At 49.6% G+C, this 98,100-nt stretch carries 81 protein-coding genes, 3 tRNA genes and 2 pseudogenes (1 of these 86 cut by a window edge); 24 read left to right on the top strand and 62 right to left on the bottom strand.

Going from position 1 to position 98,100, the window contains the following annotated elements:
- Positions 1–738 precede the first annotated feature (738 nt).
- The 5 genes from R3187_RS15405 (at position 739) to R3187_RS15385 (ending at position 3,434) form a co-directional block, all read left to right on the top strand.
- On the top strand, positions 739–1,365 hold the full coding sequence (locus tag R3187_RS15405) for a hypothetical protein (RefSeq protein WP_318967945.1): 627 nt from the start codon (positions 739–741) through the stop codon (positions 1,363–1,365).
- 82 nt (positions 1,366–1,447) lie between these two features.
- The gene (locus tag R3187_RS15400; RefSeq protein ID WP_318967944.1) at positions 1,448–1,804 is read left to right on the top strand and encodes a hypothetical protein; all 357 of its coding nucleotides are present in this window, start codon (positions 1,448–1,450) and stop codon (positions 1,802–1,804) included.
- Positions 1,805–1,884: 80 nt separating this feature from the next.
- Complete coding sequence (locus R3187_RS15395; protein ID WP_318967943.1) at positions 1,885–2,433, top strand: hypothetical protein; 549 nt, start codon at positions 1,885–1,887, stop codon at positions 2,431–2,433.
- A gap of 99 nt (positions 2,434–2,532) precedes the next feature.
- Positions 2,533–3,066, top strand: coding sequence for a hypothetical protein (locus tag R3187_RS15390; protein ID WP_318967942.1), 534 nt, complete (start codon positions 2,533–2,535; stop codon positions 3,064–3,066).
- Between the two features lie 167 nt (positions 3,067–3,233).
- Positions 3,234–3,434, top strand: coding sequence for a type II toxin-antitoxin system RelE/ParE family toxin (locus R3187_RS15385; protein ID WP_318967941.1), 201 nt, complete (start codon positions 3,234–3,236; stop codon positions 3,432–3,434).
- Here the strand turns inward: R3187_RS15385 and pnuC are convergent.
- The 6 genes from pnuC to R3187_RS15355 form a co-directional block, all read right to left on the bottom strand.
- Positions 3,384–4,001, bottom strand: coding sequence for a nicotinamide riboside transporter PnuC (gene pnuC, locus R3187_RS15380; protein ID WP_318967940.1), 618 nt, complete (start codon positions 3,999–4,001; stop codon positions 3,384–3,386). The genes R3187_RS15385 and pnuC overlap by 51 nt on opposite strands.
- Positions 4,002–4,025: 24 nt before the next feature.
- Positions 4,026–5,483 carry an NAD-dependent succinate-semialdehyde dehydrogenase gene (locus R3187_RS15375; protein ID WP_318967939.1) on the bottom strand — a complete coding sequence of 486 codons (1,458 nt, stop codon included), beginning with the start codon at positions 5,481–5,483 and terminating at the stop codon, positions 4,026–4,028.
- A 134-nt stretch (positions 5,484–5,617) separates the two neighbouring features.
- Positions 5,618–7,069 carry a sodium:proton antiporter NhaD gene (nhaD, locus tag R3187_RS15370; RefSeq protein WP_318967938.1) on the bottom strand — a complete coding sequence of 484 codons (1,452 nt, stop codon included), beginning with the start codon at positions 7,067–7,069 and terminating at the stop codon, positions 5,618–5,620.
- Positions 7,070–7,149: 80 nt separating this feature from the next.
- On the bottom strand, positions 7,150–8,004 hold the full coding sequence (locus R3187_RS15365; protein ID WP_318967937.1) for a universal stress protein: 855 nt from the start codon (positions 8,002–8,004) through the stop codon (positions 7,150–7,152).
- 111 nt (positions 8,005–8,115) lie between these two features.
- Positions 8,116–9,600 carry a SulP family inorganic anion transporter gene (locus R3187_RS15360; RefSeq protein ID WP_318967936.1) on the bottom strand — a complete coding sequence of 495 codons (1,485 nt, stop codon included), beginning with the start codon at positions 9,598–9,600 and terminating at the stop codon, positions 8,116–8,118.
- A 308-nt stretch (positions 9,601–9,908) separates the two neighbouring features.
- Complete coding sequence (locus tag R3187_RS15355) at positions 9,909–10,394, bottom strand: zinc ribbon-containing protein (protein ID WP_318967935.1); 486 nt, start codon at positions 10,392–10,394, stop codon at positions 9,909–9,911.
- 132 nt (positions 10,395–10,526) lie between these two features.
- On the opposite strand from R3187_RS15355, the gene leuS reads away from it, so the two are divergent.
- The 14 genes from leuS to R3187_RS15285 all read left to right on the top strand — a co-directional run bounded on the left by leuS (position 10,527) and on the right by R3187_RS15285 (position 23,771).
- Positions 10,527–13,112, top strand: a complete 2,586-nt coding sequence (leuS, locus tag R3187_RS15350; protein WP_318967934.1) for a leucine--tRNA ligase — start codon at positions 10,527–10,529, stop codon at positions 13,110–13,112.
- A 1-nt stretch (position 13,113) separates the two neighbouring features.
- Positions 13,114–13,587 carry an LPS assembly lipoprotein LptE gene (lptE, locus tag R3187_RS15345; protein WP_318967933.1) on the top strand — a complete coding sequence of 158 codons (474 nt, stop codon included), beginning with the start codon at positions 13,114–13,116 and terminating at the stop codon, positions 13,585–13,587.
- Entirely contained in the window at positions 13,587–14,630 is a 1,044-nt protein-coding gene (gene holA / locus R3187_RS15340) for a DNA polymerase III subunit delta (RefSeq protein WP_318967932.1), read from the top strand. The genes lptE and holA overlap by 1 nt, the downstream gene beginning before the upstream one ends.
- Positions 14,623–15,273 carry a nicotinate-nucleotide adenylyltransferase gene (nadD, locus tag R3187_RS15335; protein ID WP_318967931.1) on the top strand — a complete coding sequence of 217 codons (651 nt, stop codon included), beginning with the start codon at positions 14,623–14,625 and terminating at the stop codon, positions 15,271–15,273. Before holA ends, nadD begins: the two co-directional genes overlap by 8 nt.
- Before the next feature lie 63 nt (positions 15,274–15,336).
- Positions 15,337–15,657, top strand: coding sequence for a ribosome silencing factor (gene rsfS, locus R3187_RS15330; RefSeq protein ID WP_318967930.1), 321 nt, complete (start codon positions 15,337–15,339; stop codon positions 15,655–15,657).
- Positions 15,658–15,663: 6 nt separating this feature from the next.
- Positions 15,664–16,134: a 23S rRNA (pseudouridine(1915)-N(3))-methyltransferase RlmH gene (gene rlmH / locus R3187_RS15325; protein WP_318967929.1), complete on the top strand. Its 471-nt coding sequence runs from the start codon at positions 15,664–15,666 to the stop codon at positions 16,132–16,134.
- A 2-nt stretch (positions 16,135–16,136) separates the two neighbouring features.
- Positions 16,137–18,005: a penicillin-binding protein 2 gene (mrdA, locus tag R3187_RS15320; protein WP_318967928.1), complete on the top strand. Its 1,869-nt coding sequence runs from the start codon at positions 16,137–16,139 to the stop codon at positions 18,003–18,005.
- On the top strand, positions 17,998–19,119 hold the full coding sequence (gene rodA, locus R3187_RS15315) for a rod shape-determining protein RodA (protein ID WP_318967927.1): 1,122 nt from the start codon (positions 17,998–18,000) through the stop codon (positions 19,117–19,119). The genes mrdA and rodA overlap by 8 nt, the downstream gene beginning before the upstream one ends.
- Positions 19,112–19,924 (top strand): septal ring lytic transglycosylase RlpA family protein, encoded by an 813-nt coding sequence (locus R3187_RS15310; protein ID WP_318967926.1) that lies wholly within the window; start codon positions 19,112–19,114, stop codon positions 19,922–19,924. Before rodA ends, R3187_RS15310 begins: the two co-directional genes overlap by 8 nt.
- Positions 19,925–20,017: 93 nt before the next feature.
- A complete protein-coding gene (locus tag R3187_RS15305; protein WP_318967925.1) occupies positions 20,018–21,181 on the top strand; it encodes a serine hydrolase in 1,164 nt (387 codons plus the stop codon).
- Between the two features lie 129 nt (positions 21,182–21,310).
- Positions 21,311–21,592, top strand: coding sequence for a DUF493 family protein YbeD (gene ybeD, locus R3187_RS15300; protein ID WP_318967924.1), 282 nt, complete (start codon positions 21,311–21,313; stop codon positions 21,590–21,592).
- 134 nt (positions 21,593–21,726) lie between these two features.
- Positions 21,727–22,311: a lipoyl(octanoyl) transferase LipB gene (lipB, locus tag R3187_RS15295; RefSeq protein ID WP_413229034.1), complete on the top strand. Its 585-nt coding sequence runs from the start codon at positions 21,727–21,729 to the stop codon at positions 22,309–22,311.
- A gap of 1 nt (position 22,312) precedes the next feature.
- Positions 22,313–23,278, top strand: coding sequence for a lipoyl synthase (gene lipA / locus R3187_RS15290; RefSeq protein ID WP_318967922.1), 966 nt, complete (start codon positions 22,313–22,315; stop codon positions 23,276–23,278).
- A gap of 127 nt (positions 23,279–23,405) precedes the next feature.
- Positions 23,406–23,771 carry a PilZ domain-containing protein gene (locus R3187_RS15285; RefSeq protein ID WP_318967921.1) on the top strand — a complete coding sequence of 122 codons (366 nt, stop codon included), beginning with the start codon at positions 23,406–23,408 and terminating at the stop codon, positions 23,769–23,771.
- A 34-nt stretch (positions 23,772–23,805) separates the two neighbouring features.
- Here R3187_RS15285 and R3187_RS15280 read toward each other — a convergent pair whose 3' ends face one another.
- The 18 genes from R3187_RS15280 to rlmE form a co-directional block, all read right to left on the bottom strand.
- Positions 23,806–25,008: a hypothetical protein gene (locus tag R3187_RS15280; protein WP_318967920.1), complete on the bottom strand. Its 1,203-nt coding sequence runs from the start codon at positions 25,006–25,008 to the stop codon at positions 23,806–23,808.
- Positions 24,995–25,891: a lipoprotein NlpI gene (gene nlpI, locus R3187_RS15275; RefSeq protein ID WP_318967919.1), complete on the bottom strand. Its 897-nt coding sequence runs from the start codon at positions 25,889–25,891 to the stop codon at positions 24,995–24,997. Before nlpI ends, R3187_RS15280 begins: the two co-directional genes overlap by 14 nt.
- Before the next feature lies 1 nt (position 25,892).
- A complete protein-coding gene (gene pnp / locus R3187_RS15270) occupies positions 25,893–28,022 on the bottom strand; it encodes a polyribonucleotide nucleotidyltransferase (RefSeq protein WP_318967918.1) in 2,130 nt (709 codons plus the stop codon).
- Positions 28,023–28,148: 126 nt separating this feature from the next.
- The gene (locus R3187_RS15265) at positions 28,149–29,279 is read right to left on the bottom strand and encodes a hypothetical protein (RefSeq protein WP_318967917.1); all 1,131 of its coding nucleotides are present in this window, start codon (positions 29,277–29,279) and stop codon (positions 28,149–28,151) included.
- Between the two features lie 211 nt (positions 29,280–29,490).
- Positions 29,491–29,760: a 30S ribosomal protein S15 gene (rpsO, locus tag R3187_RS15260; protein WP_097111796.1), complete on the bottom strand. Its 270-nt coding sequence runs from the start codon at positions 29,758–29,760 to the stop codon at positions 29,491–29,493.
- A 99-nt stretch (positions 29,761–29,859) separates the two neighbouring features.
- Positions 29,860–30,813, bottom strand: a complete 954-nt coding sequence (gene truB, locus R3187_RS15255; RefSeq protein WP_318967916.1) for a tRNA pseudouridine(55) synthase TruB — start codon at positions 30,811–30,813, stop codon at positions 29,860–29,862.
- Positions 30,813–31,253, bottom strand: a complete 441-nt coding sequence (gene rbfA / locus R3187_RS15250) for a 30S ribosome-binding factor RbfA (protein WP_318967915.1) — start codon at positions 31,251–31,253, stop codon at positions 30,813–30,815. Before rbfA ends, truB begins: the two co-directional genes overlap by 1 nt.
- 154 nt (positions 31,254–31,407) lie before the next feature.
- A complete protein-coding gene (gene infB, locus R3187_RS15245) occupies positions 31,408–34,092 on the bottom strand; it encodes a translation initiation factor IF-2 (RefSeq protein WP_318967914.1) in 2,685 nt (894 codons plus the stop codon).
- A gap of 25 nt (positions 34,093–34,117) precedes the next feature.
- On the bottom strand, positions 34,118–35,614 hold the full coding sequence (nusA, locus tag R3187_RS15240) for a transcription termination factor NusA (protein WP_318967913.1): 1,497 nt from the start codon (positions 35,612–35,614) through the stop codon (positions 34,118–34,120).
- 34 nt (positions 35,615–35,648) lie between these two features.
- Complete coding sequence (rimP, locus tag R3187_RS15235; RefSeq protein WP_318967912.1) at positions 35,649–36,104, bottom strand: ribosome maturation factor RimP; 456 nt, start codon at positions 36,102–36,104, stop codon at positions 35,649–35,651.
- Between the two features lie 286 nt (positions 36,105–36,390).
- Positions 36,391–36,467: transfer RNA gene (locus R3187_RS15230), tRNA-Met, on the bottom strand.
- Positions 36,468–36,542: 75 nt separating this feature from the next.
- Positions 36,543–36,627 (bottom strand) — tRNA-Leu (locus R3187_RS15225).
- A 12-nt stretch (positions 36,628–36,639) separates the two neighbouring features.
- Positions 36,640–36,963: a preprotein translocase subunit SecG gene (gene secG, locus R3187_RS15220; RefSeq protein WP_318967911.1), complete on the bottom strand. Its 324-nt coding sequence runs from the start codon at positions 36,961–36,963 to the stop codon at positions 36,640–36,642.
- 2 nt (positions 36,964–36,965) lie between these two features.
- Positions 36,966–37,703, bottom strand: coding sequence for a triose-phosphate isomerase (tpiA, locus tag R3187_RS15215; RefSeq protein WP_318967910.1), 738 nt, complete (start codon positions 37,701–37,703; stop codon positions 36,966–36,968).
- 119 nt (positions 37,704–37,822) lie between these two features.
- Positions 37,823–39,157: a phosphoglucosamine mutase gene (gene glmM, locus R3187_RS15210; protein ID WP_318967909.1), complete on the bottom strand. Its 1,335-nt coding sequence runs from the start codon at positions 39,155–39,157 to the stop codon at positions 37,823–37,825.
- Positions 39,154–39,993: a dihydropteroate synthase gene (gene folP / locus R3187_RS15205; RefSeq protein ID WP_318967908.1), complete on the bottom strand. Its 840-nt coding sequence runs from the start codon at positions 39,991–39,993 to the stop codon at positions 39,154–39,156. The genes glmM and folP overlap by 4 nt, the downstream gene beginning before the upstream one ends.
- 105 nt (positions 39,994–40,098) lie before the next feature.
- The gene (gene ftsH, locus R3187_RS15200; protein WP_318967907.1) at positions 40,099–42,021 is read right to left on the bottom strand and encodes an ATP-dependent zinc metalloprotease FtsH; all 1,923 of its coding nucleotides are present in this window, start codon (positions 42,019–42,021) and stop codon (positions 40,099–40,101) included.
- Between the two features lie 56 nt (positions 42,022–42,077).
- Positions 42,078–42,707 (bottom strand): 23S rRNA (uridine(2552)-2'-O)-methyltransferase RlmE, encoded by a 630-nt coding sequence (gene rlmE, locus R3187_RS15195; protein ID WP_318967906.1) that lies wholly within the window; start codon positions 42,705–42,707, stop codon positions 42,078–42,080.
- Between the two features lie 82 nt (positions 42,708–42,789).
- Between rlmE and yhbY the strand changes: the two genes are divergently transcribed.
- Positions 42,790–43,086, top strand: a complete 297-nt coding sequence (gene yhbY, locus R3187_RS15190; protein WP_318967905.1) for a ribosome assembly RNA-binding protein YhbY — start codon at positions 42,790–42,792, stop codon at positions 43,084–43,086.
- On the opposite strand, the gene R3187_RS15185 is transcribed toward yhbY, so the two are convergent.
- Complete coding sequence (locus R3187_RS15185) at positions 43,087–43,485, bottom strand: hypothetical protein (RefSeq protein ID WP_318967904.1); 399 nt, start codon at positions 43,483–43,485, stop codon at positions 43,087–43,089. It lies immediately after the preceding gene.
- A 158-nt stretch (positions 43,486–43,643) separates the two neighbouring features.
- Between R3187_RS15185 and R3187_RS15180 the strand changes: the two genes are divergently transcribed.
- A complete protein-coding gene (locus tag R3187_RS15180; RefSeq protein ID WP_318967903.1) occupies positions 43,644–45,407 on the top strand; it encodes a DEAD/DEAH box helicase in 1,764 nt (587 codons plus the stop codon).
- On the opposite strand, the gene R3187_RS15175 is transcribed toward R3187_RS15180, so the two are convergent.
- The 3 genes from R3187_RS15175 to R3187_RS15165 form a co-directional block, all read right to left on the bottom strand.
- Entirely contained in the window at positions 45,404–47,113 is a 1,710-nt protein-coding gene (locus tag R3187_RS15175) for a putative bifunctional diguanylate cyclase/phosphodiesterase (protein WP_318967902.1), read from the bottom strand. The two genes, R3187_RS15180 and R3187_RS15175, sit on opposite strands and share 4 nt — an antisense overlap.
- Positions 47,103–48,692 (bottom strand): methyl-accepting chemotaxis protein, encoded by a 1,590-nt coding sequence (locus R3187_RS15170; RefSeq protein WP_318967901.1) that lies wholly within the window; start codon positions 48,690–48,692, stop codon positions 47,103–47,105. The genes R3187_RS15175 and R3187_RS15170 overlap by 11 nt, the downstream gene beginning before the upstream one ends.
- 173 nt (positions 48,693–48,865) lie before the next feature.
- Entirely contained in the window at positions 48,866–49,132 is a 267-nt protein-coding gene (locus R3187_RS15165) for a DksA/TraR family C4-type zinc finger protein (protein ID WP_318967900.1), read from the bottom strand.
- 279 nt (positions 49,133–49,411) lie between these two features.
- Between R3187_RS15165 and R3187_RS15160 the strand changes: the two genes are divergently transcribed.
- A tRNA-Gly gene (locus R3187_RS15160) sits at positions 49,412–49,485 on the top strand.
- Between the two features lie 62 nt (positions 49,486–49,547).
- Here R3187_RS15160 and greA read toward each other — a convergent pair.
- From greA to R3187_RS15135, 5 genes are all read right to left on the bottom strand, one after another.
- Positions 49,548–50,024, bottom strand: coding sequence for a transcription elongation factor GreA (greA, locus tag R3187_RS15155; protein WP_318967899.1), 477 nt, complete (start codon positions 50,022–50,024; stop codon positions 49,548–49,550).
- A complete protein-coding gene (carB, locus tag R3187_RS15150; protein WP_318967898.1) occupies positions 50,021–53,242 on the bottom strand; it encodes a carbamoyl-phosphate synthase large subunit in 3,222 nt (1,073 codons plus the stop codon). Before carB ends, greA begins: the two co-directional genes overlap by 4 nt.
- A 30-nt stretch (positions 53,243–53,272) precedes the next feature.
- Complete coding sequence (carA, locus tag R3187_RS15145; protein ID WP_318967897.1) at positions 53,273–54,403, bottom strand: glutamine-hydrolyzing carbamoyl-phosphate synthase small subunit; 1,131 nt, start codon at positions 54,401–54,403, stop codon at positions 53,273–53,275.
- A 233-nt stretch (positions 54,404–54,636) separates the two neighbouring features.
- Positions 54,637–55,446, bottom strand: coding sequence for a 4-hydroxy-tetrahydrodipicolinate reductase (dapB, locus tag R3187_RS15140; RefSeq protein ID WP_318967896.1), 810 nt, complete (start codon positions 55,444–55,446; stop codon positions 54,637–54,639).
- 254 nt (positions 55,447–55,700) lie between these two features.
- On the bottom strand, positions 55,701–56,855 hold the full coding sequence (locus R3187_RS15135) for an iron-containing alcohol dehydrogenase (protein ID WP_318967895.1): 1,155 nt from the start codon (positions 56,853–56,855) through the stop codon (positions 55,701–55,703).
- A 162-nt stretch (positions 56,856–57,017) separates the two neighbouring features.
- Here R3187_RS15135 and R3187_RS15130 point away from each other — a divergent pair, with 162 nt between their 5' ends.
- On the top strand, positions 57,018–57,662 hold the full coding sequence (locus R3187_RS15130) for an SCO family protein (RefSeq protein ID WP_318967894.1): 645 nt from the start codon (positions 57,018–57,020) through the stop codon (positions 57,660–57,662).
- 4 nt (positions 57,663–57,666) lie between these two features.
- Here R3187_RS15130 and R3187_RS15125 read toward each other — a convergent pair whose 3' ends face one another.
- Together R3187_RS15125 and R3187_RS15120 are read right to left on the bottom strand one after the other, a co-directional pair.
- Complete coding sequence (locus tag R3187_RS15125; protein WP_318967893.1) at positions 57,667–59,412, bottom strand: hypothetical protein; 1,746 nt, start codon at positions 59,410–59,412, stop codon at positions 57,667–57,669.
- Between the two features lie 80 nt (positions 59,413–59,492).
- Complete coding sequence (locus R3187_RS15120) at positions 59,493–61,364, bottom strand: MFS transporter (protein WP_318967892.1); 1,872 nt, start codon at positions 61,362–61,364, stop codon at positions 59,493–59,495.
- A 168-nt stretch (positions 61,365–61,532) separates the two neighbouring features.
- On the opposite strand from R3187_RS15120, the gene R3187_RS15115 reads away from it, so the two are divergent.
- The gene (locus tag R3187_RS15115; RefSeq protein WP_318967891.1) at positions 61,533–62,870 is read left to right on the top strand and encodes a Na+/H+ antiporter NhaC family protein; all 1,338 of its coding nucleotides are present in this window, start codon (positions 61,533–61,535) and stop codon (positions 62,868–62,870) included.
- A 17-nt stretch (positions 62,871–62,887) separates the two neighbouring features.
- Here the strand turns inward: R3187_RS15115 and R3187_RS15110 are convergent, their stop codons facing one another.
- The 27 genes and pseudogenes from R3187_RS15110 to kduI all read right to left on the bottom strand — a co-directional run.
- On the bottom strand, positions 62,888–63,946 hold the full coding sequence (locus tag R3187_RS15110; RefSeq protein WP_318967890.1) for a nucleotidyltransferase family protein: 1,059 nt from the start codon (positions 63,944–63,946) through the stop codon (positions 62,888–62,890).
- Positions 63,940–64,803: an HprK-related kinase A gene (locus R3187_RS15105; RefSeq protein ID WP_318967889.1), complete on the bottom strand. Its 864-nt coding sequence runs from the start codon at positions 64,801–64,803 to the stop codon at positions 63,940–63,942. The genes R3187_RS15110 and R3187_RS15105 overlap by 7 nt, the downstream gene beginning before the upstream one ends.
- A gap of 183 nt (positions 64,804–64,986) precedes the next feature.
- Positions 64,987–65,586: a hypothetical protein gene (locus tag R3187_RS15100; RefSeq protein ID WP_318967888.1), complete on the bottom strand. Its 600-nt coding sequence runs from the start codon at positions 65,584–65,586 to the stop codon at positions 64,987–64,989.
- Between the two features lie 173 nt (positions 65,587–65,759).
- Positions 65,760–66,560, bottom strand: coding sequence for a M48 family metallopeptidase (locus R3187_RS15095; protein ID WP_318967887.1), 801 nt, complete (start codon positions 66,558–66,560; stop codon positions 65,760–65,762).
- 99 nt (positions 66,561–66,659) lie between these two features.
- Positions 66,660–67,808, bottom strand: coding sequence for a molecular chaperone DnaJ (gene dnaJ, locus R3187_RS15090; protein WP_318967886.1), 1,149 nt, complete (start codon positions 67,806–67,808; stop codon positions 66,660–66,662).
- 58 nt (positions 67,809–67,866) lie between these two features.
- On the bottom strand, positions 67,867–69,780 hold the full coding sequence (gene dnaK / locus R3187_RS15085; RefSeq protein WP_318967885.1) for a molecular chaperone DnaK: 1,914 nt from the start codon (positions 69,778–69,780) through the stop codon (positions 67,867–67,869).
- Positions 69,781–69,915: 135 nt separating this feature from the next.
- Positions 69,916–71,541, bottom strand: a complete 1,626-nt coding sequence (locus R3187_RS15080) for a diguanylate cyclase (protein ID WP_318967884.1) — start codon at positions 71,539–71,541, stop codon at positions 69,916–69,918.
- A gap of 18 nt (positions 71,542–71,559) precedes the next feature.
- The gene (locus R3187_RS18820; RefSeq protein WP_413229033.1) at positions 71,560–72,723 is read right to left on the bottom strand and encodes a sensor histidine kinase; all 1,164 of its coding nucleotides are present in this window, start codon (positions 72,721–72,723) and stop codon (positions 71,560–71,562) included.
- Positions 72,709–73,419 (bottom strand): annotated as a pseudogene (locus R3187_RS18815) (PAS domain-containing protein); the annotation flags it as partial. The pseudogene R3187_RS18815 and the gene R3187_RS18820, both read right to left, overlap by 15 nt.
- A gap of 27 nt (positions 73,420–73,446) precedes the next feature.
- Positions 73,447–73,875: pseudogene (locus tag R3187_RS18810) on the bottom strand (GAF domain-containing protein); the annotation flags it as partial.
- 106 nt (positions 73,876–73,981) lie between these two features.
- Entirely contained in the window at positions 73,982–76,414 is a 2,433-nt protein-coding gene (locus R3187_RS15070; RefSeq protein ID WP_318967882.1) for an ATP-binding protein, read from the bottom strand.
- A gap of 32 nt (positions 76,415–76,446) precedes the next feature.
- Positions 76,447–76,824: a response regulator gene (locus tag R3187_RS15065; protein ID WP_318967881.1), complete on the bottom strand. Its 378-nt coding sequence runs from the start codon at positions 76,822–76,824 to the stop codon at positions 76,447–76,449.
- Positions 76,821–79,757: a response regulator gene (locus tag R3187_RS15060; protein WP_318967880.1), complete on the bottom strand. Its 2,937-nt coding sequence runs from the start codon at positions 79,755–79,757 to the stop codon at positions 76,821–76,823. Before R3187_RS15060 ends, R3187_RS15065 begins: the two co-directional genes overlap by 4 nt.
- A gap of 162 nt (positions 79,758–79,919) precedes the next feature.
- The gene (locus tag R3187_RS15055) at positions 79,920–82,712 is read right to left on the bottom strand and encodes an FAD-binding and (Fe-S)-binding domain-containing protein (protein ID WP_318967879.1); all 2,793 of its coding nucleotides are present in this window, start codon (positions 82,710–82,712) and stop codon (positions 79,920–79,922) included.
- An 85-nt stretch (positions 82,713–82,797) separates the two neighbouring features.
- On the bottom strand, positions 82,798–84,411 hold the full coding sequence (locus R3187_RS15050) for an NADP-dependent glyceraldehyde-3-phosphate dehydrogenase (RefSeq protein WP_318967878.1): 1,614 nt from the start codon (positions 84,409–84,411) through the stop codon (positions 82,798–82,800).
- A 263-nt stretch (positions 84,412–84,674) separates the two neighbouring features.
- The gene (locus tag R3187_RS15045; RefSeq protein WP_318967877.1) at positions 84,675–85,631 is read right to left on the bottom strand and encodes a sugar kinase; all 957 of its coding nucleotides are present in this window, start codon (positions 85,629–85,631) and stop codon (positions 84,675–84,677) included.
- Positions 85,632–85,641: 10 nt separating this feature from the next.
- Positions 85,642–86,298, bottom strand: coding sequence for a bifunctional 4-hydroxy-2-oxoglutarate aldolase/2-dehydro-3-deoxy-phosphogluconate aldolase (gene eda / locus R3187_RS15040; RefSeq protein WP_318967876.1), 657 nt, complete (start codon positions 86,296–86,298; stop codon positions 85,642–85,644).
- On the bottom strand, positions 86,298–87,764 hold the full coding sequence (locus R3187_RS15035) for a mannitol dehydrogenase family protein (protein ID WP_318967875.1): 1,467 nt from the start codon (positions 87,762–87,764) through the stop codon (positions 86,298–86,300). Before R3187_RS15035 ends, eda begins: the two co-directional genes overlap by 1 nt.
- Positions 87,765–87,924: 160 nt before the next feature.
- On the bottom strand, positions 87,925–89,358 hold the full coding sequence (gene uxaC / locus R3187_RS15030) for a glucuronate isomerase (protein ID WP_318967874.1): 1,434 nt from the start codon (positions 89,356–89,358) through the stop codon (positions 87,925–87,927).
- A 96-nt stretch (positions 89,359–89,454) separates the two neighbouring features.
- A complete protein-coding gene (locus R3187_RS15025) occupies positions 89,455–91,011 on the bottom strand; it encodes an altronate dehydratase family protein (RefSeq protein ID WP_318967873.1) in 1,557 nt (518 codons plus the stop codon).
- 186 nt (positions 91,012–91,197) lie between these two features.
- The gene (locus tag R3187_RS15020; protein ID WP_318967872.1) at positions 91,198–92,667 is read right to left on the bottom strand and encodes a glycoside hydrolase family 28 protein; all 1,470 of its coding nucleotides are present in this window, start codon (positions 92,665–92,667) and stop codon (positions 91,198–91,200) included.
- A gap of 169 nt (positions 92,668–92,836) precedes the next feature.
- Positions 92,837–93,889, bottom strand: a complete 1,053-nt coding sequence (locus R3187_RS15015) for a LacI family DNA-binding transcriptional regulator (protein WP_318967871.1) — start codon at positions 93,887–93,889, stop codon at positions 92,837–92,839.
- Between the two features lie 10 nt (positions 93,890–93,899).
- Positions 93,900–94,685 (bottom strand): IclR family transcriptional regulator, encoded by a 786-nt coding sequence (locus tag R3187_RS15010; RefSeq protein WP_318967870.1) that lies wholly within the window; start codon positions 94,683–94,685, stop codon positions 93,900–93,902.
- A gap of 26 nt (positions 94,686–94,711) precedes the next feature.
- A complete protein-coding gene (locus R3187_RS15005) occupies positions 94,712–96,007 on the bottom strand; it encodes a TRAP transporter large permease (RefSeq protein WP_318967869.1) in 1,296 nt (431 codons plus the stop codon).
- Positions 96,007–96,507 carry a TRAP transporter small permease gene (locus R3187_RS15000; RefSeq protein WP_318967868.1) on the bottom strand — a complete coding sequence of 167 codons (501 nt, stop codon included), beginning with the start codon at positions 96,505–96,507 and terminating at the stop codon, positions 96,007–96,009. Before R3187_RS15000 ends, R3187_RS15005 begins: the two co-directional genes overlap by 1 nt.
- On the bottom strand, positions 96,500–97,510 hold the full coding sequence (locus tag R3187_RS14995) for a TRAP transporter substrate-binding protein (RefSeq protein ID WP_318967867.1): 1,011 nt from the start codon (positions 97,508–97,510) through the stop codon (positions 96,500–96,502). The genes R3187_RS15000 and R3187_RS14995 overlap by 8 nt, the downstream gene beginning before the upstream one ends.
- A 91-nt stretch (positions 97,511–97,601) precedes the next feature.
- Positions 97,602–98,100, bottom strand: partial view of a 5-dehydro-4-deoxy-D-glucuronate isomerase gene (kduI, locus tag R3187_RS14990; RefSeq protein WP_318967866.1) — the 3' portion only. Its footprint extends 344 nt past the window's final position; 499 of the gene's 843 nt are visible here — the last part of the coding sequence; its start codon lies beyond the right edge, outside the window; it ends in the stop codon at positions 97,602–97,604.

Below are 98,100 nucleotides of genomic sequence, written 5' to 3'. Positions count from 1 at the left end.
TTGTTTCTGAAGGTATGGAGGGTAAGGTAACAAAGGCATTAACCAGAGAAAATATGCTAAGCCACCCAACTTTTAAATCTTGGGTCTCAAGACAATTTCACAAAAGCGAGTACGTGCGCAATCTCGTAAATGAAAACAGTCGTGACTCAAAGTAGGTGCCAAGTTACAGCTAACAAGACCAGCCAGCAACGCCCACTGCGTGTGCTGGACCTTCGTTCCGGCGCTTCGCGCCTCCACTACTGCCGCTGCTGGCAGCGTTCTATACACACGGAGATAGCGGATTGGTAGGCTACAACTGGACGTGTTTAGTCTGTGATTCTGGCGTAGATAAAAAACTCGAGTATTGCCCTAAATGTGGTTATTTGGCTGGAGCAAATGGTTATGAAATAGATGCTCGCAAGATGCTGTTGAAGCATGCTCAATGTGAACATTCTCTGGATTGCCCTAAATGCTCTAAACGAAAAATCGACATCAAATTTAGTAAGCCTCCGCAGGAATATTATTATGTTGGGTTTAAGGGGCGTCTGGTCCTTTTTGAGATTTTGTATCTCTATATTTTCTGTAATAATTGCCAGTATCAACATGAGATAGAGTTTGACGTGCCCATCCCCCGAAAGATCTTTAGGTGGGCTATGAAACGAGATATAAAAAACGAGTATTTAAAACGTATATAACAAAGGCAGCCGACGCATGCCGCACAGCTGCTTTGAACGTTATGTTTACTAGGAAATCGTCTTAATGTTTAGATATTTAATGTTGTCGCTAATTGTCGTGTTGCATGGCTGTGCGACAACTAAAACTATAAAAAATGACTACATCTTGAATGCTGATACCGGCAATGGTGTTTTGGCTACATCAATCAGCTATCGAGGTAGTTACTCAGGGTACTCTATTTTTTATCAAAATATAGAGAGCGGGATTCGTGGTGAGGCTCAATTCGGAGAAGGTGTTGCTTTGATTCCAATACCACCGAAAGGAGATTTCTCACATTTAAACCGTAAGGGCGAAGTCTTTGCGATTGAGCTTGCTGCAGGTACTTATCGAGTGTGGGATTGGGGAGTACATAGTGGATATGCAAATGTTAGCCCTATGAGTCCAATATCCATCGAGTTCAAAGTAATTCCAGGCAAGGTTACTTATCTTGGTAATTTTGATTTTGTTCAAACTGATAGGATGGGCTTAACTGTCACCGGCGTTGAAGTGAGATATTCAGATCAGTCGAAAATTGATTTGGATATCCTTTTACGTAAACAGCCTCGAATAAAAGTAGAAGATATTACTTTTGGCATAGAGAGAAATGCTGATTACAAAGACCTGGGCGGTGGCGGGCGTACTAACTGGGACATACCATTAGTGGTAATGTAAACAAAACAATCCGTGTCATTCGGGGCCTGCGACCCCTGCAATGCTCACAAGTTCGCGCGCATGCGCGGGGTGTTAAATTAATATGGAAATTGTCGTCGTTCTCGCCATTTTGGGACTTTTTTACCTCTGGCCAGCGCTGTTGTCAGAGCTGCATCTATACCGATTAGGCCAATCGAGGGCAATAAAGCCGCGCATCAAAGTCTATATCCTGAGCTACGGTGTCTGGTTGATTTTCGGAATCTTATACTCCTTGGTATTAACTCAGCTAAATTTTGACGCAACGCAGCATGCAGCGACCTGTGAAATAGACGAAAGCGGCTGCAACCAAGACTATCTTGTGACCGTTGAACGAATTGATGAGTGGGGTATCTTTTTCTTGCATCCCGTTACAGCACTTTTCGCATGGTTCGTGCTGCAATGGCGTGCCAAGCAAATTTAACAAGTTGTTGTAGTTCGTTCCGGCCTGTGGTCTCCATCGGACGCCTAAACAAAAGCGTTAGAAAACAAGGATAGTTATTGATGAATACTGAGCGTGTGCGAGAAGAATTAATTCAGCACATTGGTAAACAAAATGGAATTGCGGCAGCTCTTGCAGTAAGTGTTTGGGCAGGGATAGTTCTAATTGCATGGTTCTTCTTGTATCAAACTTTTCCTAAAATGGCATGGATAATGATTCCGGGTTCAGCCACTTTGCTCGCTTTAGTCGTTCGCTTTGTAGGCCGAGGATATTCAGGGGTTTTTAAGGCACTTACGTATATTAGTTTTGTTCTAGTAACTCTAATGGCTTGGGATATGGGGGTGATGATCAAGGGACCAGTACATGGCTCTGTTATCCTTGCCTTAATCTTTGGTGGCATCTCGTGCATTTCATTTTTAAGTACTATCTCAGTATCGCGAGAGCATCATTTAATTTTCTTTCGCATTACAAAAATGGATAAGGATGTGCCTAAACCGTCTCTGAAAAATAAAGCATTTGTAGTTCTGCCGCTGGGGCTGTTCGGAGTATCTTGTTCATTAATTGTTGCACTTGTCGCTTTGATTTTGAGTGGATTTCTGCATGTTGAGTAAGTTTTCTAACAAGGCCAGTCAGCAACGCTCCTACAGTGCTGGACGCGCTAACACGTGCCGCTGCTTGCGGCGTTAGCCTTTAAAATAAGGATGGCCTCTATGACAAGATTTGCTGTTATTTTAATTGCTCTTTTACTATCTAGTTGCGCTAATGTTCCGCTAGGAACGATGCTCGAATTTCGTTCATTTGGTAAAGAAGACTTTGTTACCATTCAGCCTCAAGATTTGAGAGCAAAAATACAGGTTGATGAGCCTGTTCTAGCAGACATAGAGAGTGCGGAATTGGCTCTTGAACTAACCACTGATAAGGGCTTAAGAGAGTTTAAGTTTCCGTTGCTTTTGCTTCGCGAAGAAAAGATTGCACCGGAGGCCGGTTTTTTCTCAAAGTCGGCAGGAAAGACTGAATACACTCTAAAACTCTCAGATGAAGCGGTAAAAAACTTTATTGTAACCCAACAGATTATTCAGGATGAACAATCCGGAAGTTTGAGTTTTTCAGTTACAACCGGTTTTGAAAAGTTTCCAAGTGAGATTACTGAAATAGTTTTGTCGGTTTTCTTAAAGCTATCCGAAGAAAAAGGCTTTGTTACTTTATTTGACAATGCAAAGTTGGAGATAAAACATGAAGGCTAACAACCGCAGTACCAATCGGCCAGTGCTGCGGGGTTAGCTTTGATTGCTTCACCTGCATAGTGATACTTTAGTGCCACTTTGCAGGTGGAACATGGTAAACCTAAGAAAGTTGAGCTAGTTACAAACCTCAAACGCCAGGCGACAAAAATTTTGGCACCCTGCAAGAATTGGAAGCCATAGCTGAATATATTGCTTTGGATTACCCTGCTGCCGCAAGCGTTTTGGTCAGGGAAGTTCTCGAAAAGACCGGGCGTTTGGAAAACTTCCCTGAATCTGGGCGAATACCTCCGGAGTTACCTGATTCGATATACCGGGAGCTAGTGGTTCAACTGCGACTTATGCTCCAACCGGCTACTTGCCCGGCTTAACCGGCGCCACAGATATAAACCATACCAGGCATTAAACCAGAAGCCACAATAGACAATAGCGGTGACATATAACTCGCGGGAAATATACAGCGGGATGGCGATGGTATTGACCAGCAACCAGAACCACCAGGTTTCCAGTTTACGGTTCATCAGCAAAAACTGGGCAATCAGGCTGAACATTAATATTGAAGAGTCGACATATGGCGCATAAGCGTCTGTCAGGCTGTGCAATAAAAAACCATGGGCCACCGTTACCAGTAATGCAATGGCAGTATACCGTACTAAGCGACTCAGGCGGCTGCGGGTGACCTGCTTAATACCGAGTTGCCGCCCCCACTGATACCAGCCAATAAAATTGGTGGCAATAAAAAACAGCATTAACATACTCTCCGCGTACAACTGCACCTGGAAAAACAGCGCGGCAAATAAACTGCAGCCGATAATACCCAGCCACCAGGTGTGAATGCTGTTACGCGCAGCCAGAAACACCGCCAGTAAATAAAAGGCATTGGCGGCATATTCAAGTGCCGCCAGTGTATCGATATATTGCAGCAGTTCTGCCATCATTGCCGCTGTAGCCGGGTCGTCAGATTATTTATCCAGGCCTCCCAGACACAGGTATTTGACGTCGAGATAATCATCCAGGCCATATTTTGAGCCTTCGCGGCCATAACCGGATTGCTTAACCCCGCCAAATGGCGCTGTCGGGTTAGACACCATGCCTTCGTTTACACCAACCATGCCATACTGCAGCGCCTCGGCAACCCGCCAGCAACGGCCGATATCCCGGCTGTAAAAATAGGCGGCCAGACCAGAATCTGTCGCATTCGCCAACGCAATAGCTTCAGCCTCATCATCGAAACTTTGCACCGCAGCTACCGGGCCAAATATTTCATCCTGTGCTACTGCCATATCGTTGTTAACGCCGGTAACGAGCGTTGGAAAGTAAAACAGGCTGTCAGTCGCCTGACGTTTACCGCCACAATGTAGTTTAGCGCCCATGGCCAGTGCCTGATGCAGCAGCTTATCAACTTTGTCGCAGGCATCATTATTTATCAGCGGACCAATATCAACATTATCATCGGTACCTTTGCCTAGTTTCAGCTTACCGATAGCCTGCTGCAATTTTTCGGTAAAAGGCTCAACGATACTTTGCTGCACCAAAATCCGGTTAGTGCAAACGCAGGTTTGGCCGGCATTTCTGAACTTAGACGCCATCAGGCCGTCAATGGCAGCGTCCAAATCGGCGTCGGCAAACACAATAAAAGGCGCATTGCCGCCAAGCTCCAGTGACACCCGCTTAACCGTACCAGCGCACTGTTTCGCCAGTTGCTTACCAATTTTGGTGGAACCGGTAAAACTGAACTTGGCCACCCGCTTATCCTGAGTTAACACATCGCCAATCGCTTTGGCGTCGGTACTGGTGATCACATTAAATACACCGGCCGGAATACCGGCGCGGTCGGCAAGTTCAGCCATCGCCAGTGCTGATAGTGGGGTCAGCTGGGCTGGCTTAACCACAAAGGTACAGCCGGCCGCCAGTGCTGCTGCCGCTTTGCGGGCGATCATTGCATTAGGGAAATTCCACGGGGTAATAGCGGCGACTACGCCAACAGGCTGTTTAATAACCACAATCCGCTGATCACCAGACTTAGCAGGAATAGTATCGCCATAAACCCGCTTCGCTTCCTCAGCAAACCATTGCATATATGAAGCACCATAGGCTATCTCGCCTTTGGCTTCAGCCAGCGGTTTGCCTTGCTCTAACGTCAATAGCAAACCTAAATCGTCCTGATGCTCCAGCAGCAGTTGCTGCCAGCGTAGCAGTAGCTCAGAGCGCTCTGAAGCAGGCCGGGCGGCCCAGCCAGCGAAAGCTTTATCAGCAGCGGCTACCGCCTTTTCAGCGGCAGTGGCAGTGCTGTCAGCAACTTTGGCTATAACATCGCCATTTGCCGGATTAATAACTTCAAAGTTACTGTCGGCGTCATGCCATTCGCCTTGCCAGTACGACGCTGTTTTTAACAAACTCTGATCTGTTAATTTAGTCATAGCATCTCCTTATCTAATTGCCGGCCCGAGCCCGTCAAACACAGGCACGGCCAGCTAATTTTCAGGTTATGCGACTAAGCTTAGCAGTTATAACAAGGTTCGCCGCTAACAGATTTTGGGTTAGCTATGCCGCTTCAACTCACCAGGCCATATTCGCTAAAGCTGGCGGCATTCAGCCACATATGCACGGCAATACTGGCTATGTAACCCAGTAAAATGACCGGCGCCCACTTCAGGTGGCCGGCAAAGGTGTAGTAGCCGCGCGCCTGGCCCATTAGTGCCACACCGGCGGCTGATCCTATTGATAACAAGCTGCCGCCCACTCCGGCGGTTAACGTGATCAGTAACCAGTGGCCATGCGACATCTCAGGCATCATGGTAAGCACCGCAAACATTACCGGGATATTATCGATTACCGCTGAAATCAAGCCCAACGCAATATTGGCGTAAGTCGCATTCCATTCGGTATACAGCACGGTCGACATCAGTTCCAGATAGCCAATAAAGCCCAGACCACCAACACACATTACCACGCCGTAGAAGAACAGCAGCGTATCCCACTCGGCGCGCGATACCCGGCTGAATACGTCAAAGGGAACGATCTGACCCAGTGCCTTAATCCGCTCCTGATCCCCTTCCCGCTCGGCCATTGCTCTTTTACGGGCCAGTGAACCCGGCAGAGTAACCCGCAGGAAAAACCCGAAGAACTGTAAATAACCCAGGCCGGTCATCATGCCCAGTACCGGCGGTAAATGCAGCACCGAGTGAAAGGCCACTGCGCTGGCAATAGTTAATAAGAACAGGCATAAAATCCGGATAGCACCGCGTTTCAGCTCAACCTCTTCATATACTGCCGACGGTTTACGCTTTTCAACGAAGAAGCTCATGATAATGGCCGGGATCAGATAGTTGGCCACCGACGGTAAAAACAGTGCCAGAAACTCCATAAACCGCAACACGCCAGCCTGCCATACCATCAGCGTGGTGATATCACCAAAGGGGCTGAAAGCACCACCAGCATTAGCCGCTACGACAATGTTTATACAGCACAGATTGATAAACTTTTTATCACCTTCAGCCACCTTCATTACTACCGCACACATCAGCAACGCGGTAGTCAGGTTGTCAGCAATTGGCGAGATAAAGAACGACAGAATACCGGTTATCCAGAATAAAGACTGATAACTAAAGCCCTTGCGTATCATCCAGCTGCGCAGCGCATCAAATACCCGCCGCTCTTCCAATGCGTTAATGTAAGTCATCGCTACCAGCAAAAACAGCATCAGCTCGGCAAATTCCAGCAAGGTATGCCGAAACGCTTCCTCTGTCACAGTCGGCATGTCAGCCTGAATATAGCGCCAGCCAATCAGCGCCCAGATAATACCCGCCGCGACCAGCACCGGCTTGGATTTACGCAGGTGAATTTTTTCTTCCAGCATCACCAGAATATAAGCAATGATAAAAATAGCTAACGCTAGATAACCAGTGGTTGAGGCCGTTAAGGCCAGCGGACCACTGGCAGCAAAGACAACAGGTGAACACAATAACGCAAATACACTAAACAAAATGATGCTGAACTTAAACATGATTGGCTACTTCAGATTTAAACAACAATAGTAATACAATAAAACAGACAACCCGGCGGGGAGCCGGGTTGTCTGTTTTATCAGCGAAGGATTAACAACGAGCATTTCGCCTTGCTAATCATAGCAGTAGTAGTACTGCCAACAATAAACTGCCGGATCCGGGAATGGCCATAAGCCCCCATCACCATCAGGTCAATATGATGTTCCTGCTGATACTGGTTTAACACCTCATCCGGCTCACCACCGACAATGGCGACCCTCGTATCAAACCCAGCATTTTTCAAAATGAGGGCCGCAGTTTCCATTTGCTGCTGAGCCGCCTCAATATTAGCGCCGGCCATCACCAGATGCACCGGTAAACCTTTGCCTAAGGGGCTGGCTGCCAGCATCTCCAGCCCTTTTAATGCGGTAGCACTGCCATCATAAGCCAGCATTATCCGCTGCGGCTCTTTATAGTGTTGCTGGGTTAGTAAAATAGGTTTATGTAAGCTTCGGATCACCCGCTCAACATGCAGGCCCATATGGCCATGTGCATCAGCACTGCTAAAACCGCGCTTGCCCAGCACCAGCAAGCGGGTTTCTTCTTCCAGTTCAACCAGGGTTTCAACCAGGGTGCCATGGCGCAACCGCTCGTCCACGCCAGCAACACCGGCTTGTTCAGCCCGGCTTTTTGCCGCATCCAGCATCAGCCTGCCACGCTCCATCGCCAGCTTACCGTGTTTTTCGTCCAGCTCGGCTAACTGCTGTAACAATACTTCCTGCGAACCCAGGCCTATACTGCCACTTAAATCAGGCGTATGAGTATGCTGGGCTTTGTCCAGCACATGAATAACCGCCATCGGTACAGTTAAACGTTTTGCTGCCCATACCGCGTAATCACAAACCGCTTCGGCATAAGGTGAGGCATCGATACATGCCATTACTTTTTTTGTCATTGTTATCTCTCCTGTCGCCAGATTTAATTTACCCCGGACTGGCTTAGCAAAACTTATTCAGGATCACGTTATCTGCTAAAGCCGGTTAGTCCGGTACTAAATAATCGGCAATTAATGCCCCATCAGCTTTTCTACGGCATCAGGTTGATTATGTACAGCAAACTTATCGACCAGGGTTGCGCTGGCCTCATTTAAGCCAATCAGCTCTACTTCAGTCCCCTCGCGGCGGAATTTCAGTACCACTTTATCCAGCGAGCTGACCGCAGTTATATCCCAGAAATGGGCCCGGCTTAAATCAATGCTGACGTTCTCTACCGCTTCTTTAAAATCAAAGGCATCGATAAACTGCTCGGCAGAAGTAAAGAATACCTGGCCCACGACCTGATAATCACGCTGATGGCCATCGGCGGCCAGCTTAGAGCCGATATACAGGATTTGCCCCACTTTATTGGCAAAGAACAGCGCGCTTAGCAGCACCCCAACCAATACACCGTAAGCCAGGTTGTGAGTAGCGACCACGACAATCACAGTCATGATCATGACTACAGAGGAGCTTTTCGGGTTTTTGCGTAAGTCTTTTACCGACGACCAGCTAAAGGTACCGATAGACACCATAATCATAATCGCCACCAGCGCTGCCATTGGGATCAGCCCGACCCATTTATCTAAAAACACCACCATAATCAGCAACAAAATACCGGCTAACAGGGTTGATAAACGGGTACGACCGCCGGATTTTACATTGATAATAGACTGGCCAATCATCGCGCAGCCTGCCATGCCACCAATTAAGCCAGAGCCTAAATTAGCCACGCCCTGACCAATACATTCGCGGTTTTTATTGCTGCTGGTATCGGTTAAGTCATCAACAATCGTTGCCGTCATCAGTGACTCGAGAATACCCACTACCGCCAGCGCCAGTGAATACGGGAAAATAATTTGCAGCGTTGCAAAATTCAGCGGTACATCCGGCCACAGGAAAATCGGCAGACTGTCCGGCAGCTCGCCCATATCCGCCACGGTGCGGATATCCAGGCCGAAATACAGCGACAGCGCAGTAAGCACGATGATGCAGACTAACGGCGATGGTACTGCTTTGGTAACATAGGGAAACAGGTAAATAATGGCTAGACCCAGCGCCGTCATGCCATATACTGTGGTGGTGCCGTAAGTACCACTAAGCTCGGGTAACTGCGCCATAAAAATCAGAATGGCCAGGGCGTTAACAAAGCCGGTAACCACCGAGCGCGAAACAAAGCGCATTAAGTCACCCAGCTTAAAAATGCCGAATACAATCTGAATAAGGCCGCATAATAAGGTCGCCGCCAGCAAATATTCCAGACCATGGTTTTTCACCAGGGTTATCATCAGCAGCGCCATAGCGCCGGTGGCAGCAGAAATCATCGCCGGCCGGGCACCGACGAAGGCAATAATTAAACAAATTGCGAAAGAGGCATACAGACCAACTTTAGGGTCAACTCCGGCAATAATAGAGAAAGCAATGGCTTCAGGGATCAGGGCAAGCGCTACCACGATAGCGGACAAAACATCCCCTCTGATATTAGAGAACCAGTTCTGTTTGAGAGTATTAATCATTTAAATGTCCAACAGGTTATTTTCCGACGTTCAGCACAGGCGCCTGGGATAAATTGCGTGTAAAGTCACTTATCCGGGCTGCATTTATTGCGTTAAGCCTTGAACTTTATTTGCAATTTATTGATGGTTCTGGGAGTTACACCGGCCTTTCCTCATTGGTCAACAATTGTACACTGCCAAAAAATAAGCGCGCATTATAGTGCTATCAACGCGGCAAAACCAGTAAAAACAGCGATAAACTGGCTTGCGGCGTGATAAGACATCAAAATTAACACTCGCTTATTTCCATCCGGCTGATATCGGGGCAATCAGACCGGTAATCCTTCGCGGTAAAACTGCACGCCGCCACAGTTACTGCAGGGCAGCAGTTCACCCGGATGGGTGTAATCAATATGCTGATAACAGTTGCTGCAGCGGTAGCGGCCCATCCCTACCCGCTCTCCCTGAAAATACACGCCCTGATGTTTAAAATCCTGGGTCAGCTCCTGCCATTCAATCTGGGTTTTATCGGTAATACCGCTAAGCTCCTGCCACAACGCTTCCGGCCACAGTGATGGTGGCTGTTGCTCAGTGTCGTCATCGCCCGGCTGCTGTTGCTGCTCGTGCCACTGGCGTTTCAGTGTTTCAACAAATAACCGGGTTTCATCTGCACTGAGCTCTTTACCTGCCCTGATATACTGCTTAAAAGTATCAATAAACTTTACTAACTGATTGTCATAATTATCGGGGTTTTGCTGCATATTGCGGTTAAATTCCGCTAACCAGCGCTGGTACTTTTTCTGAAAATCACTCATAGCGTCTCCTTGTTGGTTTTTCCAGTATAGACAACGCGCTTGCTTATTGTTGTCAAAACCGTGCTGCGGTATGCTATAGCTACTTTTTCCGGCTATGCCGGCCCTGCCTGAACTTTATCGTGGATGATGTAAATGCAACAACAATATGACCCGCAGCAAATTGAAACCGCTTTGCAACAGCAATGGGAAGCAACAGATGCCTTTAAGGTGACGGAAGATCCCAGCAAAGAAAAGTTTTATTGCCTGTCGATGTTCCCCTACCCGAGCGGACGCTTGCATATGGGTCATGTTCGTAACTATACCATTGGCGATGTAGTCAGCCGTTTTCAACGGATGCAGGGCAAAAACGTTATGCAGCCTATGGGCTGGGATGCCTTTGGTTTACCGGCAGAAAATGCGGCAATCAACCATAAAACGGCGCCGGCGAAATGGACCTACGAAAATATTGATTACATGAAAAACCAGCTGAAACGGCTGGGTTTTGGCTATGACTGGAGCCGCGAAGTTGCCACCTGCAAACCAGACTATTATCGCTGGGAGCAATGGTTCTTTACCAAGCTGTACGAGAAAGGCCTGGTTTACAAGAAAATGGCTACCGTCAACTGGGATCCGGTTGACCAGTGCGTGCTGGCCAACGAACAGGTTATTGATGGCCGTGGCTGGCGCTCGGGTGCCGTAGTCGAGCAGCGCGAGCTGGCACAATGGTTTATTAAAATTACCGCCTATGCGGAAGAATTGCTGGCTGATTTAGAGCAGTTAACCGAATGGCCTGAACAAGTGCGCACCATGCAGAAAAACTGGATTGGTCGCTCTGAAGGCGTCAATATCCGGTTTGATATTGCAGGTAAAGACACTGAAGTTGAAGTGTATACCACCCGGCCGGACACCCTGTACGGCGTGACTTATCTGGCCGTTGCGGCCCAGCATCCGCTGGCACGCGAAGCGGCGGCAACCAATCCGCAACTGGCTGCTTTTATTGAAGATTGCAAAGGCGGCAAGCTGGCTGAAGCAGAGCTGGCGACGATGGAGAAAAAAGGCTGTGCCACCGGCATTTTTGCCGTACATCCACTAACCGGTGAGCAACTGCCGGTATGGGTCGCCAATTTTGTATTAATGGACTACGGCTCTGGCGCAGTGATGGCCGTACCCGGCCACGATCAGCGCGACTATGAATTTGCCAGCAAATACGGTTTAACGATTAAACAGGTTGTTGCCGCCAGTAGCGGTGACGCCGCCGATCTAAGCCAGGCTGCCTACACCGAAAAAGGTACCTTAATTAACTCGGCCGAATTTGATGGTCTGGTATTTAGCGAAGCCTTTAGCGCCATTGCAGCCAAACTGGCCAGTCTGGGTAAAGGCGAAGTAAAGGTAAATTACCGCTTACGTGACTGGGGCGTATCGCGCCAGCGTTACTGGGGTACCCCTATTCCAATGCTGAACCTGGCCGATGGCTCAGTGGTGCCGGTGCCGGAAGACCAGCTGCCGGTGCGTTTACCGGAAGATGTGGTAATGGACGGTGTCACCTCGCCCATTAAAGCGGATCCGGACTGGGCGAAAACCGAATACAACGGCGCACCGGCTTTTCATGAAACCGATACCTTCGATACCTTTATGGAATCGAGCTGGTACTATGCCCGCTATTGCAGCCCGGATCATGATAAAGCGATGCTGGACCCGGCAAAAGCCAATTACTGGTTGCCGGTCGATCAATATATTGGCGGTATTGAACATGCCATTTTGCATTTACTGTATGCCCGCTTCTTCCATAAATTGCTGCGTGACGTTGGTCTGGTGCAATGTGATGAGCCGTTTAAACGCTTGTTGTGTCAGGGCATGGTGCTGGCTGAAACCTTCTACCGCGAAACCGATAATGGCGGTAAACAATGGTTATCGCCGCAGGATGTTACGGTAGAGCGCGACGATAAAGGCCGGATCACCCAGGCTGTATTGCAATCTGATGGCCTGCCGGTGCAATCTGCCGGTATGAGCAAAATGTCCAAGTCAAAGAATAACGGTATCGACCCGCAACAGGTTATCAACCAGTACGGTGCCGATACGGTACGGTTATTTATGATGTTTACTGCACCACCGGAGCAAACTCTGGAATGGTCAGACTCTGCCGTAGAAGGCGCACACCGGTTTATTAAGCGGGTTTATACCCTGGTGCAGGACGTGAAAGCCGCTGGTGCGCCAGAACCTTTGCAGTTAAATGCCTTAACTAACGAGCAGAAAACACTGCGGCGCGAGCTGCATAAAACCATCTTTAAGGTCAGCGATGATATTGGCCGGCGTTATACCTTTAACACCGCCATTGCCGCCGTTATGGAGCTGAGTAATAAACTGCAAAAGGCCAGCCTGGCAACTGCCCAGGATAAAGCCGTGATGCATGAAGCCGTGCTGGCATTATTGCAGCTGCTAAATCCGATTACCCCGCATGTGGCACAGTATTTATGGGGCGAAATGGGCCAGAGCCAGGGTATTGAGCAAACTCCCTGGCCGGCAGTCGATGAACAAGCAATGGTTGAAGACGAAAAGCTGGTAGTGGTGCAGATAAATGGCAAAGTCCGGGCCAAAGTCACCGTCAGCGCCGATGCCACTGAGCAACAGGTGCTAGAAATAGCTAAGCAGGATGATAACGTTCAGCGTTATCTAGATGGCGTTAGCTTACGTAAAGTGATTTACGTGCCCGGCAAACTGCTGAACCTGGTGGTTGGCTGATATGCTGAAAATGGCGATAGCAGCGGTGTTAACGCTGGCGTTAAGCAGCTGCGGTTTTCACCTGCGTGGTAATTTGCCGCTTAGCCAGTTCCCGGCAGTGTACGTACAAAGTGAAGCGCATTCTGAACTGGCTGAGCTATTAAATGAACGACTTGAACAGAATAACGTTCGGTTATTAAGTAGCATGCAGGCTGACGCCCCGACCATTCAGCTGCTGAGTGACACGCTGGAGCGCCGCACCTTATCGTTATTCCCAAGTGGCCAGGTTGCCGAATACGAGCTGATTTATAAAGTCAGTTATTATCTGATTATGCCAGGTGCTGAACCTGCTTTTAATCAGTTTGAGCTGTACCGTGATTATCAGGACGATCCGAACCAGGCGCTGGCAAAAGCCCGCGAACTGGACTTATTGCTCAGTGAGTTACGTCAACAAGCTGCCAACCGGATTATCCGCCAACTGGCCCGGTTAGACTGATGCAAAAACTGTATGCTAACCAGCTGGCTGCCCAGCTTCAGCAAGGGTTAGCTGCGTGTTATCTGGTTTTTGGCGAAGAGCCGTTACAAAAGCTTGAGGCCATTGATGCCATTCGTCACGCTGCTAAAGCACAGGGTTTTGACGAACGGCTCAGCTTTACCGTCGATAACCAGTTCGACTGGAGCCAGCTGCATAACGAGCTCGGTGCCATGTCACTGTTTGCTGACAAGCGGCTGATAGAGCTGGAATTAAGTCAGAAGTTACCGCCAACTGCCAGCGATCAGCTAAAACAGTTAGCCGGCGCGCTGTCACCAGACATTGTCTTGGTGTTGCACGGCCAGCGCAGTTTTGCCGAAGTCAGTAAGCTGGCCTGGTTTAAACAACTGCAACAACAGGCCATTCAGGTAGCCATTTATCCGCTGGATGACCGCCAGGCTCGCCAATGGCTGCAACAGCGCGCCCGTCAGCTTAACTTACAGCTGACCGCTGATGCTTTTAACCTGCTGCAACACCACAGTGCCGGTAACTTGCTGGCAGCCCGCCAGGAACTGGAAAAGCTGGCATTAACCCACCCGGAACAACTGATAGATGCTAATGTGCTGGCAGATTTTTTAGCTGATCATTCCAGCTTTACCGTGTTTCAGCTCGGTGATGCCATTCTGGCCGGCGAGGGCCAGCAAGCCCTGCACCGGCTGCACCGGCTGCTGCAGCAGGATTTAGAACCGGCGATTATTATCTGGCAATTACAAAGAGATTTGCAGCAACTGCAGCAGCTACAACACAATCAGCAACAGGGCATTGCCCTTAGCCAGACATACAAACAGCTGGCGATCTGGCCCAAACGCCAGCCGTTATATCAGCAGGCACTGCAACGTTTATCACTAAGCTATCTGAATTATTTATTGCAGGAGCTGGCAGCATTTGACCGGCTTTACAAAGCAGGCAAATTAGTCGACATTACAACCGCGCTTGGCCACCTGGTCTGTTTATTTATCCGGCCGGTGCCCCGCACTTACAGCTTACAGCAACACGGCGATGAGTAACCAGCTAAAGTCCAGTCCGCTGATTGGCATTTTAGGTGGTACCTTTGACCCGGTACATCAGGGGCATCTGGCCTGTGGCCGTTATGTGCTGGAACATTGTCAGCTGGATCAGCTGCAATTTATGCCCTGTCATCTGCCGCCGCACCGGGCAAGCCCTGGCGTCAGTGCTAAGCAGCGTGCAGCAATGGTTGAGCTGGCCATTGCAAATGAACCTAAGATGCAATTACAGCCGCTGGAACTTAACCGCGACAGCCCGTCTTACACGGCTGACAGCCTGGCCCTGCTAAAACAACGCATGCCGGCCAGCACGCTGGCCTTTGTCATTGGTATGGATTCACTCTGTTATTTTAAGCAATGGCATAACTGGCAGCAGATCCTGATGCTGAGCCATCTGATTGTCTGCCAGCGCCCCGGTTACAGTGGCCAGCAAGGCGATGCACCCGCGCTGCTGGCAGAGTTTGGTGCCGCTGTTGAGACATTACATCAGGCTGAGCATGGCAGCATTATTGAGCTGAATAATCCTGACTTTGCCGCCAGCGCAACCGCTATCCGGGCAGCCCTTGCCAAAAACCAGCAAAATATCACTGCAGTTGCCCCGCCGGTACTGAACTATATTAAGCAACATCGACTCTACCAGAGCTAAGCGCTATAACAGGGGCGAAACTGTGGTAAAATAGCCGCTTTTAGTCAGTATTGAGGAAAATAGGTGCAAACGAACGAACTGGTTGCCTTTGTCACAGACAAAATTGATGATATGAAAGGCCGGGATATTGTGACGTTAGATGTCCGGGGCAAGTCAAGCGTAACAGAATATATGGTGGTCTGCTCGGGTACCTCTACCCGCCATGCCAAATCAGTTGCCAACTATCTGGCTGCCGAGTGCAAAAAGGCCGGCGTACAGCCGCTGGGTATTGAGGGTGAAAGCAGCGGTGAATGGGTACTGCTCGATTTAGATTCGGTAGTCGTGCACGTGATGCTGGATGAAACCCGCAACTTTTATCAGCTGGAAAAACTCTGGAGTGCCTGATCGGGTATGAAGCTTAGTCTGATTGCTGTTGGCACCAGAATGCCTGACTGGGTGCAAACCGGCTTTAATGAGTATGCCAGACGCTTTGGCCGCGATATGTCGCTGGAACTGATAGAAATACCGGCAGGAAAACGTGGCAAAAACGCTGATATTAAGCGGATCCTTGAACTTGAAGGCGAAAAAATGCTGGCCGCCGTCAGCAAAGGTAGCCGGATTGTCACGCTGGAAGTCACCGGCGACAACTGGAGCAGCCCGCAACTGGCCCAGCGGCTGGAACAATGGCAACTGGACGGCCGTGATGTTGCCTTGCTGGTTGGCGGACCGGAAGGACTGGCGCCGGCATGCATTGCTGCCAGCGAAGCCAAGTGGTCCCTGTCCGCACTGACGCTGCCCCACCCCATGGTGCGCGTGGTGCTGGCAGAAGCCCTGTACCGGGCCTGGAGTATCAGTACTAACCATCCTTATCATCGCGAGTAGTTATGCTGAAGAAACGCGTTGCAATGCAGGACATCGCCGCCGAAACCCGTCTGTTTAACAGCAGAGCGGTAGTTGCCATGCTGATCGTCTGTTTCGCGTTTAGCGTTATTTTACTCAATATGTATAACCTGCAGGTCCGCTCCTATCAGGATTATCAAATCCGCTCGGAAGGCAACCGGATCAAGGTATTACCGCTGGCCCCGAACCGCGGTTTGATCAGTGATCGCAACGGTATTTTACTGGCAGAGAACCGGCCGGTATTTTCACTGGAGCTGGTGCCAGAGCAAATTGATGATATCGACGTAACGCTGAGCAGCCTGGCAGAATTAATTGAGATATCATCGGAGCAGCAGCAGGATTTTCTGCAACAGGTCAGACAGCAGCGGCGTTTTAATTCTATTGCGTTAAAAGAACGGTTAAACGAGCAGGAAGTAGCGATTATCTCGGTAAACCTGCACCGTTTTCCCGGCGTGACAGTAGAAGCAAGACTTAGCCGGCACTACCCTTTCGGCGATTTATTTACCCATGCCCTGGGCTATATCGGTAAAATTAATACCAATGATTTGCAACGGCTGGAAGAGCAGGGTGTGCTGGCAAACTATGCGGCCAGCCGCGAAATTGGCAAGCTGGGGCTTGAACGCTATTATGAAGAACAGCTGCACGGCACCATGGGTTTTCAGGAAGTAGAAGTGAATAACCGCGGCAGGGTTATCCGGGTATTACGTTCGGTCCCTGCCCGCTCTGGCAAGAATATCCGGTTAAGCCTCGATGTTGGCCTGCAACTGACGGCCCAGCAAACACTTAATCAGAGCCGGGGTGCCATCGTCGCTATGGACCCTCGTGATGGCGCCGTGCTGGCATTTTACTCTAACCCCAGTTATGACCCGAATTTGTTTGTGCATGGTATCAGCAGCAGTGCTTACAATGCGCTATTGCACTCACCGGACCGGCCGCTGATTAACCGCGCTACGCAAGGGATTTACCCCCCTGCATCAACCATTAAACCCCACCTGGCGCTGTTAGGACTGGAAACCAATACGGTACAACCGGGCACGAAAGTCTGGGATCCGGGCTACTTTACCCTGCCTAACAGTGACCATCGTTTTCGTGACTGGAAACGGGGCGGCCATGGCTGGGTAGATGTTTACAGTGCCGTAGTACAAAGCTGCGATATTTATTTCTATGATCTTGGGATCAAGCTGGGTATCGACCGGATTTCCGATTATATGCGCCAGTTTGGCTTTGGCGAGCGCACCGGTATCGATATTCATGAAGAAGCCAGCGCCAATATGCCATCGCGTGGCTGGAAACGGGCGCGTTTTAATCAACCCTGGTATCCCGGAGATACTGTGCCACTGAGTATTGGTCAGAGTTTCTGGACCGCAACTCCGTTGCAGCTGGCTGTATCTACCGCCGTCATCATTAATAAAGGCATGATGCCTACCCCCCATATGGCCGCAGAACTCAGTTCAGCTGATAGCATTGAGCCGGTCGAGCCGGGGCTTCGGCCGGTGGTGACGGTTAGCGACGAGCGAAACTGGGATATTGTTGCCGAGGCCATGGTGCAAACCGTTGCTACGTTAAAGGGCACAGCTCACACTGCATTTAAAAATACTGAATACAGTTCCGGCGGTAAAACCGGTACAGCTCAGGTTGTCGCTATCGCGCAGGATGCAAAATATGATGCCGACGCCTTGGATGAGCGGCAACGGGATAATGCGATGTATATCGGTTTTGCCCCTGCCGAAAACCCGACCGTGGTATTTGCGGTGGTTGTTGAAAATACCGGTGGCGGTGGCAGTATCGGCGCACCTGCAGGTCGGCAGTTACTGGATTATTATTTTTCTGCAGGGGTAAATACCAATGAATAGCAGCGTGGTTGACCCGGCACAGCGCAGCGGCAGGTTTGCCGCCTTTCATATCGATCTGCCATTACTGCTCGGCCTGCTGGCATTGCTGGGCTTTGGACTGGTGATTTTATACAGTGCCACCGGCCAGAGTGAAGCCATGATGAAAGCTCAGGTCATTCGTCTTGGCGTCGCGTTAGCGGTTATGGCTGGCGTTGCCCAACTTAGTCCGCAAACCATCCGCCGTTGGGCCGTTGCTCTGTTCAGTATTGGTTTGTTAATGCTGATCGCGGTATTGCTGTTCGGCTATGTTGGCAAAGGTGCCCAGCGCTGGCTTGATTTAGGCTTTATGAAATTTCAGCCATCAGAAATCATGAAATTAGCGGTACCCATGGCGGTTGCGTGGTTTATAGCATCCCATAATCTGCCGCCCCGTCTGGGGCACTTATTTGTTGGCTTTATGATGTGTGCTGTTCCAACCCTGCTGATTGCCAAACAACCCGATTTGGGCACCTCGCTGCTCATCGCCATGTCAGGTGTATTTGTGTTGTTTATGGCTGGCATGAGTTGGCGGCTGATAAGCTTTATAGCCGTACTGGTATCGGCATTTGCCCCGGTAATGTGGTATTTTTTGATGCATGATTATCAGCGGCAACGGGTACTGACCTTTTTAAATCCGGAAACCGACCCACTGGGTTCAGGTTATCATATTATTCAGTCTAAAATTGCCATAGGCTCCGGTGGCGTTGATGGCAAAGGCTGGTTACAGGGTACCCAATCACAACTTGAGTTTCTGCCAGAACGACATACTGACTTTATTTTCTCTGTGTTAAGTGAGGAGTTTGGTTTAATCGGCGTGATTTTGCTATTGGCCATTTACCTGTTTATTATTGGCCGGGGGTTAGTCATTGCCAGCAAGGCGCAGGATAACTTCAGCAAACTGGTTGCGGCCAGTTTCACCCTGACCTTTTTTGTGTATGTTTTTGTCAATATTGGTATGGTTTCGGGTTTGCTGCCGGTGGTTGGCGTGCCCCTGCCGCTAGTCAGTTATGGCGGAACCTCTATGGTTACCCTGATGGCTGCATTTGGCGTGTTAATGTCGGTAAGTACTCATAAGCGGATGTTAGCAAATGTTTAGACATTACTCTTTTAGTATAGTGGCAAGCTTATTACTGCTGCTTGCCGGCTGCAGTTCGCCACCACAACCGGTATCACCTAATGAAGGTCGTTATCAGCAACAAAAGGACAGCACGCCGACACGATTACCTACCCTGCTGGAGATGACAGATCCCGCCCCCAAAGCTGAACCCCTTAGTCGGGGCGGTAACCGGCCTTATCAGGTGTTTGGTCAGCACTATGCCCCGATAGCCGATGCCACGATATTTAATGAAAGGGGTATTGCATCCTGGTATGGCAGTAAGTTTCATGGCCACCTGACATCCAATGGCGAAACTTACAATATGTTTGCGATGACTGCAGCCCACAAAACCCTGCCACTGCCGTCTTATGTTAAAGTAACCAATCTGGACAATGGCCAGAGTGCCATTGTCCGGGTCAACGATCGCGGTCCTTTTCACCGCGACCGGATAATTGATTTATCGTACTCTGCAGCAAGCAAAATAGGGATGTTGCAACAAGGTACAGCCAGAGTTCAGTTGGAGCTTATAAAATCTCCGGCCATGCTGGCACAGGATTTAGTTAATACCAGACAACAATGTTATATTCAGATTTTTGCCAGTACGGATAATGATAAACTGAATCAGTTAAGTGCCGAAGTTGCACGAAAACTGGCCATGCCAACTCAGATCCAGGCTACAGATGGAATTTTCCGGCTATTGGTGGGTCCGAGTAAAGATACGCGCCAGGCAAGGAGCTGGCTGGCTAAGTTAAAAGCAGACAAGTATCCCGGCGCCTATTTTTTTGACAGTAGCCAATGCACCTAAAATAAAGGTTGCGGTTGAATTAAAGGGTGCAGCTAAAAACGTACGCAATGACATTTTACTTTCGCAATTTTCAATACAAGAAGAACGGGTCTCATGAATAGTTACAGACGCATCGTCACCTCCGGCATTATTGCCATCAGCAGTTTTTGTTTCGCCAATGTCGCTCAGGCACAGGTTGTGGTGCCTCAGCCACCCAGTGTAGCCGCAAAAGGCCATATTTTAATCGATTTTGATACCGGCAAGGTATTGTCTGAAGAAAACGCAGATATGTCACTGTCTCCAGCCAGCCTGACGAAGATGATGACCAGCTACGTTATCGGCACCGAACTGAAGAACGGTAATATCAGTCTGGATGATCAAGTGACTATCAGCGAAAAGGCCTGGGCAAAAAACTTCCCGGGCTCGTCACTGATGTTTATCGAAGTGGGTACCCAGGTATCGGTAGCGGATTTGAACAAGGGTATTATCATTCAGTCCGGGAATGATGCTTGTGTGGCAATGGCAGAGCATATTGCCGGCAGCGAAAGCGCCTTTGTCGATTTGATGAACGCTCATGCCCAGCGCCTGGGTATGACCAATACCCGCTTTGGCAACAGCCATGGCTTACCGGTAGACGAGCATTACACTACCCCCAGAGATATGGCTAAGTTATCAGTAGCGTTAATCAGGGACGTACCGGAAGAATATGCCATTTATGCTGAAAAAGAATTTACCTACAATAATATCCGCCAGTACAACCGCAATTCGTTGTTGTGGGATCGCAGTCTGGAGGTTGATGGCATTAAAACCGGTCATACCGAGGAAGCAGGCTATAGCCTGATTACCTCTGCCACCCGCGATGGTATGCGCCTGGTATCCGTAGTGATGGGTACCGACAGCGAGCGCGCCCGCGCCAATGAAAACAAAAAATTACTGAGTTATGGCTTCAGGTTCTTTGAAACGTTTTCACCCTATCAGAGCGGAGAGCAATTTGCCGAGCAGCGGGTTTGGCAGGGTGATAAAGAGCAAATTAAATTGGGCCTGCTGCAAAGCACACCTATTACCATTGCCCGCGGTCAGCGCCGTAATCTGCAAGCCGACGTCAGCTTGAATCAGGAGCTTATTGCCCCCATCAACAAAGGCCAGGTGGTCGGTACCATCTACTTAAAGCTGGAAGGCGAAGATATAGCGGAGTATCCGTTAGTCGCACTGGAAGATGTTGACCGTGGCGGCTTTTTCAGCCGGATGATTGACTATGTAAAAATGCAATTTAACTAAACAGCTTGCTGCCAGCATCACAAGTCCCGGCAACTGCCGGGATTTTTTGTTATAATGCTGACCTTTTAAGCAGGCGCTGGCTGCTAGCGGGCCAGACAACAAGGCAATAGCGTTAATGAGAGTAAGCGTATGGCTAACGAAGTAAAAGACACCAAATTTGATCAGTACCTGGATTTTCCCTGCCAGTTCAACTTTAAAGTGCTGGGCCTGGCTGAGCCAGAACTGGTCGACGAAGTAATGAGCGTAATTTGCCGCCATACCGATGCCACAGACTACAGCCCTAACGTAAAACCCAGTGCCAAGGGTAATTATCATTCCGTATCAGTAAAAGTAACCGTTACCAGTAAAGATCATATTGAATTACTGTATACAGAGCTTGGCAAAATTGAACGGGTTCGCTACGTACTTTAACAGGCTGAACTCGCATTAGCGGCACAAATCGCTATAATGCAGCCAGTTTTTCAGCGGAGTAAGCCGTGACTCTCAGCCAGCAACTTGTTATCCGTGATTTAGGCAGCCAGGATTATACTCAGGTATGGCACGCTATGCAGCGGTTTACCGATCAGCGTGACGAAAATACACCTGACGAACTATGGATGCTGGAGCATCCGGCGGTGTTCACTCAGGGCCAGGCAGGCAAAGCTGAACACCTGTTACTGCCTGGGGATATCCCGGTAGTCAAGGTAGACCGTGGCGGTCAGGTTACCTACCATGGCCCTGGCCAGCTGGTGGTATACGTGTTGCTGGATATTAAGCGGCGCAAGCTGGGTGTGCGGGAACTGGTCAGCATGTTAGAGCAGGCGTTAGTTGAACTGCTTGCGCAGTTTGGTGCGACTGCCAATGCCCGGCCAGATGCGCCGGGTGTGTATATCGACGGTAAGAAAATCGCCTCGCTGGGGTTAAGGGTACGTAAAGGCTGTACCTTTCATGGTCTGGCACTTAATGTCGATATGGATCTGAGCCCTTTTCACCGGATTAACCCCTGCGGTTATGCCGGCATGCAAATGATCCAGAGTAAAGATTACGGCGGCCCGCTGACTGTCAGCCAGGCAAAAACCGGGATCAGCAACATCTTTCAGCGGCTTCTGGCCGTATCAGAACTGAGTTTTAAAACAGGGTTAGAGTGGTAAAATGACTAAAACAGCGCGTATGGAACCAGGTGTTAAACTACGTGACGCTGATAAAATGGCGTTGATTCCGGTGAAGGTATTGCCAACCGAACCTGATGAAATGCTGCGAAAGCCGTCCTGGTTAAAAATAAAACTACCAAAAACCACTGAGCGGATTGACCAGATTAAAGGCGCCATGCGCAAACATGGCCTGCACTCAGTGTGTGAAGAAGCCGCCTGCCCTAACCTGCCGGAATGTTTTAACCACGGCACCGCAACCTTTATGATCCTTGGTGCTATTTGTACCCGGCGCTGTCCGTTTTGTGACGTCGCCCATGGCCGGCCATTGCCACCGAGCGCTGAAGAGCCGGAAAAACTGGCATTAACTATCCGGGACATGAAGTTAAAATACGTGGTGATCACCTCGGTTGACCGCGACGACTTACGTGACGGTGGTGCCCAGCACTTTGCCGATTGTATTGCCGCCATTCGCAAATACAGCCCTGACATTAAGATTGAAGTGCTGGTACCGGATTTCCGTGGCCGGATGGATGTCGCACTGGAAATTTTAAGTAAAAGCCCGCCAGATGTGTTTAACCATAACCTGGAAACCGCGCCGCGGCTTTATAAACTGGCCCGGCCGGGTGCCGACTACAAGTGGTCACTGACCTTGCTAAAACGCTTTAAACAGGCCCATCCAGAGGTTTCTACTAAATCCGGCCTGATGGTGGGTCTCGGAGAAACAACTGAAGAGCTGCTGCAGGTATTGCAGGATTTACGTGAGCACGATGTGGATATGCTGACCGTAGGTCAGTATCTGCAACCGAGTAAACATCACCTGCCGGTAAAACGCTATATGCCACCGGCTGAGTTTGATGAAATTAAACACTTTGCCAACAGCATCGGTTTTAAACACGCCGCCTGCGGCCCCTTCGTCCGCTCCAGCTACCATGCCGATCGCCAGGCCGCTGGTGAAGAAGTCAGCTGATACTCTACTGGCATATATAAAAAAGGCTGCATTAATGCAGCTTTTTTATTAAACACAGTGAACAACCTTACTGTGCTATTTATCAGCAAAACAGCTACACTTGCAGCAGTAAAGACTGGAGGGGTTTATGGAGCAACGACGTTTTAGCCGGGTAAATTTTCAGGGTAAAGCTCATTTAGAAACCACCGATTACAGCTACCCTACTGATGTGCTCGATTTATCCTTAAAAGGTGCCCTTGTCAGCATACCTGCGAGCTGGAGCCCCGCCGGGCAAGGCCCCCTGACATTGCGGGTGCATTTAAGTGACTACCCGCTGGATTTCAGCATGCAGGTCAGTATTGCCCATCAGCATGATGATATGCTTGGGCTGCACTGCGTTAAAATTGATCTGGAAAGTGCTGGTCATCTAAAACGACTGATTGAACTTAACTTAGGCGATAGCCAGTTATTAAGCCGCGAGCTATCTGAATTGTCAGCCGACGAAAATGCCTGAGCTTGCCGAACCGCTAATAAAGATACTGCGGTTATTAAAGATGCTGCAGTGCGTTGACGGCATCATGATAGCCATGATCTGCCGCTAGCTGCATCAGGCTGTGCCATTGCTGCCAGGCTTGTTGCTGCCGAGCCAGATAGGCAAAATAGTACTGCACCGGCATTATAGCTTCAGGGCTGGCCAACGCCCGTAGCATTAGCTGCTGATATAACTCTGGCATTGCACTCTGATAAAGCTCCATCGGATTTACTGTCCCCACCACCCGGTAAGCCGGCTGTCCTAATTGCTGACAGGTCGCGACAGCGTCAAGTTTCACTGCGCTGTCTGTTGCCGCAGGTAACCATTGCCGGCGCCAGGCAGCAATAGTGGCTGCACTTTTATCAAATAATATATTGGTGGCGTAACTTCCGGCATGGCAAACTGTTGCAGCCGCCTGTTTGCTTAAAGGGTATTCGTCAATAAATCCCAGCACGTGCATAAACTCGTGCTGCAACAATTCCAGACTGGCGGTATCGGGTAGCTGAATAATACCGTTGTTATAGCTGGCGAGGCCCTGACCAGCGATAATTAACAACTGGCTGAACTGCCCGGCCAGCACCTGGCTGGTCAGCGAGCCATAATTGCAGCTTATCCGCTGCGCTGCCTGCTCCGAACAGTTAAGTTCAGTAGCAGTTACCTTAATTAAATCATTAAAACAGACCGGCAGCTGACTTAGCATGGCATTATCGGCCCAGGCTGATTTTAAATACTGCCATCGATCAATACCCGCTTGCTGGCTTGCCACAGGTTGAATGGTCAGCTTGCAGCCTGTCGCTGCCTGGTAGCTACTATTGGCAACTGCTGCAGCAGCTGACTGCCACAGGCCCAGGATTGCCCGTTGCCGGTTGCTGATAAGTGCTGTATTGACTTGTCCGTTATCTGTTATTTGCTGCAGCCATCTGGCGGTGGCTAACCGCCCTTCCAGGCGCTGCTGCAGCTGCAGAGCATGGTTTAAACCGTCGCTATCACCAAGCTTTGCAGCCTGGCGAAACCAGCGTAAAGCTGCGGGCAGCTCATTGCTGGCCAGGCGCTGGCGGGCCAGTTGCAAGGCAGCGCCTGATTCCGTAGCTGCCCGCTGCATTAACTGCTGCTGGCTGTCAGGTTGTGTTTGTGGGGTACAGCCGAGCAGCAATAATGCAAAAAAGCCAGCAAGCTGGCTTTTGATTGGCAAATTGCAGCGAAACTTAATGAAAACCATCAGTTTCACCTGAAAGTGCTTCCCCTCTGAGCCTGGCCATTTCCAGCCTGGCGTAGCGGTGCTCAACAAACTCATAGACATTTGTTGCCAGCACTTTCTTATAGTACTCAATAGCCTGCGCTGGCTGCTGTTTTGCTTCGTGCCATTTTGCCAGATAAAAATACACTTCACATAACCGCTCAGCTAGTGAGCGCGGGCCAGTTAAATCGTCGAGCACTGAAGTCAGCAATTGTTGCTCGGTAATATCACCATGATAGAACCGCGGGATATTGGTCGCCCAGTCATCAGCAGCTAAAACGGTAAGATTAGCGGCTAAACGCTGATTGGCAGCAGCTTCAGATAAATCGGACTCGGCCAGATATAACCAGACAACCCGGTACGGATCGGCCGGGCGCAAGTCAAGAAAACGAACAAAATCAGGCACTGCTAAGTCAGCCCGGCCGGCATAATACAAAGCAATGCCGCGGTTTAGATAGGCATACTCGTAGTCTGGCGCAAGCTCCAGCGCTGAATCGAAAGCTTCATAGGCCTGGTCAAAATTGCCGCTCAGGGTGTAATGAATACCAACAAAATTATACGCATCGGCCATATCGGGCTTTAAGCGAAGCGCCCGCATAAAATCTAGCCTGGCCAACGAACGCAGCCCTGCGCTGTCGTACATAACACCACGATCATAATATAAACGTGCCGATTGCTCTTCTGTCAGCTCAGCACGTTGCAGAATTTCTGTTAAGCGGGCAATGGCCAGCTCAGTACGATAAGGTACCGCCAGCGGCTCTGGCGTTAGCCAGGCCGCAGACGATGACGGTTGGCTGGAAGCACAACCGTTTAAGGTCAGCAGCGCCAGTAACAGCGCCGCTACACCTGCTTTAATGCCAACCATATTACGCGTCTTGCTCTGCGTTAGCAGTGGTTTCAGCTGGTTTAGTATTGGCTTCTTTAATACTTAACCGAACCCGGCCCTGCTTATCCACTTCCAGTACTTTAACAGCCACTTTCTGACCTAACTGTAAGTGTTCAGAAACATTGCTAACCCGCTCATCAGAGATTTGCGAAATATGAACTAAACCGTCTTTACCTGGCAGGACATTAACGAAAGCACCAAAGTCTACAATCCGTACCACTTCGCCCTGATAGATAGCACCCACTTCAATGTCAGCGGTAATGGCATTGATTTTATCAATGGCAATTTGTGCTGCTTTGGCAGTGGTCGCAGCAATTTTGATGCTGCCGTCATCTTCCAGCTCGATTGTCGTACCAGACTCTTCAGTGATCTGACGGATAACTGCACCACCTTTACCGATAACTTCACGGATTTTCTCCGGGTTTATCTTCATGGTGTAGATACGCGGGGCGTATTCAGACATTTCTTCACGGTGACCGCTAATGGCCTGGTCCATTACGTTCAGAATATGCAAACGGGCAGCTTTCGCCTGCTTTAACGCTGTTTGCATAATTTCCTGGGTAATGCCGTCAATTTTAATGTCCATTTGCAGCGCAGTAATACCTTCGGTAGTACCGGCTACTTTAAAGTCCATATCACCTAAGTGATCTTCGTCACCCAAAATATCTGACAATACAACAAAATCATCGCCTTCTTTGACCAGACCCATGGCGATACCAGCAACTGACGCCTTAATAGGCACGCCAGCATCCATCAGTGCTAATGACGAACCACAAACAGACGCCATTGAGCTTGAACCGTTAGATTCGGTAATTTCAGAGACGATCCGCACGGTGTACGGGAAGTCTTCGAAATCCGGCATAACCGCTAACACACCACGCTTTGCTAAACGGCCATGACCGATTTCGCGACGTTTTGGCGAGCCTACCATACCGGTTTCACCCACACAGTACGGAGGGAAGTTATAGTGCAGCATAAAGGTATCAGTTTTCTGACTTAATAAATCGTCGATATTCTGGGCGTCACGGGCGGTACCTAAAGTACAGGTTACCAGTGCCTGGGTTTCACCGCGGGTAAACAGTGATGAACCATGAGTACGTGGTAATACACCAGTCATTACGCTTAAACCACGGATCATTTCCGGGTCACGGCCATCGATGCGCGGCTCACCTTTGGTAATCCGGCTTCGCACCACTTTACTTTCCAGATCGTGGAAAATATCGCCAAATTCGTTTTTATCCAGCTCTTCACCGTCAGCCAGCTCTTCGGTCAGCTTCGCATGCAATGCTGATTTAATTTCAGCGATACGCTCATAGCGTTTGGCTTTTTCAGTGATCTGATAAGCTGCGCCGATATCAGCAGTAGCCAGCTCTGCTACTTTAGCAATCAGTGGCAGGTTTTTCGCAGGGGCCTGCCAGTTCCACGCTGGTTTAGCGCCTTCTGCAGCCAGTTCATTGATAGCGTTAATGGCAACTTGCATCTGCTCGTGGCCATACATTACTGCACCAAGCATCACGTCTTCAGACAGAATATTGGCTTCAGATTCCACCATCAGTACTGCGTTATGGGTACCGGCAACCACTAAATCCAGTTTAGAGCTTTTCAGCTCTTCTTCTGACGGGTTCAGCACATACTGGTTATTGATGTAGCCAACCCGTGCCGCACCGATAGGACCGGCAAAAGGGATACCTGATAATGCTAAAGCCGCTGAAGTACCGATTAAGGCAACGATATCCGGCTGAATTTCCGGTTGTACTGAAACAACAGTAGCAATAACCTGAACTTCGTTGTTAAACCCTTCCGGGAATAATGGCCGGATAGGACGGTCAATCAGACGGCTGGTCAGGGTTTCACCTTCACTTGGCCGGCCTTCACGTTTAAAGAAGCCACCCGGGATCCGGCCAGCTGCATACATTTTTTCCTGGTAATTTACGGTTAACGGAAAGAAATCCTGACCAGGTTTAGGTTCTTTTTTACCAACTACAGTTACTAAAACAGAAGTATCTCCCAGGCTGGCCAGCACTGCGGCATCTGCCTGACGGGCTATGACGCCGGTTTCTAAAGTTAAGGTATGTTGGCCAAACTGAAATGATTTTACGATGGGAGTCACGTGTGTATTTCCTTTATCTTAATCGCCGAATTGCGATGTTTTTCTCTGTGTTTTCTACCTGCACAGTATACTCTGTAACCTGTTGCAAAAGATAGGTTACAGAGTTATCCATGTGGTAAAAAGCTATTAGATGTCTTCATGAACCCAGCTTGTAAGATTGCTAAGTACCGCTCTCTGCTGGTGTAGTGTCAAACTGATAATCGGGCAATACTCTTTCCACTGTTCACTTGCATCCAGGTTATCTACGTTCTCAAGGAAATTCTTACTGAGCTGCGCGTAGACAGAAACAAGTCTGTTATGAAACATATCAAACTCTTGTGGTTTGTCAGATAAATACCAACGATAACAATAGTACTCTAGGTATTCATACATAAAGTCATGTTCTTCACGATGGCTTTTGTAATATTGACCTTTGTCAGCAAAAGGTAACTGTTGCAAAAAATGCTTTCGACGGGTAATTCTTAAAACTTGTAGTTCCCGTTTTGCATAAATATACGGCAGCAGATAGGTTACAATTGCATAGAGGCTACTCCCCATATAACTTCTTACTAATTGTTCATCGTAAATTTTACTTTCAATCCCCTGACACAATTTTTCCGCATCATTTAACAACATCACTATCGATTCGCGATCGATAACGACTCTTTTAAAAAATGACTGCCAGGCGCTATCGTCTTCGGTTGATAAGATGACTTCAGTTTGCGCTATAATAGCTAATGCAGCGCCATATACAGTGTGATATAACGGAAGCTGCGATTGCCCTAATTTATTACTATAAATAAGTTGAAACCGGCGAAATCGATTTATTGCTGTGCGAGGCGCTTGCGCATCATTTATCTGAAATTGACGCAATGCTTTTTTAGTTATCGTTTTATTGCCAGAGCCGGCCCACATCTTATCTATCCATTGCAAAGCATTATTTTCTTTCGCTAGTTTTTTATGATGCTCCAAACTAACTAACAAACTTAATAAGGCTATGGTTGCACTGGCTGAAACTGCCAATGCCGCACTGGGAGCATTGGAGAGCTTGAAATAGATAGTCAAACCGATTGGCAACAATAATAAGCTATACTGCCACAACCTCTCTTTTAGGCTTCGACTAAAAGGGACTCCACGCCACTGAAATTCCGACGTTAATCCACTGGCAGCATTGATGCTGGGTGCATAATTCACATTGAAACTGTGAAAGCTATATGCTTTTGATAGCTGGTTAGCTAAAGGATCCGTTCTCGTTAAATGAGCGTTCTTCTCCCCCACTCATTAACTCCAAAGTATTTCTAAGCGGCGACTTCATCTCCGCCCTGTAAAATTCTGAAGCACATCATAAAAGCCCCACCTGTATGTAAAACCAACATAAACTATAGCCAACTGCAAAAAATACTGCAACCCGATACTCAAATGAATCTGCGCTCATTTAAATTAAAAAAGAGGCCCGAAAGCCTCTTTTTTCTGCGTTATCGCTTAACGATTAACGACGTAAACCTAAACGACCGATCAAAGTAGTGTAACGGCTCTGATCTTTGCCTTTTAAGTAATCTAACAGCTTACGACGCTGGCTAACCATCCGTAACAAACCACGACGTGAGTGGAAGTCGTGTTTGTGCTCGGCAAAGTGGCCTTGCAGGTGAGTGATTGACGCGGTTAACAGGGCAACCTGTACTTCTGGTGAACCGGTATCGCCTTCTTTAACAGCATAGTCAGCAACAATTTTTGCTTTATCAGCAGCGCTTAATGACATATTTAACTCCAGTGTGAGTGAACTAAAATAAGGGAATCGCCGATCACTCATCCAGCAGACCCCAGAAAATCCGGCGTATAATAGCACTTTGCCGGCTTATTACAAGGCGTTTATCTCAGACGCAGGCTGTTGCAGTGCACTGGTATTCAGCAAACGGCGGGAACTTAACACTCCCTGCTGGATCTGGCCAATGCCGATAAAAACATCAGCGGGACCAAGCAGTCTGATTGCGGCAATATCATCTGCCTGCACATCGCAGTGCTGGCCATGTTGTAACTGATGCTGCTGCTCAGCGCTGAGCGCTATTGCCGGCATGCTCACGATACCGGCGTCCAGCGGCAGCAACAAGGCATCCAGCGCACTGAAATCAGCCGATGAATGACATTGCTCAGCCAGCTCATCTAACCGGCCGGGTTTAACCATTTGTTCAGCCTTAAAGGGCCCGACCTGGGTGCGATGTAATTTGCTGACATGAGCACCGCTACCGAGCAGCTCGCCTAAGTCATCAATTAAGGTACGGATATAAGTGCCTTTGGAGCAATGGACAATAAAATCAGCAAAATTGCCGTCCCGCGCCAGCAGGTCAAACCTGAAAATACTGATTGGCCGGGCTTCGCGCTCAATGGTGATGCCCTGCCGGGCATATTTGTACAAGGGTTGGCCCTGATACTTTAACGCCGAGAACATCGTCGGCACTTGCATAATATCACCGCGAAACGCCTGCAGTGCTTGCTCCAGCTCAGCGTCAGTAAAACTGACTGGTCGCTGACTGATCACTTCGCCTTCGGCGTCACTGGTACTGGTGCGAACACCAAAGCAGGCGGTTACCAGATAGGTTTTATCGGTATCAAGTAAAAACTGACTGAATTTGGTGGCCTCACCAAAGCAAATTGGTAATAAACCTGAGGCCATTGGATCCAGCGCGCCGGTATGGCCGGCTTTTTGCGCCTGATACAACCAACGCACCCGCTGCAAAATACCATTACTACTGACTTCCAGCGGCTTGTCCAGTAACAGAATGCCATTAACTGCTCTGGCATTTTTACGTGCCATTATTTATCGGTCCCGTCACTTTCGTCAGGTGCTAAGCCAGCATCATCGTCCGGGGCTAAACCAGCATCTTTGCGCTTGCGCTGATCTTCCTGACGGACCGAGGCCACTAAGCTGGCCATTCTTATCCCTTCATTTAGCGACTGATCAAACGCAAAACGAATATGTGGCACTATCCGGGTCTGAATCCGTTTACCAATTAAGCTGCGGACATAACCGGCGGCGTCATTGAGGATTTTCAGGTTATCTTCGACCTTACTGTCATCCATACCTAAAAAGGTTACAAATACCTTGGCATGCGATAAGTCGCGCGATACTTCGACATCAGAGACGGTGATCATTGAATGCAGCCGCGGATCTTTAATTTCACGCTGCAGGATAACTGCCATTTCTTTTTTAATGTGTTGAGACAACCGGTCAACGCGGGAGAATTCTTTTGCCATTATTGTGTCATCCAATTTTCTGGGGCAGGCAGAGCACAACAGGGGCACTAAAGGCCCCTGTACTCTTTACTACAAGCAATATGCTACAAGCAATCTGCTACAGGCAATATGCTAAAAGCATTTGTATTGCCTGCATGTGCTGGCCGGCGGTACTTTATAAGGTACGTTCAACCTGAATGGTTTCAAACACTTCGATCTGATCGCCTTCACGAACGTCGTTGTAGTTCTTCACACCAATACCACATTCAAAGCCATTTCTGACTTCGTTTACATCGTCTTTAAAGCGACGCAGTGATTCCAGTTCACCTTCAAAGATAACCACATTGTCACGCAGAACACGGATTGGCGCGTTGCGCTTAATCACACCTTCGGTCACCATACAGCCGGCAATTGCACCAAACTTCGGTGAACGGAAGACGTCACGGACCTGCGCCAGACCAATGATCTGCTGTTTAAACTCAGGCGCCAGCATACCGGTCATCGCGGCTCTGACTTCATCTAACAGCTCATAAATGATGCTGTAGTAACGTAAGTCCAGACCTTCATCTTCAATCATCTTACGGGCTGAGGCATCAGCACGGACGTTAAAGCCAATAATGATGGCTTGTGAAGCAGCAGCCAGCGTAACGTCAGTTTCAGTAATACCACCGACACCGCTACCGATGATTTTAATTTTCACTTCATCAGTAGACAGTTTAGCCAGTGATTCAGAAATTGCCTGTACCGAACCCTGAACGTCGCCTTTTAATACCAGGTTAAGTTCAGATACATCACCTTCTTCCATGTTGGCAAACATGTTTTCCAGCTTGGCTTTTTGCTGACGCGCCAGTTTAACATCACGGAATTTACCCTGACGATATAACGCAACTTCACGTGCTTTACGCTCATCTTTGACCACGGTAACTTCGTCACCAGCTTGTGGTACACCCGATAAACCCAGGATCTCTACCGGAATAGACGGCCCGGCAACTTTTATTTCACGACCATTTTCGTCGCGCATTGCCCGGACCCTGCCATACTCAAAGCCACACAGTACAATATCGCCCTGATTCAGCGTACCTTCCTGTACCAGGATAGACGCGACCGGACCGCGGCCTTTATCAAGCCGTGATTCGATAACGGCACCGCGGGCCAGGCCATTCTTAACGGCTTTTAATTCCAGCAGTTCAGCCTGGTTCAGGATAGCTTCCAGCAGGTCGTCAATACCCTGACCAGATTTAGCCGATACCTGAACGAACTGGGTATCGCCACCCCAATCTTCAGAAATAACGTCAAACTGCGACAGCTCGTTACGCACCCGATCAGGATCCGCTTCCGGCTTATCAATTTTGTTTACTGCCACCACCAGCGGCACGCCAGCTGCTTTCGCATGTTGGATTGCTTCTTTGGTTTGCGGCATAACGCCATCATCCGCAGCTACAACCAGAATAACGATGTCAGTTGCTTTAGCACCACGCGCCCGCATTGAGGTGAAAGCAGCATGACCAGGAGTATCCAGGAACGTCACCATACCGCGGTCAGTTTCTACATGATAAGCACCAATATGCTGGGTAATACCACCGGCTTCGCCAGCCGCAACCTTGGCTTTACGGATATAATCCAGTAATGAGGTTTTACCATGGTCAACGTGGCCCATCACAGTTACTACCGGCGCCCGCGGCTCAAGCTCACCTTCACCGGCACGATCAGACATTACCGCTTCTTCTAATTCGTTCTCTTTGGTCAGGGTAAATTTATGACCCATTTCCTCACAGACTATGGCTGCCGTTTCCTGATCAATCACCTGATTAATCGTCGCCATCGCGCCCATTTTCATCATGGTCTTGATAACTTCAGAGGCTTTAACCGCCATTTTAGACGCCAGCTCGGCGACAGTAATGGTTTCGCCGATTTTAACTTCCCGCTCTACCGGTTGGGCTGGTTTATTAAAACCATGCTGCATACTGGTTGGGGTTTTCTTTTTCTTGGTATGACGATTGGCACGATTAAAGGCTTCTTTATCGTTGCCGTCATCTTTCTTTTTACCTTTGGCTGGCGGGGCTTTTTTACCCACACCACGACGACCGGCGCGCTCTTCTTTGGCGTCCACTTCATCTTCAGCCTGTTTGGCAAATTCATTGCTGGTCAGGTGATAGTCATCTTTTTCAGTCGACTTGGCTTTTTCTTCCTGAGCCCAACGCTCACTGTTTTCTTCAGCCAGTTTACGGGCTGCTTCAGCCTGTTTTTTAGCTTCTTCTTCCAGCTTGCGCAACGCTTCGGCTTCCTGCTGCTGACGAATATGGTCAGCTTCACGCTTAGCTTCTTCTTTGGCAGCGCGACGGGCAGCTTCTTCAGGATCATCTTTTAACAACTGAGCCTGTTTAGCTTCCTCACGCTTTTTCGCTTCAGCAGCTTTGCGCTCAGCTTCTTCTTTGGCTTTGGCAGCTGCAATTTCACGTGCTTTTTGTTCTGCTTCCTGCTTAGCGCGGTTGGCTTCAGCGTTGGCTTTTTCTTCCGCTATACGAGCCTCTTCCTGCGCTTTTAATGTTGCTTCGTCTACAACCGGTTTCTTGATATAGGTTTTTTGCTTGCGCACTTCTACCTGAATTTCACGGTTGCGACCGGCACCGCCAGCTACGCTTAAGGTGGTTTTTTCTTTGCGCTTCAGGGTCAGCTTTGAAGGCTCTGACGATTTACCACCGTGCTGCTTACTTAAATGCAGCAGCAGGGTTTTTTTCTCATCTTCAGATACTTGCTGCCCTGCAGCTTTGGTAATACCTGCATCAGCAAATTGTTGTACTAACCGATCAACAGTTGTACCGACATCACTGGCCAGCTTCTCTATGGTGACTTCTGCCATTTGTGTTGTTACCTCCGTTGACTACTCAGTTACTTTCACTAAACCAAACAATATTACGCGCTGCCATAATCAGCTCAGCCGCTTTTTGTTCAGTTACATCTGCTATATCTAATAAATCGTCGACACCTAACTCAGCTAAATCATCCAGGGTAGTAACACCTTTGCTGGCAATAACATATGCAGTGTGGGTATCTAAACCATCCAGCGCCAACAGCGCTTCAGTTGGTTTGGCGTCTTCCAGCGATTCTTCACTGGCCAGCGCCCGGGTAGTCAGTACGGCTTTCGCCCGACCACGCAACTCTTCAACTATTTCTTCATCAAAACCGTCGATAGACAGCAATTCACTGATTGGCACATAGGCCACTTCTTCCAGGGTTGAGAAACCTTCCTCAACCAGTACGTCAGCGAAGTCTTCGTCAATTTCCAGCGCATCCATAAAGGCCTGACGGACTTTTTCTGTTTCTTCCTGATGCTTTTTCTTCATATCGGATACTGACATCACGTTCAGTTCCCAACCGGTTAACTGACTGGCTAACCGAACATTCTGACCATTGCGGCCTATCGCCATCGCCAGGTTGGAATCTTCTACCGCGATATCCATCGAATGAGCATCTTCATCAACAATAATGGAGGCAACTTCAGCAGGTGCCATAGCATTTATCACAAACTGGGCATCGTTATCATCGTACAACACGATATCAACCCGCTCACCAGCCAACTCGTTTGACACTCCTTGTACCCGCGAGCCGCGCATACCAACACAGGCGCCAACCGGGTCAATCCGGCGGTCATTACTTTTCACAGCAATTTTGGCCCGCGAACCCGGGTCACGCGCAGCACCGCGCAGCTCAATCATCTCTTCGCCAATTTCCGGCACTTCAATCCGGAACAATTCCAACAGCATTTCCGGCCGGGCACGGCTTAAAAACAGCTGAGCACCGCGCGCTTCTGGCTTTACATCAAATAACAAGGTACGAATCCGGTCGCCTGGGCGATAGGTTTCGCGCGGTAACATTTCTTCCCGCGGTAACATAGCTTCGGCATTGTTGCCCAAGTCAACGATGATACTGTCGCGGTTCACTTTTTTAACGATACCGGTTACCAGCTCACCAACCTGGTCAATATAGGCTTCAACAACCTGAGAGCGTTCAGCTTCACGTACTTTCTGAACGATAACCTGTTTGGCCATCTGAGTGGTGATCCGGTCAAACTCAATAGAGTCGATCTGCTCTTCGTAAAAATCACCTATCTGCACTTCTGGCGCGTCATATTGCGCTGCCGACAAGGTAATTTCACGGGTTGGATGTTCTTGCACCGCATCATCAGCCACAACTTCCCAACGCCGGAAAGTCTCATACGAACCGGTTTTACGGTCAATATTAACCCGTACTTCAATGTCGCCTTCATTTTTCTTTTTAGTGGCTGCAGCTAATGCAAATTCCAGTGCCTGGAAAATTTTCTCCCGCGGTACGGATTTCTCATTCGATACTGCATCGACAACCAATAATATTTCTTTTGCCATTGTATCTGCCTCGTTCTGACGCGACCCGAATACCTTAAAAAACCGGTACTACGTTTGCTTTGTCTATATTATCCATCAGCAAACGATAGGGTTTGCCATCGACTTCCATAACTAACATGTCAGCGTCAATCGCCTGCAACATGCCTTTGAATTTTCTTCTGTTATCTTGTGCTATTGTCAGCTTAACTTCAATTTGCTGGCCGACAGCACTTGTAAAATGTGCTTCGGTAAACAGCGGCCGGGCTAAACCAGGTGATGAAACCTCAAGGGTATATTCGGTAGGAATTGGATCTTCGACATCCAGCACGGCACTGACTTCACGGCTTACCAAAGCACAATTTTCAACGGTAATGCCATCGCTATGATCAATATACAGTCGCAACGTCGTATGCCTGCCAGCACGCAGCAGCTCAATGCCCCATAAATCAAAGCCGGCAGCGGTTACTGTCGGGCTCAACAACTCTGTCAGTTGTTGTTCTTGTTTAGTCAAAAAGACCTCCGAATACACCAATAAAAAATGGGCATAGCGCCCATTACTGCTTAAAACTGACACGCCAGATACGAAAACGCCCCGAACAAGCGGGGCGAAGTAACATCCAAACAACACCCATATCGCCAATGAAATGTTGTTTTAATTTGGTTGCGGGAGCTCTGAATATTTAAGAGCGAACCGACGACCTAAAATTTGGTTGCGGGAGCCGGATTTGCGACCTTCGCCCTGCGGTTATAAAGAGGAGCCCAAGGGCACTTTCTCAATATAACTGTTAACCTAAAGTTGGTTGCGGGAGCCGGATTTGAACCGACGACCTTCGGGTTATGAGCCCGACGAGCTACCAGACTGCTCCATCCCGCGTCCGTCTAATGGCGCATATTATATAGCGCCTTGCCTGTTACCGCAAGCCTTGCAACACAAAGCTGCGAATATAGTTGGTGCCGAGAGCGGGACTTGAACCCGCACGTCCGAAGACACTACCCCCTCAAGATAGCGTGTCTACCAATTTCACCACCTCGGCAGAAAAGAGAAGTTAGCCTACCGGAATGTCACTATTATCGTCTTTCTTAACCGGTGCTTCTTCCACAGCCGGTGCTGTTAAATCCCATTCATCAACGGGTGCGCTTTGTTTTGCTGTATAGTTACCTAAAACAATACTCAGCACAAAAAACAGGGTTGCCAGGATAGTGGTAGTTTTGGTTAAAAAGTTACCGGTACCCGATGAGCCAAACACCGTAGATGAAGCGCCTGCACCAAAAGCAGCACCCATATCGGCGCCTTTACCATGCTGAATCAATACCAGACCAATCAAGGCCATAGCCACCAATAAATAAACTACAATAATAATCTCGTACATGCTTAGTCCTTTGCACTCTGGCAAATTTGCATAAATTCTGAAGGTTTTAAGCTGGCACCGCCAACTAATGCACCATCAATATCAGCTTGAGCAAATAACGCGTTACAATTTGCCGCGTTAACGCTGCCACCATATAAAATTCTTACCTTCGCCGCGGCTTCAGCATCATACTGTGCCAACTGCTTGCGGATAAACGCATGCGTTGCCTGCGCTTGCTCCGGTGTCGCTGATTCACCCGTGCCTATGGCCCATACTGGCTCATAAGCGATCACTGAGTTTGCCAGTAATTCGGGGTGCGAAGCATACACCGCCGCCAATTGTTTCGCAATAACCTGCTCGGTATTTTCTTGCTGTCGCTCAGCTAAAGTTTCGCCAATACAAAGCACTGGGGTTAAAGCTGAGCTAACAGCCTGCTGCATTTTCAGACAAACCAGCTGATCTGTTTCGCCATAATACTGCCGACGCTCTGAGTGGCCGACCAGGACATAGCTCGCGCCGGTTTCGCTAATCAGCGAAGCACTGAGTTCCCCGGTATAAGCACCCTGCTCATGTTCACTTAAATTCTGGGCACCAAGCGCATAATGCCGACTGGCCGGAAAAAGGGGCAACAGGGTAGCCGGCGGACAAAGCAACACATCGACGTCCGGACTCAAGTATGTTAACTGCTGGACAACAGCCTCTACCAGTGCCCTGGAGCCGTTCATTTTCCAGTTGGCAGCGATCAGTTTTTTTGCAGACATAACATTTTTTTCCTGATTAAAACGTCGGAATACTAACCAAGCCAGCCACGAAGAACAAGCTCAAACAGGTTAGCAAGCGGCTGACTGCGGTTATTATGTGCAACCGCAGTCGCTTCAGCTTAACTTGCCAGCTTTACTGCCGCTGCAATTTGCTCGGCATACTCCCTAACCAGCACGGCATCTTCGCCTTCTACCATAACCCGGATCAGCGGTTCGGTGCCTGACTTACGGATCAGTACCCGGCCTTTGCCGGCCAGTAAGGTTTCCACTTCAGCAATTTTCTGTTTAACATGCTGCTTTTCCAGCGGTGCAGTGCCTTTTTCGAATTTAACGTTAACCAGCACTTGCGGTAGCTTTTGCATACCATCAGTTAACTGAGCCAGACTTTCGCCTGTTACCAGCATAGCATTTAATACCTGTAACGAGGCGATAATGCCGTCACCAGTACAGGCATGATCCAGATTAAGGATATGGCCTGAGTTTTCTCCGCCAATTCGCCAGTTTTTCTCGCGCAATAGCTCCATCACATAGCGATCCCCGACCGCACTGCGGGCAAACGGGATATCCAGTGCTGCCAGAGCAAGCTCCAGGCCGAGGTTACTCATCAGGGTGCCAACCACACCACCTTGCAGCATACTTTCCCGCTGAGCGTAGCGGGCGATGATGTAAACGATTTCATCACCATCCAGTACCCGCCCCTGCTGATCAACCATCATTACCCGGTCACCATCTCCGTCGTAGGCAATGCCTAAATCGGCCTGTTGCTCCAGCACGGTTTGCTGCAACAAATCGGTATGGGTTGCACCACATTTGTCGTTAATGTTGAAACCGTCAGGTTTGCAGCCAATTGCTACCACTTCTGCACCAAGCTCTTTAAAAACCGCTGGCGCAATATGGTAAGTCGCGCCATGGGCACAATCGATAACAATTTTCAGGCCTTTTAATGATAAATGGTTTTTTAAATGACTTTTACAAAACTCAATATAGCGACCCGCCGCATCGTCTATCCGCATAGCCCGGCCAAGCTTTTCTGATGGTTCGCACACCATAGGCTGTTCAAGTTCATGTTCAATAGCCAGCTCTACTTCATCGGGCAACTTAGTACCGTCAGCAGAGAAGAATTTAATGCCATTGTCATAATACGGATTATGCGAAGCACTGATAACAATACCGGCTTCGGCCCGGAACGTCCGGGTTAAATAGGCGACAGCAGGTGTTGGCATGGGCCCTAACAGCCTTACATCTACCCCGGCAGCTACCAGCCCGGCTTCCAGTGCAGTTTCCAGCAGGTAACCTGAAATCCGGGTGTCCTTGCCTATCAATACTTTTCTGGTACCGCGGGCCGATAACACACGACCAGCGGCCCAGCCCAGTTTCATTGCAAATTCCGGCGTTATCGGAAACTCACCGACCCGGCCACGCACGCCATCAGTTCCAAAATATTTTCTGCTCATTCTTCTACTCCGTAGCGCACTGCGGTTGCAACCCGCACTGCTTGTACTGTTTCCTTTACATCATGGACCCGAATTATCCGGACTCCCTGTAGTGCAGCAATTGTGGCACAGGCCAGACTGCCTGCCAAACGCTGATTTAATGGCACATTAAGCAACTGACCTATCATCGACTTGCGCGACATACCGGCCAATACCGGATAACCGAGTTTTACTAACGGCTCCAGTGCCGCCAGTAGCTGGTAGTTATGGCTGAGTGTTTTACCAAAGCCAAAGCCAGGGTCCAGCATAATCTGGTTTTTAGTAATACCGGCAAACTGACAATCCAATGCCCGTCGTTGCAAAAACTTTACTACCTCAGCAACTACATCGTCATATTGAGGCTGCAACTGCATGGTGCCGGGTGCGCCCTGCATATGCATCAGACAAACCGGCACGTTTAAATCAGCTGCGCATGTCAGTGCGCCTTCTCCCTGTAAGGCCTGGACGTCATTAATCATATCGGCTCCAGCCTTCACAGCCGCGGCCATAACTCCGGCTTTACTGGTGTCTACCGATATCACACAATCAAAATGTTGCCGGATTGCTTCAATCACTGGCACGACCCGGTCAAGTTCCTGTTGCAACGATACAGCAGTCGCCCCGGGGCGGGTCGATTCACCGCCAATATCCAGGATAGTTGCGCCATCAGCCAGCATCTGCTCAGCCTGACGCAAAGCTGTCTCTGGCAAAAGGTGCAAGCCGCCGTCAGAAAATGAGTCAGGCGTAATATTTAAAATACCCATAACCACCGGCCGGGATAAATCTAACTGGCGCTGGCGGGGAAGTTGTAGCTGCATATTCATTACCTCGAGAGAGATCCTCTGGTGTTCGGGGCACAAAAAAATAAACCCCGGATAACCGGGGTTTGGAGTATAACCAGAGTAAGCTAATCGTGCATGCTCTTAATGTACGTTTCCTTCAGAAGGCTTATCGGTGGCTACCGGACCTTCGCTTTCGGTTTTCGCTTTACCAGCACCATCATCGTCACTATTGCCTTTATCGCGCGGCTCCCAGTTTTCCGGTTGCCGCACATCACGCCGTGCCATCAAATCATCAATTTGTTTGGCGTCTATGGTTTCATACTTCATCAGCGCATCTTTCATCGCATGTAAAATATCCATATTTTCTTCAATCAGTTTCTTCGCGCGCACGTAATTGCGGTCGATAAACACCCTGATCTCAGCATCGATGGCCTTAACGGTATCTTCTGACATGTGCTTGTTTTTGCTGACAGAGCGGCCTAAAAACACTTCGCCATCTTCATCAGCATAGAGCAACGGCCCCAGTTTCTCTGAAAAGCCCCACTGCGTAACCATTTTACGGGCCAGATCGGTGGCACGTTCAATGTCGTTTGAAGCCCCGGTTGTCACAGATTCAAAGCCGTAAATAACTTCTTCTGCGATCCGTCCGCCAAACAAGGAGCTAATCATACTTTCCAGATGACGCTTGCTGTGGCTTACCCTGTCGCGTTCAGGCAGATACATTGTTACGCCTAATGCCCGGCCGCGAGGAATAATACTCACTTTGTAAACTGGATCATGATCCGGCACTAAGCGGCCAACAATAGCATGACCCGCTTCATGATAAGCGGTAGCCTCTTTTTCCTTTTCGGTCATCACCATAGAGCGGCGCTCGGCACCCATCATGATCTTATCTTTGGCTTTTTCAAACTCATCCATTGACACTACCCGGCAACTGCTGCGGGCAGCAAATAATGCAGCTTCGTTTACCAGATTGGCTAAGTCTGCACCCGAGAACCCAGGCGTCCCGCGGGCAATAACCGAGGCATCAACACCATCCGCCAGCGGTACTTTACGCATATGCACTTTTAAAATCTGTTCACGGCCTTTAACATCAGGCAAGCCTACCACAACCTGACGGTCAAAACGGCCCGGACGCAGTAATGCCGGGTCAAGTACGTCTGGCCGGTTAGTGGCAGCAATAACAATGATACCTTCATTGCCATCAAAACCGTCCATTTCTACCAGCATCTGATTCAGGGTTTGCTCACGCTCATCATGACCACCGCCTAAACCGGCACCACGCTGGCGACCTACCGCATCAATTTCATCGATAAAGATAATGCAGGGTGCCGCTTTTTTGGCTTGTTCAAACATGTCGCGAACCCGCGAAGCACCAACACCAACAAACATTTCAACGAAATCAGAACCGGAAATAGTGAAGAACGGTACTTTAGCTTCACCAGCAATGGCTTTTGCTAACAGGGTTTTACCGGTTCCCGGTGGCCCTACCATTAACACGCCTTTCGGAATTTTGCCGCCCAGCTTCTGAAAGCGTGAAGGGTCGCGCAAATAATCAACCAGTTCAGAGACTTCTTCTTTGGCTTCATCGCAACCTGCAACATCAGCAAAAGTGGTTTTAATCTGGTCTTCGCCCATCAGCCGCGCTTTGCTTTTGCCAAACGACATGGCACCTTTACCACCGCCGCCCTGCATCTGGCGCATAAAGAAAATCCAGACGCCGATCAATAACAGCATCGGGAACCATGAAATAAAGATCGTGGCCAGCCAGCTGCTTTCTTCTGGTTTTGCGCCAATTACCCGTACTTCATTGGCGAGTAAGTCGTCCATCAGTTTAGGATCGTTAACCGGTAACACGGTTTCAAAACGCTCACCACTGCTGCGTAAGCCGGTAATAACACCACTGCGCTCAATCTTGACCTCGCGGATCTGGCCCTGATTAACGTCTTTAATAAACTGGGTGTAGCTGGTTTGCCTGTCCGTATTTTCACTCGGGCCGAAGCTGTTGAATACTGACATCAGTACAACAGCGATAACCAACCAGACAATCAGATTTTTTGCCATGTCGCTCAAGGTTATAACCTCATTTTTCGCTTAATAAAAAGTTACCGGCTACTGTACTAAACTTTGAAGCCGGTCGCCACGATATATGTTTCCCGTGATCTGGCGCGGGATGAATCGGGCTTACGTATTTTTACGGTGGTGAACAAGGCTCTGATATCCTTTAAAAAGTTTTCAAAACCGTCCCCCTGAAACACTTTGACCACAAAACTGCCATTTTGCTTCAATACTTTTTGACACATATCTAATGCCAGTTCTACCAGATACATGGAACGAGCCTGATCAGTGGTATCATTGCCACTCATATTCGGCGCCATGTCAGATAATACCACATCTACGGTTTTACCACCGATCCGGCTCAGTAAGGCTTCTAAAACTGCCTCCTCCCGAAAATCACCCTGTAAAAAAGCTACACCGGCTAACGGGTCCATTGGCAGAATATCACAGGCAATCACTGTACCCGATGTGCCTACCACGCCAACGACGTACTGCGACCAGCTGCCGGGCGCCGAGCCCAAATCGACCACGGTCATGCCGGGTTTCATCAGCTTGTCCTGCTGCTGGATCTCTTCTAACTTGAAAGAGGCGCGGGAACGTAACCCCAGTTTCTGTGCTTTTTGCACAAAGTGATCATCAAAATGCTCTTTCAACCAGCGGGTTGAACTGGCAGAGCGCTTTTTCTTGGTCATGGTACCACTCTTAAATAGTGTTATGCCTGAGATGGCGCTACAATAGGCAAAATTCAAGCTTGAATCCGGATATTCTACCTATATGAGTTTAACCAATAAACAAAAACAATTTTTAAAAGCCAAAGCCCATGAGCTAAAACCCGTTATTTTACTGGGTGGCAATGGCCTGACCGAAGGTGTAATCGCTGAAATTGAAGTAGCGCTGAACTTTCATGAACTAATTAAAATAAAAGTGCCGACTGAAGATCGCGAGCAGAAAGTGTTTATTATGGATGCGATCATCCGGGAAACTAAAGCCGAAAAAGTACAGGTAATCGGCAAAACACTGGTGTTGTACCGCCAGAGTGAAGCAAAGAAAATTCAGTTACCCCGCGGCTGATCACTCAGCTAAAAAGCCAGCTGCCTGCAATGACTGACGGGCAGCTGTTTCATCCGTTGCCACCTGGCTTACCAGATTATCCGGTTTGACCGCATCAGTTGCTTTTAAAAACTGCCACATCACTACCGCATTATCGGCATATATCGTTTCAACATGGCGCAAATTATGTTCGAAACACCAACGGGTGTTATCGTTTAACACGCTAAATACCTCAGCAGGGCTTAGTTGCCAGTGCCGGATATCCAGCACTATAGCCCAGGGCTCAGCTAATATCGGTTGCACCAGTTGCCGCAGCTCTGTGATGTAGTCATGAGCGGTGCGGTTGTTCCAGATACCATCAGCCCGCACCCACAACACCCTTTGTTCCAGATTCAGACTAAATGCTTTTTTATTTTTCATTGGTCACTCCGGTCTACTTCCGGTTACTCTACCCTATACGCCAGAGATCAAAACTCTGACCTGTGTTTAAATTGTAAAAATTTATTAATAGATAGCGTAAAGCAAGCTGACAGTAGTAAATAACCAGATGGATACAGCTGAAAACCATTGAAAACAAAATGCAATTAAGAGACTACCAGCAACAGGCTGTTGCTGCCGCTATCGGCCATTTTAAGCAAAGTACACAGTCTGCGGTAATGGTACTGCCTACCGGTGCCGGCAAAAGCCTGGTACTGGCTGAACTGGCCAGAGTGGCCAGAGGCCGGGTGCTTATTCTGACCCATGTGAAAGAGCTGGTGGCCCAGAATGCCGAAAAAGTCGGCTTACTGACCACTGCCGGCAGCATCTTCGCTGCAGGACTGAAGCAAAAAGACAGCGCAGCGAAAACGGTTATTGCCAGCGTCCAATCTGCCGCCCGTAATCTGGCACAGTTCAGCCAGGCTTTTTCGCTGCTGATAATTGATGAATGTCATCGGGTGAGCCTGACTGAGGGTAGTCAGTATCAGCAGCTGTTTAGTCATTTGCGCCAGCAGAACCCGCAACTTAAAGTACTTGGCCTGACAGCCACGCCTTATCGCCTTGGCACCGGTTGGATTTATCAGAGCCATTACCATGGCCGGGTGGGCTCAACCGAACACGCCCCTTTCGAGCGCTGTATATTCGAACTGCCACTACGGCCGCTGATCAGTAAAGGCTATTTAGCCAAACCGGTATTACTGGATGGTTTATCCGCGCAATATGATTTTAGCAGCTTGCAGCCGCTAAGTGGCATGGATTACAGCGAACAGCAAATAGAGTCGGTATTGGGGAAAATGGGCCGGGCAACCAAACTGATTACCGGCCAGTTGTGTCAGCTGGCGGCCGGTAAGCAAGGCATCATTATTTTTGCCGCCACCGTACGCCATGCCGAAGAAATTCTTGGCCTGCTTAAGACGGAGGGTCAGCAGGCGGCACTGCTTACTGCTACAACCAGTCATAAAGAACGTGATCAGCTTATCACCGCTTTTAAAGCAAAACAGCTGAAGTTTCTGGTTAATGTTGCCGTACTGACCACAGGGTTTGATGCCCCCCATGTTGATTTAATTGCAATTATGCGACCGACGGCATCGGTCAGCTTATTTCAGCAAATGGTTGGCCGTGGTTTGCGCAGTGCGCCGGATAAAACCCAGTGTCTGATTATTGATTATGCCGCCAATGGTTATGATTTATTCTACCCGGAAGTGGGCAGCCCGCGGCCAAGCAGTAAATCAGTACCGGTACAGGTACCCTGCCCTGAATGCGGCTTCGCCAATACATTTTGGGGCCTGGTTGATAACGATGGCGATATTATTGAGCACTATGGCCGGCGTTGTCAGGGCTTACTTGAGCACACTGCCAGCACTGCGCCGGAACAGTGTCACTACCGGTTTCGGGCCCGGATCTGTCCGGACTGTGGCGGTGAAAATGACATTGCTGCCAGGGCCTGTCAGCACTGCCAGTCGCAACTTATCGATCCGGATAAACGCTTGAAAGAAGTATTAAACAAGCAGCATCATCATTTGTTTCGTTGTCAGCAAATGTTCCTCAGTGAGCAGCAAGGCGTGCTGCAGGTGCAGTATCTGGACAATGACGGCAACCCGTTTTACCGCCATTTTAAACTGGATACCGCAGCTCAGCGCCGGGCGCTATATGCGCTATTTGTGCACCCGCACAGCCGCACGCCTGGCCTTAAACCAAAAAACTACCAAACTGCCAGCGAGCTGGTCGCCGATCAGCATAAATTCAGGATGCCGCAACTTATTCTGTTAAAAAAACAGGCTAAAGGCTGGCAGCAGCTGGATATCTTTTTTGACTACCGTGGCCGCTATCAAAATCAGCAGGATTTTATGCCGCCCGCAGGCTAACCCAGCATCGCAACAAACTCGGTGCCGGGTAAGGGCCTCGCAAAGTAATACCCCTGCGCCCGCTGACAGCCAAGTTGCCGCAGCAGTTGATGCTGTTCTGTTGTTTCAACGCCTTCTACCACCAGACTAAGCTGCAAATCAGTGGCCAGCATTCTGAGATTACGAACAATACATTGTGCCCGCTGATTGGTGGTAATATCGCTAATCAGCGATCGATCAATTTTGACCGTATTCAGCGGCATGTCTTTCAGATAGCTCAGACTGGAGTAACCGGTGCCAAAATCATCCAGTGCTATTCTTAACCCGGATTGCTGCAAGCTGCGCAGTAATTTTATCGCCTCCATTTCGTTGTCGATAAACGCACTTTCGGTCACTTCCATTTCCAGCTGATGGCCTTTAATTCCCCAGTTCGCCAGGCAGTTGCTCAGCCAGTCTGCAAAATCATGCTCATTAAGTTGTTTGGCTGAAATATTAAACGACAGTAACGGAAAACAAATATTCTGTTGCAGATAACGATGCATTATCCGGCACACTTCAGCCACAACCCAGCGATCGAGGGAAATAATCAGCCGGCTTTCCTCTGCAATACTGATCAATTCAGACGGACTCACCCATCCCTCGCCAGGCAGCTGCCAGCGGATCAGCGCTTCTGCACCACAAATAGTACCGGTTTCCATTAATACTTTGGGCTGAAAATATAGCTGTAATTGATCCGGGGTATGTTGCAGTTGCTCAGTCAGCTTATGTTTAAGCATATGACGGCGGATATTAGCCTGACCTTGTCTGGTGTTGAACATGCACCAGCAATTTGCCCCCTGCTTTTTCGCCTCCAGCATTGCGCTTTCTGCGGCATATAGCAATTGTTCTTCCTGATCGCCATCTGCCGGATAACAGGAAACACCCACTGCCGGCGCAACCGTCACTTGATGATTTCCCAGACACACCGGCTGCGCCAACCGTTGCACCAGCATATCGAAATAACTGGCTTTTGCCGGATATACTGCTGGTTTAAGAATAATGTAGTCATCTGCATACAATCGGATAAGGGTATCTTTGCCACTTGTCCATTGTTGCAACCGCTGTGCCTGTTGTTGGATCAACATATCGCCACTGGCTAAACCAAATTGCTGATTGACGCTGGCCAGCTGGCCACCATCTATCCAGATAACATATAAGTGAAAACAATTATCACGGCTTTGTGCCAGTTGTTGCGAGAACCGACTGACCAGCATATCCCGGTTACCCAGCCCTGTCAGCCGGTCAAGCGTGGTCAGCGCGTGATGATGCCCTGCTTCTGCAGTTTGCAGCGTTAAATCACGGATCAAGGCAATATAATGGCTGACAGCTTGCTGACGGTCATAAATTGCCCGGATTTTCAGACTCTGTTGATATACTGAGCAATCCTTACGCCGGTTCCAGACAATACCCTGCCACCGCCCCTTGTGCTGAATGTTGTACCATAATTGCTGGTAAAACTCCGGAGGATGATGGTCAGAGCGCAAAATTGCGGTTTTCTTGCCACTGACCTCATCTGCGCTAAACCCTGTTATCTGACTGAAACTGGCATTGACCGCTAAGATGTGGCCCTGATGGTCGGTCAGCATCACCCCTTCGCCGCTTTCATGCAGCAAGTAATCAGATAATTGCTGCAGATAGAAAACATGCGGATCGTCAGGAGTAACATTTTCACTTCTATCAGTTTGCATTCAGGACAGCCTTATCCTGTTCAGAGAGAAAATGCCGGGCAAGTACTCCCAAACCTTCAACCTGGCTGCTAAGTTGGATACTGAATTTCTCGGCACTCTGGGCGGCGGCGGCTGAATCGGAGGCAAGACCGGAAATGGCTGTCGAAGCATATTGCAGGCTGTCACAACAGCCGAGTTGCTGCTGACAAGACGCGCTAACCTGCTGCAACTGCTGGCGGATACGAGTTACTGCAGCAGAGATCTGGGCGATAGCCGCTGACGCCTCGGCAGCAGCCTGCAGCGTAACCCCAAGCGTTTCCCTTGCTGTTGTCATCGCCTGGGCAGAATCCCGCACGCCGGCATGTAACCCGGAAATGATCTGACTGATTTCTTCAGTAGACTGAGCAGTGCGGGCTGCCAGTGCCCGCACTTCGTCAGCAACCACAGCAAAACCCCGGCCCTGCTCGCCTGCTCTGGCCGCTTCGATTGCCGCATTCAATGCCAGCAAATTCGTTTGTCCCGCCACGTCGCGGATCACTGTCACCACATTGATGATATTGTCACTTTGCACGTTTACATTAGTAAACTGCTCGCCTAAGCCGGCGATCTGCTTGTCCAGTTGCTGGGTAAATGCCAGTAGTTGCTGCAGCTGTATAGCGCCTTGCTCTGCCGCTAATGCGGTTTCATCAGTTAGTTTAGCGCTATCAGCGACGACTTCTGAAACCTGGTGCTGACTATCGATCATCCCTGCAATCTCAACCACCAGCGCCTCTACCGATTGATACTGATTCTGACTTTGCCGGACCGAACCGGCAATATGGCTGCTGGTCTGCTGCCTGATTTGGCCCAGACTCTCAGTTACAGCGACCAATCTGGCCATCAGTGCGCGGATTTCCTGGCGCTGCGTCGACAATGCAAATGCTATCTGCCCGGCATTATCGGTACGGCCAGTATAAATAAACGTCATCGGCAGGTTGCTGCTGCTTTTCAGTGCTATTTGCTGTAATCGCTTCAGTTTGGCCGACTGTAGTGCAAATAAGCCGCCACCCAGTGCTGTCATAATCAGCGGCAAACTGAACTGCCAGTAGCCAAAGCTCAAGAGCAATCCACTTAACAGTAATGTCAGACTGCCAAGCGCGACTGCTAATTTACTAACCAGGCTGGCAGGTTTAAGATAGCGTGTCGGTAAGTCACCCTCGCGCCATTGGCGGTACAGGGCTTCTGCCCGGGTTTTATGCTCAGGCTGTAACAACGTTCTTATTGACTGAATTTCAACCAACTCACCGTTTTGAAACACCGGTGTCACATAAGCATCAACCCAATAATGATCGCCATTTTTACAGCGGTTTTTAACGGCACCGCGCCAGGAGCTTCCCTGTTTAACCGTTTGCCATAAATCTTTAAACGCTGCTGCAGGCATGTCTGGGTGGCGGATAATATTGTGATTTTTACCAATCAGCTCGTCGGCGCTATAACCCGATATCGCTTCAAATTCGGCATTAACGGCCGTAATCACACCCCGTGGATCCGTGGTGGTTATCAAATAAGCATTTTTTCCGGGTAGCAGTTCACGCCCCGTTACCGCTGTATTTCGTCGCATATCGTCCCTGCCTGTGCTGTGTGCTCTGTTTTAATTTTAAACACAAGCATCAGGCGGGCGAAGCGAAAACATCAGCCATCGATTGATTACGATCAATAAAAAATCTGTTACAACATACTGATTACATAATATTAATCTAACCGTGTCGTTCCGGTTTTCAGTCGCTTTACAGTCTATCTCAGTTGACTGTCCTTGCTGCCGCGACGGTTAATGCCGCCAGCTTGCTTGTCCTTTTTTTCAAATGCCGCCTGGCAGGCAATACACAAACGAACGCCCGGAACTGCTTTACGGCGCTGCTCAGGAATAAGCTTGTCACATTCATCACAATGAACTGCACTATCACCAACCGTTAATTTATTCCGGACCCGTTGCACCGCATCATCAACGCTCGCATCAATTTGATCCTGAACTGCCCCATCCCGCGACCAACCGCCAGCCATACTATTTTCCTCCCTCCAGCTTACTTAAACACACTGTCGCTACTAAGCATTGCTGCTCCTGGCCAGAATTGCCAGTTTCAAAAGGCCAATCCGGGTGCAGAGAACGGCGTTATCAGCGGGAAATGTCGCAGTTGCTTACAGCGAAACCAGCAGTCCCTGCAAAAGAATAATAAGTTTTTCTTTAGTCAGACATTAAAAAAAATATCAGTTCTGATGATTTTCGAAGACGCTTGCGTTGACGGCAAGCCAGATATTGCAGTAATTTAGCGGCCACACCACGCGGGTGTAGTTCAATGGCAGAATGAAAGCTTCCCAAGCTTTAGACACGGGTTCGATTCCCGCCACCCGCTCCAGTTTTCAGATAAAAAAACGCCAGGGCAAGCCTGGCGTTTTTATTCAATTGAAGCTTTTAGCGTCAGATATACTTAACGGCGGTAATTTCAAACTCCACCACACCTTTTGGGGTGGTGATATTTGCTACATCGTCAACAGCCTTGCCGATTAAACCGCGGGCTATCGGTGAGTTGACAGAAATTAAATTGTTTTTAATATCTGCCTCATCGTCACCCACTATCCGGTAGGTCACTTCTTCGTCGGTATCCAGATTTAAAATAGACACCGTCGCACCGAAAATGACTTTGCCGTTGTTTGGCATTTTGCTGATATCAATAATCTGCGCATTCGATAATTTACTTTCAATATCCTGAATACGGCCTTCACAAAAACCCTGCTGTTCGCGGGCTGCATGGTATTCGGCATTTTCTTTTAAATCGCCATGGGCGCGAGCTTCAGCAATAGCCTGAATAATTGCTGGCCGCTTTACCGATTTAAGCTCGTGCAGTTCAACACGCAATGCTTCTGCGCCCTGAACTGTCATCGGGATTTGACTCATCCGTTCACTCTCTTATGTAATTCCTGAATTGAATTAACGTTATTAAAGGCACTTGCCGCATTCGCTTTACATGTCGCGAATGCCGCATTTAGCGTTGTAGTATAGTTGGCTTTGTGCTGCAGTGCACCGCGGCGTAATACTTTGGAGTCTTCAATTGCCTGGCGCCCTTCAGTGGTATTAACGATGTAACTGTATTCACCGTTTTTGATCCGGTCCAGAATATGCGGCCGGCCTTCATATACTTTGTTTACTGTGCGACACGGCACGCCGGCTGCAGCCAGCGCTTTGGCAGTACCGCCTGTGGCATCCAGCTCAAAACCGATTTCCACCATCCGCTTAGCCAACTCAACAACCCGCACTTTATCGCTGTCGCGCACCGAAAGCAAGGCACGGCCACCGGTTGGGATCAGCGTGCCTGATCCTAACTCACCTTTGGCAAAAGCTTCTTCAAAGGTATCACCAATGCCCATGACTTCGCCGGTTGAACGCATTTCAGGGCCAAGGATTGGGTCAACACCCGGGAACTTGTTAAACGGAATTACCACTTCTTTTACCGAGAAATACGGAGGAATAATCTCTTTGGTAATACCTTGTGCAGCCAGTGACTGGCCGACCATACACCGGGCACCGACTTTCGCCACCGCCATACCGGTCGCCTTGGACACAAACGGCACGGTACGGGCAGCCCTTGGGTTAACTTCAATTAAGTACACTTCATTGTCTTTTACCGCAAACTGGGTGTTCATTAAGCCGACTACGCCAAGCTCCAGTGCCAGTTTTTTCACCTGTTCGCGCATCACATCCTGAATGGCCGGACTTAAGCTGTGCGGTGGTAAGGTACAGGCCGAATCCCCGGAGTGCACCCCGGCTTGCTCGATATGCTCCATAATGCCGCCGATAATCACTTCCTTGCCATCACAGATGGCATCGATATCAACTTCTATCGCATCATCGAGGAAGTTATCCAGCAGCACCGGCGAGTCATTCGACACGCTGACCGCTTCGGTCATATAACGGCGCAGATCCTGATCATCATAGACAATTTCCATCGCCCGGCCGCCCAGCACGTAAGACGGACGAACCACCATCGGAAAGCCAATTTCATGGGCACGCGATAACGCTTCTTCGACACTGGTTACGGTGGCATTTTGTGGCTGCTTTAAACCCAAACGCTCTACCGCCTGCTGAAAGCGCTCACGATCTTCAGCGCGGTCAATCGCATCGGGTGATGTGCCGATAATTGGCACGCCATTGGCTTCCAGGGCACGGGCTAATTTAAGTGGCGTCTGGCCACCATACTGAACAATAACGCCTTTTGGCTGCTCAATCCGCACAATCTCCAGCACATCTTCCAGCGTAATAGGCTCGAAGTATAACCGGTCAGAGGTATCGTAATCTGTGGAAACGGTTTCCGGGTTACAGTTAACCATAATGGTTTCATAACCGTCTTCGCGCAGCGCCAGCGCAGCATGAACACAGCAGTAATCAAATTCAATACCCTGGCCAATCCGGTTCGGGCCACCGCCGATAATCATAATTTTATCGCGGTTAGTCGGCGCTGCTTCACACTCTTCATCATAGGTGCTGTACATATAAGCGGTGTCAGAAGCAAATTCTGCAGCACAGGTATCAACCCGTTTGTAAACCGGGTGCAGCTTGTAGCCATGACGCTTTTTACGCACTTCGTTTTCACTGACGCCCAGCACGGCAGCAATCCGGCTGTCGGCAAAACCTTTGCGTTTTAAGCGTTTTAAGCGCTTCTCATCCAGGGCAGCAAAGCCATCTGTCGCCAGCGCCTGTTCTTCTTTAACTAAATCTTCAATTTGTACCAGGAACCAGCGATCTATATTGGTCAGGGTGAAAATTTCATCCATGCTCATGCCAAAACGAAACGCATCAGCAATGTACCAGATACGGTGCGAGCCCGGCTCGCGCAGCTCACGGGTCAGCTTTTCTTTGGCTTCCGGCTGGCTGATATCAATAATCGGGTCAAGACCCGACACGCCAATTTCTAAACCGCGCAAGGCTTTTTGCAATGATTCCTGCTGGTTACGGCCAATGGCCATTACTTCACCCACAGACTTCATCTGGGTGGTTAACCGATCATTAGCACCGGCAAATTTTTCAAAGTTAAAACGGGGAACTTTAGTCACGACATAATCGATACTTGGCTCGAATGACGCCGGGGTTCTGCCACCGGTAATGTCGTTCGCCAGTTCATCGAGGGTGTAGCCTACCGCTAATTTGGCGGCCACTTTCGCTATCGGAAAACCGGTCGCTTTTGACGCCAGGGCAGATGAGCGTGATACCCGCGGGTTCATTTCAATAATAACCATCCGGCCATCAACCGGATTAATACCAAATTGCACGTTCGAGCCACCGGTTTCAACGCCAATTTCCCTGAGCACCGCCAAAGAAGCGTTGCGCATAATCTGATATTCTTTATCAGTCAGGGTTTGCGCCGGCGCTACCGTGATTGAATCACCGGTATGCACGCCCATCGGGTCAAAGTTTTCAATGGCACAGACGATAATGCAGTTATCGTTTTTGTCGCGCACCACTTCCATTTCGTATTCTTTCCAACCAATCAGCGACTCGTCAATCAGCAGCTCTTTGGTCGGTGATAAATCAAGACCACGGGTACAGACTTCTTCAAACTCTTCGCGGTTGTACGCAATACCACCGCCTGAACCACCCATAGTAAATGACGGTCGGATAATACAGGGAAAGCCGATTTCATCCAGCACCTGATAGGCTTCTTCCATTGAATGGGCGAAGCCGGCGCGCGGACATGCCAGGCCGATTGAGCGCATTGCTTTATCAAAGCGGCCACGATCTTCAGCTTTGTCGATAGCATCGGCGGTGGCACCAATCATTTCCACATTGTATTTAGCCAGTACACCATTGTTTTCTAATTCCAGCGCGCAATTCAGTGCAGTCTGGCCGCCCATTGTCGGCAGAACAGCACAGGGCCGCTCTTTTTCAATAATTTTTTCAACAACCTGCCAGTGAATGGGCTCGATGTAGGTGGCATCAGCCATTTCCGGATCAGTCATAATGGTGGCCGGATTAGAGTTGACCAGAATAACCCGGTAGCCTTCTTCACGCAGCGCTTTACAGGCCTGGGCGCCTGAATAGTCAAATTCGCAGGCCTGACCGATTACGATCGGGCCGGCGCCAATAATCAGAATGCTTTTTATGTCGGTACGTTTTGGCATTGCAGCTTAATCTCCGTAATTCGTGTTTGCTCAGGCGGTATGCTGTTGCATCAGCGCAATAAAGTGGTCGAACAGCTCAGAGGCTTCGTGCGGACCCGGGCTGGCTTCAGGGTGGCCCTGAAAGCTAAACGCCGGCTTGTCCGTACGGTGAATGCCCTGCAGTGAACCATCAAACAGCGATTTATGGGTGGCCCGTAAATTGGCCGGCAAGGTGGCTTCGTCTACCGCAAAACCGTGATTCTGTGCGGTGATAAGCACTTTTTTATTGTCAAGATTCTGCACCGGATGGTTAGCACCATGGTGACCAAATTTCATTTTCGAGGTTTTAGCACCACTGGCCAGCGCCAGTAACTGATGACCTAAACAGATCCCAAACAGTGGGATATTCTTCTCTAACAAGGTTTTAATAGCGGTGATGGCGTAGTCACAGGGCGCCGGATCGCCAGGACCATTCGATAAAAAGACACCATCAGGATTAAGCGCTAACACATCGGCAGCTGTCGTTTGCGCCGGCACCACGGTAAGTTTACAGCCGCGGTCAGCCAGCATCCGCAGGATATTATGCTTAACCCCATAATCGAAAGCGACCACATGAAACTGCTCCGGCGCGGCCGGCCGGTGGCCTTCGCCCAGTGCCCAGCTGCCTTCACTCCACTGGTAAGTTGATTTAACCGACACTTCTTTGGCTAAATCCATGCCAGCCAGGCCGGCAAAGCCTTTAGCCCGTTGCAGTGCATCTGCTTCATCCAGCGCGTCGCCGGCCATAATGCAACCGTTCTGGGCGCCTTTTTCCCGCAGGATCCGGGTCAGTTTACGGGTATCGATATCGGCAATGCCAAGAATGTTATGTTTTGTGAGGTATTGACTAAGTGAGAGTTGATTACGGAAATTACTGGCTAACAGAGGAAGGTCACGGATGATCAGGCCTTTAACCCAAACCTGGCCGGATTCCTCGTCTTCACTATTGGTTCCGGTGTTACCAATATGTGGGTAAGTAAGTGTTACTATCTGCTCTGCGTATGAGGGATCAGTGAGTATTTCCTGATAACCGGTCATCGAGGTGTTAAACACCACCTCACCTACAGAAACTCCTTCAGCGCCAATGGCTGTACCGTGAAATACGGTGCCGTCTTCCAGTACGAGCAGGGCGGACTTAGTCAAAATAACCTCCAAACAGCAAAAAACGGGCGAAAACCTAGTGTGTTTTACAACCCGTTTTGACCCAAAATTCTTATCCGGTTTTTACCGGGTGAGACGACCGGGCAAATGGCGCAAGCCAGAGACCGGGCAAACCTGCTTATTTTAGGCGAAAAGCTTACTTTTGGCTATGGCTATTTTAGGTTTTTACAAAAATACCAGCTTTAACACGTTTTTATGTTTAGTTGCTCAAAAGCTTACGTTAAGTCTGCCAATCCCAGCACTTGCTGCATGGAATAAAGTCCGGGCTGTTTGTTTTGCAACCACAAAGCAGCGCGCAGCGCGCCTTGGGCAAAGGTGTTGCGGCTGGAGGCTTTGTGGCTTATTTCCAGCCTTTCGCCTAAATCTGCAAAAAGTGCGGTGTGATCGCCAATAATATCGCCGCCCCGCACGGTGGCAAAGCCAATAGTTTGTTGCGCCCGCTCGCCAGTAATGCCTTCCCGGCCATACACCGCCACCTCGTTCAGATCACGCCCCAGGGTTTTGGCAATGGTGCTGCCAATGGCCATGGCGGTGCCTGACGGCGCGTCTTTTTTATAGCGGTGATGTGCTTCGATAATTTCGATATCGGCGGTCTGGCCCATTACCCGGGCGGCGGTTTGCACCAGATGCAGCAGCAGGTTGACGCCGACACTCATATTCGGCGCCCAGACAATCGGAATATGCTCACTCGCCAGTTGTAACTGCTGATATTGCGTGTCGGTCAGGCCGGTTACCCCAATCACCATGGCTTTTTTCGCGGCAACTGCCAGCTTAAGATGCGCCAGCATGGCGTCGGGCATAGTGAAATCAACCCAGATATCAGCATGGTTAATACTGCTTTCGCCGGTTTCACTCAGCGCCAGCCCCAGCTTGCCACAACCTGCCAGCTCACCGGCATCAACGCCAACTAATGACGAGCCGGCTCGCACCGTAGCCGCTGTTAAGTTCAACTGCTGCTCATTGGCAACAGTAGTAAGGGCACGACCCATCCGGCCGTTAGCGCCGAAGATTCCGATTGCAGGCATATTCTGACTCAAAAATTAACAAGAATGGCCGCTATTAAAACAAAAGCGGCCGTTACTAGGAAGCGAAATAGCCATCTTAATGGCTATTTCTTATGAACTCTGTGCAGAGATGTCGCAACCTGACGTGAAAAAATAAAGGTCGTGGCGTCTGTTGGGTCGACACAGAGTGTCTGAGCGGACGCGCCAGCGGGAGCGAGTTGCTGTGGCGAGCCCGGCAGATGTTCCGACCTTTATTTCATTGCAACATGCTCCAATTACACCGCTTTTTGCAAAATCTGCCGTGAAACGTCTAAATCAATATCGCCATGCTCGCCGAGCTTTACCATGCCATTCGCCTGCAGGTTTGCTACCAGTTTATCCACCGCATCGGCAGCAATGCCATAGTCTGCCAGGCGGGTTGGCACGCCCATTTGCTCGAAAAACGCCCGGGTATGGGTAATGGTGTCATCAATTAACCGCTCTTCATCCTGATGACTCAGCTGCCAGACCCGCTGACCGAACTGCAGCAACTTGTCGCGCTTTTGCACCCGCTGCTGTTGCATTAGGGCTGGTAGCACGATGGCCAGCGTCTGGGCATGGTCGAGGCCGTACAGCGCGGTAATTTCATGGCCAATCATATGGGTTGCCCAGTCCTGCGGCACACCCTGACCAATCAGGCCATTCAGCGCCATCGTCGCGGCCCACATAATATTCGCCCGCACCTCATAGTCATCCGGGTCGCTTAGTGCCTTGGGACCCTCTTCAATCAGGGTTTGCAGTAAACCTTCAGCAAAACGATCCTGTACCGGCGCATTAACCGGATAGGTTAAATACTGCTCTATTACATGGACAAAGGCATCGACCACACCATTAGCTACCTGGCGCGGTGGCAGGCTGAAGGTGACGGTAGGGTCAAGAATTGCAAATCGCGGATACACCAACGGGCTGCTGAACGACAGTTTTTGCTGGGTTTCATAACGGGTAACCACAGAATTGCCATTACTCTCAGTACCGGTGGCCGGCAGGGTTAACACGCAGCCGAGCGCTACCGCCTGCTCTACTTTGCCGCGATTAGCCAGAATATCCCAGGCATCGCCCGGATACACTGCCGCAGCAGCGACAAACTTGGCACCATCAATCACACTGCCGCCGCCCACCGGCAACAGAAAGTCAATTTTCTGCTCGCGGACTAAGTCTGCTGCTTTCATCAGGGTTTCAAAGCTGGGGTTAGGTTCAATGCCGCTGAATTCCTGCCAGTCAAAATCTGTCAGGGCGGTTATAACCTGATCATAAACGCCATTGTTCTTAATGGAGCCACCGCCATATAACATTAACACCTTACTGCCGGCGGGAATTAATTTGGCTAATTGACTAAGCTGATCTTTACCAAACACAATACGGGTTGGATTCTGATAGGAAAAATTAAGCATTTACACTCCGGATAGGCTACTGCACCGTTGCAGATATACCTGAGTTATGTGGGCAGACGCCGCTAGTTCAAGTTGCAGTTAGCTATTTTTACCTTTTACCGCAATACTCTTTGCTGTTGCCATTAACGGATATTGCCAGCCATTCTTTATGAAATCACTGCTATGCCATCACTAAACCGGGCCATTGCATTGCCGTTGCTGGCGCTGCTACTGACGCTTATCGCCTGTACTGAACCCCAGCCCGCCTCGTCGTCGCCAACTGCCTCGCTGTCCCCATTGGCGCTGTCTCCATTGACGCTAAGCTATGGCACAGTGCTGCCGGCTCCACGGCCGTTGGCGGCGTTTATACTGACTGATCAGCATGGTGCTGCCTTTGCCAATGCTAACCTTGTGGGTCAGTGGACCGTGATTTTCTCAGGTTTTACCTCCTGCCCTGATATCTGTCCGTTGACCCTGGCGCTGTTAAAGTCGGCCGAGGAGCAGATGAGCGGGCAACGGCATCATAATGTGGTATTTATTACGGTTGACCCAGAGCGTGATAGCGCAGCCAGTTTGAAACAATTTATAAACTGGTTTGAACCGCGCTGGACAGCTCTGACCGGAGCTGATAAAGAACTGACTACCTTGCTGGCGAGCTTAGGTATGGCCCAGGTAAGACTGCCCGCTTTGGAGGGTGAAAAATATAGCATTGAACACTCTACCGCGCTGGTGTTGCTGGACCCGCAAGGTCGGATGGCCGGGTACTGGAAAGCGCCTTTGGATCCGGCTGAGCTGGCAGCGGATTTCTCGGCGCTGCCAGCGCCTTAGCCTGCTATAACCTGGAGGCGGTCAGGGTAATATCCGCATGTCTCCATGCCTGCTCAAACCGCTTTGCCATCGTATCGGCATCGCCGGTTTTACCCTGTTGCCGTAATGCCTGCTCCAGGCCAAACAGTGACCAGCCATTCTCCGGGTTGCGGCGCAGCTCCTCCCGATATACTGTTTCCGCCTCGGCCGCCTGCCCTGAATTTAGCAACATAAAACCAAGAGTCTGCCTGACCGGAGCATGCCATGCCGGTGGCTCGTCATACAATAGCTTATCTTCAATTGCCAGCGCCTGACGCAGCGCCGTAAAGGCTGCGTCATGTTCATTAGCTTGCCATGCCAGTTCTGCCGCTAATATCCGCTCGGCCAGCTTTACCGAGTGGATCAGCGAATAGCGGTTCCAGACTGTCATTGCTGCTATGACTGGCGATGTGGTAAGCCCACTTAAGGCTTTGTGATGAGCAATAGCCTGGCTGATGTTACCGGTACGCAGCGCTGCCATTCCCCGGGCATATTCCCATATCGCGACCATATAGGGTAAATCGTCAGCCGGTTTTGCGATAGCAGTGATATCCTGCCACTGACCAAACCGGACCATGGCAAACAACGGCGTAGACGCGAAATTCTGCATTGCCTCCATCCCCGGCATCCGCATCAGATTAGCGTCACTGGTTCGCTGATATGTTGAGTCGGCAGCGGCCAGGGCCACTTTTTTATTACCTGTCATCGTCGCCGCAAACCAGAGAAAATGATGATTGTGTGGCACATAACCAAGCGGATAAACACCGGGGCCAGGCCGGCATGCTGCAAGGTAAGTATCATCAGCTTCAATTGCCCGTTGGTTGGCAATCACCGCATCCTGCCAGCGCCCGACGCGGGCATAAATATGGGCTGGCATATGCACCAAATGGCCGGAGCCGGGGATCAGGGTGCGCAGACGATCAGCTGCAACAACACCGCGCTCTGGCTCATCTGACGCTTCCACCGCATGAATATACAAGTGCAGGGCGCCGGCATGATTGGCATCGCGCGCTATAACGCCTTCTAATACCTGCACAATGTTCATGGTGTCACCCACTGGCTTGCCGTTGTCGTCCCAGTAATTCCAGGGCTGCAGGTTCATCATTGCTTCGGCATATAAAGTGGCAGCTTCCAGATTATCCGGCAGGGTCTTTGTCAGACTGGCCATCTCGCCGGCATAGGCTTTATCCAAAGCAGCGCGATCTGCGCTGGCCGGCACAGCATAACGTGCCGCTAACGCGCTGATAAATGCCTGCTCCCAGGGCTTGGCAGAGCTGGCAAGTGCTTGCGCCTTTTGCAACCGCTGCCATGCCGGCGCGTTATTCGCCGGATCCATCGCGGCATTAACATGAGGCCCCAGTACCAAAGCCGCCCCCCACCAGCACATCGCGCAAGCAGGATCTGATTCAATCGCTTTCAGAAAAGAGCGCTCTGCCGCCTGATGATTAAAACCATAGGTCAGAATCATCGCCTGATTAAACCAGCGCTGCGCTTCCGGGTTAGTCGTGCTGACTGGCAGGCTGAAGTTACCGAGGCCTTCGAGAAACGTGGCCCCGACAGGGGCAATTTCAGGTAAATAGTTTTTAGCGGCTATTGCTGCTGATGTTGATGCTGGTGCTGGTGCTGATGCAGATGCAGATAGTGCAGAATGATTCTGCTGCCTGCTGTACACGGTATAACTGATACCGGCAACAGTACAGGTTACAATCAATAACATAACGAGCTTTTTCATAGTGTATCTCCTTAAACTATTAAAGAAGTTTTTCGATACACGTCATACCAGGTGTGATTATTGATTGCCTGCGAAATATTTCAGACTGCATCACCACGCAATAACCGCACTTTTTGCTCCAGTACTGCCGCACTTACGGCAGATGCTGGTATTGCGTTGCTGGCGTGCAGGCTAATTTTAGACCACAATCGGCCTTTTAGCTTAAAAGCGCCTTTGCCGTGATGACTGAAAAACGATCCCCATAAACCCTGCAGCGCCATGGGCACCACCGGTACCGGACTTTCAGCAACAATACGTTCGATACCGGGCCGGAAATTATCAATATCGCCGTTTTTGGTCAGCCGGCCTTCCGGAAAAATACAGACCAGATTGCCTTCAGCCAGTTCACGCTTTATCGCTGCAAAGGCCGCTTCATATACCTGCTCATCTTTTTGTTTGCTGCAGATAGGAATAGTGCGGGCTGCCCGGAATAACCAGTTCGCTACCGGCAAATCATAAATCGCTTTTTCCATAACAAAGCGTACCGGCCGGCGCACCGCCCCGGCGATCAGCAGCGCATCAACATAGCTGACATGATTTGCTACCAATACTGCGGCACCTTCATCGGGAATATTATCCAGCCCCTGACTTTTAACCCGGTACAGGGTGTGGCTGAGCAGATAAATCACAAACCGCAGGGCAAATTCCGGTACCTGACTGTAAACATATAAAGCAACCACCGCATTCATAACGGCCAGAATTAAAAAATACTCCGGTATCGATAATCCCAGCACGGCTAAAAACACGACTGCAGCCACCGCGCTCGCCACCATAAAAAGCGCATTAAAAATATTATTGGCCGCAATCATTCTGGCCCGCTGGTCAGGCTGTGCCCTTTTTTGCAATAACGCATACAAGGGCACGATAAACAGACCGCCGGAAACGCCAATTAGCGTAAGGTTAAACAGCACCCACCAGCCGTATCCTGATTGCAAAAATGCACTTAGATTAAGTAGCTCGCCTGAGATAAATTGCGGTGTGCTGACATATAAACTGCAACCAAATACTGTTAAGCCAAGAGAACCCAGTGGCACTATGCCAAGCTCCACCCGGTTACCCGATAAACGCTCGCACAGCATGGAACCCAGCCCCACCCCAACCGAAAACGCAACCAGCAATGCCGTGACCACCGTATTGTCGCCGGCCAGCACCGTTTTGGTAAAATTGGGGAACTGGGTTAAATAGCTGGCCCCCAGAAACCAGAACCAGCTGATCGCCATTATGGCCAGATATAAGGTGCGGTTAGCGTAACTGATTTTAATGGTCTGCAAGGTTTGCTTAAGGGGCGCGAAACGAAAACGCTCAGCATTATCTATCTTACCGACAGCGGGAATGGCCCGGCTGCTGAGATAACCAAGCACTGCAAACACAATCACCATAGCGCCAATCCATAATGAAGCATGCGCCACCCCGACAACCAGGCCACCGACAATGGTGCCCAGTAATATCGCAATAAAAGTGCCCATTTCCACCCAGGCATTACCTGCCAGTAATTCCTTGTCATCCAGTAACTGCGGCAATATGGCGTATTTTACCGGACCAAAAAACGCTGACTGGCTGCCCATCAGAAACAATAACCCCAGCAGTACCAGATATTGCTGGAAAAAGAAGGCAACGGCAGCAGCTGCCATCAGGATAATTTCGGTGAGCTTCAGTACCCGGATAAGCCTGCTTTTACACATGCTGTCGGCCAGGGTGCCGGCCGTGGCCGAGAACAGCAGAAACGGCAAAATAAATAAGCCTGCAGCCAGGTTCATCGTCACGTCGGTACTCCAGGGCAAGGCCTGAGCGGCAGTAAATGTCAGTATTAACATCAGGGAGTTTTTAAATACGTTGTCGTTAAAGGCCCCCAGCGCCTGAGTTAAGAAAAAAGGTAAAAAGCGACGACTTTTAATAATTTTACGCTCTGACATGCTAACACCTGTGGTGAACGCTGTTTAGGCTAAAACAGCACTGAAAACGGTAGGTTTTTTTACCAAAATACCCTAAGTTAGCGGTCAGATGCCAGCAGTTACTGCAAATATTGACAGGACGTCTGGCCATCTATATAGTTCGCAGCCCATTTTTGGAGAGATATCCCTATGGTAAATCCTGTTAGCCCGCCGGGCGCTAAACGCTCATTAATCCCGCTGGGGCTGTTTATTCTGCTGTTTTTAGGCAGTGGTTTATATTTTCAGGCACAGGCTGTCGAGTATGCTTTTTATCAGCTGCCTGGCCATGTGGCGATTATACCGGCGCTGATGCTGGCTATCTGGTTGCATCGGGCGCCGCTGCAGCAATCCATTGACGTGCTGATTAAAGGTGCCGGTAACCATAATATTATCACCATGTGTCTTATTTATTTGCTTGCCGGTGCCTTTGCCAGCGTAGCCACTGTCACCGGCGGCGTGGATGCCGCGGTAAATGCCGGCCTGAGTATCGTCCCGAGCGCCTGGCTGTTACCAGGCTTATTTATTATTGCAGCTTTAATCTCCACCGCCATGGGCACCTCGATGGGCACCATCGGCGCCCTGGCGCCTATCGCTGCAGGCTTGGCGACCCAGGCTAACCTGGACCCGGCACTGGTAGCAGGGGTGCTGCTAAGTGGAGCGATGTTTGGCGATAATTTATCAATTATCTCAGACACCACCATCGCCTCGACCCGTACCCAGGGCGCCAGAATGGCAGATAAATTTAAAGAAAATATTAAAATTTCCCTGCCCGCTGCGGTTCTGACACTGCTGCTGTACTCATTTCTGACCAGCGCTACGGCTCCGGTCGCTGCCGCTGATTTCAGCTGGACTGGCGTGCTGCCTTACGCCGCTATTTTAGTGCTGGCCGTGATGGGCTTAAACGTATTTTTAGTACTGCTACTGGGCATTGTGCTGGCCGCAATACAAGGCAGCATTTTTGCAGACTATCAGCTCGCCGGCCTAGGTAAAGATATTGCCACAGGCTTTGCCAGCGTCCAGGAGATTTTTCTGCTGGCGATGCTGGTCAGCGGTTTAAGTGAGTTTATTAAACAGCAGGGGGGCTTAAGCTGGATTTCTGCCCAAATTCAGCGCCTGACCGGCAAGCTGAAACTGGCGGGCAATAAAGCGCAGCAGCTGGCAATAGCGGCGCTGGCCTTTAGCAGCAACCTGTGTATTGCCAATAATACAGTTGCTATCGTGCTGACCGGCGATGTCGCTAAAGATTTAGCGCAGCAACACCAGATCACGCCACGGCGTAGCGCCAGTCTACTGGATATTTTTGCTTGTATCAGTCAGGGACTGGTGCCTTATGGGGCGCAGGCGCTGTTGCTGGGTGCCAGCTTTGGCATCTCGCCCTGGCAGGTAGTGATGAACAGCTTTTACTGCCTGATTTTACTGGTAATTGCCAGCTTCGTTATTTTACTGCGCCAGGCCGATTTTAACGCAGCTGACCCTGAAACGGCATAAACAGAGCTCAGATGCTGTCAACTGGCGCTCTGCCGGCGCTGCCGGAGCATCAGGCTGCTTTTAACCCAGACATGGCGCAGCAATGCCCGCCAGTGCATTTTATGCCGGTACCCCCGCAGGTACCATAATGCGCCAGCTAATGTTGCTATTGTCCCTGTTTGCAGTTGCCTGAGCAGTAAGGCCCGGGCTAAATCCCGGCGCTCATGGCTATTAACAAGTTGGCTGGCAATCTCTGCTGGCAACTTGCGGTTAAACAGCTTTTCAACCAGCAGCAGTGTATTGACAACCGGTTCCAGCGCGCCAAACTGCTCGCTGTCGTTCAATAGCTGCTGCAGCAACTGCTTTTCAGCTAACTGGGTATACAGCAGATCCAAATCAATTAAATCTTTAATTAACTTATGCCGTTCTTCCTGCCAGAAAAAATGAATAGCAGCATGAATATATAAATAACTCAGACTGGGCACCTGAAAACAGGATCCCTCGAGTGGGCTGGCACTGGCAAAAACCTGCTCTGTGGCGAGATTTTTATGGCCTGCCAACGGAAACAGGGCAAAATGTAAATCCAGCGCCGTACCACGTTTCACATGATAAAGCGGCGGGTTTTCATGCGACAGTTCCAGGTAAAAATGTTTGTCGTATGCCGACATGGCAGGTTCAAAAAAACCGGCAAAAAATAACTTAGCTTTGCAATCCGCCAGCTGCGACCGGCTTACCAGCAAATCAATATCAGAATAGAGTCGGCCTTCACTTACTGCCAGGCCAAGCGCCTGATAGGCTGCGCCTTTAAGCAATAAGCAAGGATAATTGGTCTGGGCCAATGTAGGTTCAAGTTGCATTAATTCGTAAAATAAACTGGCTCGCTGCTTCTGATAATAACGCCAGCCCCAGGCACAGTGTTTTTGTACTGTCTCCGGTAACTCGTCCAGCATACTATGTCGTTCAAACAGCGCTTTCAGCTGCGCCGTTAACCCCAGACTCCGTGCCTGCTGCAGCAAATCAGTCCAGCAGGCGGCGCTGGCTTTGGCCAGAAATTGCTTTGGGTCTCGAAAGCACTGAATTAACAGTGGCACTAACATAGCACCTGCTCCAGTAATTCCAGCATTTGCCTGGTATCATTATATTCCAGGCGGAAGCTCTCGGTGTTTTCTACCAACTGACTTAATAAATTAAAACCCTCTGCAGCGAAAACTGCGTAATTAAAGCTGTTTTGCGCCAGATAAAGCAAGGTATCAGCCTTGGGCATAGTAAACAACGCTACCGGCTCTGCTGCGTCAGCCTGATACGCCGGAAATAGGATCCAGGCTGGCTTTGCCTGAGTATTCAGTTGCTGCCAGCTTAAATCAGTGGGTCGTAAATAGGCGACAGTGCCTTTTTCAGTGTCTGGGGTACGATGAAATACTTCCACCCCGGGTTGATGCTGCTGAATAACGTCAATTGAAGCGTTTTTTAAACTGACGGGCCGCACATAAGGTTGCAACTGGCCATTCGCCGGATCAATCAGGCACATTTCGTCCGACAACAAACGCCAGCCTCTTAGCATCAGCAGCGCGCATAAGGTACTTTTGCCACTACCCGGAGGGGCAGGCATAATCAACGCATTGCCATCCTTTTCCAGCACTGCAGCATGAATAGCCAGATATTGCTGCTGATAGGCTGAGACACACCAGTTGAGCCCCCACTCAAAGGTCGGAATGAGTTGATGGGCATCGGCCATCCGAAAATGCTCAGTACCGGTTCGAAAATGGTAAGGCCGGCTTTTGCCGCTAAAGCGTCTTTTATAATCGATATGAAAATCATAGATATGCGCAGGACTGGGATCGGGTCGCAGTACTTGCTCTGGGTATAACCGGGATAAATCACTAAATAGCGTTGGGCTGTCAGTAGCAATTTGCACGGTAAAAGGAGAGGCATATAAGGCAAAAAGCGACAACATTACTCCAACTTAAGTTGTTCTTCCGCTAGGCTCTTGGCGGTAGCATAACTTATCGTGTCAAAAGAAGCTGCAGAATCATCAGCAGAAAAAACAAAGCGAACAATGTGTTGTTGTTCGCTTATCAACTGTCTGGTTTCCGATAACCAAGAAGTGTACGAATTGAAGGCAGAAACTTCGTCAATACTAATCTTCATACTCATTATCAATATACATCGTCAATACATTTTTCAATTGTTGTGTTTCGCCAGTAATGACAGCATTGTTATATGCCTGAACAAAAGCTTCAGGTTCAGGATATATAGCTGCAGCCCGGTAGAACATAGAATGTAAGAACACTGCTGTAATATTACGAATTAAATCGTACGGCCCATTTAGTACCAGAGCCTCAGCAAGAGTCCCATCAAAGCCACCGCTAGTAAAAATAGTGCTGAACATGGTATTTTCATTAACTGGAGTACCAGCATATGAGCCTGTAAACATATCACCATTGTGGTAAGCGTCGGAGAGAGAATGAAAATAACCTACTCTCTCGCTACCATTTTTTTTCAGTTTAAAATAATCTTTAGCAGCGCCATGAGAATGAAATGATGCAGTACAGGTTTCAAACTGCTCTGCCTGTACGGACTGCATTTGCGACATTGATGCGCTCAGGTTACAGTTTTGGGTACTGTAACCCCATGCTCCTTTGCTTTTAAGAGCCATTAGCACCGGCAACGAGCCCATACCTGCCCGCACTAAAAACTTACGGCGGCTATTCGTTGTTTTAATATCCTTATTGTCCATAGACTGTGTCACCCTTGTCCTGATGTTTCAGCTGAAGCTTTCTTTTGGTCAAACATGCAAATTTCAATCCAAGCCTGTAATAACCTGAAATTAATAGGTTTGCTACAGAAACTACATCAGTAAAACTTGATATTGTAAATTAAACTGACGTCAGCATTTACGTTACGTAACCGCTATTGGCGACAAGCCGGCAATCGTCCGGCTTTTTTCCGCTCATTAAAGGTCGCCATCGCTTCCGGCATTCTGGCGCGTAGCTCCGCTATCCGGTTTTCGGGTGCCGGGTGGCTGGACAAAAACTGTGGGGTGTTGTTGCTGCTGGCCGCTGCCATATTCTGCCATAAATTCACAGCCTGGCGTGGCTCAAAGCCGGCCTTAGCCATTAAATCCAGGCCAATAACATCGGCTTCAGATTCATGAGTCCGGCTAAAAGGTAAGGTTACGCCAAGCTGTGCTCCCAATCCCAGCGCAGTCATAATTTCCTGCTGATACTTAACACCATAAGCTTTGGTTCCGGCATCACCCAGCGCCAGTGCCGACTGAATAAACTGATTGGTGGATAAACGCTCGTTACTATGGCTAGCCATAACATGGGCAATTTCATGGCCGATTACCGCAGCCAGTTGCTCCTGATTCTCAGCGACTTTCAATAAGCCGGTATAAACCCCGATATTACCACCGGGCAGTGCAAAGGCATTAACCTGCTCACTGTCGAACACCACCACCTCCCAGGCTTTGGTCAGATATTCTTCCGGCGTAACGCGAAGTAAGGCATTGGCAATACATTGCACATAATCATTGGTTCTGACATCGTTACTGATCGGCGTCTCAGCTTTCATCGTTTCAAACGTTTGCTCGCCCATTGCGCTTAGCTGTTTATCATCAAACAGCATAATCTGATTACGGCCGGTAGGCGATTGCGCGCACGCTACGATAACGAGTGAGGCTACTGCAGCCAGTGAAAACTTTTTCAACATATCAAAATCCTTATTAATGCAAGGTCAGCAATTGTACCTATGTTGTCAATTGTATCGGTAGTTGAAAAAAAAACCACCCGAAGGTGGTTTTTAGTATAGTTAACCGGTTAAATCGTCGAAGAATTTTTTAACACCGTCAAAAAAACCTTTTGATTTTGGCCGATGTTTTGCTTCGCTCTCTCCAGCCATACTTTCGTCAAGCTGTCGCAACAATTCTTTTTGCTTGTCGCTAAGGTTAACCGGGGTTTCAATTACCACCTTACAAACCAAATCTCCGACGCCACCGCCACGCACCGACTGCACCCCTTTGCCTCGCAAACGGAACATTTTTTCGGTTTGGGTCTCGGCCGGAATTTTCAGTTTGATCCGGCCATCCAGCGTGGGTACAGCAATCTCACCGCCCAGTGCCGCAGTGGCAAAACTCAACGGCACGTCACAGTACAGGTTGTTACCATCGCGCTGGAAAATCGGATGTGGCTTTACATTTACCTGCACATACAAGTCACCGGCAGGGGCGCCATGCATGCCGGCTTCACCTTCACCGGTTAATCGGATCCGATCGCCGGTGTCGACACCCGCAGGAATTTTCACCGATAAGGTCTTGGTTTTTTCTACCCGGCCTTCGCCATGACATTTGCTGCAAGGTTCAGGAATGATTTTACCGCGACCACTACAGGTTGGGCAGGTTTGCTGCACCGCAAAGAAGCCCTGGCGCATCGTTACCTGGCCGGCACCGTGACAGGTTGGGCAACTTTTCGCTGAGGTGCCTTTTTTAGCACCGGAACCATCACAGCTGTCACAGTTAACATAAGTTGGCACTTTAATATCGACCGACTTACCTTTAACTGCTTCTTCCAAATTTAGCTCCAGATTATAGCGCAAATCTGAGCCGCGCTGGGCCCGCGACTGGCCGCGACGTCCGCCGCCACCACCAAAGATGTCGCCGAACACGTCACCAAATATATCGCCAAAATCACCGGCTCCGGCACCACCGCCATAACCACCGCCGCCACCGCGACTGGGATCTACCCCGGCATGGCCAAAACGATCATAGGCAGCGCGTTTTTGCTCGTCTGATAAAACCTCATAGGCTTCCTGGACTTCCTTAAACTTCTCTTCCATGCCTTTATCACCCTGAGTACGATCAGGGTGAAATTTCATAGCGAGGCGTTTATAAGCCTTTTTGATGTCTTTATCATCGGCGCCTTTAGCGACACCCAATACTTCATAGTAGTCACGCTTTGACATAAATTCAGTGCTTACTTCTCAGTCAAAGGGCTGCAGCATGCTGCAGCCCGGGCTTTTATTATTTGTTGTCGTCTTTAACTTCTTCAAACTCAGCGTCAACAACATCGTCATTACCAGCGTTCTGCTGTTGGCCGGCATCGGCACCGCCCTGCTGGGCTTTTGCCTGAGCCGCTTCCATTAGCTTTTGCGAAGCCTGAATTAATGCCTGCGACTTGGCGTCGATTTCTGCTTTGTCGCTGCTTTTCAGTGACGTTTCCAGTTCGCTGATTGCTGTTTCAATCGCCGCCTTGTCATCACTGGCTAAGCTGTCACCTACTTCTTCCAGCTGTTTACGGGTGGCATGCACCATCGCATCAGCCTGATTACGGGTTTGCACCAGCTCTTCAAACTTTTTATCTTCTTCAGCATGGGCTTCAGCATCACGTACCATTGCTGCAATTTCATCTTCCGACAAACCTGAAGACGATTTAATGGTGATCTTCTGCTCTTTACCGGTGTCTTTATCTTTGGCCGACACATGTAAGATACCATCAGCATCCAAATCGAAGGTTACTTCAATTTGTGGCTCGCCACGACGACCCGGACGAATACCTTCCAGGTTGAACTGGCCCAGTGATTTGTTATCACTGGCGCGCTTGCGCTCACCCTGTAACACGTGAATAGTTACCGCAGCCTGATTATCATCAGCCGTTGAGAATACCTGCGACTTCTTGGTCGGTATAGTGGTGTTTTTCTCAATCAGCGCAGTCATCACGCTACCCATGGTTTCAATACCCAGCGACAACGGCGTAACATCCAGTAACAGTACGTCTTTAACATCACCAGACAGTACTGCACCCTGAATCGCTGCACCAACTGCTACCGCTTCATCCGGGTTAACATCTTTGCGCGGCTCTTTGCCAAAGAAAGCCGTTACTGCTTCCTGTACTTTAGGCATCCGGGTCTGACCGCCAACCAGAATAATTTCGTTAATCTCGCTAACGCTTAAATCTGCATCGGCTAAGGCTTTTTTCAGCGGCTCTAAAGTGCGCTGCACTAAATCTTCAACCAATGACTCCAGCTTAGCGCGGGTGACTTTGATATTTAAGTGTTTCGGGCCTGACGCATCTGCCGTGATATAGGGCAGGTTTACTTCAGTTTGCGAAGCTGAAGACAGCTCAATCTTGGCTTTTTCAGCGGCTTCTTTTAAACGCTGCATTGCCAGTGGATCGTTGCGCAGGTCCATGCCCTGCTCTTTCTTGAATTCTTCTACCAGATAGTTGATTACCCGGTTATCGAAGTCTTCACCACCTAAGTGAGTATCACCATTAGTCGATAACACTTCAAAGGTTTGCTCGCCGTCAACGTCATCAATTTCAATAATAGAGATATCGAAAGTACCGCCACCTAAGTCATAGACTGCAATCTTGGTGTCGCCTTTCTTTTTATCCATACCATAAGCCAGTGCCGCAGCCGTTGGCTCGTTGATAATCCGCTTAACATCTAAACCAGCAATCCGACCGGCATCTTTCGTTGCCTGACGCTGCGCATCATTAAAATATGCGGGTACGGTAATTACCGCAGCAGTAACCGCTTCGCCTAAGAAATCTTCAGCAGTTTTCTTCATTTTTTTCAGCACTTCAGCTGAAATTTGCGGCGCAGCCAGTTTTTTGTCTTTTACTTCAACCCAGGCATCGCCATTATCCGCTTTAACAATTTTAAACGGCATAATTTTGATGTCGCGTTGTACTTCTTCGTCTTCAAAGCGACGACCAATTAAACGCTTAATTGCATACAGGGTATTTTTAGGATTAGTGACTGCCTGACGTTTTGCCGGCTGACCTACTAATACTTCACCATCTTCAGCATAAGCAATAATTGAAGGCGTAGTGCGCGTGCCTTCTGCGTTCTCTAATACCCGAGGTTTGTCGCCATCTAACACAGCAACACATGAATTGGTTGTACCCAAGTCAATACCGATTATTCTACCCATAACTGCTCTCCACTTATATTCTGAACAATTAAAAATTGCGTTGACTGATTAGTGGGGATTAGCCCTGATCGATTCAAGGTTATTCGTTAAAAATTTTTAGAATAAGCGGTTGTTATACTGAATAGGCCATAATAATTAACACACCTGGTCACGGCCGGCATGTTTAGCCTTGTATAGGGCATCATCGGCACCGATGATTAATTGTTCGGCATTGTTGTAGTTTTTATCGCTGCTTGACGCCACACCAGCGGAAAAAGTACAGCTGAATTGTTCATTGGCGGTATTAAAATGCAACACAGCAAAACTGGCTAATATTTGCCTGGTTAATTCGCGGGCCTGAGCGGCATCGCAATCGGGTAATACCAGCATAAACTCCTCACCACCATAACGCCCGGCCCGATCGGTTTTACGAATGCGCTTTTTCAGTAAGGTTGCCAGAGCGGTGATCACCACATCGCCAGTGGCATGGCCATAGGTATCATTAACTTTCTTAAAGTGATCAATATCCAGCATAACAATGCTAAGTGGTTTAGCGGTGCGCTGTGCTCTTTCGAATTCCAGCTCGGCCAGATCTTTAATAGCACTGTGTTTAATTAAACCGGTCAAGTTGTCTTTCTCAATCAGGGTTTTAATTTGAATGCTGCGCGCTAATCTGACTTTTACAGCCTGTGCCAGTTGGGTGTCGTTAATCGGCTTGGTAATAAAATCATCAGCACCGTGTTCCATCGCCCGGTTCTGCACATTTTTATTCTGCTCGGACGACAAAAAAACAATAGGTAGCCGGCGTAATGGCGGATACTGTCTGATTACACCAGCTAACTCAGCACCGGTGTAGTGCGGCATATACATGTCCATCAATATAAGATCAGGCTGAAAATTGATGAGCTCTTCTACTATTATCTTTGGTTGCTTGTTAATGACGGTTTCAATGCCAATCCGATTTAGCACCAAAGCATAATGCTCTGCCAGCATACCGTCATCATCGACAATATAAACCCGGCCTTTGCTACCCGATGATTGCTCAAGCAGCTCGGCAATCCGGCTGATCATATTCGGTACATCTAGTGGTGAGACAAAAAAATCATCCGCATGTTGCTGCGCGGCTTTAATACGTAATGCAAAATCATCCTGCTCAGAAAAAACCATCAACCGGCAATGCTGCTGTTGCAAAGAATTCAGTAAAAAATTTTGTTTAAACAGCTCACTTCCATCAGCTTGTTGTATTTCACTGAACAACAAGGCTGGTGTCTCAGTTTGTAGTCGTTTCAAACAACTTTCAAAATCGGTTAGCTGCACAACGGCATGGCCGAACGCCTTTAGTTGAGATACTAACTCGTCTGATAATTGCTGATTACTCAGCATCAGCCAAATGGGACGCTGTTCGTTACTTTTGTTAATTTGGGCTTCAGTAACCGGAGCAGAGGAATTTAGCGCCTGTGCAACGCTTTGTTTAAACTGATAAAGCTGCTGATTAAGCTCTGGCATCTTTAACGCACGGATATCAGCTGATAATGAACTGATATCAATAACCCGTTGTTCAATTTGTCGCGCCAGTCTGCCTAGCTCTGCATAGCCAAAGGTACCGCAGGCGCCAGCCAACTTATGCGCCTCGGCTTTAAGCTGGCCCAGTTCATTACCCTTGGTTTGGCTTAAAGCCAATGCCAGCATGGTCTCTGCCCGCTCCGGTAAGCTTTGTTCAAACTTTTGCCGTATCCGGCCAAAAGCCTCGCTGATATCAACCTGAGTTTTAGATGTTGGCATACATTACTTCATTACTTTTTAATTTATAGTAACTGGCTTTGCCGGCAGTGCAAAGTAAAAGGTCGTACCTTTACCTGGTGTTGAATTAAAGCCGATACTACCACCCATTTGTTGTACTAACTCTTTGCAAATAGCCAGGCCTAAGCCGGTGCCGCCGCTTTGGCGCTGGTTTGAGCCATCTGCCTGAGCAAAGCGCTGAAAAATTTGGCTATGGAACTCTGCAGGAATGCCGGAACCATAATCAGTAATATGAAACAGCACATCGGCATTCTGCCGCTTAATACTAACGGCAACCTTAGTATCTGGTGGCGAAAATTTAATGGCGTTCGATAGTAAATTAGTTAATACCTGCTGTAAGCGCAACGAATCAGCCTGAACCATTAGCCGTTCGGTTATTGGTTGCAGTTCAATAACAACATGATGCTGGTTGGCAAATGGTTGTAAATTGTCTACTGCTTGCTGTAACTCAGCCTGCGCCGCAAGTGACTGGATATCAAATGGCATTTTACCTGCAGCGAGTTTCTCTACATCCAGTAAATCATTTATCAGCTGAGCCAACCGTTCACTATTGCTATCGGCGACATGCATTAATTTCAGCATTTTCTCAGGCACGTGCCCCAATTTGCCCGAATTAAGCAAAGCAAGTGCACCTTTAATGGCGGTTAATGGCGTTCTTAACTCATGGCTGACGGTCGAAATAAAAGCATCTTTCATTTGTTGTAGTTGCATCTGCTCCGTCACATCCTGCACCGAGCCGACCAGGATTTGGTCAGGATTTTCGTCTTGTGGCAACAACCTCGCCAGTTCATGAACCCAGCGAATACTGCCATCCGGACGAATGATCCGATGCACCACATCATGCAGGCCGCTTTCCAGAGAACGCTGTTCACTGGCCGCTACCACTGCCCTGTCATCCGGGTGTAACGTACTTTTGAACAAGGCAACACTTGGTGTGATATTTTCATCAAAACCAAAAATCTTATAAATTACCGGTGACCACCACAGCTCGCCTGTAATTAGCGACGCTTGCCAAAAACCAATTGATGCCGTTTCGCTGGCCATTTCCAGCCGTTGTTGGCTAAGCTTGTATTCCTTGTTAAGGCGTTCCAACTCCAGATAATACTGTTTAATGGTGGTAATATCCTCAATATAGCCATGCCATACCGTACTGCCATCTGGCATACGCTCTGGCGTAGCACGACCAGACAACCAACTGTGCTGGTGCTTGTCCTGGCATACCCGATACTGATGCTCCCAAATTGTTAAGTTTTGTGCAGATTTTTCAATACTATTTGCCAGGTCCGCGAGGTCGTCTTTATGAATTTTATCGAACAGAAACGTCGCGTCTTGCTTAACCTGCTCAGAAGATACACCATAAATTTTCTGAATGTTGCTACTGGCATACGGAAACGCTACATGACCATCCGGCCATTGCTGATACTGGTAAACCATACCCGGTATGTTGGCTAATAAGTTTTGAAAGTGGTCCCGGCTGGATTTTAACTCAAGCTCTGCCTCTTTTTGTTCAGTAATATCGGCATGGGTACCGAACATCATCAGTGGCTTACCATCTTCTGTCCAGCTGATGACCCTGCCACGGTCATGCACCCATACCCAATGGCCGTTTTTATGCTTCATGCGGCATTTACAATCGTAAAAGGGTAACTGCCCCGCAAAATGCTGCTCTAATAAACGACCAGACTCTGGCAAATCATCAGGATGGGCCAGGCCAAGCCAGGTATTAATATCAATTGGTGCCAGCTCATCTAAGGTATAACCGACAATATCAGCCCAGCGCTCATTAAATACCGTTTCTCCGGTTTGCACATTCCACTGCCAGGTACCTATGCGGGTGCCTTCCAGCACAGAGCGATACATCAGCTCACTGGCAGCCAGTTGCTGATGTGCTTGCTGTTGCAGCCTGTCGGTAATTTCTTGCTCAATCACATCAGCAAACTGGCGCAACATTCGCCGCTCAAGCTCGCTTAACTGACGAGGCTTAGGGTCAATAATACATAAGGTACCAATGCGCTGGCCTTTAAAATACAGCGGTGCGCCGGCGTAAAAACGAATAAAGGGCGCAGTGGTAACCAACGGGTTATCGGCAAACCTTTTGTCGTTAATCGCATCAGAAACTTCGAAAATATCATCGTTTAAAATAGCATGACCACAAAATGAGATATCCCGGTCAGTCTCACAGGCCGCTACCCCCTGACGAGACTTAAACCACTGCCGATTCTTGTCTACCAGCGAAATAAGGACTATTTCTGTCCCCAGGCATTGCTGCACCAGGCTGGTTATACGATCAAACCTGGGTTCAGCCTCAGTGTCCAAAAGTGCTGAACCAAATAATGCAGCTAATCTCTGCACTTCATTTTCTGGTTTTTCAGGTGGCTGCATAAGCGCTACTCTTGAAGTTATGGTGCCATGTTATATCCATTCAATCGGCCTGCTCAGCAACAGTTTGTGCAAAAGTAAGCCAAAAGGTTGACCCGCTGCCTTGGGTAGAATTAAAACCAATATCTGCGCCCATTTTTATTGCTAATTCTTTGCTAATTGCCAGGCCAAGGCCAGTACCGCCATGCTGACGATTACTGGCAGCATCACTTTGTGAAAAACGCTCAAAAATTCTCGATTTAAAGTCATCCGGTATACCCAGGCCCTGGTCAATTACTTCAATCTTAACCTGATCCGGCAGCTGATATAACCTCACTACCACCGTGGAACCTTCTGTTGAAAATTTAATAGCATTGGACAGCAAGTTATGCAAAATCTGGATAACCCGTGCAGCGTCGACGTTAGCATAGATAGCCGTAGTCGCTAAATCGGCTGTTAGCTTTACCTGAAACTGGTCAGCATAGCCTTGAATCGACTGTAACGCTTCTTGCACTAACGGTGTCAGCGGCTGCTGCTGCAGATTTAACTGCACTTTACCGGCTAACAGCTTTTCCATGTCAAGTAAGTCATTAATCAACACCGTTAAACGTTGGCTATTTGCTTCTGCCACCTGCAACAGTTTCAGCACTTTAGGCGGTAGCTCAGCCAACACCCCGGAGTTCACTATTCTTAATGAACCATAAACAGAAGTTAACGGCGTGCGTAATTCATGGCTGACGGTAGAAATAAATTCATTTTTTAGCTTTTCATTTCGTTTGCGCTCTGAGATATCTTTGGCGATACCCAGATAACCGCTAATAGTATTGTTTGCATCAATAATAGGCGTTACAGTCAGCTGCACCAACACCTTCTGACCATCTTTACGCACATAATGCCATTCCCGGCTTTCACTACCTTGTTGCTCCGCTACCACCACAAAAGCCTGAAAGCCAGTGACAGGTTGCTGCAATTCCCAGGTTAATTGTAACGCTCTTTGCTCAACTTCTTCAGCCACATGTAATAACGCCGGCGTTTCTTTGTTTATTAACTCTTCGGCGCGGTAGCCCAGTAATTTTTCAGCGCCAAAACTGAAATAGGTAATTATACCGTCTGGCGCGGTCGCAATTATCGAAAAGTCCGACGCGGCTGCCAATATCGCTTCAAGCTGACTATTACTTTGCTGCAACTGTAACGTGCGCTCGGCCACTTGGCGTGATAACTCAGACTCATTTGCTTTACTCATGATAAATGCCTGCAACAGCTCATTGCTCATTGCGCTCAGGCTGCGTCCAAGGCTATGGTATTCTGCAACATTACTTGCTGGGATATCTGTGTGGTTTCCGGCGGCAATCTGTGTTTTCAGCTTTTCGCTGACCAACGCCAGACGATGTAAAGGTACACTTATTGCTTTACTTAGCCAGTTAGCAACAATAGTAACCAACAATAAAAAGCTAACTAATAAAATTAACTGCCTGGCGCTGTCATGCTCGAGTTTGGCCATTACCCCGGTTGCGCTTTGCTCTATAGCAATAGCACTAACACTTGGTAAGTCAGATGGATAAAGCACCAGGATATACCGACTTTGCCGCCAGCGCTTTAGTAATGGCGAAACCCCTTCAGGCTGCCAGTGAAAGAAACCAGTATCAGGTACACTGACATTGACCAGGTCCAAACTTGCTATTGTGCCGGCACTACTAAGCGCATTGCCATTGTCGTTAAACACCACTACTCCAGCACTTGCGTCAGGTAACGTAGTGTTCAATAAATTGGATATATTGGCAGCGTTTGCGGATTTAGACTGAGCCTGCAATTTAAGTTGTTTTTGCAATGTATCAGCGACTAATCGCAGCCGTTGTTCGACACTTTGCGTATACTCCGCCTGCAGCTTGCGGGCGTCTAACAGTAAAGGCACACAGCCAGCAAATAGCGTTAATGCAATCAAAATATGAAATAACAGCTGACGTAAGCTAATTAACGGCAGAGCCAAAAAGCGTGAGCTCCAGCCCCGGGATTGCAGCAGCACTATCAGTAAACTGGCCAGCAACGTATTAAACACGCCATTAGTCATTTGCTTTAGCGCGATAAGTAATGCCGCCTGCCAGTTTATATTCAGCCCAAAGGAGTAAAATAACGTTACCGCTGGCACGCCAATAAGTATCCAGAACAGCAGGTCCTGTTGCACCAATATAAGGCCTTTATCCGAGCGCCAGCGCCAGCATAGCCAGATAATTTCAGCTGAAAAAACCAGAAAGGCGTAGGGGTGGCCCCAGATAAATAATGTTACTGCAGCAGCAGCAAGGCCGACCAGAACTGCAGCGGTGCGCCCCAATACTAACAGCGCCAATACCGCAAAAGCAGAACCAAAGATAAACTCTACACTAAAAAACAGTGGCAGCCTGGTGAAATTTAACCCCACAGCTGCTATCAGAAAAAGACCCAACAACAGATACCAAAAGCGGGGTTTGGTGTTGATATGTTGCTTAAAAGCAAAAAGCATAATGCTTACCCTCGAACCCGGGCGCTGAAATGTTATTGTTTCTGATAGAGACGACGCAACATATCGCCCAGCTGCATAGGCTCAAATGGTTTTTCAATAATACCAATGGCGCCTGCATCTAAATAGCGCTGCTTTTCAGCTTGCTGAATTTTTGCGGTCATAAACACCACTGGCGTATTTCGAAGTGTAGGCAGCTGCCGCAACGCAGCCAGTGTTTGCAGGCCATCCATCTGTGGCATCATCACATCCAGCAAAATCAACTGCGGCGCGAAAGCTTCAGCCTGCGCCAACGCACTCTGACCGCTGTCGCAACTTAATAATGTAAAGCCGGCCACATCAACCAGGGCAATTTCTGCCACAGTCCGGATAGACTCATCATCTTCTACATGCATTACCCGTTGTAAGGTCATTGGTTTATTCCATCATCATCATTAACGATTTTCTTAAGATATTTGGCTAATAATCCGGTATTAATCCGGCTTTTGCTAAATACGGCCTGCACTTTTAGTTTATTTTCAATACTCACTTGCTGGGCAGAAAAAATGACAACAGGAATATCGCCCTGCGTTTCCGCAATTGTTGCAAGTAAACTGATGCCATGACCATCCGGCAACCCTAAATCAAGCAGAATTAAATCAAAGCGTTCGGTTGCTAATAGTGATCTGGCACCGGATAACGTGGCTACTGACTGATATTCGCATTGATTTTCTAACTGTAATCGCATGATAGTAACAATATCGCTGTCATCTTCAACATGCAAAATGCGATGATTACGATCCTGAAAAGGCAACTGACTTAATAACTGTCCCAGCTTCAAACTGAGCATTTCAGGGCTGACTGGCTTTTCTATCCAGTCGATAGCATTGGCTAATGCGGCCAGCTGCAGCTTACCTTGTTCAACATGAGCCGAAATAATTAACACAGGCAAATCAGCGGTAGCCGGATTGTCCCGCAGCCGCAGAAAAAAGTCGGCTCCATTTTCGTTTTGCAATTTCAGATCGAGAGTAATGGCGGCATATTTTCGTTCCGTCATTTTCTGCCAAGCCGTTTTACTATCTGCCGCCCAGTCAGTTTGGTAGTGCTCAGACTTTAAAAATTCACATAATAAATGAGCGGTGTCAATGTCGTCCTCAATCACCAGAATGGCATCTTCGCTGTTTACAGACGACGCTGCCTGGTATAACGGTAGTTCCAGCCAGAACGTCGCGCCAACGCCAGGTGTGGAGCTGACGCCTACCTCACCACCGGATTGCCGCGCTATTTCCCGGCTGATAGCCAGCCCCAAACCGGTACCTGATTTTGCCCGGCCCGAGGTCAACTCTAATTGTGAAAAGCGCTGAAACAAATGCTGCTGATTGTCTGGAGTAATGCCCGGCCCCTGATCCTGTACAGAGATCCGGACACGCTCTGCAATTTGTTCTGCCGCTAACACAACCTCTGTGTTGGCCCGGGAAAACTTAATCGCGTTTGATAAAAAGTTAGTTAACACCTGCTGGATGCGGGCGGCATCAACAAAAATCTGCACTTCAGGTACGCTACCCAGGCTCAGTACGATATCAAGCTGTCTGGCATAGGGCTGGTTGTGTTCAATTGCATCATGTAACAGTTTTGGCAACAAAACCGGTGCTTCGTCAAAGCGCATTTTGCCTGCTGCCAACTTTTCAATATCCAGCAAATCGTTTATCAATAAATTTAAGCGCTGACTATTTTTATGGGCAATCCGCAGCAGTTTTTCGGTCTTCGGGCTCAATTCCCCGCCGATACCACCTAAAACTAACCCCAGCGAACCACCAATTGACGTTAGCGGTGTTCTCAGTTCGTGGCTGACGGTTGAGACAAAGTCTTCTTTGAGTTTTTCGAGCCGTTTAAGCTCACGAATGTCGGAAATAATAGTCCAGATAAACTTTTCATCGCGATCATCACTAAACAGCACACCATTGAGCTCGATATCTATCAGCTCGCCGTTTTTATGACGGTACTGCTTAATATAAGGGCCATAACGGCCGTATTCTGTCAGTGCGTTAAGCTGCTCCTGCTCGGCAGCAGCATATCGCTCCGGGGTCAGGTCCCAATAACTTAACTGCTTTACTTCAGCCAGTGAATAGCCGGTAAGTTTCTCCATCGCCGGATTCGCCTCAACAAAAGCCCCATCACTAAACCGGTTTAATAAAATAGGCAGTGGCGATAACTGATATAACGCAGACAACTTTTGCTCTGATTGCTTAACCAGTTTTTGTTGCTGTGATACTTCCCGCCGGGCCTGGCGTCGCAAAAATGTGACAAGCAAAACCACCAGAAACAACATACTCAGACAGGCAGCCAGCCAAATCAGCCAGATAATCTTATCTGTTCGCTGTTGTGCATTCACCTGGGTACTAATATCGTGCCAGCTCAGACTGACTAGTTGTCCGTTTTGCTGGTTATATTGCCCCCACACCGGCCATGGTAGTAATGACACAGCAAAAGTTCTTTCATTAAAGTCTAAGATAAGCTGCTGTGGGCTACTGACATTTTCTGGTATCCGCTTATTGTTCAACCAGAATTGCAGCATATCTGACGGGGAAGGACTGTCCCAGAGCGCTGAAGTCAGCCATTTTGCTCTGACATCATCATAAAGAGCCGTCGTCATTGTGGGTTTAACCAGTAGTACCATTCCCTGCCGGGCTTCTTTGACCAAATCGCCGGCAGAGGCCTCACTTGTCGCATAGTATTGCTGACGAGAGGCAAAAACGGATTGCAAATCAAATCCAAGCTCAATAGCGGCCTGCACATCCTGCTGACTATTAAACACCGGCACCACCGCTCGCAGGCTTAAGCCATGCCGGCCAAGTTCTGTTCCGGTTACCCGGGTAGCGCTGGTTAAGCTGTGCATCACCAGCGGCCGGATACTTATTAAGCTGTCACTATGGCGTTCCGGACGATGAGCACGCAGCAAGGTAAAAGCATCCGGCGCCAGATGCAGGTGTAACTGACTGGCGCCATACAGCGTAACTTTTTGCCAGTAACCATTAAGTATTGGTAAAAGTTGCTGGCGAATTGCGCTAAGATCGGCCCGGGGACCCTGTTGCTGATAGCGTTCAGCAGCTTGCAGCAAAAGCTGCTGAAGTGTTGGATCAGCAGCAATAAGATCGACGGCTAATTCAAGTTTCCGTTCAGCTTCCTGTTGTAGCAATTGTTGCTTTGTCAATTGCAGCAGCTGAAAGTCGTTAAGTCGTGACTGAAAGTGACTTGCCCGCTGCGTATTGGCAAACCAGGCAGCCAGCAGAAAAGTAATCAGGATCATCAGGGCGGCAATTACGTAGCTTTTAGTAACGTTACTGTTTTGCTGGTCAGAGTCTGTCAACTTACTGTCTCCTGATATTCTGTCACTTGCAGCATTAGTTATTTGCGGGTGCGATGCAAGAAAAGTTTAAATTTGTAAACGAGAAAGCCTTTACCTTCAGCTGAGTTGTTACAAAGCCACTGGTTTGCCGGCAGCCAGACCCTTCCGCCGGGTAACATCATTTTACCGCGCGCACTTATCCAGCAAATACACCAGATGCTGATACTCGATGCCACTATGTTGCGAAAGGCCAATTTCACAGGTGCGGCTGGTCGACACCCCCCGTGAGCACTTACTTACCTGAGCAGCTAGCCCGGACAAGGCTGAGGCATTAAGCTCTGGCAGCAAAAAGCCTTTGTCGCCGGCAAAGCCGCAACAGCTGATCCCTTCAGGGATCACCACCTGACCAGTGCAGGCAGCTGTTAATTGCTTAAGCGTTGCCGCCTGCCCTAACTGACTGGCACTGCAACTGATATGCAGCGCGACCGGCTCTGACTGTGGCGTTATGCTCAGCTTTGGCAGTACCTGCTGATACAGAAAATCGACGCTATCGATGATTGTCAGGCGTGGGTCCAGCTTGCCCTGCAGGGTTAAGCTGCAGGGGCTGCTGTCGGAATAAATCGGGATCTGACCCCAATTACTGGTTTGCAGCAACCACTGGTTGAGCGCGGTTTGCTTAAGTTCAGCGGCAGCAAGCTGACCTTTTGATAAAAACGGCATGCCACAGCATTGCTCAGCCAGCCCGGGCGCTGTGATCAGCTGATAACCGGCTTTGGCCAGTAAGTCAGTACTTACCTGCATCAGGCTGCGGCTGTCCTGACTATTAGCCTGTGGCGCCATCACCCGGCTGCTGCAACTGGCCAGATAGATAACAGGCTTAAGCGCCGGATTTTTTTTATGTAATGCAGCACGCTTAACATTGGGCGTAGCAGTGGCTATGGCGGTGGGCATAGCAGTGGGCATGGCACGGTGCCAGCCGGGTAACATCTTAGCCAAGTGCTGCCCTGTGTTAAGGCCAAAGCGTGCCATAGCGCTTACCGCGGCAAAATGCCGGGCCAAAAAGGTTGCCAGCCCCTGCCAGCGACGGTTGTTTTCAGCGCGAAGCTGCCGGGTTAAATCGCCGGTGTTAATGCCAACCGGGCAAGCGGTGCTGCACATACCGCAGGCCGCACAGGTATCATTACCGGCATACTGATAGGCTTTATTTAGTGCCTTCAGCCGCACTGCATCCTCGCCCGTTGCCTGCAGCCGTGAAATCTCCCGCTGCGTGACAATGCGCTGGCGCGGGGTCAGGGTTAAATTACGCGACGGGCAAACCGGCTCGCAAAAACCGCACTCAATGCATTTATCGACCAGTGGATTAGTCGCAGGCAACGGTTTTAAATTCTGCAAATGCAATTGCGGGTTATTACTGAGTACCACGTCCGGGTTAAGAATATGCTCCGGGTCCAGCAGCTTTTTCAACCGCCACATCAGCTGATAGGCAGCCTGTCCCCATTCCAGCTCAACAAAGGGGGCCATATTCCTTCCGGTGCCATGCTCGGCTTTAAGCGAGCCGCCAAATTCGACCGCCACCAGCTGCGTCACCTCCTGCATAAAGCTGGCGTAGCGCTTAACTTCAGCCGGGTCATCAAAGCCCTGGGTAAACACAAAATGCAGATTGCCCTCTAAAGCATGACCAAAAATTATCGCTTCATCATAGCGGTATTTAGCAAATAACTGCTGCAGTCGGGCCACGCCAGCGGCCAGCTGCGAAAGCTCAAAGGTGACATCTTCAATAATCACCGTCGTGCCGGTCTCGCGTACTGCACCCACCGCCGGAAAGGTGCCTTTGCGAATGGCCCAAAGCTGGTTATAGACTTTCGGATCAGTACTGAAATCTACCTGCTGCTCCAGGGTAAAGCCCTGCACAACCGCACGAAGCTCAGCAAGCTGCTGCTGTAATACCTTGGCGGATACCGCGGTACTTTCAATCAGTAAGGCGCAGGCCCCCTCAGATACCTGCTTAACCCATTCTGGCATACCCGCTTTATGCTCGACCGAGCGTAAACTGCGCCGGTCGAGCAGCTCCACCGCCGATACCGGCAGCTGCTTTAATACTGGCACAGCCTGACAGCACTCGTTAACCGAGGGGAACACCAGCAGGCCACTTGCCCGGTGCGGATAGTCCGGCACCGTGTTATAGGTTACCGCACTGATAAAACCGAGGCAGCCCTCAGAGCCGACCATTAAATGAATGAGAATATCAATCGGATCAGTAAATTCGGTTAGCGCATTCAGCGAAAAACCCGTGGTGTTTTTTAAACGGTATTTATGGCGGATTTTGGCGCAGAGTTCTTCGTCCTGCCGGGTTTGCTCTGCCAGCAATGCCAAATCGGCCAGCAAGCTGGCATGGCTTTGCCTAAAAGATGCGACACTGTCGCTGTCTTCGGTATCCAGCACCGTGCCATCGAACAGCACCAGCCGCATCGCGGCCAGGGTATTAAAGCTGTTGTGGGCAGTACCGCAACACATACCACTGGCATTATTGGCGACAATACCACCAATTTTGCAGCTGTTAATTGATGCCGGATCAGGGCCGATTTTGCGCTGAAACTTTGTCAGAACACTATTGGCCGCTGCGCCAATTACCCCGGGTTGCAAGCGGATTTGCTCACCCAGACCACGCACCTCACGTTGCTGCCAGTTTTCACCCAATACCAGCAGCACCGAGTCGGTCACTGCCTGGCCGGATAAACTGGTACCCGCCGCCCGAAAGGTAATAGCCACCTTATGCTGATTTGCCAGTTTCAGCAGTGTTACCACCTCGGCCTCAGATTCTACCCGCAGCACCAGTTTGGGTAACAGGCGATAAAAGCTGGCGTCGGTACCATAAGCTAACGTAGCGATAGGATCGTCAAAATAGCGCTCAGCCGGGATCAGCTGTTTAGCAGCTTTTTGGAATGCAACAGGTAATGCCACAGCAAAACGTCTCAAAACTATAATTAGCTTACGTGATATCAGGTTTTGGCTGTTTTGGCTATGCCCGGAGCATAAGGCATAGCCAGTTTTACTGAAAAAATCAAAACAAAAAGTCCGTTGCTAAAAAGTGTGAGCTGCGGGCTTTAACCATTTGTCTGACAAAGTCAACATCGCTATCCTGATATTTAGCGGCGACCAGACTCGGGGTGGAGAATTGGCGCAGCGCATCGACCACCGATAAGGTGCCTTCGGCAGAGTCTTTACGGCCATTAAACGGGAAGCTGTCGGGGCCGCGCTGACACTGGCTGTTGATATTAATACGCCCGACCTGATTGGCAAAAATATCGACCAGCTCGCCGACTTGTTGCGGGTCCTGGCCAAAAATACTCAGCTGCTGGCCAAAATTGGAGTTCACCACATAGTCAATCACTTCGCTGATATCATCGAAAGGCACGACCGGCACCAGTGGCCCGAATTGCTCCTCGCTGTATAAGCGCATATCGCTGCTAACCGGATACAGCACGGCCGGCTGAAAGAACGACGCGACAGTTTGGCCACCGTCCGGGTTTTGCAGTTTGGCGCCTTTACCCAGTGCATCTTCAAGCAATTCAGTTAAAAAACCGGTTTTGCCGGGCTCTGGCAGCGGGGTAATGGTTACACCGGCCTGCCATGGCATGCCTGCGGTCAATGCCGATACTGCCTCGGTTAATTTGCTGACAAACTCATCCGCAATGCTGCGCTGAACAAACAGAATTTTTAACGCGGTGCAGCGCTGGCCATTAAACGACAAGCTGCCGGCGACACATTCTTTAACGGTTCGGTTCATATCCGCATCGGCCAGCACAATGGCCGGGTTTTTCGCATCCAGCCCCAGCACTGCCCGCAAACAGTGGGGTTTGGGGTGCATCCGCTTTAAATCGCTGGCGCCTTTGTTGGTACCGATAAAAGCAAATACATCAATTTTGCCACTGGCCATCAGTGCACCGACGGTTTCGCGGCCACGGCCATAGATAATATTAATAACCCCGGCCGGGAAGCTTTGTAAAAAGGCCTGCAGTAACGGCTGAATAAGTAGCACGCCATATTTGGCCGGTTTAAAAATCACGGTGTTACCCATAATTAACGCCGGAATAAGGGTAGTGAAGGTTTCATTCAGCGGATAATTAAACGGCCCCATACACAGCGCCACGCCCACCGGCACCCGGCGGATTTTGCCCAGGCTGCCCTGCTCAATAATAAAATGGCTGGCGTCGCGGTCCTGCTGCTTTAAGGCGGCAATGGTGTCGCGAATATAATCGCAGGTGCGGTCAAATTCCTTAGCCGCATCGGCATAAGGCTTGCCGATTTCCCACATCAGCAACCGCACCACTTCGTCGCGCTGCAACTGCATTAAACCCAGAAACTTTTCAACATGCTGGATCCGCTCCAGCACCGGCATGCCGGGCCAGGCACCGCGGCCTAGTTTGTAGGCATTGACCGCAGAATCCAGTGCGGTTAAAGCGGCCTGTTCGTCCAGCAATGGCGTGTGGCCCAGCACTACCTGGGTCAGCCTGTCGCCATCACGAATGTGCACTGGGCTAAGTACCGGACTCAGCTCACCCTGCCAGCTTAACAGTTCGCCGTTAATCAGGTATTCGCGCTGGGTGATCAGGGCGTTGTGGGCAAACTGCGCCGGTATGTCGGCCGCTTGCGGAAAAAGTGTTGCTAAACTCATGCGTTGCTCCTTCTAACAATAATATTGCCTTGGTTGTTAGTCAGGGTCAGATGTATCGCTCGTCCGGCTTTTGCTGGATCTTTTTGTTTAATTTTGGTTGCAGGCTTCACAGCTAAGGGAACGCAAAGACGTCGTGAATACTTCCCTGTAGACTCCTCTGCCGCTTCCCTGCGGCAGACGCTTTGCTATACCCTTAGCTGCTTCGCTTTGATAATTCGACGACACGCCAATCGTTCGAAGTGATGCCGGAAAAAGCTTTTTTTTCACTTCACAAAACTGGATGGCCGGTGCTTGGCCCAGAAGCCGTTAAAATGTTCTTTACTAACAATGGCACCGGTATGCTCTACCACAAAGCCCGCCAGGCGGGCGGCAAACTTCACCGCCTGCTGCGGCGCTATACCACCGAGGCGGGCAGCTAAGTAACCTCCATTAAAGGAATCACCGGCAGCAGTGGTATCGACCACTTTTTTTACCGGATGGGCCATGGCGCTAAAGCATTCTTGCTCAAAGCGGCCGTTAATGCCGTTTTTGCCGTCTTTAACAATAATTTCAGCCACGCCCAACTCGGTCAGCTGCTCCACCACCTGATCGGTGCGCTCAGCGTCAAACAGCACTTTATGATCATCCAGCCCCGGTAAGGCGATATCGGCTAAACGGTACGCCTGAACAAAGGCCGCTTTAGCAGTATTGGCATTGGGCCACAGCGCCGGGCGGTAATTAGGGTCAAACACAATCTGGCTGCCATCCTGCTTTAACTGCTCTACCAGAGTAAATAAGGTAGTACGGTCCGCATCGGATAAAATCGCCAGGGTAATCCCCGAGAAATAAAACATATCGCAGCCTTTAAGCGCCTCGTAGTTACTTTGCGCCGTATAACACTGCATAACCTGTTTGGCGGCAGAGTTGTCACGCCAGTAAACAAAGCTGCGCTCACCAAAAGCATCGGTATTAATCATATACAGGCCGGGACGGGCTGTTTTGCTGCGCAGCATCAGTTTGGTATCAATTTTTTCGCGCTCAACCGCCCGTACCAGCTTGTCGCTTATTCTGTCAGTGCCCACTGCGGTGAAAAACTGCACGTCTAACGGCACTTCACAAGTGCGCTTTAAATACACCGCGGTATTAAACACATCGCCGGCAAAATTCTGGTGATAGACGTTTTCGACCAGCTGAAACAGCTCGACCATACATTCGCCCATAATCACGATACGTTTACTCATCTGATGCTCCTCAGGCGGCCGCTTTTAGTTTATTGGCAATAGCAGTGGCCTGTGCCGCCAGCTGGCTTATTTGCTGCCACTGCCCGGCTTTAACCATAGCAGCTGGCGTTAACCAGGTACCACCTGCAACGAACACATTAGGCAACGCCAGAAAATCTGCCAGATTATGCGGGCCAATGCCGCCGGTAGGACAAAACCGCACCTGTTGAAAAATGCTGCTCAGCGCCTTTAACATCTCAATGCCACCGGACAAATGTGCCGGGAAAAACTTTACTTCGGTCAGGCCATATTCAAACGCCATCGCAATTTCAGACGGCGTAGCTACGCCGGGCGCAAATGGCAGACCACAGTCAATCATCGCTTCCAGTAATTTTGGCGTGCTGGCCGGGCTGACCAGAAACTGGGCCCCGGCATCCCGGGCGGCGATAGCATCGCTGGCAGATAAAATTGTGCCGGCACCCACCAGCAAATCAGGCAGTGCCTTACGAATAGCCGTAATACCCGCCAGGGCGTCTTTGGTGCGAAGCACCACTTCAACCGAGCCAATGCCGCCGCCACTCAGCGCTTTGGCAATATCCACTGCCTGCGCCGGCGTATCGGCCTGAATAATAGGCAGTAATGCCGGGCCTTTTACTACGCCTGACAAAGCTAAAGGTAAAGATGACATTAACGCGCTCCTGCAACTGCCGCAGGCGTGGCCTGACGGGAAACAATCTGTTGATAGGCAGTAGCCACTGCCTGCTGAAATTCCGGGTTTAAGCTAAGGTCGGGCGGGAATACGGCATCTACCGCCAGAAATAGTGGCACATCGGTTTGTGCCTTGCCGCTACACTGGGCAGCCACGGCCAGCAGGGTGTCGGCCAGCGGGTCTACCAGCTTTTCATTGTCGGTATAACGCTTAACAATAAAGCGGTACCAGGCGGCAATGGCGTAGGCCAGTTTAGCAATGGGCTGCCCTTTGGCCAGGTTGTCAGTAATAGCCGGCAATATCCGCATCGGCAATTTTTGTGAGCCGTCCCAGGCGATTTGCGCGAGCAAATGGCGGATCGCCGGATTACGAAAACGCGCCAGGATATCCTGACTGTATTGGGTTACATCCAGTTCAGCCGGTGCCTTAAAAGACGGTATCAGCTCATCCGTTATCATCTGTTCAATAAAGCTGACCAGCTGCTGATCCTGCATCGCATCAAACACGGTTTCATAGCCGAGCAGGCTGCCGACATAGGCCAGCGTTGAGTGCGGGGCGTTTAACAGCCGCAGCTTGGCTTTTTCAAAGGCACTGACATCCTGGGCATAAATTACCCCGGCCTGCTGCCACGCCGGGCGGTCAGCTGGTAAAATATCTTCAATCACCCATTGCACAAAGGCTTCGCGCTTAATCGGCCAGTTATCCTGCACGCCCAGCACTTCGGCAACCTGCGCTTTAATGGCATCGTCGGTAGCCGGGGTAATACTGTCGACCATAGTGCAGGGGCAAATCAGCTGCTGGGCCAGCCAGTTAGCGACGCCAGGGTCTTTTTGCTCAGCATAGGCAATAATGGCGCCGCGCAGTTTATGGCCGTTGTCGGTCAGGTTGTCACAGCTAACCACACAAAAAGGCGCAATATTGGCCTGGTAACGCGCCGAAAGCGCACTGAATAACATGCCTACCGCGGTAATCGGCTGCGTTGTGCCGGCTAAATCCTGCTGAATTTGCGGGTGGCTTAAATCCAGTTTACCGGCATTGTTCAGGCAGTAGCCTTTCTCGGTAATGGTTAAGGTCACGTATTTGGTACTGGCGGCCGTTAAGCGGGCCTGCACTTGCTGGTATTGCTCGCTGGCAATTAATACTTCCGCGACAGAGCCAATCACCTGATAGCTTTGCTCGGCATCCAACACCGCCAGGGTATAGAGGCCATCTTGCGGGCTTAAAGCCTGACTGACATCCGGGGATCGCATAGATACGGCGCTGATAGCCCAGTCGCCACCAAATTGCAGCGCCTGCTCGGTATACCAGGCCTGATGGCCGCGAAAAAACGCACCGGGGCCAATGTGAACGATACCAATTTGTGGCTGCTGTTCTGCCAGCCGGTAACCGGGTATCGGCAGTTTGCCGTGCAGGCTGGCCAGGGTTTGATTGTTTAGTTGTTTCATTGATTATTTTGCCATTAAGTTTTGGCTTCACTCAGTAACAGCACACAAAGACGTCGTGAATACATCCTTGTAGACTCCTCTGCCGCATCCTTGCGGCAGACGCTTTGTTTAGCTGTTGCTGAGCTTCGCTAGCAAGTCAGAGACAATGTCCAAAAGCGATTTACTTTAACTGGTACGCTTTTTTCACTAAGCCATAAGTCAGCTCATACGCGAGCTCGTTGGCTTCAGCTTCTGTCAGCCGGTGCTCTGCTACTAAACCAGCCAGGAAGCGGCAGTCAATCCGTCGCGCCACATCATGCCGGGCCGGTATCGATAAAAAAGCCCGGGTATCGTCATTAAAGCCAACGGTGTTATAAAAACCAGCGGTTTCGGTCACCTGATGCCGAAAGCGCAACATGCCTTCCGGACTGTCGTGGAACCACCAGGCAGGGCCCAGTTTTAGTGCCGGGTAATGGCCGGCCAGTGGCGCTAACTCGCGGGCATAGGTGGTTTCGTCCAGGGTAAACAGAATAATAGTCAGGCCTGCTTCGTTGCCGTATTTTTGCAACAAAGGCTTTAAGTTGCTGACAAACTCGGTCGGGCTTGGAATATCAGCGCCTTTATCGGGGCCAAAGCGTTCAAAAATCACCTGGTTATGGTTGCGGTGCGCGCCCGGGTGAATTTGCATCGTCATGCCATCCTGCAGGCTCATGCCGGCCATTTCGGTCAGCATCTGGCCACGGAACAGCTCGGCATCAGCGGCACTTACTTTGCCTTTCAGACAACGGGCAAATAAGGCAGCGGCGTCGCTTTCGCTTAAATCAGCAGTAATCGCAGTCGGATGGCCATGATCGGTGGCGGTGGCACCATGCTCGCGGAAAAACGCCCGCCGTTTGCGAAGTGCAGCCAGGTACCCCTGCCAGCTTTGGGTGTCTTCGCCGGTAAGTTCGCCCAGTTTCGCCACATTGGCAGCGAAATCGGCGCGATCGGCATCCACCACATCATCTGGTCTAAAGGTAGTAATTACCTTGTGCTCATAACCGCTGCCTTTTAATTTGGCATGATGTTTTAAGTCATTTAAGGCGCCTTCGGTGGTGGCAATCAGTTCGATATTGAAGCGGTCCAGTAAGGCGCGTGGCTTAAATTCCGGCTTGGCCAGTTGCTCATTAATGCTGTCGTAATAATGATCCGCCGTTTGCTCGCACAGGCTTTCCGTTAACCCGAAAACTTCGGAAAACACGCTATCAAGCCAGATCCGGGACGGTGTGCCGCGAAACAGGTAGTAATGTTTGGCAAAGATCTGGAAAATCTTGCGATAGTCACTCTCCACTACCGCGCCATCTTTACGCCGAATGCCCAGCGCTTCCAGCTTTATGCCCTGACTGTACAACATCCGGAATACATAATGATCGGGCAGCAGCAACAAGGCGGTGGCATTGTCAAAATTGGCGTTGTCAGCAAACCAGCGTGGATCGGTATGGCCATGCGGACTGACAATAGGTAAATTTTTAATCTGCTGATACAGGCGCCGGGCGATATCGCGCTGCACAGGATCTGACGGGAATAGCCTGTCGGGATGCAATTCTAATGGCTGTGCCGGTTTTTTATCTGTCATATTAAAAATCCTGTTTCGCTGTTATCAATGTCACTGTTATCAATGTCGTTTGGGCCCGCTAGGGCTTGGTTAACTATGCGGTTAACGCGTTGCTTTTTATAAAGTCACGCCATTTTTCCAGATGGCAATTTCACGATTATCGGTTTGTTCATTGCGGGTGGTTTTGCCTGACGCCACCTCCAGCAGGTAGCTGAAAAACTGCTGGCTGAAGTCGGTCGCGTCCTGACCTTTTTTCAGTAAGCCACCGGCGTCATAATCAATCCACTGTGGTTTGCGTCCGGCCAGCGCTGAATTAGAGGAAATTTTTACGGTCGGGGCTGGAAAACCAAGCGGCGTGCCGCGGCCCGTGGTAAACAGCAGCAAGGTGGCGCCGGCTGCCGTTAATGCCGTGGAGGACACGGCATCATTACCAGGCCCCTCCAGTAAGGTTAAGCCGCTCTGACTGGCCGTTTCGCCATAACGGATAACCTGACGGACAATGGCTGAGCCGCCCTTCTGAATTGCACCCAGTGATTTTTCTTCCAGCGTGGTTAAGCCGCCGTCTTTATTGCCCGGACTGGGGTTTTCATATACCGGCTGCTTGTTATCAATAAAATACTGTTTGAAATCGTTTACCAGGCTAACGATATCGCCAAACACCTGCTCGTTGGCGGCCCTGGCCATAAAGACCTGCTCGGCACCAAACATTTCCGGGGTTTCAGTCAGGACCACTTTACCGTTACCGGCCGCGACTAAATCGGCAATCCGGCCCACTAACGGGTTAGCGGTTAAGCCGCTTAAACCATCCGAGCCGCCACACTTCATACCGACCACTAAATCAGACACCGGACAGGCAGTGCGCTTATCGTTGCGCATTTGGGCGACTAATTCAGCAACGGCTTCCAGGCCTTGTTCTATTTCATCTTCCACCTGCTGGGCATTGAACGAGCGGATGCGGCTGTGATCGACACCCGGACTGGCCGCCAGCAGTTTACTTAACTGATTATTTTCACAGCCCAGGCCCATCACCAATACGCCACCGGCGTTAGGGTGCTGAATTAACCCTGCCAGCAAAGTGCGGGTATTGGCTAAATCATCACCCAGTTGCGAGCAGCCAAACGGATGGGTAAAGGCATGAATGCCGTCTATTTCATTGCCATACAGTTTGCGCGCTTGCTCGGCTACCCGCATCGCTGCACGGTTTACGCAGCCAACGGTGTTAATAATCCACAATTCGTTGCGGGTCCCCACTTTGCCATTCGCCCGGCGGTAACCCATAAATTCGGTCGGCAACCCGGCGGGAAAGCTTAACGCCGGCGCCTGACAGCCGTCGTACTTATAATCAACCTGGCCGCTTAATAAGGTCGCCAGATTATGCGAATGAATATGCTCGCCCACCGCGATATCAGCGGTGGCGGCACCAATAGCAAAGCCGTATTTAATGACCGGCTCGCCTTTGGCAATAGCACTAAGCGCCACTTTATGGCCGGCCGGCACATCCTGCTTTGCGCTGATATGCTGATAAGGCGCAGCCAGAGTGGTGCCAGCAGCCAACGGTTGCAATGCCACCAGCACATTGTCACGCGGGTGCACCTGCAGCAGGGTTAATTGCTCGCCCGGATCAGTGGGTTCGGTTAACGAAACGCTACAACCTGGTTTTTGCTCTGTGCTCATAATTCAGCCTATCTCTGTTTTGTCTAGCGGTGGCAAACTGTTTATAAAAAATTGCTTATCATTTAACTGTTCCGAGAACCTGCTTACCCACACCAACACGCCGTGAATACATCCTTGTAGGCTCGTTTCCGCCCGTCCAGGGCTTCAACGGTTGGCTTAGGGTAAGCAGATTCTCTCTTTAGCAAACTACAGCTGCAGTGGCTCACCATTTAACGTTACGTCTGCCTGATCAATCTGCGCCACATTTTCCAGAATGCCTAAACTGTCTGTTTGTTTAAAATGGACATTATGCAAACTTACGCCGTTAATCGGTGCCCGTTCAAAGCCGCGCAGCACAAAGGCCCGTTGGGCTTTTTTCACTCGTAAATTGCTGATATGCAGGTTTTTTACCTGTGGCAGAAACTGACCGGCATCACCTTCTTCATAGAAGAAGTTAATGACAATAGCATCGCGCACTTCACCAATCTCAATATCGCGGATATAGATATTTTCAATTACCCCCCCGCGAACCGAATTGGTTTTAACCCGGATGCCCCGGGCCAGATCCGGGCTGCTCATCCGACAGCGCCTGGCAAAAATATTACGGGCGCCACCGGAGATTTCACTACCCAGCACTACCCCACCGTGGCCGGCACGCATAATACAATCCTGAATCACCACATTTTGTACCGGGGTCGCCAGCCGGCGGCCATCGTTATTGCGGCCGGATTTCAGGGCGATACAGTCATCACCGGTATCAAACAGACAATTTTCAATTAATACCCGGTTACACGACTCAGGGTTACAGCCATCAGAATTCGGGCCATAACTGATAAAGTTAACATTGCGCACGATGACGTCTTCAGACAACACCGGGTTAATTAACCAGAACGGCGAATTGCGGATAGTGACACCGTCAATTAATACCCTTTTACAGCCGTAGGGCTGAATAAAGGGTGGTCGCAAGAAGTTTTCTTTGAATACCCGCTCACTGACTGGCGCACCGCGCTCTGCCATCTGAAACAATGGCGTGCGGGTTAACGCCTGATCGACAGCAGGGTTATAATCCCAGCTCCGACGCTCCCAGTCCCCTTTCCATGGCCACCAAGCACTATCGGAGCCATTGCCTTCCAGAATGCCCTCGCCGGTCACAGCAATATTCTGCTGCTCAAAAGCGTAAATCAGTGGCGAGTAGCCCATTAATTCGACGCCTTCCCAGCGGGTCATCACGTATGGCAGGTAGTGTTCAGGGGCGGTGTAAAACGATAACACCGCGTTTTGCTGCAGGTGTAAATTTACATTCGATAATAAATGTACCGCACCGGTTTCAAAACGGCCTGCCGGCACCACTACCCGGCCGCCGCCTGCGGCGTGACAGGCTGCAATTGCGGCTTTAATTGCTTCGCTGTTGTCAAAACCAGCCACAGCGGTAGCGCCATAGCGGGTGATAACAAAATCAACTTTCGGAAAATTAGTCAGGGCTATGCTGGCAATAATGGTATCGGCTTGTTGCCATAACTTTTCATCGGCACTCGCTACTTCACTATCTATGTTGCCATCTGGCGTATCTGCAGCTGATAAAGCCATACCTGAACACCCCTGTAGTGACATTAATGACAGGCCGGCGCCTGCCAGACCCAGGGTTTTCAAGTGTAGGCGCTTACGCGAATTTATCATCTGTTTCTCCTGTTCCGGGCATATCAACCACATTAAAAATACGCGGCTGGCAATGCTGCTTCAGATATAATAACCAATTTGCCACCGGTGGCAAGTAAAACGCCATTTTTTTTGCCATCGGTAGCAAAATGACCGGCGCATACGATTTTACCGCATGCGCCGGCGTCATTTATTTAAGTTCGTTTTCGTATTCGGGCTGGCTTGCAACCCGGGCCGTTGATTCGCGCACCACCAGAGTTGGCGCTACTTTGGCTGCCACATTGCTGGCAGCTTTATCATTATTTTCAATCGACATAATCATTTTGCTGGTTGCCAGCAGTGCCATCTGCCGCACTGGCCTGCGGATAGTAGTCAATGCCGGGATCACCCGCGAGGCCAGCATGTTGTCATCGAAACCGGCTACTGATAATTGCTCCGGCACCTTAATGCCCAGGGTATGGGCCACTTTCAGCACGCCAGCGGCCATTTGATCGTTATTGGCGAAAATAGCAGTCGGTCTGTCAGCCCTCTGCAGGATGAGGCGGGCGCATTCAATACCCGTCTCATAGGTGTTATTGCCTTCAATAATCTGTTCTGGATCAATTTTGATACCATAGGCCGATAACCCTAACTGAAAGCCTTCCATCCGCTCAGTGGATGACTTATAACGCTGTGGGCCACTGATAAAGGCTATTTTCTCATGCCCCAGCTGAGCAAAATAGCGGGCCATTTCGGCAGCAGCTGCTCTGTCGTCGGACACGACTATATGTTTCGGCTCATCCAGGGCCACTGAGCTTAGCCGTACATAAGGACTGCCGGATTCTTTTAACGCCAGAGCCAGGGTTTCAGACTCAGACACCGGCGGCAGCACGATAACCCCGTCCAGTTTTGAGCGCTGCATAAAGCGCAGACAATCCTGTACCAGCGACTCACTGCGATAACGACAGGGATGCACCACCAGCTCGTAACCGAGGTTAGAGCAGACTTCCAGCACGCCGCGCTGCACATCGTCCAGGTATAAAGCATCAGGATTATCATAAATAAGCCCCAGCAAATACGAGCGGCTGGACGCCAGACCGCGGGCCTGGGTATTTGGCGAATACTTTAAATCGCTGATAACCTTTTCCACCCGCAACCGGGTGCCGTCACCAACGCTGAGCGAGCCGTTTATTACCCGGGATACCGTGCGTTTTGACACCCCGGCAATCCGGGCTACGTCATTTATCGTGGCTTGTTTTTGCATACTTCTCATCTTAATGACCACTGACTTTACGGGCATGCAGTTGCGGCCGGTAGGTGCTGAGCGCGATATCAATGGCAGTTTGCTTCAGACTGGCTATGATAGCAGTGATTGGCTGTTTACCAAACACTGCCAGCGGACCGGTGACACCGACAGCTGCCACCACCTGGCCCTGTTCGTTGCGTACCGGTGCGGCCAGGCAACGCACATCATTGTGATACTCCATTTCATCAGTAGCAAAACCACCGGCCAGCACCCGTTGCAGCTCGTGGTGCAGCTGCGCGGGGGCAGTCAGACTGCGGCTGGTATGGCTGGCAAATAAGCCGGCTGCAGCCAGCTCAGTTAACTGGTCCAGATAATGATGGGCCAGAAAAACTTTACCGGCTGCTGAGCAGTTAAACGCCGCCACGGTACCAGGCCTTGCGGCCAGACGCAGCGGATTAGGACTGTCACATACCTCGACCAGCAACGCGCCTTCGGCATGAGGCAGGGCTAAATGACAACTTAAAGCCGTTTTTAAGGCCAGCTGCTGTAGGTAAGGCCGGGCCTGCTGTGTCAGGCGCTGTGAACTCAGTACATTTAAACCCAGTTTAAACAGCTGCGCGCCCACCTGATACCGTTTGCCCTGCTTGGTCAGCACTTTCTCCTGACACAGGGTTTGCAAAATCCGAAATGCCGTGGTGCGGGGCAACGCCAGCTCCTGCTCCAGCTCGGTTAAGCTCATGCCCTGCTCAGATTCGCTGACCAGGCTGATTATCCGGCAGGCATTGGCCAGATTGGGTATAACATAGCTTACCATCGGTTCTCTCCTGCGGATAATCGGGGTTAAAAGCCAAACTGGGCCGGCAGCCATTCACTGATCGCCGGAATATAGGTAACCAGCATCAGCACCACAAACATCGCCAGATAAAGCGGCATCAAGGGTTTAATAATGGCTTCTATCCGGGTTTTGGCGATGGCGCAACTGACAAACAGCACACTGCCTACCGGCGGTGACACCAGACCAATGGATAAGTTAAGCACCATCATAATGCCGAAATGCAACGGGCTCATGCCCAGTTCGACCGCCACCGGTAAGAATATCGGGGTGAAGATAAGCACTGCCGGCGTCATATCCATAAAGGCCCCCACCAGCAATAAAATCAGGTTGATCATCAGCAAAATCAGCAATGGATTCTCGCTGATGGTCAGCATGGCAGCACTGATTGCCTGGGGGATTTGCTCGTAGGATAAAATCCATGACATGGCAGATGAGGTAGCGATTAACGCCATCACAATGGCGGTAGTTTCAGCGGCTTTCATTAATACCGCCGGTAACTCGCTGGTTTTTACTTCACGATAAATGCCGACCGCTAAGATCAGCGAATACACCACCGCAATGGCACCGGCTTCAGTCGCGGTGAAAATACCACTGATAATGCCGCCAATAACCAGAAATATCATAAATAAGCTGGGCACTGCAGCCGCTACTTTTTGTACTACCAGTTTAAGTGGCAAGCGGGCCCCCACCGGGTAGCCTTTTATTTTGGCGTAACCGGCACAGACAATCATCAAAGCGATACCCAATAAAATGCCCGGCAGATAGCCGGCAATAAACAGCGCTGCTATTGATACCCCGCCACTGGCAATGGCATAGACAATTAAAATATTACTGGGCGGGATTAACATACCGGTGGTAGCCGCCGCCGCGGTTACTGCCGCACTGTAGTTGACATCATAACCCTGCTTTTTCATTTCCGGCAGCATAAAGCTGCCGATAGCTGAAGTTGCAGCAACTGCCGAGCCGGAAATTGCCCCGAAAAACATGCAGGACACTACGTTAACCAGAGCTAAACCGCCCGGCAGCATGCCAATCAGCGCCATCGCGCATTCAATTAAACGCTTGGCAATGCCGCCGCGGCCCATAATCAGCCCTGACAGGATAAAAAACGGAATAGCCAGTAACGCAAAGCTGTTAATACCGCCGGCCATCCGCTGTGCCATGGTAGTAACTGCTGGCATAAAATCGACACTGAGTAAAATAGTGGCCAGCGTTGCCAGGCCGATACAAAATGAAATAGGTACGTTTAACAGCAGTAAACCAAAAAATACCAGTAATAAAACTAAAATGGCTAATTCCATCAGTGCACTCCCTTCACAACCGGTAAGGTTTGGTTTGTCGCCAGCGCATAAAGCTGACAACCACCATAAAACGCAATCAGTACCCCTGAAATCGGAATAGCCAGATAGACATAGGCCATTTTAATATCCAGTGCTGCCGACATCTGATTCAGCTCATAGGTCAGTCGCACCAGATTGCCACCTCCTACCACCATCACAGCGACGGCAAACAGGGCCACGGCCGCCGTCAGCACAAAGGCCACCCGCTGCCGCCCAGCCGGGCTGAACTTCTGAGTCACAATATCCAGCCCCAGATGCACCCCGGTGCGATAGGCAAAAGCAGCCCCTATCATACCAATCCAGATCAGCAAGGTCCGGGATAGCTCTTCGGTCATAGAGCTGGGTGCATTCAATACAAAGCGGGATACCACCTGCCAGCACACCACCAGGACAATGGCCGCCATTAACAAGGCCAGAAACCATTTCAGCGCGTTATCAATTATCTGCATAAATCTAATCATGATCAGCCTCCGCCGCATTGGCTAAGGCCGCAATTTGCGCAAGCACCGGGCCAATCTCAGTTTGCTGTAAACTTTGGTGGAAGGGTTTAACCGCATCACGAAACGGTTGCTTATCCGGGTAAATTACCTTAACCCCGGCAGCTTTTACCGCTGCTAAAGCCTGTTCTGACGCTTGCGCCCAGGCTTCCCGCTGATAAGCAATAGAGTCATCGGCTGCCTGTTGTAACCATTGCTGCTGCTGAGCCGTTAAGCCCTGCCATACCGGCAGGCTGACAATCATCACATCAGGCACCGCCGTATGTTCATCCAGGGTGTAATATTTACTTAACTCGTAATGGCGTGATAAATAAAAACTTGGCGGGTTATTCTCAGCACCGTCAACCACTCCCTGCTGTAATGCCGTGTAAAGCTCGCCCCAGTCTACCGGCGTAGCCGCGCCTCCTAATGCCTCGACCATCCGCACCGCGGTCTGGCTGGCCAGTACCCGAAACTTCTTGCCCTTCAAATCAGCCGGGCTGTTAATTTCGGTATTGGTGGAATAAAAACTGCGGCTACCAGCATCGTAATAGCCTAACCCCCGCAGCCGGGCAGGTTCTAAGTCCAGCAATAACTGCTGACCGGTTTGGCTCTCTAACACCCGCCATAAGTGAGCGTTATCATCAAAAATATAAGGCACGCTGAATACCCGCATTTGCGGCACAAAACTTTCTACTGAACTGGCCGACACCTTTGTCATCGCCAGACTGCCAATTTGCAAAAGCTCTATCAACTCACGCTCATTGCCTAACTGACCACCGCTGTAAATTTCAACCTGCATACTGCCAGCAGAATACTGCTTAAGCCGCTCGCCCATCAGCAACATCGCCTTGTGCACCACATGTTCCTGATCCAGCGTATGGGCGAGGCGCAAGGTTACCTGCTCCTGCTGTGGCTGACAGCCACTAAGCCAGATACTGGCCAGCAGTAACAGACCCATAGCGGCCTGGTTGGTAATTTTTCTCATATCTCGTCCTGCCCTGTTGCCAAGCATGGCATGTCTTATTGCATGCCTTACTCAATAAAATTTTGCTACCCGATTGCTTAAGCGTACCCGCTTACTTCATCGCGCTGGCCGGAAATTTATCCATATCGTGATAATCCAGGTTTTCCCCGGCCATGCCCCAGATAAAGGCATAATTACTGGTGCCACAACCACTGTGAATAGACCAGGCCGGTGATACCACAGCTTGTTCATTAGCCACCCAGATATGTCGGGTTTGCTGCGGCTGGCCCATAAAATGACAAACCCGCTGCTCGCTATCGAGATTAAAATAAAAGTAGGCTTCCATGCGTCGATCATGCTGATGCGCCGGCATGGTATTCCAGACACTGCCTGGTTTTAACACCGTTAAACCCATTTGCAACTGACAGGTTTCTACCACATCATTAATCATCAGCTGATGAATGGCCCGTTCGTTCGAGGTTTGCTGTGAACCCATCTGCAGCACGGTGCAATTATCCATGGTCAGATGTTTAGTGGGATAAGCATGGTGCGCCGGCGCTGAATTCAGATAAAATTTGGCGGGGTTGCTGCTATCGTCAGAACTGAAACTG

This window comes from Arsukibacterium sp. (assembly GCF_033721375.1).
In the GTDB taxonomy this organism is placed as follows: Bacteria; Pseudomonadota; Gammaproteobacteria; order Enterobacterales; family Alteromonadaceae; genus Alishewanella.
The sequence above is the reverse complement of the archived record's forward strand: the minus strand, read 5'-3'. Positions and strand labels throughout refer to the sequence as shown.

Bases quoted from the DNA above. Each gene is read 5' to 3' on its own strand.
- R3187_RS15405 (WP_318967945.1), top strand. From the start codon at position 739: ATGTTTAGATATTTAATGTTGTCGCTAATTGTCGTGTTGCATGGCTGT.
- R3187_RS15400 (WP_318967944.1), top strand. From the start codon at position 1,448: ATGGAAATTGTCGTCGTTCTCGCCATTTTGGGACTTTTTTACCTCTGG.
- R3187_RS15395 (WP_318967943.1), top strand. From the start codon at position 1,885: ATGAATACTGAGCGTGTGCGAGAAGAATTAATTCAGCACATTGGTAAA.
- R3187_RS15390 (WP_318967942.1), top strand. From the start codon at position 2,533: ATGACAAGATTTGCTGTTATTTTAATTGCTCTTTTACTATCTAGTTGC.
- pnuC (WP_318967940.1), bottom strand. From the start codon at position 4,001: ATGATGGCAGAACTGCTGCAATATATCGATACACTGGCGGCACTTGAA.
- R3187_RS15375 (WP_318967939.1), bottom strand. From the start codon at position 5,483: ATGACTAAATTAACAGATCAGAGTTTGTTAAAAACAGCGTCGTACTGG.
- nhaD (WP_318967938.1), bottom strand. From the start codon at position 7,069: ATGTTTAAGTTCAGCATCATTTTGTTTAGTGTATTTGCGTTATTGTGT.
- R3187_RS15365 (WP_318967937.1), bottom strand. From the start codon at position 8,004: ATGACAAAAAAAGTAATGGCATGTATCGATGCCTCACCTTATGCCGAA.
- R3187_RS15360 (WP_318967936.1), bottom strand. From the start codon at position 9,600: ATGATTAATACTCTCAAACAGAACTGGTTCTCTAATATCAGAGGGGAT.
- R3187_RS15355 (WP_318967935.1), bottom strand. From the start codon at position 10,394: ATGAGTGATTTTCAGAAAAAGTACCAGCGCTGGTTAGCGGAATTTAAC.
- leuS (WP_318967934.1), top strand. From the start codon at position 10,527: ATGCAACAACAATATGACCCGCAGCAAATTGAAACCGCTTTGCAACAG.
- lptE (WP_318967933.1), top strand. From the start codon at position 13,114: ATGCTGAAAATGGCGATAGCAGCGGTGTTAACGCTGGCGTTAAGCAGC.
- holA (WP_318967932.1), top strand. From the start codon at position 13,587: ATGCAAAAACTGTATGCTAACCAGCTGGCTGCCCAGCTTCAGCAAGGG.
- nadD (WP_318967931.1), top strand. From the start codon at position 14,623: ATGAGTAACCAGCTAAAGTCCAGTCCGCTGATTGGCATTTTAGGTGGT.
- rlmH (WP_318967929.1), top strand. From the start codon at position 15,664: ATGAAGCTTAGTCTGATTGCTGTTGGCACCAGAATGCCTGACTGGGTG.
- mrdA (WP_318967928.1), top strand. From the start codon at position 16,137: ATGCTGAAGAAACGCGTTGCAATGCAGGACATCGCCGCCGAAACCCGT.
- rodA (WP_318967927.1), top strand. From the start codon at position 17,998: ATGAATAGCAGCGTGGTTGACCCGGCACAGCGCAGCGGCAGGTTTGCC.
- R3187_RS15310 (WP_318967926.1), top strand. From the start codon at position 19,112: ATGTTTAGACATTACTCTTTTAGTATAGTGGCAAGCTTATTACTGCTG.
- R3187_RS15305 (WP_318967925.1), top strand. From the start codon at position 20,018: ATGAATAGTTACAGACGCATCGTCACCTCCGGCATTATTGCCATCAGC.
- ybeD (WP_318967924.1), top strand. From the start codon at position 21,311: ATGGCTAACGAAGTAAAAGACACCAAATTTGATCAGTACCTGGATTTT.
- lipB (WP_413229034.1), top strand. From the start codon at position 21,727: ATGCAGCGGTTTACCGATCAGCGTGACGAAAATACACCTGACGAACTA.
- lipA (WP_318967922.1), top strand. From the start codon at position 22,313: ATGACTAAAACAGCGCGTATGGAACCAGGTGTTAAACTACGTGACGCT.
- R3187_RS15285 (WP_318967921.1), top strand. From the start codon at position 23,406: ATGGAGCAACGACGTTTTAGCCGGGTAAATTTTCAGGGTAAAGCTCAT.
- R3187_RS15280 (WP_318967920.1), bottom strand. From the start codon at position 25,008: ATGGTTTTCATTAAGTTTCGCTGCAATTTGCCAATCAAAAGCCAGCTT.
- nlpI (WP_318967919.1), bottom strand. From the start codon at position 25,891: ATGGTTGGCATTAAAGCAGGTGTAGCGGCGCTGTTACTGGCGCTGCTG.
- rpsO (WP_097111796.1), bottom strand. From the start codon at position 29,760: ATGTCATTAAGCGCTGCTGATAAAGCAAAAATTGTTGCTGACTATGCT.
- truB (WP_318967916.1), bottom strand. From the start codon at position 30,813: ATGGCACGTAAAAATGCCAGAGCAGTTAATGGCATTCTGTTACTGGAC.
- rbfA (WP_318967915.1), bottom strand. From the start codon at position 31,253: ATGGCAAAAGAATTCTCCCGCGTTGACCGGTTGTCTCAACACATTAAA.
- infB (WP_318967914.1), bottom strand. From the start codon at position 34,092: ATGGCAGAAGTCACCATAGAGAAGCTGGCCAGTGATGTCGGTACAACT.
- nusA (WP_318967913.1), bottom strand. From the start codon at position 35,614: ATGGCAAAAGAAATATTATTGGTTGTCGATGCAGTATCGAATGAGAAA.
- secG (WP_318967911.1), bottom strand. From the start codon at position 36,963: ATGTACGAGATTATTATTGTAGTTTATTTATTGGTGGCTATGGCCTTG.
- tpiA (WP_318967910.1), bottom strand. From the start codon at position 37,703: ATGTCTGCAAAAAAACTGATCGCTGCCAACTGGAAAATGAACGGCTCC.
- glmM (WP_318967909.1), bottom strand. From the start codon at position 39,157: ATGAGCAGAAAATATTTTGGAACTGATGGCGTGCGTGGCCGGGTCGGT.
- folP (WP_318967908.1), bottom strand. From the start codon at position 39,993: ATGCAGCTACAACTTCCCCGCCAGCGCCAGTTAGATTTATCCCGGCCG.
- ftsH (WP_318967907.1), bottom strand. From the start codon at position 42,021: ATGGCAAAAAATCTGATTGTCTGGTTGGTTATCGCTGTTGTACTGATG.
- rlmE (WP_318967906.1), bottom strand. From the start codon at position 42,707: ATGACCAAGAAAAAGCGCTCTGCCAGTTCAACCCGCTGGTTGAAAGAG.
- yhbY (WP_318967905.1), top strand. From the start codon at position 42,790: ATGAGTTTAACCAATAAACAAAAACAATTTTTAAAAGCCAAAGCCCAT.
- R3187_RS15185 (WP_318967904.1), bottom strand. From the start codon at position 43,485: ATGAAAAATAAAAAAGCATTTAGTCTGAATCTGGAACAAAGGGTGTTG.
- R3187_RS15180 (WP_318967903.1), top strand. From the start codon at position 43,644: ATGCAATTAAGAGACTACCAGCAACAGGCTGTTGCTGCCGCTATCGGC.
- R3187_RS15175 (WP_318967902.1), bottom strand. From the start codon at position 47,113: ATGCAAACTGATAGAAGTGAAAATGTTACTCCTGACGATCCGCATGTT.
- R3187_RS15170 (WP_318967901.1), bottom strand. From the start codon at position 48,692: ATGCGACGAAATACAGCGGTAACGGGGCGTGAACTGCTACCCGGAAAA.
- R3187_RS15165 (WP_318967900.1), bottom strand. From the start codon at position 49,132: ATGGCTGGCGGTTGGTCGCGGGATGGGGCAGTTCAGGATCAAATTGAT.
- greA (WP_318967899.1), bottom strand. From the start codon at position 50,024: ATGAGTCAAATCCCGATGACAGTTCAGGGCGCAGAAGCATTGCGTGTT.
- carB (WP_318967898.1), bottom strand. From the start codon at position 53,242: ATGCCAAAACGTACCGACATAAAAAGCATTCTGATTATTGGCGCCGGC.
- dapB (WP_318967896.1), bottom strand. From the start codon at position 55,446: ATGCCTGCAATCGGAATCTTCGGCGCTAACGGCCGGATGGGTCGTGCC.
- R3187_RS15135 (WP_318967895.1), bottom strand. From the start codon at position 56,855: ATGCTTAATTTTTCCTATCAGAATCCAACCCGTATTGTGTTTGGTAAA.
- R3187_RS15130 (WP_318967894.1), top strand. From the start codon at position 57,018: ATGCCATCACTAAACCGGGCCATTGCATTGCCGTTGCTGGCGCTGCTA.
- R3187_RS15125 (WP_318967893.1), bottom strand. From the start codon at position 59,412: ATGAAAAAGCTCGTTATGTTATTGATTGTAACCTGTACTGTTGCCGGT.
- R3187_RS15120 (WP_318967892.1), bottom strand. From the start codon at position 61,364: ATGTCAGAGCGTAAAATTATTAAAAGTCGTCGCTTTTTACCTTTTTTC.
- R3187_RS15115 (WP_318967891.1), top strand. From the start codon at position 61,533: ATGGTAAATCCTGTTAGCCCGCCGGGCGCTAAACGCTCATTAATCCCG.
- R3187_RS15110 (WP_318967890.1), bottom strand. From the start codon at position 63,946: ATGTTAGTGCCACTGTTAATTCAGTGCTTTCGAGACCCAAAGCAATTT.
- R3187_RS15105 (WP_318967889.1), bottom strand. From the start codon at position 64,803: ATGTTGTCGCTTTTTGCCTTATATGCCTCTCCTTTTACCGTGCAAATT.
- R3187_RS15100 (WP_318967888.1), bottom strand. From the start codon at position 65,586: ATGGACAATAAGGATATTAAAACAACGAATAGCCGCCGTAAGTTTTTA.
- R3187_RS15095 (WP_318967887.1), bottom strand. From the start codon at position 66,560: ATGTTGAAAAAGTTTTCACTGGCTGCAGTAGCCTCACTCGTTATCGTA.
- dnaJ (WP_318967886.1), bottom strand. From the start codon at position 67,808: ATGTCAAAGCGTGACTACTATGAAGTATTGGGTGTCGCTAAAGGCGCC.
- dnaK (WP_318967885.1), bottom strand. From the start codon at position 69,780: ATGGGTAGAATAATCGGTATTGACTTGGGTACAACCAATTCATGTGTT.
- R3187_RS15080 (WP_318967884.1), bottom strand. From the start codon at position 71,541: ATGCCAACATCTAAAACTCAGGTTGATATCAGCGAGGCTTTTGGCCGG.
- R3187_RS18820 (WP_413229033.1), bottom strand. From the start codon at position 72,723: ATGCCAGATGGCAGTACGGTATGGCATGGCTATATTGAGGATATTACC.
- R3187_RS15070 (WP_318967882.1), bottom strand. From the start codon at position 76,414: ATGCTTTTTGCTTTTAAGCAACATATCAACACCAAACCCCGCTTTTGG.
- R3187_RS15065 (WP_318967881.1), bottom strand. From the start codon at position 76,824: ATGACCTTACAACGGGTAATGCATGTAGAAGATGATGAGTCTATCCGG.
- R3187_RS15050 (WP_318967878.1), bottom strand. From the start codon at position 84,411: ATGAGTTTAGCAACACTTTTTCCGCAAGCGGCCGACATACCGGCGCAG.
- R3187_RS15045 (WP_318967877.1), bottom strand. From the start codon at position 85,631: ATGAGTAAACGTATCGTGATTATGGGCGAATGTATGGTCGAGCTGTTT.
- eda (WP_318967876.1), bottom strand. From the start codon at position 86,298: ATGTCATCTTTACCTTTAGCTTTGTCAGGCGTAGTAAAAGGCCCGGCA.
- R3187_RS15035 (WP_318967875.1), bottom strand. From the start codon at position 87,764: ATGAAACAACTAAACAATCAAACCCTGGCCAGCCTGCACGGCAAACTG.
- uxaC (WP_318967874.1), bottom strand. From the start codon at position 89,358: ATGACAGATAAAAAACCGGCACAGCCATTAGAATTGCATCCCGACAGG.
- R3187_RS15025 (WP_318967873.1), bottom strand. From the start codon at position 91,011: ATGAGCACAGAGCAAAAACCAGGTTGTAGCGTTTCGTTAACCGAACCC.
- R3187_RS15020 (WP_318967872.1), bottom strand. From the start codon at position 92,667: ATGATAAATTCGCGTAAGCGCCTACACTTGAAAACCCTGGGTCTGGCA.
- R3187_RS15015 (WP_318967871.1), bottom strand. From the start codon at position 93,889: ATGCAAAAACAAGCCACGATAAATGACGTAGCCCGGATTGCCGGGGTG.
- R3187_RS15010 (WP_318967870.1), bottom strand. From the start codon at position 94,685: ATGGTAAGCTATGTTATACCCAATCTGGCCAATGCCTGCCGGATAATC.
- R3187_RS15005 (WP_318967869.1), bottom strand. From the start codon at position 96,007: ATGGAATTAGCCATTTTAGTTTTATTACTGGTATTTTTTGGTTTACTG.
- R3187_RS15000 (WP_318967868.1), bottom strand. From the start codon at position 96,507: ATGATTAGATTTATGCAGATAATTGATAACGCGCTGAAATGGTTTCTG.
- R3187_RS14995 (WP_318967867.1), bottom strand. From the start codon at position 97,510: ATGAGAAAAATTACCAACCAGGCCGCTATGGGTCTGTTACTGCTGGCC.